This window comes from Komagataeibacter rhaeticus (genome assembly GCF_003207855.1).
Classification (GTDB): Bacteria; Pseudomonadota; Alphaproteobacteria; order Acetobacterales; family Acetobacteraceae; genus Komagataeibacter; species Komagataeibacter rhaeticus.
Window position 1 is genome coordinate 113,738 of record NZ_NKTZ01000003.1, and the last position, 115,343, is coordinate 229,080.

A 115,343-nucleotide genomic window follows, 5' to 3' on the forward strand; every position below is an offset into this window, starting at 1 on the left:
GGCTGGACATGCAGGGCCAGCGGCTGCTGGATTTCTCCAAGCCATCACGCGTGCCCCACGGCTTTGCGGCGCTGGGCGATGACGGGCGGCTGCAACCCGGGGCCGTGGCGGACGGCACGCTGACCGCGCGCATGACCCATGTCCATGCCGTGGCCATGGGCCGTGGCCTGCCCGGCTGCGCACCGCTGGCCGCCCATGGCGTGGCCAGCCTGCGTGGCGCGCTGGAGGACCATGACCATGGCGGCTGGTACCTGACACCGGCCATAAACGGAAAACCACCCGAAGAGTCCCGCAAGCAGGCGTACCTGCATGCCTTTGTAGCCCTTGCCGCCTCCTCCGCCCATGTGGCCGGGGTGGCGGGCGGGCGTGAACTGCTTGATACTGCCCTGGCCATATGGGAGCGGCATTTCTGGAGCGAGGCGGAAGGCGTATTCCGTGAAAGTTTCGCGGCGGACTGGTCGGATGAGGAAGACTATCGCGGCGCGAACGCCAACATGCATTCCGTCGAAGCCTGCATGGCGGTGGCGGACGTAACCGGCAACGGGGTGTGGCGGCACCGGGCGCTGCGTATTGCGGAACGCTTCATCCACACCTACGCACGCGATGCGGGCTATTGCCTGCCTGAACATTACAGCCGGGAATGGGGCGTACTGAAGGACTACCACCGCGACAGGCCAGCCGATGCCCTGCGCCCGTACGGCATGACACCGGGGCATTTCGTGGAATGGGCGCATCTGCTGCTCAGGCTGGAAGCGGCCCTGCTGCGCGCGGACGGCCACGCGCCGCCATGGCTGGTGGAGGACGCGATCGAACTGTTCCACAGCGGCATGAACAACGGCTGGCAGCGTGATGGCGCACCCGGCCTGCTTTATACAATCGACTGGGCGCGCAGGCCGGTCGTACACAATCGCCCGCACTGGTGCCAGGCCGAAGCGATGACCGCCGCCGCCGCCCTGCTCAAGCGGACGGGCCACCAGCGTTACGAGCACTGGTACCGCACGATCTGGGATTATATCGATACCTACATGATCGACCGCCAGCAGGGCGGGTGGATACAGGAACTGGACGAACACAATCATCCCTCCAGCACAATCCAGGCAGGCAAGGCGGACCTGTATCATGCATGGCAGGCCACCATTATGCCGCTGCTGCCGCTTGCCCCCAGCTTTGCGACGGCCGTTACCCTGCCGGGAAGCTGAACCGCCGGAAACATCGATGGCCGTTTTTTCTCAATGCCCTACCGCCGGTATATGTATACCTTGTCCAGATGCAGCATCTGCGCGCCAGTGATGTGTATCTTGACATATCTGGCGCCCAGCCCTTTTTTGGGATGGAAGATCAGGGGCCTGCCATCAATGCCGCCAATTGCCGCTTCCTGGTTGTGAAAATAGATGCAGGTATAGTTCACGTCATCTTCCGAGATACTGATCTGCACATTATCCAGCCGCCGCTCGTATTCATGAAATTCCGTATGGGGAATGACCCTGTTGAAAATACGGATTTCCGCAATTTCGTGTATGTCTTCCAGATCCACCCGCCACCATGGATCGATTTCGGCATCGGTATGAAAGCTGAACCGGCCGGTGGGTTGGCCCACGAGTGCCCGGCTGGCGTCATCTTCAGGCTGCGCGCCATGGGACCAGATGGAGCGTGAACTCTGGGTGGCCCGCTTGCCGCCGCTGACCAGGGTGCCCTGCGGGCGCGCAAGCCCGAGATAATCCAGCCGGACCGCATCCAGATGCGCGAAATCCACATATTCCAGCGGGTTGAGATAGCCAAGCCGGGACAGTTTCCTTTCCGTGCCAAGCGTGGAAAAGGCATATTCCCGTTTCAGGTCAATGAACAGGTCCTGCAATGCCGCATGGGCTTCATATATATCCTTTATGTAGCCCCTGTTTTTGAAATACTCGATATTTTCCCTTACAAATATGGGATAGCTTTCATCCACGGGCACATAGCGGGCCAGTTCATCGGCGGACCAGATCCGGATGCCGATATCGATCTGCTGCCGCAGGCGTTTTTCATCCTTCATGAGATTGGGCCAGAAATCATGAGCATGGGCATAGGACGAAAACTTTTTCAGTAACCGCTCCACCCCGCCCATATGGGTGAAATGCCACCCGGCATCATGGATGACATTATGCGCGATGCCGGCAGTCCGGGCGATTGCGGGCATGTTGTAGCGCGCCACGCTCAGGCTGTCGTTCCCGCCCTTTTTTTCCACATCCAGGGCATCAAGATATTTTTTAGGCAGCGCATAGGCCGCATCCCAGTCATGGCGGTATACCATGTTGAGATAATACTGATACATATTCATTGAAAACTGGGTGACGCCATCAAACTCCAGGGCCTTCTGCAGCGCAGCCCTGCGTGGTATTTCATCGACATCGGAAAAGATGATCAGGTCATCGGGCCGGACATGGGCAATGGCTTTCCTGATCTGCTCCTTCTGGTAGGTATCGCGGCTCCAGTGATCGGAACCGGCGGGAAAAAAATCAACGGAAAAATGGATGATCCGGTCCTGGTAGCGTTTGTACCGCCCGGCATTTTCCAGGAACAGCTTGGGTTTCGGGTCACCATTGAAGGTCAGTGACGATTCGCATATTACAAAATAATCAACAATATCATTTAATTCACGCAACCTGATATCAAGTATATCAAGCTCATCAAAAAAAGAAAAGCAATCATATACTTTGCGCATTACAGTTCCCATATATTGTGTAGGGTGTGGAAAACACGTCCGCCCCATCCGCTTCATGGTCCGGCTTCAGTGTCCGGACGCGGGCACCCTACGCAAATTTACTAACGGAAATCTTACCGCCGCCGCGCTTATTGCAACGCCCCGTTCACACCTGCGCCAGCAGGGCCGCACGGCACGGGCGGGCACGCAGGGAAAATGCCCCGCGCCCCCCGTACGTGCGCCCCGCATATGGAAAGGACCGCTCAGCCACCCGGCGCGAAGCGCCGTGCCAGCAGGGTGCAGAGGGACATCACGATGACACCCAGCGGCACCAGCCATGTAAAGGCGATGGCATGCCCATGGGGCCGCCAGAACAGCATGGCCCCGCAGACCACGCCAAGCGTGATGAGGAACGCGGGCAGCACCTCACGCCCGCGTATCCGCGTGCTGAACAGGGCAAGGACAAAGGCCCCGAGCATGGCGCCATACGAACATGACGCCACCGACAGCCCGAACACCACCGCCGGGCCATGGCTGTTGGCAAAAACAAGGGCCGCCACCACAAGCACCACGGCCCACAGCACCGTCACCAGCCGGGCAAAAACCAGCAGGGAGACACGCAGGTACCGTGCGGCAACCCGGCAGGGAGCGGCGAAATCCAGCAACGTGGCACTGGCCATGGCGTTGAGCGTGGCGGACAGCGAGCCCATCGTCGCACTCAGCAGCCCCGCCACCAGCAGCCCCGCCAGGCCGGGCGGCAGGTCATGGACGATAAAATCGGGGAACAGGGCATCCGATGTGCTCAGGCCCAGCGCGGATAGCGGCCTTTCATCATTCCGCGCCCATAGCAGCATCCCCACCAGTGACAGCAGGGCAAACAGGCAGCCGACCATGATGCCGCTGCCCACCAGCGCCTTTCTGGCATCGCCCAGCGTCCGTGCCGCCAGCACGCGCTGCACCAGCAACTGGTCCGTCCCGTGCGAGGCCATGGACATGATGGCCCCGCCAATCATGGCGGCACAGGGCGTGTAGGGATCGAGAAAATACAAGGTGGACCTGTGGAACAGATGGAACCTGCTGGAATGACGCAGCATGTAAATCTGCTGGTCCGTGGCCTGATGGTACAGCAGCGCGACACAGGCCAGCGCCCCTGCCGCGTACACCGCAAGCTGGAGCGCATCGGACCATACCACCGCCCGCAGGCCGCCTGCCATGGTATAGAGCAGCGTCAGCCCGACAATGACCAGCATGATCCCCCATTGCGGCACCACCCAGTGCAGGGCGGACAGGATGGCCGCGACCGGCAGCATGCCCGCGAACAGCCTGATCCCTTCGGCCAGCACGCGCATGACCAGGAACGTCAGGGACACGGTGCGCTCCATCCCCGCCCCGAAGCGCTGGCCCAGATACTGGTACACGCTGCCCACATGCCCCGAGAAATAATGGGGCAGGAACAGCCACGCAACCAGCGCCCGGCCAATGACGTACCCCACCGCCAGCCCCACGAACACCATGCCGCTGCCATAGGCCATGCCGGGTATGCTGATGATGGTCAGGGTCGAGGTTTCGGTCGCCACAAGGGACAGGCAGATGACCCACCATGGCAGGTCATGCCGCCCCCCAAGATAGGCGGAAACGGAATCCTGCCGCCCCGACAGGGCATATGCGATACCCGGCAGGGCCAGGCAGTACAGGCAGATAATCGAAAGATCGATAGCGGACATACCGGTTCCATCAGCCACAAACCCGGAGCATATGACCGCAAACCCTGTTACGGGGAAACCGGAAAAGACGCACGACCGCAGCGGCCTGCCCCCATGCCCGTGCGTGACGGGCCCTGCCGCCCGGTTTTTCACGGCAGGTGAAAACGATTTTTTTCGACCGTTCCCCTGCCGCGACCACACCCGTGCCCCATGGCGCCGGGGCGCAGCGTTGTCATTGCAGGCCGATAACGGTATGGCTGGTGCATCGGGCATCCGGCATGCCGTCTTTATAACGGACCCATGGCACCATGCATGTTTTCCCCGCCGCCACCCGGCTGAGACGCCGCCATGTGCTGATGCTGACGGGGGCCGCCACACTGGCCGCCTGTGCCCCCCATGCACACGGCCACCACGCCCCCGCCCCGGACATGCGCGCGGTGGACCGCAGGCTGCGGCAGGCCGTGACACGGGGCGAGGCCCCCGGTGTGGTCTGTGCCATCGGCCATGACCGGCAGGTGGTACACCGGGCCGTCTATGGCAGGCGCGCCGTCACCCCCACAGCCCAGGCCATGACATGGGACACGATGTTTGACATGGCCTCGCTGACCAAGCCCACCATTACCGCCCCTGCCGTCATGCAGCTGTGGGAACGCGGCCTGTTCGGGCTGGACGATCCCGTCGCGCGCTACCTGCCGCAGTTTGCCGCCGCCGGTAAGGCCGGCATTACGATCCGGCACCTGCTGACCCATTATTCCGGCCTGCCGCCGGATCTGGACCTGGCCCATGCGTGGCAGGGGCGTAACACCGCCTTCCGCCTGACCATGGAAACCGCGCCCACGCAGCCACCGGGCAGCGGATTCATCTACAGCGACATCAATTTCATCACGCTGGGTTTCCTGGTGGAAAAACTGTCCGGCCTGACGCTGGATGCCTATGCCCGGCGCTTCATCCTGACCCCGCTGGGCATGCGGCAGTCCGGCTTCCTGCCGCCGGATGAATGGTCCGCACGCATCGCCCCCACCCAGCCCGATGAGAACGGCCACATGCTGCGCGGGCAGGTGCATGACCCCTCCGCCCGGCGCATGGGCGGGGTTGCCGGGCACGCGGGACTGTTTTCCACCGCGCAGGACATGTGTGTCTATGCACAGGCGCTGCTGGACCGCCGCGCGGGCAGGCCATCCACCTATCCCCTGCAGGCCCGTACCCTGATGCTCATGACCACCGCGCAGCAGCCACGGGGCGGGGCGGACCTGCGGGGGCTGGGGTGGGATATTGCCACGCATTACTCCTCCCCCCGGGGGGACAGGTTTCCCGTCGGCTCCTTTGGCCATACCGGCTTTACCGGCACGTCGCTCTGGCTGGACCCCGGCAGTGACAGCTATGTGCTGATCCTGACTAGCCGCCTGCACCCGGACGGGCATGGCAATGTCGTGCGCCTGCGCCATGACGTCGCGACCGCCGCCGCCCTGGCCCTGCTGGGCCCGGCAGGGGGATAAGGGACTGCCTGAAAACCCGCTGATTATAACAGTGAAAGGTTCCAGAAGCCTGTCCAAAAAAAGCTTCACCAGTCCCCCCTTCATGATTACAGGACGTTTCCCGGCAGGGCTGTCAGACAGCCTTCAGGCCATTTTTCCATTCATTCCAGCAAGTTGATTGAGACATGACCCCGAACGGCAGCCCCCCATCCATCGCCACGGAACGACAGGACCCCCGTTACGCGGATGTGGATATCTGGCCCACGGCAGCCGTTCTGGATGCACTGGTGGAATCCCAGATGAGCGCCATCGCCGCCGTCCGTGCCGCGATACCGGAACTGGAGCGCTGTGTTGAACGCGCCCTGCCACGCCTGCTGGCGGGGGGGCGGCTGTTTTATGTGGGGGCTGGCACATCGGGGCGGATCGGCATGCAGGACGGGGTGGAACTGCTGCCCACCTTCGGCTGGGCGCCGGAACGTCTGGTGCTGCTGCTGGCCGGCGGGCAGGACGCCGTGTACCAGGCCGCCGAAGGTGCCGAGGACCGTGAGGACGTGGCCCGCGCGGACATACTGGCCCATCAGCCCGGCCCGGATGACGTGGTGCTGAGCATCGCCGCCAGCGGTTCAACCCCCTATACCTGTGCGGCGGTTGCGGCGGCACGCGCGGCGGGCAGCCTGACCATAGGCATCGCGTGCAATCGTGACGGCAGGCTGCTGCGCGAAGCCGAACTGGGTGTTGCCGTGGTGACGGGGCCGGAAGTCATTTCCGGTTCCACCCGGCTCAAGGCGGGCACGGCACAGAAAGCGACGCTGAACCTGATGTCCACAACCCTCATGATCCGCATGGGCCATGCCTATCGCGGGCAGATGGTGGACATGCGCGTGGTCAATGCCAAGCTGCGCCAGCGCGCGTGCCGGATGGTCCGCAGCCTTGCGGGCTGTAGCGAACGGCAGGCACTGGCCGCGCTGGAGACCACAGGGTTCAATGTCAAACGCGCGGTGATGATCTGTTCGGGCATTCCCGCCGCACAGGTTGAAGCCCTGCTTGACGCCCATGGCGGCAATCTGCGCACGATCCCGGGGCTTGCCATGCCGCCTGCCAGCGGGGCATGACACACCCCATGCTCACGGCCATCGGCCTTATGAGCGGTACATCGCTTGACGGTGTGGATGCCGCCATTGTCCGCACCGATGGCGAACGGATTGCCGCCTTTGGCCCCGCGCTCAGCCTGCCCTATGGGGCGGCACTGCGCCAGCGTGCGCGCAAAATCCTCGACCGTGCCCCGACCCTTCACCCCGATGACCCCGAACTGAAGGCCGTGGAGCATGAGATCACCCGCCACCATATCGATGCGGTGCGGCAGGTACGCGCGCTTGTGCCCGATATCGACCTGATCGGTTTCCATGGCCAGACCATCCTGCATGCGCCACAGCGCCGGCTGACATGGCAGACTGGCGATGCGGCCCTGCTTTCACGCGCAACGGGGCTGGCGGTGGTGCACGACTTCCGCAGCGCGGATGTCGCCGCCGGTGGCGAGGGGGCACCGCTGGTACCCTGGTTCCACGCCGCCCTGCTGCACGACATGCCGGGACCGGTGGCGGTGCTGAACATTGGCGGGGTTGCCAATGTAACGCTTGTTGACGCCGACGGAAGCATCCATGCCTGTGACACCGGGCCGGGCAATGCCCTGCTGGATGACTGGGCCTTCCGCCACACCGGCACGGCATGTGACGTGGATGGCAGGCTGGCCCGCGCGGGCACGGTCAACCGGGCCATGATGGCGCAGCTGCTGGCTGATCCCTATTTTGCCCGCCCTGCCCCCAAGTCGCTGGACCGCCAGACATTTGCCGCGGCCCTCGGGCTTGTTTCCACCTGTAGCCCCGCCGATGGCGCGGCCACGCTGGCCGCCTTTACCATCGAGGCCATCCGCCGCACGCCGCTGCCTGTCCGGCCCACGCGCTGGTATGTATGTGGCGGGGGACGGCACAACCCCGTCCTGATGCAGGGACTGCGCGCCGCACTGGGCACCCCGGTCGGGACGGTGGACGAACTGGGCTGGAACGGAGATGCGCTGGAGGCGCAGTGTTTCGGCTTCCTGGCCGCCCGCAGCCTGCGCGGCCTGCCGCTTTCCGCCCCCACGATTACAGGCGGGCCGGAAAACCTGTCCGGCGGCCGCCTGACCTGTGCGGGACTGTCCGTTCCGTCATGGATCAGCACAGTGATGGGAAAATAGCGGATTTTCCTGGTCAGGCTTGTTCCAGAAAGCTTCAGGGAATGCCGCCTTTGCAAAAAAAGCGGCACCCGGAAACCTTTAACGATGATCCACGCGTCACGGGCGCAGGGTTGGTGAAAGCACAGGCCCGGTCAGGTCATCATCCGCATCCGGCCCATGGCTGTGCGGGGCCGGCACGTCGCCCGCCGGGCGCGCGTTATGCAGGCCGGAATACTGGAGCGGATCGACCGAGAACAGTTTGTCCGGCGCGGGAAGCCGCGCCATGTCCCACCCGCCGCCACACGCGCGGATCAGCCCGACGCGGGCCTGCAGGTAGCGTGTCTGGACCTCGACCTGCTGGATGCGGGCATCCAGCGTGCTGACCTGGGCAATCAGCACATCCAGATAGGTGGCAAGCCCCCCCTTGTACAGGTTCATGGTAATGTCCTGTGTCTGGCTGGCAGCGCCTACGGCCGCGTGCAGGCGGTCGTTTTCACCATCCAGCCGCCTTGTGCGCGACAGGCCATCCTCCACATCACGGAAGGCGGTCAGGACGGTCATGCGGTAATGGTCGCGGGTTTCACGGTAGGCGGACCAGCTCTGCTGCAACTGCGCGCGGCGCAGGCCGCCTTCAAACACCGGCATGGTCACGGTGGCACCATAGGACCACATGGAGTTGGCAAGGTTGGCCAGGTTGAAGCCATTGTCATCAAACCCGCCATTCATCTGGAACGAGACGTGCGGGTAGAACGCGGCCCGCGCTATGCCAATGGCCCGGTTGGCCTGCGCCATCTGGCGTTCGGCCACGGCAATGTCGGGCCTGCGCTGCAGCAGGTCCGACGGCACACCGGCGGACAGGGTGAACCGCGTTGCATTCAGGTGCGCATCCGCCGGGATATGGAAGGCGGATGGTGCGACATTGACCAGAACCGCAATGGCATGTTCCATCACCTCGCGCTGGGCCTGGATGTCCAGCAGGCGGGCCTGGGTGGTGTAAAGCTGGTTCTGCGCGCGTGCCACATCCAGCTGTGATGCCGCCTGGTCCACCAGCCGGGTGCGGGTCACGCGCAGGGATTCCTCATAATAGCCGATGGACTGGGTATAGATGGCCGCCTGCGCGTCCAGCCCGCGCAGGGTGAAGTAATCACTGGCCAGTTCCGCCTGCAGGCTGAGCCGGGCGGACGCGTATTGCGCCGCCGCTTCCTGTGCATAATCCTTCTGCAACCTCACGCGATTGCGGATGGAGGACCAGAAATCCGGCTCCCACGAGGCCATGCCGCCATAGAATTCATCTGAATCCGTAATCGGCCCCTTGTAGCGGAACAGCCGCTCGGCCGAGCTTTTGTTGTTGCTGCCGCCAAAGGCCAGCCCGAAATGGGGCAGCAGGTCGGCACGCGCTTCACTGACAATCGCGCGCGCCTGCAAAAAGCGCTCGCTGGCGGCCTGCAGGTCACCGTTATGGTCGGCGGCCAGTGTTTCCAGTTCATCCAGCCTCGGGTCGGCAAAGCCGGTCCACCAGTTGGCGGGAATGCGGTCATCCATCGGCTGCGCCACGGCAAAGGGCGCCTGCCCCTGCCATGTGGCGGGAATGACGTAACGCGGCGCATGGTAGGCGGGGGCCAGGTCACACCCCGCAAGTGATACCAGCGCCAGCGCCGAAGCCCCGCCCCTGCATACGGAACGGCGAATGCGGTTGGCCATCATTCATCGTCCTTTTCGTCTGTATCGTTGCTGTAGCCGGTGGCTGGCTGGACCACATGCACCTTCTCGCCTTCCAGCAGGTCGGCGGGCGGGTTGTCGATGATCCGGTCATTGGCCGACACGCCGGAGAGGACCTGCGTCGCGCCATCGCCCATGCGGCCCACGGTAATATCGTGGAAATGCGCGATCCCCTGCCCGTCCACCACCGCCACCTGCATGCCATGCTCCTGAAACACCAGTGCGCCGGTGGGAATGGTCTGGTGGGCGGCCTGTTCGGGTGCTGTCAGGGTGACGGCGGCGAAGGTTCCGGGCCACAGGGCGTGGTCGGTATTGTCAATCACGAACTCGCTCACACTGGTGCGCGTATCCGGGTCATAGCCGCCTGATACGGTCAGGAACCTGGCCTCGAACCGGCGATCGGGGAACTGCGGCACCTGCACGCTGGCATGCAGGCCGGGCTGGAGGATGTAGGACATGTTTTCAGGAATGGAGACGAACAGCCGCATCTGGTGCGTATCCGCCACGCTGAACAGTTCGCTGGCCGCACCCGACGCATTCAGGTTGCCGCCGCCTTCATGCACGTAATCGCCCACATTGATGTCACGCTCGGTCACCACGCCATCAAAGGGGGCGACGATGACCTTGAAGCGCTCAAGGGCGGCATAGCGGTCCAGGTTGTGGCGCGCGGCCTCCAGGTCGGCGGCGGCGGATTTCTCGTTCGCGTCCTGCACGGAAACCGACTGGCCGGACACCGCCTGTGACTTGCCCATCAGCCGCCAGCGCTGGGCGGTGACGACGGCCAGGTCATATTTTGCCTGCGAGGACTGCAGGTCCGCCTGCGCCTGCGCGAACTGGGCATCAAGGCCGGGGGTGTTGATCTCGGCCAGCACGTCGCCTGCCGCAACGCGGGCACCGTAATCCTTGTACCACATCCGCACATAGCCCGACGCCTGCGGGTAGATGGGGGCCTGGTACCAGGCTTCCACCGTGCCGGGCAGGTCAAGGCTGACATGACGGGCTTCGCTGCGCGGTGAAATCACCATCACGTCCGGCACGCTGGCCGCCTGCGCCGTGCGCCGCAGGGCCCCCGCATGGTGGATGCGCCCCACCACCAGGGTGCCGCACCAGCCCACAAGCACCACGGCCCCGGCCAGCATCATGATCTTTCGGGTATTCAGGGTGGACATCAGTTCATTTCCTCCCGGCTGCGGGACGGGCGGTTGTGCAGGATTGCATAGACGCAGGGTACGAACAGGAGCGTGGACACGGTGGCCACCAGCAGCCCGCCAATCACGGCGCGGCCCAGCGGCGCGTTCTGGGAATTGCTCATGGCCATGGGCACCATGCCGATGACCATGGCGAGTGCGGTCATCAGCACCGGGCGGATGCGGCCGTAGCCTGCCTCAAGCGCTGCACGCAGCGCGTCACCATGTTCCTCGATCCGTTCACGGGCGAACGAGACGACAAGGATGGAATTGGCGGTGGCCGTGCCCATGCACATGATGGCCCCCGTCAGCGCCGGGACCGACAGCCGGGTATGGGTCAGGAACAGCGCCCATGCGATCCCGGCCAATGCACCGGGCAGTGCGGTAATGATGATGAACGGGTCCAGCCATGACTGGAAGTTCACCACGATCAGCAGGTAGATCAGCATGACCGACACCACCAGCCCGAACACCAGTTCGATATAGGCGTGGCGCATGGTCTCGGTCTGGCCGCGCATGACCACGGCGGCGGTTGTGGGCACCCTGCCGCGCGTCTGGTCCAGAACATGCTGCACCCCGGTCGTGACCTGCCCCAGATCCGCGCCCTCGGCCGAGACATAGATGTCCACCTCCGGCATGGAGTTAAAGTGGGAGACCTGCCCCGGCGTGCCGGTGGCGCTGACGTTGCTGATGCCACCCAGCAGCTGCATGTGCCGCCCCTGCGGGTCACCATCCCCCTTGTCCACCGGAATGGTCATGAGGTTGTTGAAATGCGTCAGCTGGTCCTGTGAAACATAAACATTCAGCGGGAAGGTGATGCCCGTGGCCGGGTCCAGCCAGTATTGCGGGTCCACCGTCTGGCTGCCTGACAGGGTCATGAGTTCGTTATTGGCAAGGTCCGCTTCCGTCATGCCGGTGGCCTGGCCAAAGGTGCGGTTGCCCTGCACGAACAGCGTCGGTGTCTTCATGGTCTGCTGGATCACCACATCGGCCGTACCGGGCACGGCGCGCAGGCGGTTCACCAGCAGGCGGGCATAATCGTAATTATCGCGCAGGTCCGGCCCCGAAATCTGGATGTCGATGGGGGCCGGGGAGCCGAAGTTCAGGATCTTTGCCGTCAGGTCGGCCGGCTGGAAGGTGAAGACCGTGCCGGGAAAACGTGCGGAAAGATCACGGCGCAGGATGGCGCGGTCATCCCATACCGGCGTTTCCTCGTCCTTGAGTGCGATGGTGATGTCACAGTCCTGCGTGCCGATGGTGGGCGTTGGAATGAAGGCCTGGTTATGCGCCCCTTCGGGCAGGCCGCAGTTTTCGATCATGGTGTCCACCTTGCCGGGGAACAGTTCGTTGATCCGGTCCTCCACCAGCGAGGCTTCGCGTCCCGCCACCTCGATGCGGGTGCCAAGGGGCGCGCGCATGTGCATCTGGATGGTGCCGGACTTGGTTTCGGGGAAGAAATCCCGCCCCGCAACCAGGTACAGCCCCAGCGAGCACACGGACACGCCAAGAAAGATGCCCACGAACCGCCTGCGCCCGGCAATCGCGCGTTTCAGCACACCGCCATAGGCTTCACGGAAATTGTTGAACCCGCGTTCGAACGCCTGCTGGAAACGCTCGGGCAGGCGCCTTGGATACTGCAGGTTATGGACCTGTGGCTCGCAATGATGGGAATCCCCATGCCCCGCCACGCTGTGGCCGGCCAGCAGGAACTTGGCCATGGTCGGCACCAGCGTGCGTGACAGGATGAAGGAGGCGATCATGGCAAAGATGATGGCTTCCGCCATGGGCATGAACAGCCAGCCCGCAACACCGCTCAGGCCAAACAGCGGCAGCCAGACAATGCAGATGCAGGTGGTGGCGACAAAGGTGGGAATGACGATCTGGTTGGCCGCGTCGATGATGGCGGGTTCCAGCGCCTTGCCCATTTCCAGATGGGCATCGATGTTCTCGATCATCACCGTGGCGTCATCGACCAGAATGCCCACCGCCAGCGCAAGCCCGCCCAGCGTCATGACATTGATGGTCTGCCCCGCCCAGTTCAGCCCGATGATGGCGCACAATATGGCCAGCGGGATGGAGGTGGCGATGATGAGCGTGGGCCGCCACGACCCCAGGAACAGCAGCACCACCATGCCGGTCAGGAAGGCGGCCGTCAGCATTTCACGCACGACGTCGAAAATGGAATCCTTCACGAAGACCGAGGCATCCCCCAGGATGCTGACCTTTACATCCGGCGGCAGCAGTTTCTGTATGCGCGGCAGCAGCGCCTTGGCCCCCGCCACCACATCCAGCGTCGAGGCATCGCCGCTTTTCATGACAACGATCTCGACCCCCTGCTTGCCCTTGACCAGCACAAGGTTGGTCTGCGGATGGCCGCCACGATAGACTTCCGCCACGTCGTGCACATAGATCACGGCGTTGCCCACGCGCTTGACCGGGATATCGCCCAGTTCCTTCATTGAACGTGGCGTAGCGTTGGTCTGGACCATCCAGTCGGTGGCCGAGATTTTCTGGTCCCCCGCCGGCAGCACGATGTTCTGCCCGCGCAGGGCGTTCTGCACATCCATGGCGGAGAGGTGATGCGCCTGAAGCTGCTGCTGGTTGAGTGCGACCATGACAAAACTGTCCATGCCGCCATAGGCCTGCGGCACCACGGCCCCCGGCACGGTGACCAGCAGCGGGCGCACGCGGATCATCGCCAGCTTGAACAGGTCCGATGGCGTCTGCTTGTCGGACGTGACCTGAAGGGTAAGCACCGGCACGGATGAGGCATCAAGGCTCATGACCATGGGCGATGGAATGTTTTCGGGCAGCTGCTTGATCACCGTCTGCGATATGGCGGTGACCTCGGCTTCCGCCTTGCCGATATCGGTGCCGGGCTGGAAGTATATGTTGACGATGCCGCGCCCGTAATACGAACTGCTTTCCATATGTTCGATCCCCTCTACTGTAGAGGTGACCATCAGTTCGTAATTATAGATGATACGGCCCGCGAATTCCTCGGGCAGCATGCCGCCATAGGTCCAGACAACGGACACGACCGGTATCTTGATATTGGGGAACACGTCCGTCGGCGTTCGCAATACCGCCATGATGCCAAAGACCACGATCAGGATCGACAGCACCACAAAGGTATAGGGCCGACGCAGTGCGGTGACTACGATGGCATTCATGGATGGGACAATTCCCTGTATTGTAAAAACCACCGCCTGCCATGGCCATGGGGCCAGCAGTAAGCATGCACGCGGTTTTTTATTGTATCTGTTGGCGCGGGGCGGCCAGCGGGGCTGGCCATGGGCCTTATGGCACAGGCTCCGTACTGATGGGGCAAGACATGACAGCGCACTCCGGCAGGGTCGGTACAGGGCGGGCCGGCGTGGATTCACGCGGCACCTGCCTGGAATGACAGATACATGTTTTTTACAAAGTATGTATGATTAATATTTAAAATAAGCTTCATTAATGTACTTATTATTTATAATTACTTTATATTAATGAATCTGTTTTTAATGAAACCTTTCCCTCCAGCCCATGCCCCGCACCGGGCAGCCGGGGCAAAACCATTTGGTCGCGCCTGTGCATCGGTATAGTCTGGGCACCATGACGGACGTATCCAGCCCCCGCTTCAGCCATCGCGCCACACTTCCCCCTGCTACCCCCGGGCACGCAGGCGCGGATGACGGCGCGCGCCCGTCCACGCCCGCCCCCCCGCTGTCACCGCAGGCAGCCCGCCGGGCCGGCACGGCGGAACCAGATACGTCACATCCCTTCCCGCCTGGCCAGCCGGGGGGTGTGTCCCGTCCCGTAATGAAAACGCGGGCCGACCGGTCCTTCCGGCCCATGATCCATTTCACCCCCGTCACCGGCTTCATGAACGACCCCAACGGGCTGGTCTTTGATGGCACGCGCTACCACCTGTATTATCAGTACAATCCTTTCGCCCCCTATGCGGGCCATGTGCACTGGGGGCATGCCACCAGCCCCGACCTGCTGCACTGGACCGACCAGCCCATGGCACTTGGTGAAACCGAAGCGGGCGAGGCCTATACCGGCTGCGCGGTAATGGATTTCCACAACACGACGGGCCTGTTCGGGACCGGACAGGGTGGCATGGTCGCACTTTATACCCGCGCAGGCCCGCATGCCCAGGCACAGTACCTGGCCACCAGCGCCGATAACGGCCAGACCTTCCGCGAATATGCCCGTAACCCGGTACTTGATATCGGCAGCAATTCCTTCCGTGACCCGCAGGTGTGCTTTCACGGCCCGAGCGGGCGGTGGATCATGGTGGTGGCGAAGTCACGGCTGCACCAGATTGCGTTCCATGCCTCCATCGACCTGGTGCACTGGGTGCACCTGAGCGATTTTGGCCCATCCGGCCTGTTCGGGGTGGATTATGAATGCCCCAACCTGATCGAAATGCCGGTCGCGGGCGGGGGCACGCGCTGGGTGCTGTTCGTCTCGGTCAATCCCGGCGGCCCGTCGGGGGGCAGCATCACGCAGTATTTCGTGGGCCAGTTCGACGGCACGCGCTTCATTCCCGATGATACCGTGATCGGCCTGACCGACTTCGCCAAGGACGCGTATGCCCTGCAGGTCTACAGCAACATGCCGGGGGCGGAGGCGGTGTCCATCGCCTGGCTGGGCAACTGGCAGTATGCGCAGGAACTGCCCACCCAGAGCTGGCGCGGCGTCATGACCCTGCCGCGCGCCATGGTGCTGAAGCGCGATTTTGCCGGCAGGCTGCGGCTGGCCCAGACCCCGCGCGGGCTGGACAGCCTGCGTGACGTGGCCATCCCCTTCCCCGCCGGCAGGCTTGCCGCGGGCGCGCAGCGCGAGGTGGCCCTGCCACCGGGCCAGGCGGTGGACCTGTGCATGAGTGTGACCGTGGATGAACGCCCCCATGGCCTGCCACCGGGTGACGGGGGGCGCACGGGGCGCTTCATCATCACCTTCGGTAACGAGGGGGGCGAGAGGCTGACCATCGGTTTCGATGCGTTTTCCGGCCAGCTCTGGCTGGACCGCAGCGGTCTTGCGGGCTTTGCCCAGCCATTCTTCACCGGCCAGTTTTCCACCGTGCTCGACCCCGATGACCGGCATTGCGAGATCCGCATCGTGCTGGACGCCTGCACGCTGGAAATCTTTGCCAATGATGGCCTTACGGTGGGCACCGCACTGATCTTCCCCGCCAGCGCGCTTGAATTCCTGCGGCTGGAAGCCCATGGCGCGGGCGCCATGATCGGCAGCCTGACCCTGCACACGCTGCGCAGGACCATGCCGCGCGATACGATGGCACCCTGACCATGCCCCCGTCCCCCCATCGGACAGCACCCGGGCCATGGCGGCAGGCAGCAGGGGCCCTTGCGCGCAACATTCCGGCCATGGTGGCGCTGGGGGTGCTGGCGCTGATGGCGCTGGCCTCCCTCCTCGCCCCGCTTTACGCGCATGACGTGGCGCATACCGACCCGTTCGCTTCCAACGTGGCGGGCACCATCATGCTGGACGGGCGTGAAGTGGACATCATGCAGCCCAATGACAATCCGCTGCACCTTGGCCTGAGTCCCATCGGGCCGACATGGCGGGCGGCCTACCTGCTGGGGGCTGACAGCCAGGGCCGTGACGTGGCGGCCCGGCTGCTTTATGGCGGGCGCAACTCGCTGCTCATCGCGGCGGGGGCGGCGGTACTGTGCCTGCTGCTGGCGGGCGTGGCGGGCATTGCCGCCGGTTTCCTGGGCGGGGTGGTGGATACGCTCCTCTCCCGGCTCATGGATATCATGTGGGCGGTGCCGGTCTATCTTTTCGCCATTTCGCTTTCCATCGTCATGGTCAGCCAGAGCGTGCGGCTGGGACCGTTCGTGCTGCATGCGGACAGCCTGCTGATCCCGGTCTTCATCATCGCCCTTGTCTACGTGCCCTATGCCGCCCGCCCCATACGCGGGCGGGTGCTGGCGCTGCGGCAGGCGGAATTCGTGACTGCCGCCCGCGGGCTCGGCGTGCCGGTATGGCGGATCATGCTGCGCGACATCCTGCCCAACCTTGCCACCACGCTGGTCATGCTTGGCCCGCTGGTCATGGCGCTGGCGCTGCTGGCGGAAAGCGCCCTGTCCTTCCTCTCGCTGGGGGTGCAGGCACCGCAGGCTTCATGGGGCACCATCATCCAGGATGGAGAGGGCCTGATCTATACCCGCCCCATGGTGGCGATTGCCCCGGGGCTTGCCATCGTGATCGTGGTGCTTGCACTCAACATACTGGGTGATGGGCTGCGTGACGCGCTGGACGTGCGCGACAGCGGGCGGCGGGCATCATGATGGCCGCCCTGCTGCGCCGGACGGGCCAGACGGTTCTGGTGCTGTTTGGCGTGTCCGTCCTGGTGTTCGGCGTGTTTTTCGCCACCCCCGGTGCCGACCCCACCGCCCGCATTGCCGGGCGCAACGCGGCCCCGCAGGTGATGGAGAAAGTGCGCCACGAATACGGCTTCGACCGCCCGCTACCGGTACAGTACGCCATCATGATGAAGAAGCTGTTCATCACCCGTGACCTTGCCTCCTACACCAACCGGGGGCAGGCCGTGGTGCCCGAAATCATGCGGGCAGCCCCGGTTACCGCGTCCCTTGTGTGCGGGGCGGCAGTGCTATGGGTCACGGTTTCCATCTTTATGGGCACGCTGGCCGCGGCCATGAAGGATACATGGGTGGACCGGGGGCTTATGATGCTGGGGCTGGTGGGCATTTCCATACCCGTGTTCTGGCTGGGACAGGTGGCCAACCTTGTAACCCAGAGCCGCTATCATGACACATGGCTGTTCTCCTGGGTGCCGGGGCTGGGCTACGTGCCCTTTGCGCAGGACCCGCTGGGGTGGTTCAGGGCGCTGGTCATTCCATGGGTGGTACTGGCGGTCATGTTCATTGGCATCTACAGCCGCGTGCTCCGCCACGATCTGGTGGCGCTGGCGGGCGAGGACTTCATGCGCACCGCGCGCGCCAAGGGGCTTTCACCCATGCGCGTGCTGCTGCGCCACGGGCTGCGCACGTCCATGGTCACGTTCGTCTCGCTGTTCGGGCTGGATTTTGCCCAGCTTGCCGGTGGCGGCGCGCTGCTGACCGAAGTGGTGTTCGGCCTGCCCGGCGTGGGCAGGCTGACCTATCGTGCCCTGACCATGCTCGACCTGCCGGTGATCATGGCAACGGTCATGTATTCCGCCATTTTCGTGGTGCTGGCCAATGCGGTGGTGGATGTTGTCTACCTGTTCCTGGACCCGAGGGTGCGTGATGCCCGCTGACCCGCCGCTTCTGGCCGTGCGTGACCTGTGCGTCAGCTTTCCCGCGCGGGGCCGCATGGTCCCGATTGTGGAACATGTCTCCCTTGACCTGCATGCGGGCGAGATCGTGGGGCTGGTGGGGGAATCCGGCTCGGGCAAGTCGGTCACGGCCATGGCGCTGATGGGACTGATCGACAGCCCCGGCGTGCGGGTGACGGGGTCCGCCCTGTTCCGGGGGCGCGAACTGGTGGGCATGCCGCAACGGCAGTTGCGCCGCCTGCGCGGGCGGGACATCGCCATGATCTTCCAGGACCCGATGACGGCCTTCACCCCCGTCTACACCATAGGCTGGCAGATCGATGAACAGATCCGCGCCCATGAAAAGCTCTCCCGCCACGCCGCGCGTGCCCGCACCGTCAAGCTGCTGGCCGACATGGGCGTGCCCGACCCCGCCCACATGGCGCAGCGCTACCCCCACCAGCTTTCGGGCGGGCTGCGCCAGCGCGCGATGATTGCCATGGCGCTTTCCTGCAGTCCCGCGCTGCTGATCGCCGATGAGCCGACAACCGCGCTGGACGTGACCGTGCAGGCACAGATACTGGAGCTTCTGCGCAGGCTGCGCGGCACGCATGGCGCCTCCATCCTGCTGATCACGCATGACATGGGGGTGGTGGCCCAGACCTGCGCGCGCACGCTCGTGCTCTATTCCGGGCGCATGGCCGAAACGGGTCCGACCGAAGCCGTGTTCGACCGGCCCGGCCACCCTTACACAGCCGCATTGCTGGATGCCATTCCACCGCTATACGGCCCGCGCCCCGACCGCCTGCCCGCCATAGACGGAATACCGCCACAGCCGGCCGACCGCCCCGCCGGCTGCGCCTTCGCCCCGCGCTGCGGCCATGCGCATGAAACCTGCCTGCCCGCCCCGCCGCCGCCGGTGCCCATTGGCCCCGGCCAGCAGGCGGCCTGTGTCCTGCCCGCCGAAGGCACGCCCCTGCCCCCACGCGGGCCGATGACGGAATGCACCGCATGACGCTCACCCCGCTGCTGGAACTGCGCGACCTGCGCAAGACCTACCGCCTGCCGCGCGGGCGCGTGCTGCGGGCGGTGGACGGGCTTTCCCTTCGTGTCCTTCCCGGCGAGACGCTGGGGCTGGTGGGGGAATCCGGCTGCGGCAAGTCCACGCTGGGGCGGTGCATGCTGCGGCTGGCCGATCCCTCATCGGGGCAGATCCTGTTTGAAGGCCGCGACATTACCACCCTGCCCGAGCGCAGGCTGCGCGCGCTGCGGCCGCGCATGCAGATGGTGTTCCAGGATTCCAGTGCCGCACTCAACCCCCGCCGCCGCATCGGCGACCTGCTGGCCGAGCCGTTGCGCGTCCACCCCGCCCCGGATGGCCGCAGGCGACCGGCGTCGGTCATTGCCGCCCGGCTGTCCGAACTGATGGATCTGGTCGGCCTGCCCGTGCAGGCGCTGGAACGGTATCCGCACGAATTCTCCGGCGGGCAGCGCCAGCGCATCAACATTGCCCGCGCACTGGCCCTTACACCCCGGCTGGTGGTGGCGGATGAGCCGGTTTCGGCGCTGGATGTGTCGGTGCAGGCTCAGATCGTCAACCTGTTTGCCGACCTGCGGCGCGAACTGGGGCTGACCTATGTGTTCATCGCCCATGACCTGGCGGTGGTACGGCAGATTTCCAGCCGGGTGGCGGTCATGTATCTGGGTGCGATTGTGGAACTGGGGGAGACGGACGGCGTACTGCACCATCCCGCCCATCCCTATACCACCGCCCTGACCGCCGCCGTGCCGCGGGCGGTGGTGGGCCACCCGCACGCGCCAGTGCTACGGGGCGATGCCCCCAGCCCCACCGCCCCGCGCACGGGCTGCCGCTTCCACGCGCGCTGCCCGCAGGCACAGGCGCGCTGCGCGCAAGAAGAGCCGGCGCTGCACACCCTGCGCCCCGGCCATGCCGTTGCCTGCCACTTCCCCCTTCCGCCCGGCCCGTAAACCCCGCGTGAAGGTGAAGCACGCCTGTGCGCCCGGCATGGCTTAAAGGCCAGAGGTATGGCAACGTGCGGACCAGACCTGCCAGCGGGAAACACTGCTTCATGCCCACGTCACCCAGCCCTGCCCTGACCGACCTGTTCCGCGCGATCCGGGCGGGAGAGATGCCGCCTCCCGCCACGGTTGACCCGGCCCTTGTTCCCGCAACCGAGACTGCGGCCTATGCGGTGCAGGACGCGGTGGGACGCGGCCTTGGCCCCATCGTGGCCTGGAAGGTGGGGGCCAGCGGGCCTGAAGCTGAACCCGCCGCCGCCCCTATCCACCAGGCCACCGTATTCGAGACGGGGGCCACGGTACCGCATGGGCTGTGCCGCCATCTGGGTGTGGAAGGCGAGATCGGCTACCGCTTCGCCCGCGCCCTGCCCGCCCGGCCCCGGGCCTATGCGCGCGCGGAAGTGCTGGCGGCGATCGGCACGATTCACCCCGTGATCGAGATTGTGGATACCCGTTTTGAAAAACCGGCCTCCCAGCACCATCTGCTGCATCTGGCCGACCAGCAGAGCCATGGGGCGCTGATCGTCGGTCCCGGCCAGACGGCGTGGCAGGCAGTCAACCCGGTGGCCGAACGGGTCGTGCTGAGCATTGACGGCAGGGTGGTGGCCGACCACACGGGCGGCAACGCGGCGGGCGACCCGCTGCGGCTGCTGGTCTGGCTGGCCAACCATGCCGCCCGGCGGGGCCTCGGGATCGGGGCGGGCTGCCTTGTCACCACCGGCTCGGCCACGGGCACGGTCTTTGTCGCCCATGGCACCGATGCGGAAGCCCGCTTTCCCAATATTGGCCAGGTCATGGCCCATCTGGCCTGACGGCATACCAGCAGGGACAATACGGACATGAAACCCGACCTCCTTCTGCTCGAACCCATGCTGCCCGATATCGAGCGCAGGCTTGAAGCCGCCTATACCCTGCATCGTGACGCCACGCTGCCGGGCGATGTGGCCGCGCGGATACGCGCCATCGCCACCGGCGGCGGGACCGGCGTGCCCCCGGCCCTGATGGCCGGCCTGCCCGCGCTGGAAATCATTGCCATCAACGGCATTGGCACCGATGCCGTTGACCTGGCCGAGGCGCGCAGGCGCCACATCCGTGTCACCACCACGCCCGGCATCCTGACCAATGACGTGGCGGACATGGCACTGGGCCTGCTGCTGGACCTGATGCGCGGCATCACGGCGGGGGACCGTTACGTGCGTGCGGGCGCATGGGGCCACACGCCTGCCCCGCCGCTGGGCCATACGGTATCGGGCCGGAAGCTGGGGCTTGTGGGCATGGGGCATATCGGGCGCGCGATCGCCACACGGGCCACCGCGTTCGGGATGACGGTGTCCTACACCGCGCTGCATGACCACAACCTGCCCGGCTATGGCTTCGTACCCGATGTGGTGGCGCTTGCGCGGCAGAGTGAAATACTTGTCGTTGCCGCCTCGGGCGGGGCGGGGTCGCGGCATCTGGTCAACGCGGCAGTACTGGCGGCGCTGGGACCCAACGGCTTCCTGGTCAACATCGCGCGCGGCTCGGTCGTGGATGAGGACGCCCTTGTCACGGCGCTGGCACAGGGCACGCTGGCGGGTGCCGGGCTGGATGTCTTCGCCCATGAACCCGACGTGCCACAGGCGCTGCGCGACTCGCCACGCACCGTACTGCAGTCCCACCGCGCCAGCGCCACGATAGAGACCCGGCTGGCCATGGGTAACCTGGTGGTGGACAATCTTGCCGCCCATTTTGCTGGCAGGCCACTGCCGACACCCGTCGTCTAGCACGGACCATTCCCCGAACAGGAAAGGACCACATGGCTCCCCACGCCCCCCTTCGCGCCGATGCGGTAGAGACGATCATCCTGACGCACCGGCAGTACAACATTGTGATGGACTTCAAGGAAATCGAGGGGCTGCGCGGCATATGGGAACGCATGGGCCGCGTGCGCGCCAACCCCGCCGCCACCCAGCCGGACCTGTGGCTGCATATCGACACCAATGAATACCTGACCCACGGGCTGCTGCTGTACTGCCCCATGGCAACCGGCGCGGATGGTGTCGCGACCTTTGACCTGGATGGCGTGCTGATGGTGCTGGACAAGTACGAACAGGTCAACACCATACCCGGCTGGCTTGCGCCGGAACGCACATTGTCGCGCATTGATTCCAGCATGCTGAAGGAAGATGAAACACACGGCTCGCCCGTCGAATATGACTGACGCCTGAAACCGTTCCGGAAGCCTGCCGATAAGGTACGATGCCACCCGTGCCTGCGCGTATCCGGGACAGGACCGGCACGGAAACGCACCGGGCACGATGGCGGCCTGCCCCCACCGGCCCGCACGGTCAGGAATGATACGCTTCAGCCCGGAGCGGGCCTGTCCGCGCCCGGCCTGAGGGCCATGGCCAGTTCAAGCGCGCGCCGCCGCAGCGCATGGTCATGGACCGGCAGCGCAAGCAGCAGTTCATCGGGCCGGTAGCGGCGCATGAACGCATCAAGTTGTGGTGCGACCGTACCGGGTGACCCGACAAACGTGCAGGCCAGCGGGTCCGGCATGGCCTGCCCGGCTTCCGGCCACAGACCCGTGGCATCGGCCACCGGCGGCGGAAAGGCGATGGGCTGCCCGCGCCGGAGCGCGATAAAATACTGTTGCAGGGACGTGGCCAGATGCGCCGCCTGCGCCGCATTGTCGGCCACAATCATGTTCACACCCAGCATGACATGCGGCCGGGAGCAGCGTTCGGACGGGATGAAGCGGTCACGATAAAGGCTGATCGCATCCGCCATCTGTGCGGGCGCGAAATGGGAGGCAAAGGCATAGGGCAGGCCCAGCCGTGCCGCCAGCATGGCGGAAAACAGCGATGACCCCAGCAGCCAGACCGGCACCCGCAGGCCCGCACCAGGAATGGCCCGGACCATATGGGGGGTGTCGTCGGCCGCCGGTTCAAAATAATGCAGCAGTTCCTCCACATCCTGGGCAAAGCGTTCGGGCGCATGCGGGTCACGCCGCAGGGCGCGGGCCGTACGCTGGTCCGACCCCGGTGCGCGGCCAAGACCAAGGTCTATGCGGCCGGGAAACAGGCATTCAAGCGTGCCGAACTGCTCGGCTATGACCAGCGGGGAATGGTTGGGCAGCATGATCCCGCCCGCCCCGACGCGGATATGGCGCGTCGCCGCCGCCACCTGCCCGATCAGGATGCCGGTGGCCGCCGAGGCAATGCCCGGCATGCCATGATGTTCAGCCAGCCAGTAACGTGCGCAGCCCAGGCTGTCCGCCAGCCGGGCAAGATCGAGCGTATTGCGGAACGCATCTGCCGGGCCATGGCCGCGTGTGATGAGGGACAGGTCAAGAACGGAAAACGGGATCACCGGCGTACCTCGGGCAACAGACAGGCGGTATCGGGGCATATGGGTAGCGCGGGCATGAAATCCAGCCCGTGCCGGGTGGCCGGGGCGGAACACGGGCAACCCTGATGGACGGGCCACGTTGGGGACGCAGGCATCTTGTGGAGTTTTCCCATGCTGACGCTTCTCATCATCATCCTGCTCATCTTCGCCATTGGCAGCGGGGGCTACGGATTCCGCTCCGGCTGGTATGGCGGACCACGCGGCACGGGTTTCAACGGGCTGGGCCTGCTGCCTGTCCTGCTGATCATCATCGTCTTGTTCCTGCTGTTCTATCCCCCCGGCACGGCCCCCACGCCCTGACCGCGCGGCGCGGCGGGGATGCCCGCGCAGTCAGGCATTCCCGCCGCGTGGCGGCCGCCCCGCCCACAGTGCGGCCAGCGCGGAACCCGATATGTTGTGCCACACTGAAAACACCGCACCCGGCAGGGCCGCGAGCGGTGAGAAATAAAGCCGCCCCAGCGTGGCCGCCAGGCCCGAATTCTGCATGCCCACTTCCAGCGCCAGGGTGCGGCACACCGCCTCGTCAAAGCCCAGCAGGCGGCCGCCCCAGTAGCCGCCCAGAAGCCCGATCGCGTTATGCAGCACGACACCCACCAGCACCAGCGGCCCGATCGTGGCAAGCGACGGGGCCGCCCCCGCCACGATGCTGCCGATAATGGTCATGATCGACACCATGGCCACCAGCGGCAGCACCGGCTCGACCCTGCGCACCAGCCCGGCGCAGGTGGTATTGACCACCACCCCGCCCATGACCGGCAGCGCCACGATCTCCACAATGCTGCCAAACAGGCCCCAGCCATCCACACTGACCCCGGCTGAGACATAGAACCGCGTCAGAAGCGGGGTCAGCACGATACCGGCCAGGGTGGAGAGCATGCTGATGCTGACCGACAGCGCCACGTCCCCGCGTGAGAGATAGATCATGACATTGGAGGCCGTGCCGCTGGACACGCAGCCCACCAGCACCATGCCGGTCGCAATCATGGGGGGCATGTGCAGCATGCGCGCCACGGCCCATGCCGCCAGCGGCATGACCAGATAATGCAGCGCCACCCCGGCCAGCACCGGGGCCGGGCGGCGGGCAATGCGCATGAAATCCCCCACGCCCAGCGTCACCCCCATGGTAAACATGATGAAGGCCAGCAGCGGGGTAATGGCCGGCGTCAGCGCCACGAAGGGTGCCGGCCGCAGCACGGCCACAAGCGAGACCACAACCGCCCATAGCGGGAAAAGCCGTGTCAGGACCGCCATGGCCCTGCCCGGTCGCGTGATGTCCGTCCCATCATTGTCTTCTCCCGCATGCAGGGGCGCAGGCTTAACAGACGGCGCGCCCGGCATCAAACCGCGCGGCGGGGTTTTACCCATGCGCAGCCCCTCGCGGCGGAACCACCGCCACGCCCTGATGTTATATGCATGGTGGGGCCGTACCGCGTGCGCCGCCAACGGGCCACGTCCCTCCCGCCCCGCCTGTTCCGCCATTCCAGTACGGAGGCCCGTGTGCCCGATACCGTCTACCGAAACGCCATCCTGTTTGACGGAACGGGATGCGCCCCCGTCATTTCGGACGTTGCCGTATCCGGTGGCAGGATTTCAGCCATCGGTCCGGCACTGGATGTGGAAGCGGAGACGACGGAGGTGGACTGCACGGGCCTGTGGCTCATGCCCGGGCTGCTGGACATCCATACCCATCTGGACCTTGAACTGGAACTGGCGCCCGAACTACCCGAAGTGGTGCGCCACGGCACGACCACGGTGGTGATCGGCAACTGTTCGATCGGCGTGACCTACGGCAACCAGCGCCGCGATGGCGAGGACCCGATCGTGGACTGCTTCGCCCGTGTGGAAAACATGCCCAAGCCCGTGCTGGCCAGGGTGGCCGATAGCTGCACATGGACCGATTCACAGGGGTATCTGGACCATCTGGGCACCCTGGCGCTGGGGGCGAATGTCGTCCCGCTCGTGCCGCATTCCATGCTCCGCATCGAGGTGATGGGCCTGCGCCAGTCGATAGGCCGCGCCCCCACAAGGCGTGAACGCGGGCGCATGGAACGGCTGCTGGATGCGGCCATGGCACAGGGTTATGCCGGTTTTTCAACCGATGCCCTGCCCTTCCACTTCCTGGCGAATGACCCGCACAAGAAGCGCAGGATTCCCACGCAGTACGCAGGCTACCGGGAACTGAAGCAGCTGACCGGCGTGGTGCGCCGCTATGGCCGGGTGTGGCAGGCCACGCCGCCCAAGGATGACATTATCGAAGCCGTGCGCACCTTCCTTCTGACCAGCGGGCGGCTGTTTGGCCGCCCGCTCAGGACAACGGTGCTGGCCGCGCTTGACCTGCAGACCAACCGGATGGCCGTGGGGCTGTGCCTGCTGCTGTCGTCCATCCTCAATTCGCGGCTGCTTGGGGGGATGTTCCGCTTTCAGGTGCTTTCCGCCCCGTTCCGGGTCTGGAGTGACGGGGCGATCAATCCCCTTGCCGACGAAATCCCCGAACTGCGTGCCCTGAATGAATGCGAACTGGATGACCGCGAAGGCCGCGCGCGCATCATGGATGATCCGGAATGGATTGCTGCCTTCCGCAGGATGTGGATGCAGGGCAAATCTGGCTGGTCGCTGGCGCGGCTGCGCCGCCTGCTCCGGCAGGAGGAGACGGTCCTGACCCGCAGCCTGGGCGACATGATCGTGGCCGAATGCCCGCTGCCGCGATGGAACGGCCACAGCCTGCAGGCCCCTTATGACCGGCTGCGCCGCTGGCAGAAAACCCATGGCCAGCATGGCGCCAGTGACCCGGCGGAAGCACGGTTTTTTGCAACCTTTCCCGACCCTGTGGGCGACGACGCCAGCTTCATCGTGCACCTGCTGCGCCAGTGGGACACGGACCTGCGGTGGGAGACGACCTTTGCCAACCGCAATCCCGCCATCCTTGAAAAACTGCTGTTCAGCCCCCAGACCCTGCCCGGCTTCAACGACAGCGGCGCCCATCTGGCCAATATCGGGTTTTACGATGGCAACCTGCGCTTTCTCAGGATCGCGCAGCAGGCCGATGGCATGAACATGGTGGCCAGCGCCGTGCACAGGCTGACCGGCCTGCCTGCCGCGTTCTTCAACCTTGATGCCGGGACCATAAAGGTGGGCGCGCAGGCGGATCTGTGCGTGATCGACCCCCTTGCCCTGCACGCCTGGAACCCGGAGGAGACCTATGCCTTCACCTATCGCGCGCAGTTCGGATGCAGGCAGGTGATCAACCGGCCCACGGGGGTCGTACGCCATGTGATGGTGGGCGGCAGGACCGTATGGACGGAAAATGGCTATGCCGCCGGTTTTGGACGGGAAGCCTGTGGCCGGGTCATGCGGGCAAGGGACCATCCCCTTGAACGGGCGTACCGGCAGGGAAGCGCCCGCGTGCCCTGATTCCGGAACGGGCCGCCGGACATGGAATATCCCGGCTGACGCTTTTTGGGAAAAGCGAGGGTCAGGAATTTCCTTTGTTCGTTCTACATCCTTGTCCATATACCTACCCGTCCCGCTCCCCTGCGGGCCAGACGGTCGTGTTCCTGCACCATGGGAGCGGCGCGTGCTTCTTCATGGACTGGCCCGGCACGCGGGACCACATGGGGCCACCTACCCGCGCGAGGGTAGCCGCCATCCTGCCCGCCGGGCCGACCGGAGTGCCGTTGTATCGGGGCATCGGGAAACCGGCGTGCCCACCGCGCCATCCGCCCCCATCCCGCGCTGCGCCATGACCATCATGGTTTTGCCGCCCCTACCGACCGGCAACGCCATCCCGCCCCCGGCTTCCCGCCCTGGCGGCACAACTCCGCCAATCGCTGGATGCGGCGGGAATTCCCGATGCGCAAGCCCCCGCGCCCGGGCTGGACCATGGCGTGTTCATCCCGTTCATGCCCGCCGTTGCCCAGGCGGGCATGCCCGTTACGCCCCCCCCGTCGCAGCGTGACCGGGATGGCGCGCGGGAACCGCGCATCGGGGGGACCCGCCAGCCCCTGCGGACACACAATATCCTGATCGTGGGGCGGACATGACCTATCATAACCTGCATCACTTCATGGGGCAGAATCGGCACGCCAGCACCATCCGATAAAGGAACACTATCCGCATGAAAAAACATCTGTCCCTCTGCACCCTGGCCATCCTTGGGGCGACCGGCCCGTGTGCCGCCACATGGGCGGCCCCTGCGGCACCGGACGTGCAGCCCGGCCTCTACCGGGTGGAACCCGCCCATACCCAGATCGCCTTTTCCCTGCTGCATATGGGATTTACAAATTATACCGGCCTGTTTTCAGGGGTGAGCGGCACATTGCGGCTTGATCCCGCCCATCCCGCCGCATCCACGCTGCATGTCAGCGTGCCGGTGACCAGCATCCTGACCACCAGCGACAGGCTGACCGGGGAACTGAAAGGCAGCGCGTGGTTCGATACCGCCCGCTACCCCACCGCCACCTTCACCGCCACCCGGATCGTCCCCGCCGGAACGGACAACGCGGCCATTATCGGGGACCTGACGCTGCATGGCATAACCCGGCCGGTAGTGCTGCATGCCCGTTTTGTCGGCGCGGGGATCAACCCGCTGGACAAGGCCAGGACCGTGGGATTCGAGGCCACGGCCGCCATCAACCGCAGTGATTTCGGGATCAGGACCTACCTGCCCATGGTGGGCGATGAAACAACGCTGACCATCGCCGCCGCATTTGAACGGCAGGACTGAGGCCCGGCACGCGCGGCGTTACACTTTGCAATACCATGATGACAGCGAAACGATGGATGGTCTCTTGCCATCATCCCTGATGTGAATTCATAAAGATCAGGCAATAACGGGCAGGAGACTGGGCTTTGCGACCTCGTATAACGGGGGGCCGCGCGGGTGTTTTCATATCGGCACTGATATATTGCACATCCCTTGCCAGCCTTCCCGCCCTTGCCGTGGACCAGCCGGCGGCCACGGGGGTGGCGGCCACCCTGCCCGCCGCCCCTGCCGCCAGCCCGGCGGACATGGCCATGATCAGCGACCTGGAACACCGGACCTTCCAGTGGTTCTGGGATGCGGGCGACCCGCGCACCGGGCTGGTGCCCGACCGCTACCCGTCCGGCCAGACATTCAGCAGCGTCGCCTCCATCGGGTTCGGGCTGACGGCCTATGGCATTGGCGCCACGCGCGGCTACATAACCCGTGCGCAGGCGGCCACCCGCACGCTGGCCACGCTGCGCTATCTGCTGGACGCCCCCCAGAATGACAGCCCGGATGCCGCCGCAGGCTATCACGGGTTCTATTACCATTTCCTCAACAGGGAAACGGGACTGCGCTACAGCCATGACATAGAACTTTCCAGCATCGACACGGCGCTGCTGATGGAGGGAGTTCTGTTCGCCCGGTCCTTCTATGACCGCAGCACCCCGCAGGAAGCCACGATACGCGATCTGGCCGACCGGTTGTACGGGCGCGTGGACTGGCAGTGGATGAAACGGCCCGACAACCGGCTGAGCATGGGCTGGAGTCCCGAGCACCAGTTCATTCCCAGTTACTGGGAAGGCTACAGCGAGGGGATGATGGCCTACATCCTTGGCCTTGGTTCCCCCACCCATCCGCTGGAACCCGCGTCGTGGCAGGCATGGCTTTCCACCAACGACCAGCGCTGGGGGGATTATTACGGGCAGACCTTCCTCAACTTCGCGCCCCTGTTCGGCCACCAGTACAGCCATGCCTGGATCGATTTCCGCGGCGTGCGCGATGAATGGGCGCGGGGCAGGCAGATCGACTATTTCGAGAACAGCCGCCGCGCCGTCTATGCCCAGCAGGCCTATGCCATTGCCAATCCCGGCAGATGGCAGGGCTACAGCGCCACCACATGGGGCCTGACCGCATGTGACGGGCCGGGGGAAAGCACCCGGAAGGTGGATGGGCAGGACCGGCATTTCCTGTCCTATTCCGCCCGGGGCGCGGGGCGTGACTACACGCAGGATGACGGCACCATCGCCCCCACCGCCGCTGCCGGTTCCATAGCCTTTGCGCCCGAGATCGTGCTGCCCACACTGCGCGACATGAAGAACCGCTATGGCCAGAAAATCTATGGCCGGTACGGTTTTGTCGATGCGTTCAACCCCAGCTTCCACAGCGGCCAGTCCTACTGGACCGACAGTGAATACCTGGGCATTGACCAGGGGCCGATCCTGCTCATGATCGAGAACTGGCGCACGGGACTGGTGTGGAACGTGATGAAGCGCAACCCCCATATCCGCACCGGTCTGGAACGCGCGGGGTTTGAGGGGGGCTGGCTTCCGGCGGCACCGGCACCCGCCGTGGCGGCCCCCGATACCCGCACCACGCAGCTTGCGCCAGCGCCGGCCACCACCACCCGGGCCAGCCACCCCACGGGCGATGACGCGCCACCGCCGGCCCATCCGTCATAGCGGGGGCGCTTGCCCGCCATCAGGGCGCGGCATCAATGGGCACCACATCGATCAGCTTCTTGTTGACGAATTCCTGTATGCCCATGGATGACAGTTCCCGCCCGAACCCCGAACGCTTGACCCCGCCAAAGGGAAGGTCGGACGTGGTCCAGGTGGGGTGGTTGATATAGACCATGCCGGTCTCGATCTGCTCGGCCACGCGCACGCCACGCGCAATGTCACGGGTAAAGACCGAACCACCCAGACCATACGGGTTGTCATTGGCAAGGTTTATCGCCGCCGCGTCATCCTTAACACGGAAGAACATGGCCACCGGGCCGAACAGTTCCTGATGGAACACGGGGTTGTCCGGCTCCACATTGGTCAGGATGGTTGTCTGCACGAACGCGCCGGTATTGGGGGGCGTGGGGCCGACACGCATGGCAATGGCGCCGTGCCTGACCGCCTGCTCCACCTGTTCATTAAGCTGGTCGGCCGCCGCCTGGGATGACAGGGGCGGCACGCCGCTTTTCTCATCCATCGGGTTGCCCGGCACAAGCTTGCCCAGTTCGGTGGCGAAGCGGTCCAGAAAGGCATCGGCAATGGGTTCGGCCACGATGATGCGCTTGGCGGCCACACAGCACTGCCCGCCATTGTTCATGCGGCCCCAGACCGCCCATCTGACCGATTTTTCCAGATCCGCGTCATCCAGCACGATAAAGGCATCGCTGCCGCCCAGTTCCATCGTGGTTTTCTTGAGCGCCCTGCCCGCCTGGGAGGCAACAATGGCGCCTGCCCCCTCGCTGCCGGTCAGCGCCACGCCTATGACGCGATCATCGGCAATGATGGTGGCCAGCTGGTCGCGGGTGGCGTACAGGTTGGTGTACAGCCCCTCTGGTGCACCGGCATCGGCGAAAAGCTGTTCAAAGGCAGCAGCGGATTGCGGCACGTTGGACGCATGCTTGACCACCACCACATTGCCCGCCATGAACTGCGGCCCGACCACGCGGGCCAGCTGGTAGTAGGGAAAATTCCAGGGCTCGATGGCAAATACGATGCCAAGCGGCTGGCTGACCACCATGGCCTGATCGCCCCGGCCGCTTTTTTCAGTCAGTTTCTGGGGGGCGAGGAATGTCTCGGCGTTATCGGCATAATATTGCAGGATATCGGCCGAGAGGTCCACTTCGGCCAGGCTCTCGCGGTACAGCTTGCCCATTTCAAGCGTCAGGTAACGGGCATATTCGTCCCTGTGGGTCCGCAGCAGTTCCGCCGCCCTGCCCACAATGGCCGCGCGCCGGGCAAAGGGCAGCCGGGACCACTGCCTGTAGGTCTCCTGCGCGCGGTCAAGCCTGTGGGCCAGTTCCGCATCCGTCAGGTCGGGAAATGTGGCTACGGTCTCGTTGGTAAACGGGTTGACTGTCTTGTACGCCATTGGTCTGCCTCCGTACACGGTGCACCAGGCCCGTCCCGTGTGGCGGTGGCCCGCGTACCGTATTCATGGCACGCGCCGCTGCGGGCTGCCTGTCCCTGCGCAACGGCACGCAGGCCGAAGGGTTGCGTGGTGTTTACGGGTCAGCCCGGAAAGCCTGCCCGGAAACATCCGGCAGACATCAATATGCTCTGGTGAAGATTTCTTCGGAAAACCCTGGGGGAACACCGCCTTTTAAAAAAGGCGGTGTCCTGAACCCCTGCTTCCCTGACCGGCGGACTGTTTCAAGGCAGCCCTTATACCGGGGCCGGAACCGGCTGTGCCGCCGCGACGGGCACGCGGATCAGGTAGTCAAAGGCCGAAAGCGCGGCCGTTGCCCCAGCCCCGATGGCAATGACGATCTGCTTGTAGGGCGTTGTCGTCGCATCGCCCGCCGCGAACACACCGGGGACGGACGTGGCACCATGGTCATTGACCACGATCTCCCCGAAATCGCTGAGCCTGAGCGTATTCTTCAGCCAGCCGGTATTGGGCAGCAGGCCGATCTGCACGAACACGCCCTCCAGGTCCACATGGTGGTCCGCCCCGTCGCCACCGCGATAGGTCAGGCCGGTTACGTTCCTGCCGTTACCTTCGATGCGCGTGGTCAGGGCCTCGGTCAGGACCGTGACGTTGGACAGGGTACGCAGCTTGTCCTGAAGCACCTTGTCGGCTTTCAGGTGTGAGCCGCGCTGCAGCAGGGTGACATGCGCCACGATACCGGCAAGGTCGATCGCGGCTTCCACCCCGCTATTGCCACCACCCGCCACGGCCACACGCTTGCCCTTGTAGAAGGGACCATCGCAGTGCGGGCAGTAGGCCACGCCCTTGTTGCGGTATTCCTCCTCCCCCGGTACGCCCAGATGCCGCCAGTGGGCGCCGGTGGCCAGTATGACCGTGCGGGCGTGCAGGATCGCCCCGCTTTCCAGCGCCACCCCGTGCAGCCCGCCGGGCTGCGGGGCGGGGAACAGTTCCTTTGCCTGCTGGCCCGTGATGATTTCCACGTCATAGGCGCGCACATGCGCCTCCAGTGCCGCGGCAAGCTTCGGACCATCGGTTTCGGGTATGGAAATGAAGTTCTCGATCCCCGCCGTATCCATGACCTGGCCGCCAAAACGTTCGGCCACCAGCCCCGTGCGCAGCCCCTTACGCGCGGCATAGACCGCAGCCGATGCCCCCGCCGGGCCACCGCCGATGATCAGCACGTCAAACGGGGCGATATCCTTCAGCTTTTCCGCCGCACGCCGGGGCGCATCGGCGTCCAGTTTGGCCAGAAGCTGCTCGATGTCGGCGCGCCCGGTCTCGAACGGCGCGCCATTGAGGTAGACCTGCGGCACGGACATGATGTTTTTTGCCGTGACCTCGTCCTGGAACAGCGCCCCGTCAATCGTGACGTTGCTGATATTGGGGTTGAGCACGCTCATGGCATTGAGCGCCTGGACCACATCGGGGCAGTTCTGGCACGACAGCGAGACATAGGTCTCGAAATGGTATGGCCCCGGCAGCGCCTTTATCTGCGCGATTTCATCATCGGACAGTTTGGGCGGATGGCCCCCAACCTGCAGCAGCGCCAGCACGAAGGACGTGAACTCATGCCCCATGGGAATGGCGGCAAAGCTCACCCCCGCCCTGCCCCCTTCGCGCCTGATGACGAAGGAGGGCCGCCTTGTGGCCTGTCCCGCTTCGGAGACCTGCACCCTGTCGGAAAGGGCGGCGACCTCATGCAGGAGTTCATGCATCTCGCGCGATTTCGGGCTGTCATCCAGCGAGGCCTCAAGCACGACGGGGTGCGCAAGCCCTGCCAGATAGCCCTTCAGCTGCGTCTTGATGGGATCTTGCAACATGGGAAAACTCTCCGCTCTTTCCGAAAGGGGGCCGGATGGCCCGGCCCCGAAGGGCTGGGCCGTGAACCGCAGGGCTCAGATCTTGCCCACGAGGTCCAGCGACGGGGTCAGCGTTGCGCCGCCTTCCTTCCACTTGGCCGGGCAGACTTCGCCGGGATGGGAGGCGACGTACTGGGCGGCCTGGATCTTGTCGATCAGTTCGGCGGCACTGCGGCCGATGCTGCCGGCGGTGACTTCCATGTACTGGATCTTGCCTTCCGGGTCGATCAGGAAGGTGCCACGGTCGGCCAGGCCCGCTTCCTCGATATAGACATCAAAATTGCGTGCGATGTGGCCGGTCGGGTCGCCCAGCATGACATACTTGATCTTGCTGATGGCGGGCGAGGTATCGTGCCAGGCCTTGTGGGTGAAGTGCTTGTCGGTCGAGACCGAGTAGATTTCCACGCCCAGCTTCTGGAACGTTTCGTAGTTGTCAGCAAGATCCTCGAGTTCCGTCGGGCAGACAAACGTGAAGTCCGCCGGATAGAAGAAGAATACGGACCACTTGCCCTTCACATCGGCATCGCTCACCTTGATGAACTTGCCGTTATGGAAGGCGTCGGTCTCGAACGGCTTCAATGACGAATTGATGCGTGCCATGTCGAATGCTCCTTGCTTTCGCTTGTCAGGTTTTGACGGGCCTGTTGTCCCACACACACGAAATGCGGGGAAACTGTTTCTGTCAATGGGTGTGATCGGAAAAACCTTTTTACAAATCGGTCCATATCGGTCCTATCTATACAAATGAGCTATATCCCCCTCTCCGGCCTGTCACTGCGTGATATCGAATATGTTGTGGCGGTGGATGACCTGCGCAATTTCTCCCGTGCGGCGGAACGCTGCGGCGTAAGCCAGGGTGGCCTGTCCGAACAGGTGCGCAAGCTGGAAGCGCTGCTGGGCGTGGTCCTGTTCGAGCGCTCACGCCGTCATGTCGCCCCCACGCCCGATGGCGCGCGCCTGATCGCACTGGGGCGCGACGTGCTGGCCGCCGCCCGCGCCATGATCGAGGCCGCGCGCGTGCAGACCGGCCCGCTGGCGGGGCTGCTGCGCATCGGGGTGATCGCAACACTTGGCCCCTATTACGTGCCGGACCTGCTGCCGCTGCTGCGCGGCACCTACCCCCAGCTGCGCCTGCAACTGACCGACAGCCTGACCGATACCATGCTGGGCATGCTCCGCCACGACGCGCTGGACATGGTTTTCGCCGCATTGCCGGTCAGCGGCGATGGCTTTACCTGTGCCCCGCTGTTTGACGAACCCTTCGTGGCGGCCTTCCCCGCCGAGCATCCGCTTGCCCGTCGCCAGCCGCTGGCCATGGCGGACCTGAACGGCCCCGACCTGCTTTTGCTGGAGGACGGGCACTGCCTGCGCGACCAGGCGCTGGCCCTGTGCGGCATGTCCCCCCGGCACGCACGGCAGCGCCTTGCCACCAGTCTGGAAATGCTGTGGCACATGATCGGCGCGGGGGAAGGGTATTCGCTCATTCCCCGCCTGGCACTGCGCAACAGGCAGGCATGGCAGGAACTGATCACACTCACCCCGCTGCCCGGCGCCAGCCGCACCATCGGGCTTGTCTGGCGGGCATCCGACCCGCGTGGCGCGGCCTTTGCCGAATTCGCGCGATTCCTGCGCGAGCATACACCCGATGGCTGCACCCCCGCCGCCCTGCCCCCGCACGCCGGTAGTGACAACGCATGAGGGCAATATCCGGTGGTCATGACGGGGCGGGACATATAGGGTGTCAGCTATCGCGCTTCAGACCAGTGGGTATCTTCAAGCAATGAGCCGGGACAAGCCTGAAAATTATTCCAGTACCAGCAATACAGTTCTGGAAATATCATACAGCCGGCCCGGACAGGACGCACCTGTCAGCCATTCCCTGCCCCTGATCACCCCTGACAATGACGAAAATGGCGGAACCGGCCCCCTGCACGCGGGCATGGCGGCCACCATCATGCGCGCGGGCAACGCGCACGCCATCCCCTTTCAGGAACGCGAGGAACACCTGGCCGCCGCGATGCAGTGGCTGGAAGGGGAAGGCCCGGCCCCATCGGTCCGGATCATCACCGGCAGGGCAGGACAGGGCAAGACCCGGCTGGGCATGGAAATCGCGGCCCGTGCCCGCAAGCGCGGCTGGCTGGCGGGGTTCCTGCCGGCCGGCGGCCCCGACCTGTTCCCCGCCACGGAATTCAGGACGGTGTGGCACCAGCCCACGCTGGTCATCATCGATAACGCGGCCGCCCGGACCACACAGGTCAGGACATGGCTGACAGCCGTGCTGCGCCAGAAGCCGGGTGCCCACCCGCTACGCTTCCTGCTGCTGGAACGCACGGGGCTGGACGATCTGTGGCTGGACAGCATTTTCGGGGCGACGGAGGCCGGCAGCCCCCTGCCTGCCGCCGCCCTGCCGGCCACGCGCTGGCCGATACTTGGCCCGCTGGCCAGCGCGCACGCGCGGTTCGCGGTGTTCGCTGCCGCCTACCGGGCGGCGGGCGGCAGCGACCTGCCCGCCGATGCCGCCCGCAGGCTGGCCCCCCGGCTCAAGGCACTCGGTACCGGACACGCAACCCTGTTCCCCATCCTGTTCGGGCTTGTAGCCGCGTGTGACGGACTGCTGGAAGCCCGGCGGCTGGCCGCGTCCACACTGCTTGCACGCGCGGCGGCGCTGCATGTGGCATATCTTGAACAGGCATGGCCAACCAGCCCGTCCGTGCCTGAAGACCTGTATCCCGTCCTGCCCTGCCTGGCCGCCGCCAGCCAGATCTGCGGCGGGCTGGAAGCCGATTGCATCCGCCCGGCGGTACAGGCCGCAGCCGGTCAGGACATCCCGGCCACCGATGAGGCGCTGCACGCGCTGCAGGCCCTGCCCGGCATGACGGAGGGCGGGGCGGCCGGCCTGCCGGGCCTGCTGACGGAAGCGGTCTGCATCCAACTGGCCCATCCCCTGCCCGCCGCGCGGTGGACCGGGCTGCTCGAGACGCTGATGGCCCATCCGTCCATGGCCACACGCCTGGCCACGGGGATTGCGCGACTGTGCCAGAATCCGGGCCTGTACCCGCCCGGCCTGCCTGTCATGTGGCTGCGGCATCTGGGGCCTGCCCGCCTGCATGACCGGGCCACGCTATCCTGCCTTGCAATCCAGATGCCCCTGCATCCCCCCACGATCGGGACGGTCGCGCTGGAGGCGACTGAAAGACTGGTCACCCTGCTGCGCGGCCAGCCGCCCTCATCCCCCCATGCCCCACTGGCATGGGCGCTGGCGGCCCTGTTCCGCCGCAATGCGGCCCTGTTCCTCCAGGATGCCGCGCTGGACTGCGCGCGGCAGGTGGTGGCGATTCACACCACACTGGCCCAGGTCAGCCCCGTGGCGTTCGATCCCGCGCTGGCCGCCGGGCTTGATGCGCTGGCGGCGTATGCAAATAGCCTGCATCATCATGACGAGGCCCTGACGGCCGCCCGACGGGCCGTAACGCTGTATACCCGACTGGCCACGCAGGACAGCGCCTGCCTGCCGCTACGCGCGCGCAGCCTGCGCATCCTGGCCGACAGCAGATGCGGGCTGAAACAGTACGGACAGGCCGAACAGGCCGTGCGCCGGGCACTGGACATCCAGACCCTGCTGCCCGGAACGGACGGGACGGACCATGACGCGGCACTTGCGGAAAGCCATCTTGTCCTTTCGGCCTGCCAGGCAGGCCAGCAGCAGCACGAGGATGCGGTGGAGAACGCGCTGCAGGCCGTGATCCTGTACACGCCGCTGGCCCGGCAGGACCCCGATACCGGGCTGCCCGGCCTCGCGCGGGCACTGCGCCAGGTTGCCAGCATGCAGTACGCCCTGAAACGTCATGAGGAAGCCCTGAAATCGCTGGAGGAAAGTTTTTCCCTCCATACCCTGCTCGAAGAACGCGACACAGGCGACTACCGCCCCCAGATCGGGGCCAGCCTGGAAATGCTTTCCCTGTTCCAGAACGCGGTGGGCCGGCACGCGGCCTCGCTCCATTCCATCAAGGAGGCGGTAGCCCGCTACAGGGTGCTGGCAGCGGAAAACCCGCGGGCGTTCCGCCCGATGCTGTCGGACCTGCTGCTGCGGCTGGGCCTGCGCTACGTCACGCTTGAGCCGCCCCGGCTGGCCGAAAGCGTGCAGGCCACGCGTGAGGCGGTGGATGAACTGGCCCTTCTGGCACGCGACAATCCCCGCCGGTTCACGCCAAAACTGGTCGAAAACCGGGTGCTGCTAGCAAAACGGCTGGAGGAAAACGGCGAGGATGACGCGGCGGCCAGTACCCTTTGGGCCGCCATCGACCAGTTGCTGGCCCTGACACGGGAGGATGCGGCGACCTTCCACCAGCCCTTGCTGGAAACGACCGAAATCCTTGGTGAACTGTTCAAGCGCCACGGCCGCATGGAGGAGATGGAACAGCTGATGCAGGTCCTGATCCCCCTGCAGAGGGAGCTGGCGGCCCATACCCCCGATGATGACGGGCAGCGCGAATTACTTGCCGCCCTGCTGCGTGAAAGTGCCGCCAGCGCACTGCAACGGGGTCATTACGCACGGGCGCGTGGCTTCTATACCGAATGCCTTGAACTGCTGGAGGCATGCGCCGCCAGCAATCCGGAGCCGTTCCTGGATGATATTGCCTATACCATGGGCAGCCTGTCCGACCTTCTGGCCCGGCCGGAGCAGCAGGCGGAGCGCCTGGCGCTGCTCCGGTCAAGCCTGCCCCGGCTTGAATCCCTGACCCGCCTTCATCCGCAGACATTCATCGCCCCCTTCATGTCCTGTCTGGAACAGGTCGCCCGCCTGCTGGTTGACGATGGCCAGCCGGAACAGGCGCTGGCGGTAACGGAACGGGCGGTCCCCTTCCATCAGGCCGTGCTGGATGTCGGGCTGGAGCATGGCAGGAATGCCACCGTGCCCGAGAAGTTCGCCCAACTCCTGACCGTCAGGCTGCGTGCCCTTGAGGCACCAGGACGCGAGGAGGAGGTCCTGCCACCATCGGGCAGATTATGGCCCTCTACACCACATTGGTGGAGCATGGCCGGATTTTCTACCGCTGGTTCCTTGCCCGCGCCATGACCGGACTGGCCGCCCGCCAGAAGCGGATGGGGGCCGGGAAAAGCGCCCTGCGCACATGCCAGAAATCCGTTGCCCTGTTCCGCGTGTTCATGGCCACCACGGAGGAAGAATTCCTGCCCAGCTGCCCGGATGTGGCCTGTGCCCGGCCCGATTTTGCCCAGGCCCTGCTGGAACAGGCACGGGTGCAGGAAAGTTTTTCATGCCATGCCGCGGCACGGGAATCCATTATGGAAGCCGTGGCCCTGCTGAAGGACGTGACGGCGGACGACCCGGCTGAAGGACGCCTGCCCCTGACCGAGGCGCTGGCCATGCTCACGGCGCTGCCCCCCGCATCCGGGGCGCCGGCTGGCGAAGCGCTGACCAGCCTGCGGCATGTCGTGGCCATCTATCACGGGCTTGACGGGCAGCATCCCCATCTTTTCGCGCCGGAACTGGCACAGGCCCTTGTAGCACTCTGTGCGGCACAGCTGCAGGCCCAGCCCCCCCTCTGGTCCAGCGCACTGGACAGCGCGCGGGAAGCGACGGCACTGTATACCAGCCTGTACGAAACCGGGCCGGAGCAGTACCGCGCACCGCTGGCGGACAGCCAGTACAGGCTGTTCGTGTGCCTTAACGGGCTAGAGCAGATTGACCGGGCGATGGAAAGCCTGAAGCTGGCGCTGGTGCAGTACCGTCACCTTGCCGCCCGCAGGCCACAGGAATTCCGTGCGCCACTGGCGCGCTGCCTGCTGGACCTTGCGCTGTACCACGTCATCTACAAACAGTACGAAACCGCCCTGCAGACGGCACATGAAGCCAGCGCCCTTTATACCGACCTGGCCCAGTCGGATCGTGAAACCTACCAGCCCGTACTGAAGGAAATACGCGACCTGCAGGCCACGATCAGGAAAAAGCTGCACCGCTAGGAATCTGTCCGGAAAGCCGGCCCGACATACAGGGCAGCCCGCCGGCGGAACGGGATCAGTGCTGTCCCAGCCGGGTGACCAGCAGCTGGTTGATGCGGAATCCCTCCACATCCACCACTTCAAAACGGAACCCGTCGGTATCCACCCGGTCCGCCTTGCGGGCCATGCGGCGCAGGTGGTGCATGACGAAGCCGCCAATCGTGTCGAACGGACCATTTTCATCCAGATCCACGGCATCGAGTTCACGCCTGACATCCCCGATGGAGGCCGCCCCGTCGATCAGCCACGAATGGGCATCACGGCGCACGATCAGCTGTTCCTCGAACGGGTTGGCAAGCCCGCCCATCAGTGCGCCCATGATGTCCTTGAAGGTGATCAGACCCACAACCAGGCCATATTCATTGACCACCAGCGCAAAGCCCACGCCGTGCGTATCGAACTGGGCCAGCGTATCCCACAGGTTGATTGTCTCGGGCACGGACAGCACATCGCGCCGCATGCGGAAGATCGCCCTGCCGCCGGGTGTGCTTTCCCTATGGTCGGGCGTGGCGGGTCCGGGCTGTTCGGGATCGACCACGGCGGCCAGCACGTCTTCCGCCCGGATGGAACCGATGACGGTATCCAGCCCGCCATCGCATAGCGGGTAGCGGGAATAGGGCTTGGCACGGACCTTGGTTTTCTGCACTTCCATGCTTTCCTGCACGTCCAGGAACACAATTTCATCACGCGGCGTCATGGCGGATGTGATGGAACGGTCCTGCAGGCCCAGCACATTCTGGATCATCTGGTGCTCCTGTTCCAGCAATACGCCTGACGCCGTGCCGGCCGCCAGGATGGCGCGCAGGTCTTCGGGGGTTACCGGCTCCACCGTTGCGGCAGCCGGTATTTTCAGGGCACGCAGGATGGTGTCCGACAACCGCGAAAACACCCATACAATAGGATAGAGCACCCGGAGGGCCGCGGCAGGAAACCAGCCAACCGCAAGGGCCACCTTGTCGGGCGCGTTCATGGCGATGCGCTTGGGCAGCAGGTCGGCAAACAGTACGAACAGGCCCGTGACCAGCACGAACCCGAAAACGGAGGCCAGCGTTTCGGCCGTGGCACGGGACAGGTGCCAGCCCATCAGTCCACCAGCCACCGAAGGGGCCAGCATTTCCGAACTGATCATGCCGCCCAGCACGCCTACGCCGTTAAGGCATATCTGCAGCACCGTCATGACCTGCCCGCTGTTGCGCCGCAGCCGCAGGAACGCGCCTGCCCGCTCGTCCCCCGCTTCCGCACGGGCCCGCAGGCGCACGTCGCGCGCGGCGGCAAACGAGATTTCAGACAGCGAAATAAAGATATTGAGTGCGACCAGCAGCACCAGCGCCATCAGGCCAGAGAAGAACAGGATCACCACAGCACCTAAAAAACAGTCGCAGGCCCTTCATAGCAGGTCATCGTGTAAATGCGTATGAATATATACAGATCGATCCGAAGCGTTTTTCCGCATTACATTGCGATTTATTAACAATATCCCGGCTCCATTACCGTAACCCGGCCGTCCCGACCCGCGCCCCCCGGCCCGCACGGGCGGGGGCCGATCAGGGCATGGGCGGGCAGGCAGTCTGATCCTGCGGGACAGGACCATTATAAAAACCGTAACGGGCGATAACAACATGCCAGTGATACGGCAGGAAACTGGACCGCCCCCTGCGGGCACGGATGGCCTGAAAATTATCTTTTTTAAAGAATGTACAACAGCGGTTTCCCGCGTTGGAGATAGTCTCTACGATCAGAACGGTAAATGACAAGGTTAGGCCATTAATGAAAACCAGATCCTTTCTTGCCCTCAGCGCGGCCTGCCTGATGGGCTTTGCCCCCCTCTCCCATGCACAGTCCATGGGGCCGCAGCGCGGGCCGGGCGGACCGGGCCAGATGGAAGGCCACGGGCCGGATAACGGGCCGGGCCACATGTCCGACCGCCATGCCCCGGCGCATGACATGCATGGCCGCCAGATGGCGGAACGTCCCGACGGACACGGTCGGGACAACTGGCATGACAACAACCCCGACATGAACCGCACATGGCATGCGGGCGAGCGTTATGATGGCCCGCGCAACAGCCGCTGGGTGGTCAATGACTGGCAGCGCTACCATGGGCTTTCCGCACCGCCGGCGGGTTATCAGTGGATGCGCTATGGCAACCAGTACCTGCTGACCGCGCTGACCACGGGCGTGATTGCGGGCGTTGTCAGCGCAACCGTTGCCTCCCAGATCCGCTGATCCCGCCTGCCCACCAGCGCCATGCCCACCCGCGCCATGATCGTGAAAGCCCGGCCACAGGCCGGTACCTTTGATGATGCGCGACAACTCCCATCCCGCCCACGGGCGGGGTGGGACCCGTACGGCCTGCCCCCGTAACAGAACCGCAGGCGCCCGGTGCCGGGCACGCCTTGCCCGCAGGCCATAAAAGACTGCCTGATCAGTCAGCGCATGATAGCGCTTTAAAATTAAAAGACGTTCTTGGTGAAGCTTTTTGCACAAGCTTCGAAAGAACGCCGCCTTTTTGAAAAAGGCACCCCCAAAAACTTTTATTGTTTTTTATCAATTGGTTGTTTTCAAACAGTTTCCAAAACCAAGCCTATGTATTGCCTGTGCTGATAAAATTCTCTTGTGCAATTTAATATAGCATATTGCATATTAAGGGGTGATCGGATTGACTGGCGGCATGACAGCCCGCAAGCCGCCCCCTGCCCCCGCCCGTTCCGCCTGGCGTTTTGCCACGGCGGCGGAACCCGAACGCAACACCCTGCCCGAAGCCTTTTCCAGCGTGCGGGTGCCCGGTCCCGGCGCGTCGTGGCTGCGGCGGTTCCTGGCCTTTGTGGGGCCGGGCTACATGGTATCGGTGGGTTATATGGACCCCGGCAACTGGGCCACGGACCTGCAGGGCGGCGCACAGTTCGGCTACACGCTGCTGGCGGTGATCATGCTGTCCAACTTCATGGCCATCCTGCTGCAGGCCCTGTCCGCCCGGCTGGGCATTGCCACGGGACGGGATCTGGCGCAGGCCTGCCGCGACCATTTTCCGCCCGCACTCAATATTGTCCTGTGGCTGGCCTGCGAACTGGCCATCATCGCCTGTGACCTGGCCGAAGTCATCGGCACGGCGGTGGCCCTGCAGCTTCTGTTCGGCCTGCCACTGCTGGCAGGCGCGCTGATTTCGGCGCTGGATGCCTTTATCGTACTCCTGCTCATGAACCGGGGCTTCCGGTACCTGGAAGCCTTCGTCATCGGGCTGCTAAGCGTGATCGCCGTATGTTTTGCCGTTCAGGTTGCCGCGGCGCAACCTCCGGCTGCGGCCATTCTGCGCGGGTTCCTGCCTTCGGCGCAGATCATTACCAACAGCCAGATGCTCTATATCGCCATCGGCATCATCGGGGCGACCGTCATGCCCCACAACCTGTACCTGCATTCCTCCATCGTGCAGACCCGCGCCTATGACCGCACCGGGCCGGGACGGCGGGAAGCCATCCGCTGGGCCACATGGGACAGCACCATCGCCCTGATATTCGCGCTTTTCATCAATGCCGCCATCCTGATCGTGGCCGCCGCCGCCTTTCATGGCACCGGCCACGAAGCGATTGCCGAAATCGGGGATGCCTACCGCCTGCTCTCCCCCGTGCTGGGGCTGGGCATTGCCTCCACACTGTTCGCGCTGGCCCTGCTGGCGGCGGGCACCAATTCCACCGTTACCGGCACGCTGGCAGGCCAGATCATCATGGAGGGATTCCTGCGCCTGCAGATCCCGCACTGGGCACGGCGGCTGCTGACACGCGGGCTGGCCATCGTGCCGGTCCTGGTCATGACCGTGCTGTATGGCAGCCGGGGCGTGAGCGAACTGCTGCTGGCCAGTCAGGTCATCCTGTCGCTGCAGCTGCCATTTGCCGTCGTCCCGCTGGTCCTGTTCGTATCCGACCGCGACAAGATGGGGGCATTCGTCGTTTCCCGCCCCATGGCCGTGCTGTCGTGGCTGGTGGCGCTGGTCATCGTGCTGCTGAACTTCAAGCTGCTGTACGACACGCTGGCCTGACGCCGTGCAAAGGTTGCAACACTTTGACGCACGGCAGTGTTGCAGCCGCCGCCCGGCTGAAAGGCTTCTTTCTCCCCCCGGGCAGGCTATAACAGACGCAATCCGTTATAACATACGGTAATCCCCTGTTTATTCATATGGAAACCATTCATGTCAGTTGCAGCTACACTTCGGGAAGCCATCACGAAGAAAATCGTCGTCGGCTTTACCTTCAATGGCAAGAACTACATTGGCTCACCCCATGCACTGGGTGAAAGTGATGGCGTGGCCCAGGTCCTGATCTATCGCGGGGAAGACGCCCATGCCAAGGGCATTCCCCCCATGGGTGAATGGAGCACCCTGCCCCTGTCGGACATGACGGACATGAAACTGCTGCCGGAGGAAGCCTTCCACACCGGCCACCCCGATGCCCATGCCGCAAAGGGGCTGCACCGGGTTGACGTGCGCGTGGCCTGAAGCGCCGTCCCCTCTCTTCTGCCCGTAAAGAATACGGCCGCGCCCCGCTACCGGACGCGGCCACCCCTTACGCCTGTGGCGTGCGGGGCCTGTCTGCCAGTGCCACCTGAAGCCCCCTGTCCCCATCCGGGTTGCCCAGCAGGTTGAGGAAACTGGGAACGGGAAATTTGATCCCCTCACGGTTCATGCGCACGGCAAGCCTGCTGTAATAGGCGCGATAGACCGTCCATTTGGCACCGGGTGACGTCCGGATCGAGCCAAGGAAGCGCGCGCCGTTGCCATCGGCCTGCTCGATCCCCAGAAATTTGAAATCCGACAGCACAAGATGGGTGTAACGCGGTTCCTTGCGCAGTTCTTCCAGTTCCTCATGCAAGATGGTGGTCAGTTGCTGCGTGTCCTGCCCGAGGTCGATCATGATATCGACCACAACCAGATTATAGTCACGCGATGTATTGGCGATGGACGAGACTTCCGAAAATGGAATGATGTGCAGGTCGCCATTGATCGAACGCAGCCGCAGCGTGCGGATGGACAGGTGTTCCACCGTACCCGCGACACCCCCCGCCGTAACCCAGTCGCCCACCTGAATGGCGTTTTCGACCAGCATGAAAAAGCCGGTAATGAAATCCTTGACCAGGCTCTGCGCGCCAAAGGCGATGGCCGCACCCATGATGCCGGCCCCCGTCAGCAGCGGCGCCACGTTGATCCCGATCTGTGAAAGCGTGGTGACCGCCACGATAATGATGATCAGCGCCAGCAGCACCGTCTTGATGATGGGCAGTACGGTACGCAGCCGGCTGGCGCGTCCGGTCTGAGATGAGTTTTCAAAGCGCGTGATCTGGCCCTGCAGGGCGGCATTGGCCGCTTCCCACGTAAAGATGGCCACCGTATAGGCCACCAGCACCGACCCGATCACCCCGATAAGCTTCTGCCCCAGCCTGCCATGGACAAGGAAGTGGATGGCCGGCAGCCCCAGCGCCTGCAGGAAGACGATGGCAGTGGCAAAGAACATGAGAAAGGACAGGATCTTGCGCGAAACCGGATAATAATAGTCCATCCGCGCCTGCAGGCCGGGATAACGTGCCTCCAGCGCGGGCGAGACATGGAACAGCCGGTTCTGCAGGTTATAGAGCACGACCGACAGCACACGCGACAGGATGACGACCGCCGTGGTCAGGATGACCGTGCGGATGATCCAGGCATAACCGCCACTGATATGGGTGGCCCAGATCAGCCAGAGCGCAAAATTGAAGAACATGGCCGGCACCCACCACAGGTGGACCAGCCGCCCGACAAACATCCAGAAAGGCTGCGCGCGCAGCCGTGCCGGGGGTTGCAGGGCCGTTGCGACATGGGTGCGCACACGCCATGTAAAGATGGCGACAAGCACATGCTCGACCAGCACCACGCTGCGGATGATCGCTTCCGTGCCGCGCGCGGGCATGTCGAACACGCCACCCAGCGTGGAAAGGCAGACCACGACCGAGGGGGCCGCAACAAGAAAATTGAGCCAGTGCGTGACCATGAAGGCCGTCTGGTTGCTGGCGCTGCACAGGCGGATGGCAGGCGAGCGGGGGACAAACAGCGTCTCCATCAGCAGGTAGACCACACGGGCAACCACATAGGCATTGGTCAGCGTGATGGTCACCGCCCTGGCCTGCTGGGTGGTGGTCAGCAGGTAGGCAAAGCTGGTGCCCAGCGCAAAGAACAGTCCGACCGGCAGCAGCTTGATCAGCAGGTGCAGCAGCGAATAGGGCACCCGGGCCAGCAGCCGCAGGGTGGCATGCTGGGCCTGCATGTCGTCCTGCTGTGTCTGGCGTGCCGCGCTGTCATCGCTGCCCGCGGCGTCCGGGGTGGATGGCGCGGACATGCCCTGTGGCGGGGCATGCAGGTTAAGTCGCTGCTCGGTTGCCATGGCACGCGCCGTGACTTTCAGCAGCGGCCTGCGCAGAAGCAGTGAAAAACCGTGTTCCGCCGCCAGCGCCAGCAGCAGGATAAGGGTGGCCCGCCCCACGGCGTCAAGCAGGATGATGCGGGAGTCCGGATCGGCAAAGATGGTATGCGTCCAGTGCACGACAAACACCAGATCACCAAACAGGGCCACGAAATGCTGCGCCTGGACAATCAGCTTGCCCCGCAGGGATGACGCATCCTGCACGATGTCACTGCCCAGACTGTCGGGCTGGACGGATACTGGCCGCGCGGCCACGGTTGCGGCCGGTGCGGGGGCCGGCGCTGCCGCAGGCAGTTGTGACGCAATGGCGGCAAGGGTATTTTCGAATTCGGCCCGTTTTGCCGGGTCATTGATCACGTCCAGCACCTGCCGCGCCTGTTCGCGCGTCATGGCGGCGGGCTGCGTTCCGGCCGCGTGTCCGGCCACGCTGCCCGCCATGACCCACAGCCCCAGCAGCATCCATACGATGCCACGCCACCTGCCGGTATGATGGCGGCCCGACCCGGCTGGCGTCACGCCTGCGGATCCGGGATTGCGCCCCATGCCATGGCGGCATGTATCCGTAAGGTATCGCATCTTTTCCGTCCCGACTGCTGTGTTCTGGCCATCTGCAAGGTAAATGCGGCAGGGACATTTGCCATTTCAGACAGGTTGCCGGTTTTATTGCAGAGATGGATATGGAAGCGCAGAGACGGGAAAGCCGGGCAGATATGCAATAAATTACCCTACCTTTTTCAGCAGGGTTTTGGCGGACTGTATTTTATTTCCATGCTTAATTTTTATATAAATAAGATATATTATTTAATTTTATATCAACTTATCTTATATCTGTTGCAGGAATGAATTGCCAGATCATGCCCCCGCCCGGAAGGGGCCATGCGCGACGGGCCACGCATGCGGGCCTCAGCGCGGCACGTCGTAATTCAGATGGCTTTCGTTGATGTGCCGCAGGATGCCGGTATCACGGAACAGATCCTGCCTGTCGGGACGGAGCGCGTGACGCGAAAGAAAGGCACGCGCTTCCGCCGTGGCTTCCCGGCGCGGATAGTCCTGCGCCGCCGGTTTGAGATGTTCGATGGCCGTATAGTCCACAATGCCGACATTATGGTTGTTCCTGCGGGCTTCATGACAGAACAGGATGTCCGTCGCCCACGCCCACCGCAGTTCCGGGAACGGAAACAGGTAGGCAATCGCGTCACGATGGAACGCGGTGACCGGCCCGTCCTCGACATAGCGCGTCACGCGGCCCAGGCTGTTCCATCTGCGGTAGTTGAACGTAAAGGACGTATAGGAATGATACCGGTGCGCGGGCTGGGATATCTTGAGATCCATGACTTCGCATAACGGTATGAATGTATCCAGAAAATGCTGTGGCAGGGCCACATCATCATCCATGACCACAACCCAGTCATAGTCCTTCAGGTTGACCTGGGCCAGGGCCGCGTTGATATTCGAAAACTTGCCCCTGTCGCCCATATCGGCGGTCAGGAAGTCAACCCTGTGCCGTGTAATGCTGAGCCGGTTGAACATGTTGCGCAGCTTCCGGCCCCGTTTGGGCACATGCACCGATGTAACCAGGATATGGCGCAGCGGATACCGATGCGTCATGCGCCTGACCTGCCGGGCGAATTTCCTGTTATGCAGGTCGAACAGCATGTCGGTCAGGAACGAGACCTTGCGCTTCTGCCAGAAATTCTTGTGCTGACAGAAATCGGAGTCAAAGAAATCCTTTTTTGTCTGTGTCGTATCCTCGGCATTCATGATGTGGCTCCTGTTTCCGCTACGCCCCGGTACCGCATGACGCACAGGGCGGCATGGCACGGCGGCGCGGGCCCGCAGCCTTCATGCCCCGTCCCGCCTGCGGGACTGCGGGCCGGTGGCGCGGACCGGGACGGACGTTCAACAGAAGCACGCAAGTAAAGTTTCAAAATATTTCCACATGACATACATGCGTTTTCTTGTATGACTTCCTGAATATTGGCGGATGATCCAAGCGGACGGAACCCTTTACAGCATGGTGCAGCAGGATCACGGGCAACCCCTGCATGGCCATTACACAGGCAGCCTTTGGGGCATGTAAAACACGCCATGCAATACCCCGTCGGCCCGCTGCCGGTCCGGCGGGAACGGACCCGGCATGCCGGAAAGTCGTCCGCCCCTGCGCGGCCCTCTGTCCGCATGCCGACCATGAACAGACAGGGCGGGGCCTGCCCGCAGCCTGCCCCGCCCTGCCCGATGATGGCCGTTACCGGGGGAATGCCCCCTCAGATGCAGCTTTTCCCCTGTGCCAGGGTCAATGCGTGGGAGGCAAGGAAGCGGAACTGCTCCTGTTCCTCGGGAAAGGCGGGAATGCCCTGCATCGGGTGCGCCGTGCTATGATAGCGGTGCAGGTTGCTCAGCCGCCGCCACGGCCGGTCGGGGTGCTGCTTGCTCCACAGGCTTATGGCCCGCAGTTCAAGTTCCTGGTTGTTCAGCTGTGTATCTGACTGCGTCATGTCCATCTCCCTTGCATGCGCATGGTGGGCACTGGAACTGTCACGAGGCATGCCGGTATGCGGTGGTAGCGTGCCACCTGCATCCAACGTCCCACCATAACACAGGTTCATCCCGATCCGTAGATTTTCCCGACAGTGTGAAGGAAAAATCGTGCAGGGACGCCGCCCGGCCGGGACGGGACGGATTATTACATTTGTTAATAATCCATCGGCCCCGCCAGGCTCTAGACTGCACGCCAACCGGCCACATGATATGGAAACCAGACATGTTTCATGCGCGCGGGCGCATCCGGGCGCTGGCCCTTCTTGTCCTTGCCCCCTTCCGCCACCCGGCCACGGCCATTGGCTGCCTGGCAGCCCTTGCGGGCTGTGCGTCCCACCATCCCGTACCGATTGATGATGACGGCCTGCCCGTCACCACCGCTGCCGATGACAATCCACCCCCGTCATCCGACCATGGTCCGGGCGGCGGCCGGGGGCTGTGGTCCGATGTGCTGCACACGGCCATGCAGGCGGGCATGGGCATGCTGCATCATTAGGGTCCCTGCGGCGCGGGGCGGGCCGGTCAGGGAATGCGGGCATCATGCACAAGGCAGGCCACGGGCACGCCCCCCCGCATGAAGGGCCGGTCCACGCAGGGCGGTACATCCCCCAGCAGGCTGTGCCACGGACCGGGCAGTGACGGAAGCCGGAGCGTGATATCCGGCGTGTGGTCCAGCGCCAGCGTGTCCGCCCCCACCCCCAGCCCAAGCGGCAGGCGCGGGGCCAGGACCAGCAGGCTCATCCCGTCATGCTGGCGCAGGAAGGCAATGGCATGGGCCTGATCCGCCCCGGCAATATCGACGGGGGTATAGCTGCCCGAGGCAAACAGCCCGGGATAATGCTGGCGAAAGGACAGGATGCGGCGGATCAGGTCCTGCTTGACCCGGCCCGTGCGCCACACGGCGGCGGCGGCGGCAAAACTGGTGGCCTGTTCCAGCAGCGCGTCACGATGGGCAAAATCCACCGGGCTGCGGTTATCGGGGTCCACCAGACTGAAATCCCACAGGTCACAGCCCTGGTACAGATCCGGCACACCGGGCACGCACAGCCGCAGCAGGGTCTGTGCCAGTCCGTTCAGCGCACCGGCGGGGGCAATGCGGGCCACGAACCCCTCAAGCTGGTGCAGGAAGGCCGCGCTGCGTCCCGGGTCCAGCAGGCGTTCGGCAAAGCGGGCGCAGGCGGTCTCGTACGCCGCGTCGGGCCGGGTCCAGCCGGTATGGCGCCCGGCTTCACGCAGGGCCTTGGTCTGCCATTGTGTGATACGCTGGCAAAACCGGTCCCGTGCCGTCCCCTCCCCCAGCGCAAGCAGTGGCCAGACGCCCACCAGTGCCTGATAGAGCATGAGTTCATCAATCCGGTCGGGTCCGGGGCCGTCCGCCCCGCCGGCCGCGCCATTATGGGCAAACCAGCCCTGGACCAGTCCTTCCCATTCCACGGCCACCTCGCTCAGTACCGCAAGCCGGGCACGGGCGTCCTCGCCACGTTTGTGGTCGTGGGTGGCGGTGGCCAGCAGCGCATGGGGAAAACGCGCCGCGCGCGCAGCGCAGGCGTCATGAAAAGCCGCGACCGGCAGGGCAAGGACCTGTGGATCAGATCCCACCTCATTGCGCGACAGCAGGCGGCCGTAGCGGTAGAAGGCCGTATCCTCCAGCGATTTGGCGGCCAGCGGCGCGGTCAGGTGTTCAAAGGCAAGCTGTGCGTGGCGCACACCCACGGGCGGGGCCTGGTCGGGGCAGGATTCCAGCAGCCGCGCCATGCGCGCCACCATGGCGCACTGCCCGGCGGCCAGAAAGGGAAAGGCCGCCCGCTCCGCCCGGCGCAGGGCGGCCGTACCCGCCTGGTGGTCCTGTATGACCTCATCGGCAAAATAGGTGCGGTAGGGCTGAAACTGCACCAGCAGGTTACGCAGGCCGTCATGCATTTCGTGCGTGGCGCAGCCTTCGGCCGTGTCGCACAGCGCGCGGTCCAGCAGGGCGGCCAGATGCGTGAACCCGGCGCAGAAGGTCTGTTCAATCAGCTGGGCACGGGCGGTTTTCACGATGGGATCAAGGGGCTGCGCATCCGGGCCGCAGGTGGCCCACAGCCGGTCCAGCGCCACGGCCCCCGCGCCGTCATGCAGGACCGCACCCACCTGGTCCATGAAATCATAGCCGGTCGTGCCATCCACCGGCCATGCGGCAGGCAGGTTTTCCCCGGCCACCAGTATCTTTTCAACATATACGGCCCCGCCCGGCATCGCGTGTCCGGGCCGGAACGGGGTCAGGGCATCCAGCCGTTCGCGCAGGCGCTGGCAGTAGGCGGCGGGGGCGGCCAGCCCGTCAATGTGATCCACCCGCAGCCCGTCCACCACACCGCGCCGGTAAAGCGACAGGACATAGGCATGCACCGCCTCGAACACCTCGCTACGTTCCACGCACACGCCCACCAGGCCGGTAATGTCAAAGAAACGCCGCCAGTTGATGCGTGTCGCCGCTTCCCGCCAGCAGGCCAGCCGCCAGTGCTGCCGCCCCAGCAGGGCCGCAAGGCGCGCGCGGCCGGACGGACTGGTCCCGTCATGCAGGGCGGCAAGCTGCTGCAGTGCCTGGTCCCCATCCCGTGTTGCCGCCCACTGCCGCAGCGCGGCCAGGGCCGCCCCGGCTTCGGCGCAGGGGCCGGCGCGCATGGCCACGCGCGTCCACGCCGCCAGCAGCGGCCCCGGTGCCCCGACCCCCACCAGCAGGGCGGCATAACCCGCCGGGCATAGGGGAAACCGATGGTCATGATGCTGCACGAAAAACAGCCCGCTGCCCCCGTCATGCCGCACGGACAGCAGGCCCGCCGCCATGGCGTCCTCCACCGGCCGGTCAAGGAAGGGCAGCAGAACGCGGCCATGCAGTTCGGGGTCGGATACATGCCAGTTGATGTCAAACCATGTGGCATGGTCCGAAGCCCGCCCCCATGCCAGCACATCCAGCCACCAGGCATTATCCGCATTGGCGGCCATATGGTTGGGCACGATGTCCAGGATCAGCCCCATGCCATGGGCATGCAGCCGGTCGGTCAGCCGGATCAGCGCGGCCTCCCCCCCCAGTTCGGGATCGATCCGGTCATGGGCAATCGTGTCATAGCCATGGGTGGACCCGGGGCTGGCCGCGAAAAGGGGGGATGCATACAGATGGCTGATCCCCAGCCGGGCGAACTGCGGCACCAGCGCGCGGGCGCCATCCAGCGTCATGCCGCCACGGAACTGCAGCCGCAACGTGGCCCGCACGCTGGCCCCGCCTGCCCCGCTATTCACGGCCACGCCCCGCGCGCAGGCGATTGAGGCGCCGGCGCGCATCCGGGCCGGACAGCACGGTGGCCGCCGTGCCGGGGTAGCGCCTGCGCCAGTTTGGGTGCCCCGTGGTGGTGCCCGGCAGGTTTGGCTGTTCCGCCAGGCCCAGCAGGTCCTCCAGCGCAATGACCACCAGCGGGCAGGGCGTGCGGGCAACAAGACTGACCGCTTCATCCACCACACCCACGGCCCCCGTGGCGGTCGCGGGCGGCTTTTCCACCAGGCGCCCCGACCGTGTGCCGCGCGCGGGGCGCGCACCGGAAGCGACAAGGGCCGTCCATAACGCGGCGCGGTCGTTTTCACGCTCGTCCCGCAGGCTCAGCGCATCCATGCCCGCCGGCAGCTGCCCCAGCCTGACCCGCCAGTCCAGGTCAATCCCCTGCCACCAGCCCGCCACCGTGGGCAGGTCATGCGTGGTGGTCATGGCCGTGGCATTGCGCGACCATGCGGCTGGCGGCAGGAACGCGCCCTGTGCCGTACGCTCGAAAAACAGCACGTTCATGCCCATGATTCCCTGTTTTTCCGCCGCCCTGCGGAAAGTGGCGGTAACCGTGCCCAGATCCTCGCCAATCACGATGGCATCGGCCCGCGCGGCCTCCAGCGCCACAAGCCGCATGAGGTCACGCACGGGAAAGGCCAGATACGCCCCATCGGCCGATGCGCCGCCCTGCGGTATGACCCACAGCCGTTCCAGTGCCATGACATGGTCGATCCGCAGCCCGCCGCCATGGGCGAAACCCGCGCGCAGGGTATCGATAAAGGCGCGGTATCCGCTGGCCTGCAGCCCGCGGGGGGAAAAGGTGGTCAGCCCCCAGTCCTGCCCCAGCGGGCTGAGCAGGTCGGGTGGCGCGCCAATGGATGCGCCGACCAGGAATTCATCCTGCCGCGCCCAGCATTCGCTGCCCGTCGGGTCCACGCCTACCGCCATGTCGGCAATCAGGCCGATGCGCATGCCGGCGGTACGGGCGGCCGCACCGGCCTGCGCCATGCCGCGGGCGGCAAGCCACTGCACGAAGATATGGAAATCCACGTCATGGGCGAACTCGGCGGCAAAACGTGCGACCTCGGGGCTGTCCGGCTGGCGCATGGCCTGCGGCCAGCGGCGCCAGTCCCCCCCGCGCGCCCCCCGGGTGGTGAAATGGGCGTGCAGGGTCTCGAATATGGCATGGTGTTCCAGTGCCCTGCCCCCGGCCTGGCGGAAGGCGCACAGGGCATCGGGCGGGGCCGGGGCAATGCGCTCTTCATAAAGCTGGCGCAACAGGCGGTAACGTTGCGGGGCCGCCTGCTCCCATTCGATCAGGGGCGCCTGTTCCAGCGCGCGCAGGGTATCGGCCTGACCATGCCGCAGGGTGGCGGCCTGTATCGTGGCGGTATCGAATACCGCATGCGGGTCGGCCAGCAGGGGATTGAGGAACAGCCGCGAGGAAGGCGAATACGGGCTGTACTGCTCCGGCCGGGCCGCGAACATGGCATGGACCGGACTTATGGCCAGCGCATCCGCCCCCCGGGACGCCGCCGCGCGCGCAAGGCTGGCCACCGCGCCAAAATGGCCAATCCCCCCATCGCCCGGCGTGCACAGGCCATAGATCTGGGCACCCACGCCCCATGGCCGGGCCGGGCCGCCCGCCGTCCGCGCCGCGACTGACGGGCAGGCGGCGGGCGTGAGCGCCAGCGTGGTATGCATACCGCCAATTTCCAGCCGGTGATAGCCGCAGCGGGTCATGGCGGGCAGCACCAGTCGGCCCCGTACCTGGCGCAGCGTGCCTTCAATAACGTCCCCTTCCTCCATGATCAGGCGGAACGTGGCGGGGACATCGCTGCCCATATGCGGCAGGACCGTCGCCTGCCCCGCCACGGCCACAACCATGGCGGGCAGGCTGGAGGGGCCGCGCCCGGCACCGCCATGATTTTCCAGCACGGCCAGCAGGCGGCGGATACTTTCGTTGGAGACCCGGTGAATCTGCCCCCCCACGTCGCGCCAGCGCATGCTCAGCCCGGCCCGGCGGGCACGGTCGGCCAGGTCACGGTTATTCATCCGCTCCCTCCGCAAGGCAGACCACGACACTGTCGGGCGGCAGGATGGTATGGAAAAGGTCCGTCCCCTGCGGCAGGACCGCATGCAGGCAGCGCCCGCGCAGCGTGTCGGGCCATGCCACCGATGCCACACCAAGGTTGAGTGCCATGCCCAGCACCGTCCCGTCCCCCATGCGCCAGCGCGCCATGACCGCGCCCGGGCCAATGACGTGCGCGCCAATGGCCCGCGCACCGGGCAGGCGGGGCATGATCTCGGCCTTGCGCAGGGCAAGCAGGTTCCGGATCATCGCCAACCACCCGGCATGGGGGGGCGCCTCACGTTCCGCCACGCGCAACTGGGACGTGGCAAAGGTTTCCGGCGCATTGGGGTCGGGGATCAGGTGACGTGTCTTTTCTGATGCGAAATGCGAGAAACCGGCAAACTCCCTGCGCCGCCCGTCGCGCACGATCCGCCCCAGTTCGGGCGTGTGGCTGGTAAAGAACAGGAAGGGCTGGCGGGAACCCCATTCCTCCCCCATGAACAGCAGCGGTATCTGCGGGCACAGCAGCACCAGCCCGTAGGCCGCGCGCAACGCCTGGGGGGCGGCCAGCACGTTCAGCCGTTCCCCCAGCGCGCGGTTGCCGATCTGGTCATGGTTCTGCAGGAAGATGATGAACCGCTCCGGCGCAAGGTCGGCGCTGGGGCTGCCGCGTGGCTGGCGGGTCACGGGCGAGACCTCGCCCTGGAAGGCAAAGCCCTCGGCCAGCACGCGCGCCAGCGCGGCCGCCGGGTCGGGGGCGAAATTGCCGTAATAGCTTTCGTCCTCGCCGGTCAGCAGCACATGCAGGGCGTTATGGGCATCATCATTCCACTGGGCGCGATAGCCCGCGCGCAGCAGGCCCGCGTCGTTATTCTCGTTTTCCACCATCAGGTGGACATGCCGTCCCGGTTCCACATGCGCACGGATGCGCGCGGGCAGTTCGGCCAGCCATGTCCGCTCGGTCATGGCCTGCACCGCGTCCAGCCGCAGCCCGTCAAAACGGAATTCCATAATCCAGTACAGCGCGTTGTCCACAAAGAACGTCTGCACCGCATCCTGCCTGAAATCGATGGCGGCACCCCATGGCGTAGGCCGGTCGGCGCGGAAGAAGGGGGCTGCGTAGGCGGCCAGGTAATTCCCGTCCGGACCGAAATGGTTATAGACCACATCAAGAAACACCATGAGCCCCAGCCCGTGCGCCCGGTCGATCAGGTCCTTGAGTTCATCAGGGTGGCCATGGGCGGATTCCGGGGCAAAGGGCAGGACACCATCATACCCCCAGTTGCGCCCGCCCGGTATTTCGGACAGCGGCATAAGCTCGATGGCCGTAACCCCAAGGGCCACCAGCCGGGGCAGTTCGCGCGCCACCCCGCCATATCCGCCCATCAGGCCCACATGGACTTCGTATATGACCGCCTCATGCCACGGGCGGCCGGGCCAGCGGGGGTACTGCCAGTCGTAATCCGCCGGGTCCATGACCTCGCTGGGGCCATGAACGTCATCGGGCTGGTAGCATGAGGCGGGATCGGGCACCGCAAGATCGGGGCCGACCCGGTAACGGTAGCGCGCACCGGCACCGCAGGGATGGACGCATTCGAACCATCCCCCCCTGCGCCGTGCCATGGGGGCGGGGGCATGCCCTTCCACTTCCAGCGCCACGGCATCGCACGACGGCGCCCACAGGCGGAAACGGGTATGCCCCCTGTCAAGCAGCGTGGCCCCCGCGTGGCGGTTATGGTGAAAATGCACGCTCATGCGTCCTCTCCCCCTGCGACGGCCGCGAACAGAAGCAGGCCATGGGCCGGCACGATGATGTCGCGCGCACCGTGCTCCAGTGTCATTTCCGGCTGTTCGGGCCGGGTGGTATCCAGCTGCAGGGCCCATTTCCCAAGCGGGGCCGGCAGGGTTGCGGCCACGTCCTCGGCATGGGCGTTGAGTACGGTATACGTCATGTCCACCGTGCCATCCTCATCCGTGCAGGCCCGCCGCACCCCCAGGAAGTGAAAGCCCGCATCCCCCCACTGCGCCGCGCCGATCAGACTGCCATCGGGGCAGAACCAGCTTATGTCAGGCAGGTCGGGCATGGGCCTGTGGCGCCCGTGCATGTAGCGCGCGGCCCGCAGGGAGGAATGACGGCCACGCAGCGCCACAAGGCGCGCGACAAAGCCGGTCATGCTGCGGCCCGCGGCCGTGGCCGCCAGCCCCCAGTCCAGCCATGTCGTGGCGTTGTCCTGACAGTAGGCGTTGTTGTTGCCGTGCTGGGTCTGGCCGAACGCATCACCCGCCAGCAGCATGGGCGTGCCGTGCGAGAACATGAGCGTTGCCATCATGGCGCGCCGGATGCGGCCACGCAGCTTCAGTATGACAGGATCGGTGGTCGCCCCTTCCACGCCCCAGTTGGCGCTGTAATTCTCGGGTGCGCCATCCTGACCGTCCTCGCCATTGGCGTCGTTGTGGCGCGTGGCGTAGCTGACCAGGTCCGCCAGCGTGAAACCGTCATGCGTGGTCAGGATGTTGATCGAACTCCACGGCCTGCGGCCACGTCTGTCCAGCAGGTCGCCCGAACCCGCGATGCGGGCCGCCATGTCACCGTGCTGCAGTCCGTCACCGCGCCAGAAACGGCGCGTGGTGTCACGGAAACGGTCGTTCCATTCGGCAAAGCCGGGGGGGAAGTTGCCGAACTGATAGCCCCCCGGCCCGGGGTCCCACGGCTCGGCGATCAGCTTGCGGGTGGACAGGACGGGGTCCTGGATCACGGCATCTAGGAACCCCGATCCCTGGTCAAAGCCATAGGGTTCGCGCGCCAGAACGGTGGCCAGGTCAAAGCGGAAGCCATCGATATGATAATTCTCCGCCCAGTAGCGCAGGGAATCCAGCACCATCTGCAGCACGCGCGGATGGGACAGGTTGAGCGTGTTGCCACAGCCGGTATCGTTGATCAGATGCCGCTCGTTACCGGGCACAAGGCGGTAATAGGTGGCGTTGTCCAGCCCCCGGTAGCACAGGGTCGGCCCCAGTTCGCTGCCTTCGCAGGTGTGGTTGTAGACCACGTCCATCACCACCTCGATCCCAGCTTTGTGCAGGCGGCGGATGGCGGCACGCAGTTCGTGGGGCGAACCGCTGGCAAGATAGCCCGCATGCGGCACGAAAAAGGCCAGCGTGTTGTAGCCCCAGTAATTGGTCAGCCCGCGTTCGAGCAGATGGCGCTCGGGCAGGTAGCACTGGATGGGCAGCAGTTCGATGGTGGTGATGCCCAGCCGCTTCAGATGCGCGACCATGGGGGGGGCGCACAGGGCCTGGAACGTACCGGGCCGGGCGTGATCCATCTCGCGCTGCATGGTCAGTCCCCTTACATGGGCCTCCATGATCACGGTCTGCTCCCACGGCACACGGGGCAGCGTGTCGTCCTCCCATTCATACGCATCATGCACCACCACGCATCTGGGCATGGCGGGTGCGCTGTCACGCCGGTCGAACGACAGGTCGGCGCGGGGGGAATGCAGGCGGTAGCCGAACTGCGTGTCCGACCATGAAAGCGGGCCGCTCAGGCCACGGGCATAGGGATCAAGCAGCAGCTTGTGGGGATTGAAGCGGTGGCCATTGGCCGGGTCATACGGCCCGAAGGCGCGATACCCGTATAACAGGCCGGGTTCCGCATCGGGCAGGTAGCCGTGCCATATCTCGTTGGTATATTCGGGCAGGCGGTAGCGCCGGATCTCACGCCGGTCACGCGGGTCGAAAATACAGACATCCACCTGCTGCGCATTGGCGGAAAACACGGCAAAATTGACCCCCATCCCGTCCCAGTGCGCGCCCAGTGGCGCCGGACTGCCGGACGAGAGCGCCGGCGGGAACCGGATCATGCCCCCTCTCCCGCCGGATGAAGGTACAGGGCCGCAAGCGGCGGCAGCGTCAGCACGCACGAGCACGGCTGACCGTGGGCGCCCTGGTCCGTTGCCCATACCGTGCCGCCATTGCCTACGCCGCTGCCGCCATAGGGGGTGGCATCGGAATTGAGACATTCCCGCCACAGCCCCCCCACCGGCACGCCCACCCGGTAGTCGTGCCGTGGCACGGGGGTCAGGTTGAGCACGACCAGCACCGGCGGCCGGGCCGGGGCAAGACGCAGCCAGGCCAGTACCGTATTGACCGTGTCATCGCCGATGATCCAGGCAAAGCCTGCGGGCTCGCTGTCCCGTGCGTGCAGGGCGGGCAGGCTGCGATAAAGGTGGTTCAGGTCGCCCACCAGGGTGGCCAGGCCGGATTTGAACGGATTGTCGCGGCTGCTCCAGTCCGGCTCGCCCTCATGCGACCATTCGCTGTCCTGCCCGAATTCACTGCCCATGAAGATCAGCTTGCGGCCCGGATGCGCCCACATGAAGGCGAAGAACAGCCGCATGTTGGCATGGCGCTGCCAGTCATCGCCCGGCATGCGCGCCAGCAGCGCGCCCTTGCCGTGGGTCACTTCATCATGCGACACGCACAAAATGAAGTGCTCGCTGAACGCATAGTGCAGGCCGAACAGGATTTCATGCAGGTGGAAACCCCGCCATAACGGGTCACGCGCGAAAAAGCGCAGGCTGTCGTGCATCCACCCCATGTTCCATTTGTACGAAAATCCCAGCCCGCCATACGCCACGGGGTGGGTCACGCCGGGCCAGGCGGTTGACTCTTCGGCAATCATCATGGCGTCCGGCACGGTAGCGTGCACGGTTTCGTTCAACTGGCGCAGGAAGGCCACGGCTTCCAGGTTTTCGCGCCCGCCATGGATATTGGGTATCCACTCCCCTTCCCCACGGCTGTAGTCACGGTACAGCATGGACGCCACGGCATCGACCCGCAGCCCGTCGATATGGTAGCGCTCCAGCCACATGAGCGCGCTGGAAATCAGGAAACCACGCACCTCATGCCGCCCGAGGTTATAGATATGGGTGTTCCAGTCCCGGTGCACGCCCTCACGCGGGTCCTGGTGTTCATACAGCGCGCAGCCATCAAAACAGACCAGCCCATGCACATCATTGGGAAAATGCGCGGGCACCCAGTCCAGTATCACGCCGATGCCCGCGCCATGGCAGGCATCGACAAAACCCGCGAAATCGGCAGGCGTGCCGTGCCGGGCGGAAGGTGCGAACAGCCCCAGCGGCTGGTAGCCCCATGAACCGCCAAACGGATATTCCATGACCGGCATCAGTTCCACATGCGTAAAACCGGCCGCCCGCACATACGGGATCAGTTCGGCCGCAAGTTCCCGCCATGAGATGATGCGCTCGGGGTCCCCCTGCGGCCTGCGCCACGAGGGAACATGCAGTTCGTATATGGACAGCGCCGAATCATGGGCCTGAGCCGCGCCACGGCGGTCCATCCATGGCCCATCGGTCCAGGCAAAACCCTCGGCCGGCGCAATGACGGACGCCGTGGCGGGCGGGCGTTCGGCAAAGCGGGCAAAGGGATCGGCCTTCTGGGGCAGGATATGCCCATCACGCGCCATGATCTCGAATTTGTAGCGCTCGCCCGGCCCAAGGCCGGGAATGAACAGCTCCCACACCCCCGCTTCATGCCGCAGGCGCATGGGGTGGCGCCTGCCATCCCAGAAATTGAAATCCCCTATCACCGAAACCCGCCGCGCATTGGGCGCCCATACGGCAAAGCGCACGCCAGGCGTGTGCTCCACCACCATGGGTTGTGCCCCCATGACACGGTCCAGTGACGCATGCCGCCCTTCGGAAAACAGGCGCAGCGTTTCCCCATCCAGCAGCAGGCCGAAGGAATACGGGTCCGCCGTTTCCTCCACCGCATCCGCCCAGACAATTTTCAGATGATAGCGTGCCCCCGCGGCAATGGTGCCGACATGCAGCCCCGTATCGCCCATGCGCCGCATGGGGCGTTCCACTTCGCCACCACGGGGGCGTTCAACCACCAGGCGCACACGCGCCGCGTCATGATACATCACACGGATGACATCAACCTTGCCCATGTTGTGGCGACCAAGGATGGAAAACGGGTCGGCACTGCGGCCATGCACAAGATCGTCCACGCCGGGGGGCAGGCGGTAATGGGCCTCATCCTGTCTGATCCTCATGCCTTGGCCTTTTGCTGTTCTGTTTTCGTGTACCGGGGTGGCAGCCCCTGCGGGCCGCGCGCCTAATGCGGCATGGCCACGGGACGGGACAGGCGGGGCGGGCGGCGGGCGATACGGCGCCTGCGCCCTTCAGGGCGCCCCGGGGGCAGGACGATCACGTTGGACGGGGCCTGCGGGGCGGACAGGTCCATCCCCAGCAGTTCGGCAAACAGGGCCACGTAATGGGCGGCCTTTGCATTCCATGACACGTCATATCCCGCGCCATTGAGCTGGAGCTGGCGCCATATGGCGCGCTGGCGGCGATAGAGCAGGCGCGCGCGGTTGACGGCCGCGACCAGCGTTTCCCCATCCACCGGCGAGAACAGGAACCCCGTGCCGCCACCCCGCGCCAGCGCGGCCGGATTGGCATCGATTATGGTATCGGCAAGCCCCCCCACGCGCGATGCGATGGGCACCGCGCCATAACGCAGCGCGCCAAGCTGGGTCAGCCCGCAGGGTTCGAAGCGTGAGGGGATGAGGAACGCATCCGCCGCCGATGGCACGCGATGGCCCAGTTCCTCGCTATAGCCCAGATGGCAGGCGAAACGGCGCGGAAACTGGCGCTGCAGCGCGGCCAGTCCGCGTTCGATCTCCCGGTCGCCTTCCCCCACCACGATTACCTGCGTATTGGCCACCAGCAGGCGCGGCATGACGGTGTTCAGCAGGTCGATGCCCTTCTGCGCGGTCAGCCTGCTGACAATGCCGATGACAAAGGCATCCGGATCCGCCACCAGGCCGAATTCCGCCTGCAGGTCGCGCTTGTTGGGCGCGCGCCCTACGGTGTCACCCGCCACGTAGGGAAAATGTACCGCCGGGTCACTGGCGGGGTTCCATATATCGGTATTGATGCCATTGAGTATGCCTTCCAGCCGTTCCCCCCGCTGGCGCAGCAGGCCATCCAGCCCCATCCCGCCCTCGGGTGTCTGGATTTCATGCGCGTAGCTGGGGGAGACGGTGGTAATGCGGTCGGCATGGTACAGCCCCGCCTTGAGAAAGCTGAGTGCGCCGTAGCATTCACATCCCTCGACTGAAAACGCCTCTGGCGGCAGCCCGAATTCCGCAAGGCATGCAGCGGGAAAGCGCCCCTGGAAGGCAAGGTTGTGAATGGTCTGGACCACCGGCACGCCTGCGCCGGGGGCGGCCTGCGCGCGGCGGTCATGATGCAGGTAGGCCGCCGTCAGCCCCGCCTGCCAGTCATGCGCCTGTACCAGATCGGGATGATAGGCCGCAATCCTGCCCTGTGCGATATCCGCCGCCATGCGTGAAAGGACCGCAAAGCGGATGCCGTTATCAGGCCAGTCCTGTCCATCAGGGCACAGATACGGGTTTCCGGGCCGGTCAAACAGAGTGGGCGCGTCCAGCACCAGCAGGTCCAGCCCCTGCGCCCGCCCGGACCACAGCGTGGCGGCATGCCCCAGTATGTCAGTCCAGGCCCCCACCGGCTTGCGGCCCCGCAACGCGGCCATCACGGCCGGGTAGCCGGGCAGCAGGGTCGTGACCTCCACCCCGTAGGGCGCCAGGGCCCGGGGGAGCGAACCCGTGACATCGCCCAGCCCCCCGGTCTTGACAAAGGGAAACATCTCGGACGCAACCGAAAGCAGCCGGACGGGCGAAAGGAAAGGAGTAACCGCACTGAGCATGGGCCTGCTTCCTTGCAAAAGGGAGGGTGGCGGTCGGATTTTCCGGTTCCGCAGCAGTTAACGACCCATCCGGCGCATGGTCTCACCAACACGTTTAAGTGATCCCGTAATGCCTGATCATTACTTGGTATTATTTCATGACATGCCCCTTTTTTGAAAAAAGGCAATTCTGTGTCATGTCTGCTCCCGCCCTGTTAACGGGCATGGAGACATGCGTCCCGGTGCGGGACCGGACGCATCCGGCCCACAGGCGGCATCGCGGCGGGAACCTGCTGCTCCATCTTCCCCCCTTGCGGGGCAGCGATACCGCGCATCAGGGCAGCGGACCGGTCGTGACACGGGCCATATGAGCAGCATGCGGTTGCCTGTCCATCATCCAGAACGCGGGGCTGGGGGCAGCGACAGCCAGCCCGCGCCACACTTTCAGGATATGCCAGCCCCACAGGACAGGACGGGAAGCAGGTGTTGCGGCCTGCCCCTACCGCCGGGTAGCAACCACGACTGCCCCGAACGGGACTGAACCCGTGGGGATCATCATCAAGAAGGGGCTGATGCCGGATCAGCCGCCGTCCTCTCCCTTGCTGGCGGCAACACAGGCATCACGGATCGACGTATCGCCATGCCCCACGCATTCCATGGCCAGCAGGCCGGCATCGTTGGTGCGGTTCATCTTACGCAACAGATGAATACGGTAGATATAGAATGAAGAATCCTCGAAAGCCGCCTGCATCTTGGCCAGGTAGGCAAGAGCCTGATCGTTCTTGTTCTGGCCTTCCAGGTAGGAAGACTTGAGCAGCGCAATCTGGCGCGTGACGTCGGGGCGACTGGCCCCGCGCTCGATCATGCTGATCGCCACCGGCGAGAGGTGATGCACGCCATCATTGCCCACCGCGCCATAAAACAGCGAAAGCTGGCTGTTGGCCACTGGCGCGTGCAGGCGGGCCTGTTCCGCCACGACCGCCCCGAAATTCTTCGCCTGTATCTGGTCAGCCATCCCGTTCAGGCTCTGCACGTCCAGCAGCATGGTCTGCATGTGGGCGGTCTTGATGAACTGCTGGAATGGGGCCCGATGTTCGGGATTGACCACATCGCCATAATTATGGGCAATGTACTGCGCCACATGTTCCTGCCGGGCGGAGGCCGCCGGGTGCGTTCCCGCCAGCGCATCCCAGTTGCGCACCAGCCACGCACCGGTATTGACCTGCACGCCGTAACCCTGCTGCCCGCTGGCATTGCGCGTGCGACCGGCTTCGAACAGGCGCTTCTGGCCCTTGACCTTCTGTGCCTTGAGCTGTTCCTCATCCTGCGCGATCAGTCCCAGCATGGTCGACGCGGCATCAAGCTCGTAACCGGCCCGTGCCATAAGGTCGACCGCCATGACGTCGGCTTCCTTTTCCTGCTTGCGCGACCAGGCGGGGAAGGCTGCCTGTGCCGTCAGCAGGTTGCTGCCAAAATCGGACAGAAGCGCCATCTGCGCCATCTGCCCGGCGCCACCGATATTGAGCTTGGACGCAATGGACGCCGCAAGGTCAATCCCCCCCATGACACGCTGGGTCGTGTTCTGTGTTTCGGTGCGGTGGCGGGTGTGGCCCAGCAGGATATGGGACAGTTCATGCGCCAGCACGAAGGCGATCATGTCCTCCGTCTGTACGTCGGGGGTCTTGCGCATGTAATCAAGCGTGCCGGCATAGACGAACATCACGCCACCGGCCGAGACCTCGCTGGCAAATGACATGCTGGGTACAAGGAAAATGGGGATTTCAGGCCGGGGCCCGTTCCACCCCTCCAGCAGGTGGTTCACGATCCTGCGCAGATAGGCCTCTGTCGGGGGATCGTTAAACGTCCCGGTTTCCTGCAGGTTGAACGGCGCCAGGGCCAGTGTCTCGGGCGGTGGGGGCGGATAGGCCGCGGGAACGCTGACCCCCTCAATGAATTTGCCCTTTGCCTGTGCCGTACCCGGCAGGCCGGGGGCGGTCAGTACCGCCGCGCCGCACAGGCCAAGGCCCAGGCGTGAAAGGAAGCTGCGCGCCATTGGTTCAGCATCCATCCGTCAGGCCGTTGCTGCCACGCATCTGGCTGGTGACGATACCGGGGGCAATGCCCTGCTTGCAGGTCAGCATCGGCAGGCTGCTGGGCGGCACATCAACCTTGACCGCGGCGGGACGGACAAGCACGACCCCCTGGTCCGTCTGGATCTTCAGCAGCTTGTAAGCACCCGGCACAATACCCACGACCGGCTTGCCAATAACGGCTGATGCCGGAATCCTGTCTGCCGGCTTGCCATTGGCGGTAAAACTGGTGACGGTCGGCAGATCAAATGTACCCAGAACCGTCGCGGCCGAAGCGATGGACGGCAGAATGGCCAGAGCCATGGCAATAAAATACTTCTTCATTTTTGAACTCTTCATATCCTGTATTAAGGTTGGATTTGGAGAAATGGACCGGCCACCGGCAGCCGATGCTGCCTGCGGGCCTGCATCGGACTGTGTGGCCTAACTGTTTTCCTCGGGCTTTTTCTCACCCGTCAGCGGGGTCAGTACGCTCCATACAAAACCCGTATCCTCGCCCGTCTCGCTCAGCGCCAGCCACAGCAGGACAAAACCGATCCAGTCTTCCATGGGCCAGAGCAGTAAATCCTCGTTAATGACAAACATCACGGCCACGACGGTCACACTGAGCAACAGCTTGCTGAAATAATACCGTTTACCTTTTTCTCTCTCCTTTCCCGTATTCTGGTCATTCGAAGCGGAAGTAAGGATGGACAGGCACAGCAGCACCGCCAGCAGGCCATAGACCAGGAACAGCGCCCAGAACCCGTAGGTACCGTGACGGAGCAGCCCGACATCCAACCCCAGCAGGCTGGCGGAAAACACGACTGCCACCATTATGGCACGGCTGCGGTTCGTGCTTATCCATTGCCCGATGCTGCGCGTTACATGATGGGCATATGCCCAGGCCGCCAGGGCCACGCCAAACAGGCCCAGCGCCGGCAGCATCAGCATATGCCACCGGTCCGGGTTCGTGGCGTACAGGCTGGTCGCCACCCCCAGCAGGACGGACATGGCCACGCAGGCCGCCGTCAGGACCCGGCTGGCACGCGCGCTTACGGAAACCGGTTCGTGGATCATGCTGTAGCTGTAGGCGGCGATAAAAAGCCAGACGACGAATTCCAGACATTCAGCCGAATCAATCTTCAGCCACCTGGTACTGATCCACTCACCCGGTTCGCGAAAATAACGTTCGTTATAGGTCAGCAGGTTGTCCAGGGCCATGGCATGCTCATGAACCCCGGGTTCCTGACCGATCATGGGAACATCCACCACATCGTGGTCGCCATTGATGTGGGTGCCGTAAAACACCACCCGGTTCCTGAAGGCGGGTTCCAGATTCCTGACATCGGGTTCCAGGTTCCGGTCCAGATACCGGACCGGGACCGTCAGATGATACTGGCATTTCTGGCGTATATCCTTGCTGAAATAACCAAACAGGGCACGCGCCCCGATACGTGCGGCGTCCCATACACGCAGTACGGGCATATCATGGATATCGGGCAGGCAGCCGTCGGTCTTGGCATACAGGTCCTGGTATCTGGGCGCGCGCAGGCCCCAGCGTTCCACCAGCGGCTGCCCGAATGTATGTTCGGACATATCCGCCGGACAGGATTTCTGCCAGCCGGAGGCACAGAGCGTCCGATACAGCGCGAAGGCGCCGACCGGCACGGTCCTGGGCGCGTCCTCCCCTTCTTCCCCGTCGCCACCGTCATCATCACCAGACGCCTGCGGCGGGGGCGGCGCAAGCAGGAGCGGATAGAAACCGGCGGGCATTTTCCAGCCATTGATGATCTGGGACTGCGTCAGCGGTTCGGGCAGATCGTCATAGCCCCCGCCCAGCTGGCCACGGGCAAAGAACAGCGGCACCCCCATCCGTTTCGCACGTGCGATGACCGGGCCGAAGGTATCCTGCAGGCTTTCGCCCGCACGTTCGGCGTTGAAACGGATATCAACCATGATGGCCGCGGGGCCGGCATCCAGCATGCGGTCAATCACCTCGGCATGGCGGGCGTAGGTCAGCGGCCATGTTGTTGCGAAATATTCGCCACTCAGGTCCTTGTCCGTCACTTCGACCACGGAGATACGGTCCCGCGCGGGTGAATCCTGCATGCCATAGAACGCATCGGACAGACCGGCCAGGAAACGGGCGGATGACTGCTTGGTGGCACTTTCCATTGCCAGCGGATCAAACAGTTTGAACAGCACCCAGAACATGATCATTATTCCGAAGTAACATACAGGATGCCACCAGGAACGGACTTTGCGGGATTCTACCGTAACAAACGGGCGTGGGTTTAATGAATCTGACAATGCAATACTATGTGTAATCAGGTTGAAAATCGCCTGTTACGTTTTTTAACAGAGCCTGTCAACCGCTTCATGCAGGTAAATGGCGTTATAATTTATAAACCCTATAGTTATAAAAAAGCTATCAAGCCGGTCATATGATGGAAAACAGGAATTTTTTCCATTCCTTCAGGCCGTGCCATGGCAATCTGGATCTATCTGGTCCTGATCAATACGACTTCTTTTGTGTTTTTTATCGAAAATACGAAAATTTATGCTTCAATATATTGCAGTATGATTTATTTATTATTCGAGGAAATTTTCATATATGCCCGCCATAATATCATCCCGTTGCGACAGACCTTATGCGATATCAAACAGTCCTGAAAACAGCACCTTGATAAAAATACAGGCTCGACCGGAATATCCTGAGCGCATAAAAAAACACCCCCTGCGAAAGGGGGCGTTCATGGACCCGCGCGCAGTCCGGTCAGGGCCACCCGCGTACTGACCTTGGCCACGATGGCGGCATGGCAACAGAACCGCATGGTCATGAGCAGAGCAGAGCAGAAGGTGCATGCCCCCTGCCCCGTCAGTCAGAAGCGGGGAAGCGGGATATGCGGAAAATACAGGCATGCCGTAACGATCAGCGTGGCAAAGAACACAACCATGCATCCGACAATAAGGACGTGTTTTTTCTGCTGGGAAGTTGCAAGGGGAAGGTCACGATCCTCACCGGCGGGACGTGACGACCGATCTGTGCCATCCGATCTGTATGCCATTGGAATAATTCCTTCTCCTGTATCCGGCATGCCATGCTGTACGAACCCTGCATTCCATCGGCCCGCAGGATGCGCCGTATGGCGACATGTGCCATGTTTACTGCGGCAGGGCGCGTGCCGCCTGCAGATGGTTTTCAAGCGTGGGCAGGGTATTGCTGGCCCATGTCTTGAGACTTGCGTTCTCGCCACCTTCGCCATAACGCCGGAACAGCGATACGGCATCCTGATGCGCCGTAATCTGGTCGCTTCGGTACTGCAGGGCAAAATCGCGGCCGTGCAGGCTTTTCAGTTTGTCCAGCATGTCCTGGTGGCTTTCATCCAGGGCCGTGGGCGGGGCAAGCTGTACGTTGCCGCTGTGCAGCAGGTCCTGCAGGGCGGCGGATGTCTTTTTGTGATCCTCGATCATGCGCGTGGCAAAACCTGTCAGCGCGGGATCGTGGTTCTGAAGCGCCAGTTCACTGGACTGTATTTCAAACATGTCACTGATCGTGGCGATCTGGACGAAATCGGCCGTGCGGGGCGCGACACCCATCAGGGAGTTGATTCCCGCCTTTTCCGGTATGGACTGCGCCATCGCTGGCACGGACATGCACAGGGCCAGCCCAAGTATTGCCATTTTTCTTTTTTTCATTGGGAATTACTTTCTATTTATAAATAAAATCCCTGTCTGTACGGTGCATGCCATCACGCCGGCGTGGATGGCAACCAGATGGTTTCCCCTCCGGGCGGCGCACGGGCCGCAGGGCATGGAAGGCGGAACCCTGTCGGGTTCCGCCTGACAGTTCAGGACTTTTCGTGGTCGTGGTCATGACTGTGCTGGCCGCCCCTGCGTCCGGCTTCCGCCGCGCGCTGCGGGTTTTCAGCAAAATTGCCCGCGCTGTGCTGGCCACCCTTCCGGCCCGCTTCAGCCGCCCTGGCGGGGTCCCGGGCAAAATTGCCCGAACTGTGCTGGCCCCCCTTGTGGCCCGCTTCGGACGCCTTCTTGCGGTCATTGGCAAAGTTGCCCGGATTGTTAGCCCCTCGGCTATCCGCCGGTGCCAGGGAGGGTATACTGGTGCGCTCGTGCAGGTTGATGCGATAAACCATGATCGTTCACCTTTTCCAGATCACAGCGGCAACACGGGATCCTTGTTTTTTCTCCATGCCCGCATCCCGGAGGGACCGGATGGGAAAGCAATCGCCGGCAGGGCGCGCTGTGCAGACCCCAACGGGGTTTTCATCGACCGGTTTCATTTTTATTTAAAATAAAAAATAAATATTCATTGGTAAGTGAACTCAATACGTATCGAATTCATAATATAAATATCCATCTTCATATTTTTGCCACTGTCCCGATCCGCGCCATCCATTCCGCGCGCTTGAAACCGGGGGGCGGCAGACGCATGTGTGGGCGTGAACCCCGCAACCGGCAGAACAGGGAAATACATGATGCAGCACCTGTCACGCTTTGCCTTCGCCTGCGCCAGCATCATGCTGATGCTGCTGGCGCTTGCCCTTCTCATATTCGGGATGATCGACCTTGTGGCCGCACTCGGGCGGTCATGGCATGCGGGGCGCAACGCCATCCTGCAGACCATAAGCTATGTCGTGATTGCAGTGGCCGTGTTTGACGTGGCCAAGTATTTCGTGGAAGAGGAAGTCATCCAGACCAGCGGCAAGAAAAGCCTGGGCGAGGCCCGTGCCAGCCTGACCAAATTCATCACCACCATTATCATAGCCGTATTCATAGAAGGGCTGGTTGGCGTTTTTGAGACCAAGGCCAATGAACCGACGGAAATCCTTTACCCCGCGGGGCTTCTGGTGGTGGCGACGCTGATCGTGCTTTCCCTGGGGGCATTCCAGCGCATGAGCGTGGATGCCGAACGCGAAAAGAAGAAGGTAGGAGGCGACTGACCCAACGGTAACGCCGCATGCGCCCGCCGGCATGCGTTGCGGACTCCCGCCGTTGCGATGCGCCGCAGATCATGACAATTCCTGGCGGAACCTGTTTTCAGGAAAAGACAGGAAACGCCGCCTTTGTCAGCAAAGGCGGCGTTCCGGTTCTGACAGGATTGCCGGTCAATACGTGACGTAAAGACCGGCGCGCACTTACTTGCCGGGTGCGGCGTTCCTGCCGCCCTGTGCCGGGATGGCCGTCTCGGCAAAATCTTCCGACACGAACACCAGTCCGTCCAGGGCCTGCTGCAGGGCGGCGGAGGCTTCCCTGGGGTTGCGGGCTTCGGTAAACACACTGGCACGGTTGATGGCACCCTGCGTCTGCTCAAGCGGGGCCAGCGCCAGGATGAAATCGGCATCCTCGCCCACCACCTGCAGGCTCTGGGCCGCCTGCTGGGTATTGCCGGCCTGAAGCTGGCTGTTGGCGGTGGCGATGGCCGCCTTCTTTTCCGGTGCCAGCGTCTCACTCCCCACAATTTCCCCGCCAACGGGGATCCATGTTACCGGGGTCGTGCCCGGTACATGGGTGCTGGCAACGGGATGCTGTGGGGCAGGATGCAGGGCGGTTTCGGCGGCCATGAACTTGGCATTGGCCTTGCCTGCCGCGGTCAGCCGCCTGGTGGCGTCATACAGGGCGGGGATGGCCTGCTCGGTCTGGCCCGCGTCAAGCACCTGCTTTGCGTTCAGGATATCGACCATCGCGCGCTGGCCATCCGCTGACAGGTGATTGAAGGCACGGGTGGCCTTGTATTTTTCCCAATCCGTATGCAGCGACGCCGCCTGTGCGGCAAACGGTGCCGCAGCCAGACCTGCCGTGATGGCCAGTGAAGCAATAAAACGCATGTTTTTCCTTTTCAGCCTAGCTGATATCCGGTCCGGACCAGCCTTATCGCCGGTCATGACAGAGTGTTACAAAATTTCGTATCCCGGTCCATTCCTGTTACCGGCCCGCATGGCAACAGGCATGGTTGTCGCCAGAACGGCGGCCATGCCATGATCGCGCTCCGTTCCATCATACAGGAAGCATCCATGTTCAGCCATATCACCATCGGTTCGAATGACATCGCGGCCTCCAGGAAATTCTATAACGCAACGCTGGGTGCCCTTGGCGTGGCTTCTGCGGAAGTCAATGCCAAAGGCCGGCTGGTCTATGCAACCGACACGGGCCGCCTGATCGTGACCAGGCCCGTCAATGGCCAGCCGGCCACGGCGGCCAATGGTGGCACCATCGGCTTTGCCGCCGCTTCCGAACAGGCGGTCGATGCATGGCATGCGGCAGGCGTGGCCAATGGCGGCGTGACCTGTGAAGACCCGCCGGGCATCCGCCACCTGCCCACGGGCGACCTGTATCTTGCCTATCTGCGCGACCCGACCGGCAACAAGCTGTGCGCGCTCCATCGCGTCAAGGCGTAAAACCGTCCCGGGCAGGATGACGGCAAACGGAAAGAAGGGAACATTCACCGCGTTCCCACATATTGCCATGGATGACCCTTCGCTCCGGCCGGGGCTGGCACGGTGCCGCAAAAGACAGTATCCTGCCCCTGACTTCATGCGCGCCAGCGCGGCAACAGGGACAGATGACATGACGGCAGCGGGGACATCGCCTTCTCCTTCTTTTTCCATACGGGGATGGCGGGGCCTGTGCATTGCCGTGCTGGCGGGGCTGGCCCCCCTTGCCGCCTCCCCCTGCGTGGCACGGGTACCCGATGCCACGGCCCAGCCCGCGCCGTGCATGGGGCTGCAGGCGGAGCCACAGGTGGAAATCACCCTTCTGTTCGGCCAGCACCGCCCCGATGGCGGCGGCCGCATCACCACACGCGAATGGAACACCTTCATGCGTGAGGTCGTGACCCCGCGCTTTCCCGCGGGCCTGACCGTCCTGCGTGGCGACGGGCAGTGGCAGAACCGCGTCAGCGGCAGGGTCGGCCGCGAACCCTCCCGGATCGTATGGATCGTCACCCCGCCCGCGCCAGACCTGCAGGCACGGCTTGATACCATCCGGCAGGTCTACCGCCAGCGCTTTGCCCAGCAGTCCGTGGGGCTGGTGGTAACGGCAGGCTGCGCCGCGTTCTAGCGGCCACCGAAACCTGCCTGTTCAGATCCCGCCGGAAATGGGCAGGTTCACGCCGGTCATGTAACTGGAATCCTCGCCCAGCAGGAAAGCGACCACACCCGGTATTTCATCAATACTGCCATAGCGGCGCATTGGAATGCTGCCGATCATCTGGCGCGCGACCTCCGTCGGGTCAGTGGAGAAATACTGGCTGCCCGCCCTGGCCTGCAGTTCCACCTGCCGGTCCCACATGAAGCCCGGCCCCATGAAGGCGGGGCTTATGGCATTGACACGGATGCCATGGGGCGCCAGGTCCTTGGCCGCCACTTCCGTCAGGCCGATGATGGCGAATTTGGACGCACCATAGGCCGCCATGTTCGGCGGCCCCTGCACGCCCGCCATGCTTGCGGTATTGACAATCCGGCCAAACCCGCGCGTGACCATATGCGCCGTCACATGCCGCAATACATGGAACGCGCCACATACATTGATCTGCATGACACGGGCAAAATCGGCTTCCGGATAATCCTGCACGGGTGCGAAAGCCCCCTGATAGCCGGCATTGTTGAACAGGAAATCAATCTGCCCCATCCCACGCACCACGGCGTCAACCACCTGGCTGACCTGCGTGTTGTCCGTCACGTCACAGGTATGAATGCTGATGCGCACGTCATGGCCGTTCAGGTCCGCACGCGCCTGTTCAAGCTTCGCATGGTCAAGATCCAGCAGTGCCAGGTCCGCGCCCATCAGGGCCAGCCGCCTTGCCGTTGCCAGACCGATATTGCCAGCCGCACCCGTCACAAGCGCCACTTTTCCGGAAAATGGAAGATGCTCACCAGACATGTATGTTTCCCTGATTGTCGAACATGTTCAGCGCAGGCCGAAACCCCGAAAGCCTGCCTGCCTGCGCCCGCCACAGGGGGACAGAACGGTTCACACCCCAGGCGGTTCTCTGTCATGACATTACAGGAAAACGTGAAACCCGCCTAATCCCGGGCATGCACGACCGGGACCCAGACAGGTCATATGATGGAACGGCCCCGAAATGCTTCAGGACATGCCGCCTTTTTGAAAAATGGCGGCATCCGAAAATTTTTATTGCTTTGAAGCAAGTGTCTGTTTTCAGGCGGTCTCTAGGGAAAATGCTGGATCTGGCAGGTATGGTCCTGCAGGTCCTCGCCCGAGGCACGGTCACCGGCATGCGGGTCCGCGCGGTCGTCCAGCATGACAAAGCCCTGCTGCCCCCCGGCCAGGACAATTCCCGCAATCACCAGCGTATGAAAGCCCATTTCATGCGCGGGATCGGCCATTTCGCGCGCCAGCATGCCCAGCGGCCGTACGCCGGACAGGCTGGAGGACGCAAGCAGGCGGGCACGGTACGGATGCCCATCCAGCGGCAGCGTGACCCAGCCCGGCCCCAGACGGGGCAGCGCCCAGTGCAGCGCCACCTTCACATCGGGACGGATACAGTCAACATGCACATGCAACTGGTTCTGGCTGCGGCCATAGAGCGAATTGATGGCAAGTGACAGGTCCTCGGGCGGCAGGGGACGGGGCAGCCTGCGGTTGACCCGCGCGGTCTGCCGCCAGGCATGGGCAAGGTAGTCGGGCGCATCATCACGGATAATGGCGGGATCTTCCATGCCGGTTACCCGTCGGGTCGGAATCAGCAGGTACTGGGTGGCACCCTCCCGATCCTTCAGCACGGCATAGCCCGCGTGGGGGTCCGTCTCCTCACACGGTATGCCCGCATGGGCCGCACCGGGTGGTACGTCACAGCGTTCATGCACGATATGCCACAGCACATCCGGGTCCGCATGGGCCGGGACACTGCCCGCCACGATATGGGCCAGTACAAGTCCGGCCACTACTCCCATCCGTTTCATCCGCTCTCCCACCACCAGCGCGCCTGCCATGATGGGCATACCGTAACGAAAAAAACCAGCCCCGGCGCGGCAGGACACCCGCGCCTGCCGCGGGCTAGGGCCTCCGTGCCCCGATGCTGGCCCCCTCCCATCGTCTGACCACGGGCAGCAGCAGGGCGAACACCACCGTAGCCGCCCCCGCCATGAAGGCGAGGGTGCGGAACAGGCCGCCATAGATCATCAGCGTGCGTGCGGCATCCAGCCCGGATGCATTGTCCACCGCCGCCATGTTGGCGACAATACTGCCGACATACATGGCAAAGCCGATCAGCACATAATAACATCCCGCCATGAAGGCACTGATGCGCGCGGGCACGTAGCGCGCGATGGCCGCAAGCCCAAGGCTGTTGATCATGAGTTCGCCTATGGAAAGCGGGCCATAGCCAAACAGCATCACCCATGGCGAGACATAGGCCGAAGGCGACAGCACGGTACTGAGCCACCACGCCAGGAACGAAAGCGTGACACAGAAAAAGCCGATGACGAATTTGCCCGCGATGCTGATGTCCGCCCTGCGCCGCCCCAGCCAGTTATAGGCCGTGATCAGCAATGGCGTGCCCAGCATGATCCATAGCGGGTTGAACGCCTGGAACTGCCCGGCCGACATGGAAAAAAGACGCACGCCCAGCAGTGTGAAATCCTTGCCCACGTTGCGCAGCGCAAACAGGGTAAGGGACGTTACCATCTGCTGGTAGAACACGAAATACAGCGCCACCTGAAAGGTAAGCAGATACATGATCCGCAACCCCGGCCGTTCATGCGCCGCCGCCCGTGCGTACACCGTCATCCACACAAGGATGATCACCATGCCGGATGCGACCACCAGCACCCCCTGAATGGAAGTGGACGCAAAGACCCGCGCCATCAGCGCGATCACCACCCCGGCCCCGCCCGCAACCAGCAGGCCATGCCGCCATGGCAGCGGCCGGAAATCAGGCGCGGTACCGATGGCCTCCAGCCGACGCTGGCGGATGAAATAGCCCCCTACCCCCAGCAGCAGCCCTGCGCCGCAGAACATGAAGGCCGCCGCCCAGCCAAAATACTGCTGCATGAGCGGGACAAGGAAAAGCGAGAAGGTGGAGCCGATATTGACCGACATGTAATATATCGTGAAAGCAACATCCAGCTTCTGGTCCTGCCCGCGATAGATGATGTTCACCATATTGCATGAATTGGGCTTGAACAGGCCATTGCCGACCGCAATCACGGCCATGCTGACGAACAGCGCGCGGGCGGTACCACTCAGCGCGCCAAGCAGCAGGTAGCCCGTCGCCAGCACGATACCGCCCACCACCATCGTCCGCCGTGAACCCAGGACCCGGTCACCCAGCCAGCCGCCCACAACCGGGGCGGCATAGGTCATGGCGGCAAAACTGCCCCACAGCATGTTGGCCTGCGCATCCCGCATGCCCAGTTTCTGGATCATGTACAGCAGCAGGATGGCCTGCATGCCGTAAAAACCGAATCGCTCCCATATCTCTATCGCCAGCACGACATGGAAGGCGGGCGCCCGGGATTGCGGGCGCGGACCGGACGTGGGGGATGGCGCCACGCCCGTTTCACTGATCTGCCCAGCCATCTCCGCGCTCAGGGTACCACCGGCAGCCATACGGCACTGGAATGGGCGGGATCACGATAGATGCTCTGGGTAGCCGTGATAAAATCCGCCTTGTCGGCCTTCAGGATATTGGGCACGAATTTCTGCGGGTTACGGTCATAAAGCGGGAACTGGCTGGACTGAATCTGGACCATGATCCGGTGCCCCGGTTCAAACACATGGTTCACGGCGGGCAGCGTGAAGCGGTACTGCGTGATCTCGCCCGGGGTCACGGCGGTGGGCCTGTCAAAGCCCTGCCGGTAGCGGCCACGGAAAATATCCATGGAAACCGCCAGTTCATACCCCCCCATTTCGGGGCGGTCGGCGGTGGTGGGGGGATTGACGTCAATCACCTTGACCACCCAGTCCGCGTCCGACCCGGTGGTGGCGGCATACAGGTCGGCCACCGGCACGCCACTTACCCTTACCGGGGCCGTCAGCACCGGGGTTTCATAGGTCAGCACATCGGGGCGGCTTTCGGTAAAGCGCTGGTCCTGCACCAGCCATGTCTTCCACCGGTCTGAATCGGTGGGAAAGGCGAACGGACGCGGCAGGAAGGGAACCGGATGCGCCGGGTCGGATATATACTGGTCCATGCCCTGACCGCCCTGCGTGGACTGGACTGGCCTGCTGGTGGACAGCCCCTGCCCCGCCTGCATGAAGAAGGGCTGCAGCGGATGGGTGCAGTGCGCCTCGCACGCCTTGGGCCAGTGATCGATATAATCCCAGTGGTTTTCACCCGTATTGTAGATGATGGCCTGCGGCAGGTGGACGGGGGCCGCACCGGGGCGCAGGTACTGGTCAAAGAACGGGCGCAGCACGTCATGGCGGAACTGAGATGCGGTATCACCATTCCACTGCAATGGCCCCAGTGAGGACCCGTTATAGTTTACCTGGCTATGCCGCCACGGCCCCATGACCAGCACGTTGGGCACGGCGGGCTTTGCCGCCTGCAATGCCTGCCATGAATGGATGGCGCCCCACATGTCCTCCTGATCCCACAGGCCCTGTTCCCACAGCATGGGCACGGTGGCCTTGCGCTGGGCCAGCAGGTGATCAAGCGCCTGCTGCTGCCAGAAGGCATCATAGGCCGGATGCGCCAGCATGCGCTGCCACCACGGGAACTGGTCCAGCCCCGCATCATGCGCGAACCGGGCCGCCGAGCCTGCGTTGAGGAAATTGGTATAGTCGTCATGATCGACACGCGGGATGGTGCTGCCCTCCCCGCGCACGGTCATCTGGGCGGTAAAGTAGTCCAGCCCCGCCTGACGGAACGCACCGTAATGGTACCAGTCATCCCCCATCCAGCCATCCACCATGGGGCTTTCGGGGGCCACAACCTTCAGCGCGGGATGCGGGTCAAGCAGCGCCATGACGACCGTGAATCCTTCATAGGACGAACCCAGCATGCCCACGCGCCCGTTGCCCTGCGGTACGTTATGGACCAGCCATTCAATCGTGTCCCACGCATCGGTCGTCTCATCCGTCTTTGTCGGGTTGAGCGGGCCACGCGGCGGACGGGTCATGACATAATCACCTTCCGACCCGTATTTGCCGCGGATATCCTGGAATATGCGGATATAACCCGCTTCGACAAACGCATCATCGCCCTGTGGCAGGATGGAGCGGATGTCCGGCGCATCGGGAATGCGGTTGGCGCGCTGCGAGGCATGGTAGGGCGTGCGTGTCAGCAGCATGGGCGCATTGGCCGCATCCTTCGGGATGACAATGACCGTATGCAGTTTCACGCCATCACGCATCGGAATCATCACGTCACGCTTGATGTAGTTGCGCGCCGCGGTGGGAAAGGTGACATGGGCCGGAATATCGGACCCGGTCTGCACATCCTGCGATGCGCCATCCGCACTGCCTGCCGGGTCCTGCGCCGCCAGCGCTCCGGATGAAAGACAGGCCACCATCATCATTGCAACGGACGGCAGGCGCCGCCAGGAAAACCGTTTCACTTCAGTATCACTCCGCAATTACCGACAGGGTATTATTTATGTTGCTGCCGATCATACATATTCCCCCCCTGTTCCCAAGCACGGCAAATGCAAAAAAACGTACGCGCAGATCCGTATCCGCCCGGCGCGGTGGTCGGGCATGAACCGCCCCCGGGCGCCGAAACCCCGGGTTTGCAAGCCATAGCGTAACGTTTCCGCCCGTATTCAGAGGCATGAAGGTTCCGCCCATGCCAAACTTCACATAATTAAAAATAAAACCTGTTCCCCGCCCCAGTAATGGACGCGGCCGCCATATGGCGGAATGGAAGGACGAACAGGGGGCAGGCCACCGGCACGGATACGACGAAACCCGGAATGAACCTGCGCGACCGGCCCGTCCGGCCTGTGACAATAGGGCCACATGTCACGCTCTGGCACAGAAATGCGGCCTGCATGCCGTGTTGTGGTCGGGATTCCGCGCATTGCATTTTTTTTATGTCATCCGACCACGCACCCGTACGGATATATTGTAATTACAAATGGCGCGAACTGTTTATTCCTGCGCGTATCCTTTGCGCTGTTAGATTTATATTTCGTCAAGATCAGCCGCAAAGATATAATATTAAATTCATAAATGGATGTTTTGTAATATACCAAAAGGCTTCCAATTGGCGGATTTCCGCTACGCGGCATGAACGCGCCGCACAGTTTGGAATGCATAAAAGTAAGGTTTTAAATAATATGTACCAAATGTTGCATTTTGACCACATCAGACATCGACGTGTGGTACATTTTCTTTTCGGCGTTGAATATTTCCCCTTCTGATACTGTAATGAAACCCAATGGAAGGCACATTGCAGTGGTCAATAATCAGGCAGATACGACCACGAGGGAGAGAGAAAGATGAACAGCGCGTTTATATTTTTCCATTCCGCGCAGTGTGCATATCAACAATATGACAGCATGGACAATAATGTGCCTACACGTTCCATGAAGTCAGGTGCGATTGGGAAGTTCCTCTGATGCCAAATATACTACGACGGCAAAGACGACAGCTGGCTCGACGCCCCCTGCTGGCCGGGTCCGCCTTTATGTGGCTCCTGTCCGTCGGGCCTGCCGCGATCGCGGCTGCACAGACGGGTGATGCCACGCCCGCACCTGCGGCGCACCGCGCCCGTGCGGGCAATACCGCTGCCAGCCATGCCCGCGCCGCCACCCGGGCGCAGGCCCACCGGGATACCGGGCCGGTTGCCGCATCGGCAACACCCGAAAGCCTGAAGGTCAGTGTGGGCCGCGTACACACCCATAACGCCGTGCAGGCGGTCACCCGCGAGCAGATGGATCATTTCGTGGAGGGCACAAGCCCGAACCAGATCCTGGCGCTGACCACACCGGGGGCCAACTTTGCATCCGATGATGCATTTGGTCTGGATACGGTGGCGAACACACTGTACGTACGCGGCTTCAACCAGTCCCAGCTTGGTGCGACACTGGATGGCATCCCCATGGGCGGGCAGGGTTTCCATAACTGGAACGGCCTGAGTGTCGACCAGATGGAAATCCAGGAAAACGTGTCCGGCATGACCATGTCCCAGGGGGCTGGCGCGCTGGATACGCCATCGGCCCAGACGCTGGGTGGCGCGCTGACCTATACCTCCTCCGACCCCAAGGACAAGGCGGGCGGGCGCATTGGCCAGACCTTCGGCAGCTACAACGCCTTCCGCACCTTTGCGCGCGTGGATAGCGGCGTGCTGAATTCGACCGGCACCAAGTTCTACGCCTCCTTCGCCCGCACGGATCAGGATCTGTGGAAGGGTTATGGCGACCAGCAGGAACTGCAGGCCAATTTCAAGCTGGTACAGCCGGTTGGTGACCGCGGCAAGATTACCGCGATTTTCGACTATTCGGATTTTGCCCAGTACAACTATATGGGCCTGACCAAGAACATGTGGGAAAAGATGGGGCGTGATACCACGTACCTCAAGCCCAACTATGCCCTTGCAAAGGAATATGCCTATTATGCCCAGAATGGTGGCGTGCCCTCCAACCTGCAGGGCATCCTGAGCAATGACGAGATTGGTGACTACGCCTATGACGGCACGCAGTCACAGCGCAACTACCTGTCCGCCATTACGGGTGAGTTCGAGCTGTTCCATAACGTGACCTCCAAGACGGTTGGCTACGCGCATGTCTCCAACGGTGACTATAACGGCACCAATCCCTTCCTGATCTCGCCCACCAGCGGCGTTGACATGGCGCTTGAATCCGGCCACCCCGATGTGCGCCGTATCGGCTTTACCCAGAGCTTCAACATCAAGGTGCATGACAACGACATCCAGACCGGCATCTGGTACGAAAACGATTCCTTCAACTATCCCATGCGCATGTATGAAGATGGCGTGGATGCGGCGCATCCCTCTCTGGGGGCCTTCAAGTCATCGGAAGCCGCCACGTGGTTCTCGGATTCATTCAACACCAATACATTCCAGTTCTTCCTGCAAGATACGTATCACATCATTCCGGGCATGACGGTCAGTGCCGGGTTCCGTTCGCTGCTGCAGGATACGCATGGCGGCACGAAGGTCGATAACACCGCGCTCTATTCCAACTGGGGCACGTATTACAGCCATCCCGCATCGGGCAGCATGACGGCGGCCAATGCCTTCCTGCCGCACTTCAATTTCGATTACCACTTCAGGGACCACCATGAAGTGTATTTCGACATTGCCGAAAACATGCGGGCCTATGATTACGGGCAGCAGAGCAGTTCGGGCACCATCTGGGGCGGGCTTGGCTCCTCCGCCGTTTCCGCGCAGTCGGTGTTCAATGCCAACAAGAACAGCCTGAAGCCGGAACGGACCTGGAACTATGTCGTGGGGTATCGCTACAATTCCCACCTGTTTACCGGCAGTGTCGATTTCTATCACACCGACTACTACAACCGTATTGCAACCGTGACGGAAGGCTCGACCGGCGCGACGTTTGGTGCCGTGGCGAATGTCGGGCGTGAAACCATGAATGGCGCCGATGTCATGGGCGCGATCCGTCCGGTCAAAGGGCTGGAAATTTCCAGCAGCTTCAGCTGGAACAATGCCGTCTACGAAGGCAGCATTTCCGATGGTGGCACGAACATCAGCCTGAAGGGCAAGCATCAGGTCTACTACCCCAAGTTCATGTACAAGGCGAACCTGACCTACAACTGGCGCCGGGCCATGTTCAACTTCAACGTGACCTATACCAGCCGCCGGGCCATGACCTATACCAATGACGAGTACATCCCCGCGTACTGGACCTCCAACCTCAACGGCAGCTACAACTTCGGCAAGGTCGGATTTGCCCAGAACATCAAGGCGACGTTCGGCATTACCAACCTGTTCAACAAGAACTATATCGGTGGCGTCTATGGCGCGGCCAGCGTAAGCGGTGATGACAACGCCAACCTGTTCGTGGCTGCGCCGCGTGAGTTCTTCGGCTCGGTTTCCGCGCAGTTCTAAAACCGCTCCGGCGTGACCGGAACATTGGGTAACCGGCCGCGCTGGCAGAAGGAATAAGAATATCCGGGCGCCGCCTTTTCTAAAGGCGGCGTTCCCGCAGGCTTCGTAAAACTGGCCCTGCCAGGGAATTCTTTCATGATAACAGGGGACCGGGGGCGGCGCGTCATGCGGGCGCGCCGCCGGTCCCTTTTTTCATAGATGGATGCAGCTTCGGGTTGTACCGCGCACGCTAGCCGTTCATCAGCGCCAGTCCTTCGGCCACCGATACGAATTCGTTGCCGGTGTCCACCCGTTCCGCCCCGAAGCGCCGGTCAAACAGGTTCCGCACGGCCGGAACGAACGACGTGCCGCCTGTCAGGAACACGCGGTCGATGGCGCTGGCGGGCAGGCCGGCCCGTTCCAGCGCCGTTTCCACCGCATCATCGAAACACTCCAGGTCAGGCGCAATCCAGTCCTCGAATTCCGCACGCGTAATCTCGCGGTGGATATGCACGTCATGATACCTGTAATCCAGCACGGTACTCCCGGCAGAGGACAGTTCCCGCTTGGCCGCGCCCACGGCGCGGTACAGCGCCTGGCCCTGCTGGTTATCGATAATGTCCATAAGCGCGTGAAGCTTTTCCGGTTCGGATGCCGTGCGGGCCACATCGGCAATATCGCGCAGGGTCTGGGGCGTGCGCATCAGTGCCAGCCGGTGCCACCGGCCCAGGCGCGCATACCATTCGGCCGGAACCGGCAGCGGCTGCCCCCCCATGACACGATAGGTACCATTACGTCCCAGTGCGGGTGCGATGACCTGGTCAATGATGCGGTAGTCAAACTGGTCCCCCGCAATCCCCACTCCGGCATAGCCTAGCGGCTGCGCCGGGTGCTGCGCGGCGGGATCAAAACGCAGGATGGAGAAATCGCTCGTGCCACCGCCAAAATCACCTACCAGCACTGTGGCAGGGGCCTGCAGCCGCCGGGCGAAGTGCCAGCCTGCCGCCTCGGGTTCCAGCGCGACATTGATCTGGCCAAACCCCGCGGCCTGAAACCCCGCACGCAGGCGTGCCTCCCCCAGGGCATCATCCGCCCGGTCGCCCGCAAAATGCACGGGGCGGCCAACCGTTGCCACAACGGTGGCCGGGTCGATGTCGATCATGCGCATGAGACAGGCCAGAAAACGGGCGATGAGCATTTCCAGCGTCATGACCTGTCCCAGCAGCCGCGTCTGCCGGAACGATGCCTGCGCCAGGTAGGACTTCATGGACATGATCAGCCGGCTTTCCGCCGGGTCTTCCAGATAGGCATCGATGGCCGCGGCACCGATGGCTTCCTGCACGGCGGGGCGTTGCTCCGCGTCATGCCACAGGCACAGGAGCGAGCGGCAGGTTTCCGATACGGCATGATGGGGGAAGGCAAAGCGCGCGGGATGCGGCCTGCCCTGGGCATCAAGCAGGACCACAACCGTGTTGGTCGTGCCAAAATCCATGCCAAGCCGCACGGTACGGGGGGATGGGGTAGGAGACATGCGCCTCCATAATCGCGCCATTGCGCCCTGTCCATCTGCTTTATCGCGCATGCGGCGGAACGCAAAAGGGCACCATAAACAACAGACTTAATTCGCTATTTATAAATATAACTTTTTATATTGATATTTTTATTGACCCTGCGGGAAACCACACATAACCTGCCTGTGGGCCAGACCGAGGCCACAGGCATCCATGCCCGCGCAGCCAGGAACGTTTCTGGATGCATGCCATGAAAAACCATGCGGGAGGCATATCCGTGCGTTACCCAGCCCTGTTGCACAAAACGGCCCTGGTGGCCACACTCTGCATTGCCATGGGCCACGCCGCCAGCGCGGCACAGCCCGCGCCCGCTTTTGGCCCGGGGCCGATCGTGCCGGTTGCCCATCCCTATGGTCCGGCGGACGGGGCGCGGCAATCCGTTGACACCGCATTCCGGCAGGCGCGGCAGACGGGACAGAAAGTGCTGCTGGACTTTGGCGCCAACTGGTGCCCTGACTGCCGCATACTGGCCGGGGTACTGGCACAACCCGCCATTGCCGCCTGGGTCAGCCAGACCTTCATTGTCGTCACGATCAATGTCGATCGCGCGGCGGGAACCACGACCGAGGGCGCGCGCTTCAACACCAACGCCGATATCGCCCGTGACTATGGCGTGACCATCAGCGCCATTCCCGCGCTACTGGTCCTGACCCCTACCGGGCAGTTGCTGAACCGGGACAGGGCCCTTGCGCTGGGCAATGCCCGCACCCTGTCGGGGCAGGCCATGGTCGACCAGATGAATGAATGGGCGCAGCACCCATGACGGAGCCAGATCGCCACCCGGCACGGGCCTTATTCCCCTGCTGAACGGCCGGTAAACAGCCACAGCACCAGCGGCGGGCCGAATACATACACCACCGCCCCGCCCAGCAGCCACGGCATGAGGTAGGACAGGTCCGCATGCAGGATGAAGCGGCAGACCAGATTGGCCAGGCCGAGCATGGCGACCACGCAGGCAAACACGCCTGCGTTCATCAACAGTGTCCGACCCTCATTGATCTGGCGGATTATCTGTAACATTGCCCTGCCTTTCCCCTGCCCATGGAATCTTTATCATCCCCGCGCGGCCTGATGTAGGCCAGATTGAAGGGTATAACAACAACACCGGCCCGCGGCAGGGACACGGCCCGGGCAGTGACCGCCCTGCCACCGGGACCACCGGAGCGGGTCGGGAGTGCTGCCGCCATTTCTGCTCGATACCACGCCGCTGGTCATCGCCACGACGGCCTTCGCGGTGCCGGTACATTTGCGGGCAGGGCCGCCGCTCCTGACCGGCGGCATAAGCCGGGCGGGGCTGCGTGAACGCTCCCCGGTCTGGGGCGGACGGGGGATGGGTGCGCAGGGCACCTTTATCATCTTTCAGCCATCCGTCCGGATTAGGGCGCACGACCATCACGCCGCCCGCTGGCCGGCGGCGCGGCATATCCGTCGTTCAGGGTACGCAGGAAGGCGACAATGGCATCGATTTCCGCATCCGACAGAACCGGCCGGTTGCCCGGCTGCGGCCCGAAAGGTGGGTCCATGTTGATATTGGCATGGTAGCGCACCGGCAGGTCGTTATAGGGGTGGACCCTGCCATCCGGCCCGGTGGGATACCACATCTGCGGCCGGGTATCGCGCAGCACGTAGAACGCGACCGCCTGACGCAGGGAATGGATCACCCCGTTATGGAAGAAAACCCGCCGGGTCGCCACATTACGCAGCGAGGGCGTGCGGAACAGTCCGCAATATTCCGGATGATCGGCAAGGTCCGTGCGGTCGGGGCCGCACAGGCCCATGTCAAAATAGGCGGGATCACGGTTCAGGCCGATCCGGTCATTGCGGGGCACGCCAAGGGCGATCAGCCCATAATCCGTAAACTGCGGGGGCGTGCCATCATGCCCGGGCCGGCTGATATGGCAGGAAGCGCAATTGCCCTTGTCCGGCTGTTCAAACAGGCGCAGCCCCAGCGCCTCACGCGGACTGAGCCGTGCCCTGCCCGCCAGTACCGCATCGTATTTGCTGGTATAGGGGTAGAACAGGCGTCCGTCCTGCTGATAGGTGGCCAGGGCCTCGGCAAGCAGGGCAAAGCGGGCATCCGTACCGGACGGCGTGAGCAGAAGGGCATCAATCCGGGGGCCATAGCCTGCCGCCAGCGCATGGCGGACCACTTCGGCCGGGCTGGCATTTGCCATCTCATAAGGGGCCAGCAGCGGAATGCGCGCCTGTGCCTGTGCCGTATCCGCCCGGCCGTCCCATGTCAGGCCGCCGGTGGGGCCGTTATCGATGCTTTCATCAGCTTCGTCATCGGAATCAAAGAAATGCTCGGTAAACTGCGGCACATCCTGCAGGTATTTCAACGATGGCACCGCCCGGTGCCCCCCCGCCTGCACGGACAGCCCGTTGGGCTGGGCAAAGGCATGCCCGTCCGCATGGCATGACGCACAGGCCATGCGCCCCGAGGCCGACAGACGCGGATCATGAAACAGATCCCGCCCCAATGCGCCCAGGGCCGTGGCACGCGCCCGCGCCTGCGGTCGGGACAGCGCAACCCCGTCGGTCGCATGCCCCGCTGGCGGCATGGCCAGCCAGATGCCCATGGCCACAACCAGCAGTCTGACAGGACGGGGCGGCACGCCGCATGACAGGAAAAACACCCGTACCGTACTCCGTGGGCTGGCCGCCTCCTGACCGGATGGCGGCATCTCTGGCCTGCCATGTTACGATACTCTCGCAACTGGGTCAAAAATTACCCCTTGGCCGGGGTGTCCGCCTCCCGGCCCCCGCCGGGTTCCGGCCTGTCCCGGGGGCGGGCCTGAAGCTGTGGCATGGTCTGCCTGAAAAACGCATGGCAGCGTGCCATTCATCTCAATGCGGATATGTGAGGATTTTATTTTTTTCACGAAAAATACGTGAAAAATCGAGGAAATGATTAACGCAACCCCATATGGATTGCCTTAATTTCACACGAAATCGACCATGACCATCAAATAAAATACTTTTTCTTTTGTATAATTTTGATATAGCTCAACCCTGATCGGACAACCACCCTTCTCACCCGGGCGGCGCTGTCCACCTGCGTCCCGAACCATGAAGCCCCATCATGTCCCTGCTTGAATCGATCAACCTGCTTTATGTCCTGTCCGGTCTTGGCGTCGGCTTCCTTGTGGGCATGACCGGCGTGGGGGGCGGGTCACTCATGACCCCGCTGCTGATCCTGCTGTTCCGGGTGCACCCGCAGGCCGCCGTCGGGACCGACCTGCTCTATGCCGCCCTGACCAAGACGGTCGGCACGCTGGTCCATGGCCGCAGCCAGGCCGTGGACTGGCGTGTGGTGGGGCGTCTGGCCCTGGGCAGCATACCCGCCACCATGCTGACAATAGCCGTCCTGCACTGGGCGGGCAGCCCGTCGGTACGGGTCACGCATGTCATATCGGTCGCGCTTGGCATTGCGCTGCTGATCACGGCACCCAGCGTCCTGTTCCGCCAGCGGCTGCAGGCCCTGTCCGGGCGCAAGGCGGGCGTGCTGTCCCCCGCCATGACGGGAAGCCTGACCACGCTGCTGGGGGGTGTGCTGGGGGTTATGGTCACCCTGTCTTCCGTCGGGGCGGGGGCGATTGGCATGGCGGCCCTGATTTTTCTGTATCCCGGCCTTGAAATCCGCCGCCTGGTCGGCTCGGACATTGCCCATGCTGTTCCCCTTACCGCCATTGCCGGCATGGGGCACTGGTGGATTGGCGATATTGACATGCACCTGCTGGTCTCGCTGCTGTGCGGGTCCATTCCCGGTATCATCCTGGGCAGCCTGTGTGTCGGCATCGTGCCAGACCGGGTGCAGCGCGTCATACTGGCCGCCATTCTTGTGACCGTGGGCCTGAAGGTAATCTGACACGGGGCCGCCCGGCACGCGACAGGCACTGGTGCTTTGCGGACAACCCGCTAAAGTCCCGTATCGCCATCGCAACAAGCGGAGATGCCTGAATGAGGTACCGAAAACTGGCTGCCCTTCTATGTCTGGCGGGCTGCAATACGGCGTATGCGGCACCAGAGGGCACCATGCCGGCCGGTTCCATGGAGATGCGGCAGGTCTTCGATACACTGCAGCTGCCCGATGCTCCCGACCGCTACTTTTCCGGCTCCGGCATGCCCGGCCCCGATTACTGGCAGAACCGGGCGGATTACACGATCCATGCCCGGATTGATCCCCTGACCCACAGACTGACGGGAGAGGAGACGGTTACCTACACCAACAACAGTCCCGACAGTCTTGATGAACTCTGGGTCCAGCTTGACCAGAACATCTACCGCCCCCGTTCACGCGCAAGCTTCGCCAATCCCGAACGCCATGCCCACACCACCGATGGCGCGGTGATCGAACAGGTCACCCTTATCCGTAACGGGCATGAAACCTTGCTACAGCCGCGCGTGAACGATACCCGCATGCAGCTTGCGCTGCCCGATCCCCTGCCCCATGGACAGAAGGTGCAGGTACGCATCCGCTGGCACCACACCATTCCCGGCACATGGGGTGGCCGTACCGCCGTGAGCAGCGCCAAGGATGGCGATATTTATGAAGTCGCCCAGTGGTACCCACGCATGAGTGTGTACGATGCCCGCAGGGGATGGGATACGCTGCCCTATCTGGGGCAGGAGTTCTATCTGGATTACGGGGATTTTGACTACACGGTCACCGTGCCCTGGAACTTCACGGTGGTGGGGTCCGGCGCGCTGCTCAACCCGGCCGACGTCCTGACCCCAACCGAACGCGCGCGTCTGGCGCAGGCGGCACACAGCGACAGGACGGTCCTGATCCGCACCGCGCAGGACGTGACCGACCCCGCCAGCCATGTTGCCCGGAACGGGGAAAAGACATGGCATTTCCGCATGGAAAACACGCGCGATGTCTCCTTTGCCGCCTCCCCTGCCTTCATGTGGGATGCGGCGCGCATGGATCTGCCCGCACTGAAGCCCGCACCGGGCATGCCGCCCACGCCACGTCTGGCCATGTCCGTCTACCCGCGTGAAGGCCAGGGTGCGCAGGCGTGGGACCGGTCGACCGAATACGTCAAGCATGCGATCGAGTATTTCTCCAGCCAGTGGTACGCCTATCCGTGGCCCAATGCGGTCAACGTGGGGGGGCATGGCGCGGGCATGGAATATCCCGGCATTGTCTTTGATGGCTGGCAGGACCGCGATGCCATGCTGTTCTGGATTACCACCCATGAACTGGGCCATGACTGGTTTCCCATGATCGTGGGCAGCAATGAACGACGCAATGCCTTCATGGATGAGGGATTCAACACCTTTATCGATGCCTATGCTTCCCAGCACTTCAACAATGGGGAATATGCCCCCAAGAAAGACCCCGAATTCGCACCCCGGACCGGCCGGCCGGCTGATGACATCATACCGGTGCTGACAGACCCGCAGGCACCGCCGCTCATGCTGACATCGGAACTGGTACCGGAAAAATACCGGCATCCCGTTTCCTATTTCAAAAGCGCCTACGGACTCATGCTCCTGCGTGAACAGATCCTTGGCCCTGAGCGGTTCGATGCCGCGTTCCGGCGCTATATACAGGTATGGGCATATCGCCACCCCGCCCCTTCGGATTTCTTCCGCTTCATGAACAGTGAGACGGGCGAGGACCTGGGCTGGTTCTGGCGTGGCTGGTATTTCGAGAACTGGTGGCCCGATTACGCACTGACCGATCTGTCCGCCATCAATAACGACCCCCATCAGGGCATGCAGGTGGGCGTGCGGAGCAAGGGACGGCTGATGCTGCCGGTGGTGTTACGGCTGGATTATGCGGATGGCACGCATGCGGACCAGATCATTCCAACGGAAAGCTGGCATCTGACCGACCATATTACCGTGAATTTTCCCGCAGGCCCTGCCGTGCTCAAGGCCACGCTGGACCCCGACCATGCCCTGCCCGAACCAGACCGGACCGATAACAGCAGGACAATGCCCTGATCATACGGCCAGCAGCCCTTTCATGCCGCTGACGCACCGGCGTCACCACATGGCTGGCACACAACAGCCAGCCTGATGGCCCCGGCCTGCAGCAACACAGGGGGAAAGAACCGGCCAGCATGCCCCCGCCACCGCCCGGCGCGGGTATTCATGAAAGACCCCCGGCAGTAACGGGGTCTTTCCGCACTGACTGATACGGGATCATTACAAAAAGAAACACCCAACCCATAGCAGGGTTGGGTGTTCGTGTTACATGCAGGCGCAGGTGTCTTACACGTCCAGTTCGGCCGTGTCCTTCTTGCGGCGTGCGCGGGTCTTGCGCGCGGGCTTTGCGGGTTCTTCTTCCACCACTTCCGGCTCAGGGGTGGCCACGACCTTGCGGCCCAGGCCAATTTTCTGTGCAAGCGACGAACGATGGGCTGCATAGTTCGGTGCCGTCATGGGGTAATTGGCGGGCAGGCCCCATTTTTCACGGTACTGTTCCGGCGTCATGCCATAGGCCGTCTGGAGATGACGCTTGAGCATCTTCAGTTTCTTGCCATCTTCAAGGCAGATCACGTAATCGGGGAACACCGACTTCTTGATGGGCACCGCCGGCTGAAGCGGTGCGGGCTCGACCGCCTTTTCAGCACCAAGTCCCTTGAGCGAAGCATAGACCGTCTCAACGAGAAGCGGGATCTGGTCTATTGCAACGGTATTATGATTGGCATGCGCCGCAACGATTTCCGTCGTCATTGATACCAGTTCGGTATGCGGAATGTCTTTATTATCCAATTTCGGTTCTTTCCTCAGTCGATTGCCATTATGGGACAGATCTTCCCTATCAGTAATAATCATAAGTCTATTATGCAACCACAATAAAGCATTTTATCCGTATTTTTACGTTATCCCGATTACAGGTAGCCGATACCCTTATCTTCTCTAACACAGGTTGCATGCCACCGTGCCGGATGTGAACGGCGGTTACGAATACACACTAATATCCAGGCTCATTAACGCACCTTTTCCTTATATGCAATTTTTCGTTTAAAACCATTGAACAGAAATGGATATTGGTACTGATTTTATTGAATATAATTAAGGATTTTTCACTGTTCCGGAGGCTCCGCGCCTACGATACAACAACAGTTCATGCTCCGGCAATAAAACACGACTCATGGATATCACATCGGATATGCCTGCATTGAATATAAAACATTTCGTTCATTTTGTGGCATCCAGCACTATTGTCCGCCTGCCATGGGCAGGATGCAGCGGCCCCGGCCATTTCGTGGCAGAAGCGCAGGCCGCCCTGTCAAACCAAGGTATATGATGACTGGCAATACATGCCCCGTCTGCGGCTCTTTTCCATATCCATCCCCATATGGATCATGATCCTGCCGCCTGACGGGACGCACCGGGGATCGGGACAGCAACCAATACGGCCAATGCATGCCAGCAATTACATTACATCAGGGACCAGTCCCTATACTGAACAGTCATGACCATCATGCCGGAAGATTATTTAAAATTCCTGTTCACCAGCTACCCCTGTAAACGGCAAAATCATGTCTGGTAAAAATATTTAAAAAAATACCCCTGTACAATCCGCCGTTAAAAAAATCAGTCGTCAATAACGGTGATGGATTTCAGGGTGGTTATTATGGAACAGATCCTGATAAAAGAACACCACGCTAGACCTGACACGGCCAGAACGACCAGTCCCGTCCGGTACATTCCTGACAGGCAATACTTTACATATATTTAAATATCAGACGGAACACTGGTCCCGTTTCTGATCACCCACCATGCCAGAAAACAGGACCGCACCCGCGTGTAATAAGGTTACAGGGTCAGGCATGGGGTAACATGGCAGGTCCGGGCCAACAGCAGGAACACAGTCCAAATCAGGGCTGGTATCCGGCCAGTGCGGGCAGGTCCATCGGCTACCTGTGATGACATCTGGCCATGAGCAGGCGGGGCCCGGCCGGCCAACCGCGGGAACCAGGCTCCCTGTCAACAACGTGTGATCTGGATGGACTGTCACCCCGCCGTTTCCGGCCGTGTAAGGGCCGGACCACGCGGGCAGGCCCGGATGGCGCCATCCGGCCATCACGGCAATCACGGCAATCACGGCAATCATGGCAATCATGGCAATCATGGCGATACCAAATACGGCAGGCCCGATACCGGGGGCATAAAGGATAAAACCGGTCGTGTCAGGAATCCGCCCCGCACACGGCTGTCATGCCCACATTGCATTGAGGCATGCGCCAACCATGCGGCATGCATTCCTTCATGTCATGCCGCGTGGCGGAAAATCATTTCTGCGGATAGGCGAAGTTGAATTTCTCGCTAAAGGGCTGCCAGAAACCCGGCGTGCCGGTTTCCTTGTCCACATGATGCAGGAAGCCGTTCTGCTCGGGCGAGGAATAGGTCAGGACGACCGTATAGCGGCCAGGGCCGTTCATCTGCACGTTATCGGCATAATGCGGGCCGTCCTTGGCGGTCATGAAATGCATCCTGCCTTCAGCCTTCCAGGCAGTGCCATCCTTGGTCAGGACATAGCCGATATCAAGATAGGGCACCCATGCGCCATCAGGATACCCCCATACGTTGTCCGCCGTGGCGTGGACATCGGTTTCAAGATGAATGGTGTCGGGCTTTGTATTGTCCGTCATGCCCGCGGGCATGGGGGCAAGCATGATGTCCGTCAGGTAACTGGATGCAATTTCCATGTCATGGGCCTGCACGGGGCCGCCAATCGGGTATTCGCGCGCCTGCGCGGCCGTGGCACCGGCCGGCAGGGCCACCGCAAGAAAAGCCAGAATGATATGCTTTTTATTCATGTTGAATGTTTCCATGTTTCCATGCTCCGGGGCCAGGGCATCTATTTTATTTTCTGGTTACGGTAACGCCATGATCCCGGTGACAGATTCCCTTCCGGCGGGTTCCGCAAAGCCTGATAATGATAATTGTTATCACTGTCAACAGATGGTATGTCCCTGTCCGATGTAACGGAGAGCGCCCGCCATGATCAGCCACCCCTTAGCCTTTATGCGGCTGCCGTATGAAGTTCTTGTCGCGCTGGACAGCCGGATGCTGCATTTCTGGCTGCAGCCGGTGCATTACCTGATCCGTATTGTCCATATCATCAGCATGGCCCTGTTCTTTGGCATGGATATGCTGTTTGATTTCGGCATACTCAACCGGCGCATGGCAGGCAGGATCGCGCCCACGGCGCAACTCATGGTGCGCCCGCTGCATGTCAATCTGGCCATCGCCATGGTTACCGGCGTGATCCTGTTCCTTTACGATCCGGTGCATATTGGCAGCCGGGCATATCTTACCCCCAAGCTGCTGCTGATCACCCTTGCCCTGCTCAATGCGTGGTGGTGCCACCGCTCGGTGTACCTGTCCGTATTGCGGGGTGATGCGGCCCCCACCCTGCATGGTCAGACCGGTGCCTGTCTCTCGCTATGCCTGTGGATTGGCGTCATGGTGATGTCATGCCTGAATAGTGAGGGCGTGCCGAAAGTATTCCTGCGCTGAACCGGCAGGCCCGCACGGCCGCCACCCGGCCCGCGGGTCACGTCTGGTGCTGCCGGTGCACCACATTCGCAGCCACCTGGATTGCAGGGCCTGATCCGCATGCGGCACCCACCGGCGGATGTGAAATATGCTGTAACATGGCATCTGGGTCGCCATATATGCATGGAAACAGCGATTGACGGGTTTCGACAGTCAGTGCAATTGAGAGTTATTATTAATATCAACTCATGGCACGGGCGGACCTGATGACCCATTCCATTCTCACAAAACGTATTCTGGCGGGACCAAGCCGTTTCGTGCCCCCTTTCCATACCCCGCATGGAAGCATGTGCCGTCAGGGCCTGTGTGCCGCGTCGTGTGCCTTGGGCATGGGGCTGATCTTTTCCACATCCGGCATGGCCCAGACCCAGATTGAGGAAGACCGCGCCCGCCTGGGCAATTCCACCCCGCTGATCCAGCAGATCGATCCGGCCACCGTGCGGGATTCCGAACGCGCGCAGGCCGATGTCGAGGAAAAGGCCGCAGGCGACGGGGACAAGCTGGATACCAGTGGCAACCTGCTGGGCAACATGTGGGGGGCACGGCCGTGGCTGTACAAGCACGGCATTACCTTCGACATTCAGGAAGTGGATGAAGTATGGGGCAACGGGACCGGCGGGTCGGCCTCGGGCAATGATGGCGCGGGTGGCTCCGGCACCGGCCCCGCCTATGATGGCGTGACCATGCCCACGCTGACCATTGATACCGAAAAGCTGTTCGGGCTGAAGGGCGGGCTGTTCAATGTCAGCGCGCTGCAGACACGCGGGCGTTCGATCTCGCAGGACCATCTGGCCAACTTCAACCCCGTAAGCGGGTTCGAGGCCGACCGCTCCACCCGCCTGTTCGAACTGTGGTACCAGCAGTCCTTCCTGAAAGGCACGCTGGACGTCAAGATCGGCCAGCAGGATCTTGATACCGAATTCCTGATCAGCGATTACGCCTCCCTTTACCTTAACGCCAATTTCGGCTGGCCCATGGCCCCCTCGGTCAACCTGTATGGTGGCGGGCCGTCCTGGCCACTTGCCTCCCCCGCCATCCGCATACACTACCGCCCCAGCGAGAAGTTTACCTTCATGTTTGCCGCGGCCGACGACAACCCGCCGGGCAACCGCTACAATTCCACCCCCATCCAGCAGGCTACCGGATCGGTCAGCGGCTATAATTCAGACCCGACCAGCCAGACCTATGACGGCGCCAATGGCACGAACTTCAACATGGGTACCGGCGCGCTGCTGATTACCGAACTGCAGTACGCACTCAACCCCCAGCCCGCCGACATGAGCAACGTGACCAAGAACCCGGGCCTGCCGGGTGTGTATAAACTGGGTGGATACTACGATACGGCCAAATTCGCTGATTACCGCTACAACCGCAACGGCGGTTCGCTCGGCGCGGCATCAGTCAATCCCGACAGCACGGAAAGCGACCTGACCCCGCGCTGGGACCGGGGCAACTGGATGGTTTACGGCATCATTGACCAGATGATCTGGCGGCCTTCGATCAGATCGGCCCGTTCGGTTGGCATATTTGCCCGTGCAACAGGAAATAGCGGTGACCGCAACATGATCAGCTTTGCCGTTGATGCGGGCATCAACCTCAAGGCCCCCTTCAGGGGCCGTGACAACGACACGCTCGGTCTGGGCTGGGGCATCGGGCGCGCCAGTTCCGGGCAGCGCCAGTTTGACCGCGACAGCGGGTCCTATGTGCAGGGCAATGAAAATCATCTTGAACTGACCTATCAGGCCCAGGTCACGCCATGGATGGTGATGCAGCCTGATTTCCAGTACATATGGCACCCTTCGGGCGGTGTTGCCGACTGGACCGGGCTGCGCCGCGTGGGCAATGAAGCCGTCTTTGGCCTGCACAGCAGCATAACATTCTAGAACGCGGCATCCAGGAAGGATTTTATTTTTACATAACTTCTGTTTTTTAAATACATCCCTATACTATTCCGTTTTTCCTGAAATTTCTTTGGCCTGATGTGACAGGATGGCATAGTCGGGTGATCTGGCATTCCTGTCTGACACCGCCATGATGATATCGTGCATGATCCGTGCAGCGGTCATCAGCCGGTAATGGACAGGGTCCCAGAACAGGTCACGATTATCGACGATGGGGCCAGGGATATCAAAGTCCAGTACCAGCGTATTGGGGGTCTCCGCCGCGATGGACGCCACGTAACGATGGCAGGCTTCAACCATGCTGTCATACATTGAACCCTGCGGATTATGCCGGATTGCCTGCACGGGGGGAAACCACAGAATGCGGAATGTCGTTTCCGGCACGGCCTGAAGGACAAGGGGCAGGTATTCCCGCATGGCCGGGGCCGCTTCGACCGGGGTCGGGGGTGGACGCATGCGGTCCGGCCCCCATGCCGCGAATATCCGGTCCACCCGCGCCCGCGTATAATCGCTGTCCGCCCCCACGAAGTTCGTATATCCGTCCTCGCCGTAATGGTCGTGCCGCATGCCCAGTTGCAGCATGAATTCATTGCCGGCTTCCTGCAACGCATACAGGCTGGCCATATGCAGGTAACCCAGCCATGGCGAGCCGTGATAGATCCACTCCGGCCAGGGCTCGCGGTTCAGCGGAACCTGTTTGGGTCCATACAGGCACCATGAACGGTCCATATCCACCATCAGGACCTTGGGACTGGCATGATGGCGCAGGAATTCACGCAGCAGCCGGTACTGTTCATGCGGCTGGGCATTGTTCATGGCCATATTGAGGAAGTGCGCCCCAAGCGGACCATCCAGAACGGCGGGCTGCATAAGGCGGCCGGTGGATGTGCCAAGCATGACGGAATCAAACCTGTGGTTCAGGGCCAGCATCGGCATGGTAAAGCGCGCATTGCTGGTTACGGGCAGCCGGTGCAGGGGCAGGGAAAGCGGCAACCCGCCCCATGGGTCAATCAGGATGATGAAAAGGTAGAGACCGCCGCCTGCCAGCAACACGGTTGTCAAAAATACCACACAGCAATGATGCCATGGGCTTTTCCTATGTGTCGGCACAGACCCGCAAGCTCCAAATGCCAGTCATGATAAGGCGTTTCCATCATGGCGCAACCATGAGGCGGCATGAAATTCCACTGCCGCTCCCGGTGCCCGCTTTCTGAATAAAGCCACGCAGCCCCTCCATCATAAATACCGTTTATCAACAGATCATGACAAACGATTGGACCCTTTTTCCGTTCTGCCCCCATGTTCCGCGCCTGTTGCGGCCCATCGGGCCAGCAGGACCGGAACACGATGCGGGGATACAGCACCATGGGCGGACAGAGCGCGGCCTTTCCCCTGTCCGGGCAGCCCGTAGCCGGGCTGCTGCGCCAGGTCAGACGGTTTTCATGGATCTATGCGCCATCGCTCCCTGACCTGGCCTTTGCGCTGCGCACGTCACTTGCGGCCATCATATCGCTGCTCATCGCCATGTGGATGGAACTGGACAGCCCGCAATGGGCACCGCTTACGGTCTGGGTGGTTGCCCAGTCCTCACGCGGGGAAAGCCTGTCCAAGGCACGCTGGCGCATCGTGGGTACGCTGGTGGGCAGCGTTGCCGCCATGGCGCTCATGGCGGCTTTTCCGCAGGCGCCGGGCCTGTTTTTCTGCGCGCTCGCACTGTGGATCGGACTATGCTGCGCATTGGCCACCCTGCTGGACCAGTACCGCGCCTACGGGCTGGTACTGACGGGGTTTACTTCCGCCATCATCGCCACCGGCGCCATCGCCCAGCCCGATGATGTCTTTGCCGTCAGCGTGGCCCGCAGCAGCTACATCATACTGGGCGTCCTGTGCGAAGCGGTCCTGGCCGTGCTATTCATGCCGCGCATTGTCGAACAGGCCCGCACCCGGCTGCTGGGGCGGCTGGATGAAACCTTTCAGGCCACATGCACCACCATCACCCGCCAGCTATGCATGGCGGCGGGACCGGAACAGCAGGCGCTGACCAGTACGCTGCTCAGGCGGATCGTGGCCTTCAGCGGACAGATCGAATTCAGCGCCCTGGAACTGGGGCCGCGCAACCATGTGGGCGATCACGCCCGGCGGGCGCTGGCGGGCATGCTGGTCATGCTGGCCCATGCCCGCGCACTGCAGATCCTCCATCCCCCCATGCAGCCGCCCCCCTGTCCTGATGGTCCGCCACCCGGGCAGGCACTTGCGGCATGGCTGGAACAGGACATAGGCCCCGGTCAGGCGGATCAGCCGACATGGCGGCCGATTACCACGGCCCTGCTGGCCGAGATACTGGTTGTAACGCAGGAAATGGCCGCCTGCGCCACCGCCCCGCATCATGACAGGTTCCGCTTCAGCCTGACATCACGCCGCCATGTGCGCGAAGCGGTGAACAACGGCATCCGCGCCGCCGCCGCCATAACGGGGGCATGGTGGATATGGGAGATCACGGCCTGGCACCACGGGCCTGCCTTCATCTCGTTCGTGGCCCTTATCTATGGGCTGATGGCAACACGCGAGAATCCGCTGGTGGCCACCACACCCTTCCTCAAGGGGGGATTATGGTGCGCGGCAACCGCAGCCGTACTGGCGCTGTGGGTCATACCGGCCATTACCGCGCCTGAAATCCTGCTCATGGCGCTTGTGGTTCCCATGACCGTGGGCGGCCTTGCCGCGCGCAGGCCGGAACTGGCGGGGTATGCCTTCTCCTTCAACATGTTCCTGCCGGTGCTGATCGGACCGATGAACACGGGGCGGTATGACGAGGTGGCCTTCCTCAACAACATACTGGCATTCCTGGGCAGTATCGTCTTTGTCCTGCTGACCTACCGCGTGGTCATTCCCTTCCGGCTGGATGTGCACATCCGCCGCACCACGGCATGGATTGGCCAGCGGCTGCGCAATCTGGCCCGCCTGCAGGCCCGCACGGACGCCCCGGCCTGGCTGTCGGCCTGTGCGGCAAGCCTTGTACGCATTCTCTTCCATGCCACCGCCCTGCCCCCGCAGGTGCTGAGCACCTGCCTGACCCGGCAGATTTCCGACATGACGGTGGGCATATACATCATCCGCCTGCGCGAGTTGCTGCGCGTGGGCCGGCTTCCACCGCGCACGCGACGTGTCGTGGCCCTTTTCCTGGCGCGCTGGCAAAAAGGCCAGGCCAGCCCCGCCGTGGCGCATGTACTGGCCTGGGCACACCATGAACAGGCCCATCACACCGATGCGGCGGATCATGCGCTGCTGGGGGAGGTCATTGCCTGCCTGACCGTCATCGCGGCCAGCCTGCACGAAAAGCCCGGTCCCGCGACAGGGGGAAGGTGACAAAGTATGTCCCATCGGATATCCCTTGAAACCTGACCTCATTCATCCACAAAAAGGAATGACCGAATGCGTAAGATAGCCCTGCTGGCGGCCGTGGCCTCCATCACATGTGCGACAGCAGCCAGCGCCGAACCCGGCGGCTGCATCAAATACGGTGCCGTGGGCGCCGTGGGTGGCCATGTGGCCGGTCACCATAGCGTGCTGGGTGCCGCCGCAGGCTGCGTGACCGGCATGTACAAACGCCATGAATACCGCAAGGAAGCCAAGGCAAAGGCCGCCCTGTACGATCAGGAACATCCCGGTTCCAAGGGTACCTACCTGGAAAAGGCGACGGCCTATGATGTCGAGCATTCGACAACCCCGGGCAAGATGGCAACCGATGCCACGACCCCCGCGCAGGCCGCGCCGGTTTCCGCCCACTAGGGCGGCGTGACAGGACGGCCCGCTCAGGCACCACGCCTGGCGGGCCGTATGCCTGCCACCCGCAGGCGGCGGGAGCGGGCATGGATGACCGGGCGCAATGCCCCTTCCCGCCACGGCTCCGGACAGACATGCACGTACTTCTTTTCCTGACCCGATCGAACATGGCACTGGCCGTGCCGTGCGCGCTGGCATGGTGGCTGGCGGGGCCATTTTTCCATCAGCCTGTCATCGGCGTAAGCCTTGCGGTCGAAGCCGTGATCTTCTGGGTCTGCGGCCTGCTGTATACGGAAGATTACCCCCATCATGTGGCAACCTTTACCGGAATGACCATTTTACTGGGCCTGCTGAGCATCGGGGTCATGCTGCCCTTTGTCCAGCGACAGCTTCTGCTGCATGGTGCCTGACCGGCTCGGCCGGCGCCTTCGGGGCAGGTGGAATATTTTTCAGATTAATCCGGATTTAATAAAACTATTATCCATGAGTGGAGTTAATGGGATGTGGATCTCGTGACACCACAACGTCTCCCAATCCCTAAACTTGGCGTCCCGCTGGCTGGCGGGACGCTTTTTTTATGTCCTGCCTGCAATACGCCCATGGGAAAGGGGATTGGCCGGCAGCCGGAACAGACATATCCTGCCCTGCCATGGGGCGGGCCTGCATGAAGGGGGCCGGATATTCTTCATGATGGGATGCCGGTGGCAGTTGCCGACGGCTTTCCTCCCGCCAGCCAGACACGAGATGACGGGAAAAGATTTATGAAGAAAAGACTCCTCCTTGCCGCACTGTTCGGCCTGCCCATTTACGCAGGTCCGGCCATGGCGGCGGATGGCGCGGCGTTATTCCAGTCCAACTGCAGTGTCTGCCACCAGGCCAGCGGACAGGGCCTGCCGGGTCAGTTCCCGCCGCTGGCCGGACGTATCGACAAGATTGCCGCGACACCGGATGGCAGGAAATATGTGATTGCCGTGGCGCTGAACGGGCTTATGGGGTCCATCACCGCGCAGGGCAACGACTATGCCGGGTTCATGCCTTCCTTCAAGACCCTGCCCGATGACCAGATCGCCGCGATCCTGAACCATGTTGCGGGCCTGCCTGCGGGGCCGGATGCTACCCTGTTCACCCCGGCCGACATTGCCGCCGAACGCGCGGAGGCGCTCACCCCGACAACCGTGGCGGAAAAGCGCAAGGCACTGGATGCCCAGCACCCGCTTCCCTGATCCTGATGGGGCCTGCAAGGCAGTCCGTTGATGGATGAAAACAAAGGTTCTCGGGCTGCCGCCTTTTTTAAAAAAGGGCGGCAGTCCCGAAAGCTTTTAAAAAATCCTTGCCAGAAATTTCTGTTCAGTCGCGGCCTGTTCTGACCAAAAAAGGGAGCGATGCTCCGCTCCCTTTCCTGTGGCCATCCCGCATGGGCAGGTCATGATTACTTGCCGGGCGCACGCGCGGCGATGACCTCGATCTCGACCAGCCAGCCCGGATTATGCAGGTGCGCCACGCCAAAGGCGGAACGGACCGGCAGGTTGGGCTGCGTGGCCGTGCCATAGAAATGGGTATAGGCCTTCATCATCCCGTCAAAATCGATATCACCCAGCTTGGGGTCCGGTGCCATGAAGATGTGCATCTGCACCACATCCCCCAGGCCCAGCCCCCGCTTTTTCAGGATGTCCTGAATATGTTCCAGCACGGCATAGGTCTGTGCCTGCGTATCCCCATAGGCGGCAATGCTGTGCGGATCGGCCTTCTTGTCCCTGATCGGCGCGCCCATGCCACTGACATAGATCGTGGATGACCCCGCCGGCACCTCGATTGCGGTGGAGATGGGGAATTTGTCTTCCGGGTAGCGCATGATGCCCGTATCGGCACAGGCCGGCAGCACACCGGCCATGCCGGTCATGACTGAAGCGACGGCAAGGATCTTCCTGATTTGCAACATTTCCTACTCCTCCTGGGGTATGACGGCGGGATGCTGGGCCGCGACATCGGCCGGGGTTACCGCATCGGTATAATGGTTGCCAAAATGGGTGCGGACATAATTCACGACATTGGCAATCTGGGTATCATCCAGCACGCCCGCAAACCAGGGCATGCCGCCAAACCCGTTCAGGATGACATAGACCGGGTAGGCGCCGCTCTGCAGCTTGGGGTTGCCGGCCAGTGCCGGAAACTGCGCCCCCGCGCCCACCGCCCCCCTGGCATCGGGCATGTGGCAGCTCTGGCAGACGTGGCGGTACACGTCCTCACCACTGGACAGGGGCTGGACATGGCTGGAAAAACCGGCCGTATCCGCCGTGGCCGGGGCGGCGCAGGCAAGCCATGGCAGCACCGCAAGGGTGTATGTGAAAAGGAACCTGCGCATCAGCCGACTCCCTGCGCGCGCTTGTGCAGCTGGGTTATGGCGGCCAGCGCCGAGAGGATCGCCCCCTCCTGCCAGCAGCCTACATAGGATGCATGCTCACCCGCCAGTACGACCCTGTTATCCATGGCACACAGGGCCTTGTAATGGGTCTTGCGGGCCTGTTCATGCCACATCGAACAGCAGCCCAGGCTCCACGGCACCCGGCTCCAGGCAAAACTGACGCCATTGGAAAACTCCTTGCGATACTGCTTGGGATGAAGCACCTCCCCCTGCGCCAGGGCGTGTTCCAGCCGCTCGGCCGGGGTCATGCCCGCGAAATCATAGGCGGCGGGACCAAACATGTAGCCCCCCAGCAGCACCCCCGGCCCGCGGGAGAAAAAACCGTTGCTGGGATAGGATATCTGGTTGATCTGCTGGTCGGTAAAGCTGATGCCGCCATAGATCTGTTCATCTTCCTCCCAGAAGCGCCGCCGGAACTCCAGCCCCATCTTGACCGAGGAGACATAAGGCACCGCCATGATCGCGGCCCTGAGCGCCGCACCGACCTGCACGTCAAGCTGCGAGAGCACGGGCAGCGGAATGGTGCAGACACAGTAATCGGCCTGCGCCTCGCGCACCACGCCGCCATGGCCCATGTCGTTATAGGTCACGCGCACCCCGCGGTCATCCTGATGGATGGCCGTGACCTTGCAGTTCAGGGTGATCAGGTCATGCACCTGCCGGTTGAACCCCTTGCCGATCATGTCCATGCCCCCCACGGGCTGGAACATGGTTGTCTGCATGTCCATCCGCTGGTGAAAGGCCAGCCATGTCCACAGCCCCGAGCGCATGACATCCTTGCGCGCGAAGGGCGTCGAGAAGGTGGGCGCGCCGTCCGGTCCCCCGCCGGGCGCCCGGTCATAGCCGCGCATGCCGGAACTGAGCGCGCCTTTGCCATAGGACAGGCCCGCGTCAAGGCGGCCCCATTCCTGCATGGCGGTACGCAGGTATTCACGCTCCTCGGCTGAGACGGCATCATCAAGCCTGTGCTGATCAATGGCCTTGGCCAGCAGTTCCGCCGTGAATCCGTTGAAATCGGCCGACAGTTCACGGTAGCGCACCGGCCTGCCCCCAAAGGCTTCGGAAGAATGCAGCCATGTGTTGTGATTAAGCTCGATAAACGGCTCAAGGGCCACGCCAAATTCACGGCAGTAATGCAGCAGGCCCTGATGGTGATAGGGAATGCGCCAGGGGCCGGGATTGATGTAGTTGCCGGGTGCGAAGCCCACCTTCTGCGTGGCACCGCCCAGTTCGGTCACCGTATCGCCACCACGCAGGCTGATGTTGCGGCCACCGCTGCGGTTCTGGAACTCCAGCACCTGCACATGATAGCCCGCCTTGCGCAGTTCATAGGCGGACAGCATGCCCGCAAGCCCGGCCCCCAGCACCAGGACACGGGTGCCCGGCTTCACCCCCGACAGGACGGGCGGCGCCGTGAAATCCGTGCCCTGTGCGTGGCCCATGGCTGTCATCGCCTGATACAGGGCGCCACTACCGGCCAGTATGCCGATACGGGTCAGGAGCTGCCTGCGCGTAGGTACCGTGCGCGGATGGGCGTTTGTCATTAATGGACCCCAAGCAATCAACGGAAACAGGGGACTACCTTAACAGCAATTATCAGCTTCACCATATCCACGCCCGGCAATTCATATCCGCCCTAATAATTGTTGCTTTTATGCAACAGTTATGTCTTTCCTATGTTGCGCTTTGTTTCTACTCTTCCACGCTATTTTCTATTCTTTACTTATAAAAAACATTATTGACAGAGACAATTTCATGCAGAACACCCCGGTTCCCGCAAACAAGGAACCGCCATACCCGATCGTATCCCCGGCAGGGCGGCAAAGTCTAAGCCGGATTTTAATAGCCGCGCCCCATCTGCCTGACATAGTTTGTCATAATTCACTTCTGATGGAACGGAACACCCGCATGGGTCACGACACCGCCGCCAACCCTGCCCCGCTGGGCCTTATGGGATTTGGCATGACGACCGTACTGCTTAACCTGCATAATGCCCAGCTTGTCCCGATGGGCGGGGCGATCCTGGCCATGGGGCTGGTCTTTGGTGGCCTGACCCAGTTTGTGGCCGGGCTGCTGGAATACGCCAGCGGCAACACCTTCGGCATGACCGCCTTCATGGCCTATGGCGCGTTCTGGATATCACTGGTCGTGCTGCTGTTCCTGCCACACTGGGGGCTGGCACCGGCGTCGTCGCCCGCCCTGCTGGGCAGTTACCTGTGGATGTGGGGACTGTTTACCGCCATCATGGCGGTTGGCACGCTTGCCGCGTCACGCGCGCATCAGGTTGTGTTCTTCAGTCTGGTCCTGCTTTTCGCCCTGCTGGGCAGTGCGGAAATGTTCGGGCAACCCCTGCTGAACGTGATTGCCGGGTATGAAGGGCTGCTGTGCGGGCTGAGCGCAATCTATCTGGCCGCCGCCGAGATTTTTGCAGCCCAGTTCGGCCATACCTTCCTGCCCATCGGACTGCCCCATGCGGAACCGCTGCACAAGGACGACCTGGTGGTGCATATGTCCTGAACGGACCGGGCGGGCGCGCAGACCATTTTCAGGCGTCTGCCCGTGCTATGATTTGCACATCATGATGCCGCCTTTCAAAAAGGCGGCACTTAAAGACTTTTATTTCTTGACCGGGTCCTGATTTCAAGAATAAGCGCGCAGGTCATGCGGCACCAGCCTGCTCCAGCCGGGCCGCCCGCTCCATTTCCAGCAGGCGCTGCTTACGGTGCGTGCCCCACCTGTAACCCGACAGGCTGCCATCGCGGCCGATGATACGGTGGCAGGGTATGACAACCGCCAGCCGGTTCGCCGCGCAGGCCCCGGCCACGGCACGCGCCGCGCCCGGCCTGCCAATCCGCGCCGCAAGCCCGGCATAGGACAGGGTGGTACCATACGGAATGGCCTGCAATGCCTGCCACACCTGCTGCTGGAAGGCCGTGCCCCGCAGGTCAAGCGGCAGGCCGAACGGCTGCCATGGCGCATCAACGCACGCCCGTGCCGCATCCATGCAGCGGTTCATGTCCATATCGTCATGCACCAGCCGGGCTGCAGGAAACAACTGTTCCGCACCCTGCTGAAGGGCGCCGGCATCATCATCAAGCATAAGGGCGGCAAGCCCCCTGCCGCTCAGCGCCACAAGCATGAAACCCAGGTCGGAGCGGCCAATGGCCACACGCATTGCTGCATGACCGGTTGCCGTGTGTGACTGCACCTGCCCCATGGCTCAAGTTTCCTTCCTGTCCGTTAGCCGCAGCCTGTCGCACGGCGCGGCCATGATACAGTCATATCATGGCCGGCCCTGCGATATTTCAAGGGTCACGCCCCACATGGGCCGGAAGGCCCCGCCCCTAGCGCAGGATGCCGGTATGGCCGATGGAGTACCGACCCGGCTGGGGCCATACGGTCAGCCCGTGCGGTTCCAGCCCGACGGGAATGATGCGGGTGGCGCCCGTTGTGGTGTCGATGGCATAGACCACGTCATCAAACCGGCCGGAAAGCCACAGCGTTTTCCCGTCATTGCTGACATTGCCCATGTCGGGGCTGCCACCGCCGGGAATGGGCCAGTTGGCCACGACCCTGTCGGTTGCAAAATCGATCACGCTTACGCCACCCGCCTTGCTGTGCGGTGTGCCATGGATCTTGTGTGAACCCCGGTTGGCGACATACATTTTCGTGCCGTCGCGGCTGGGATACAGGCCATGGGTGCCGATGCCGGTGGGAATGAATCCGGTCTCACGGAACGTGTCGCCATCAATCACGAACACGCCATCGGCATGCATGTCGGCCACGTAGAATTTATGTCCGTCCGGCGCGGTCAGGATATCCTGCGGCATGCCACCGCCCGACAGCTTGAGATAGCCCATCACCTTGCGGTTGACGGTATCCACCTTGGCCAGATAGCCGCCGAATTCACAGGTGAAGATGGCATAGCGCCCGTCAATCGAGAAATCGGCATGATTGACGCCCTTGCACTGCGGCACGGACACCGAACCCTGCAGTTCCATGGTATGCGGGTCACGGAAGTCAAGCCGCTGGCGCGCTTCGGCCACCGTTATGGCGGACTGGCCATCGGGGGTGAAATACATGTTGTAGGGGTCATCCACCGCCACATCGGCCAGCGGCTGTGTCGTGCGCGGGTCGATGGGGGTCAGCGTGCCGTTGGTCGTGCCTTCGGCATTATTGGTCACCCACAGCGTGCGCAGGTCCCATGACGGCACGACATGCTGCGGGCTTTTGCCAACCTTGAAGCGCGAGACGACGGTATAGGTCTGCGGGTCGATCACATACACATTGTTCGAACGCAGGTTGGGCACGTAGATGCGCGCCGGGTCCCTGGCCACCTCGGGGTTGAGGTGGTTCGCCCCGGTCTCGGAATAGATGTTGTGGGGGTCCACCACGGGCGGCATTCCGGGGATGGTGTCCACGCTCTGGGCCAGGGCGCCGCCACCCAGCGCAAGAAGCGCGCCAAGCCCCAGAACCGGCAGTTTTCTGTTGTGTATCATAGTGTGATCCTGTTCCTCGCCGCCCCTATAGCACGCTGTACGGACCATGCAATCAGGGCATTTCCTGTCCTGTTGGGTCATGTTGCATGGCCGCCACTGCGGCGCTGACCTGCATGTTCGCCCCCACCTGCCCCAGGGCCGCATCGGCACGGCGCGGGTCGCCGCCATACACGCCCTGCGCCGGTGTGGGCAGGGGGGCCGTAGCCAGCGCCTGCGCGCGCACCAGTGCGGGGTCCAGCGCCAGCATGAGCGATGTGTCCGACAGGTCGGCATGCATGCCCACCTCGGCCGCGTGGCCATGGTTGCGCAGCCATGTGGCATAGGCGCCGGGCACCACGTCATAATAGGCGGGAATGTAGAGCACATGCGCCCCCAGCCCCCGCCAGCGCCGGTTCAGCAGGTCGGCCACCGCGCGCAGGTCCTTCTGGTAGCCGCCATGGTCCCCGATCAGCACCACCCGGCTGAAACCCTGCACGCGGAAGCTCTCCGCCGCATCGGCCAGCAACGCGCGGAACGTGGCGGGGGTGATACTGATCGTGCCGGGAAAACGCATGTGCGACGTGCGCGGCGACGTCCCCCCTTCGGGCACATAGGCGATGACGGGGGCCACAAGCGCGTGCCCGGCCTGCCGGGCAATGCGGCGGGCCAGGATCATGGCGCGTACGTCATGCTTGCCCACCGCGATATAGGGGCCGCTCTGCTCCGTGCCGCCCACGGGTATGATGATGGAGGTCTCCCCGCCACGCAGCGCATCGCGGATTTCGGTCCATGTCAGCGCCGCGAAATCGACCGTATCGGGCGTGGCGGCACGGGCGGGGGCGGCTGCCGCCATGGCGCATGCAAGCAGGCCGGTGGCCAGAAAACCTGTCAATCTGGACATGAACGCGGGCATCCCCCAAAGCGTGTGAGCGTGCTCCCGTGTGCCCTGCGCCCGCACGCTTGGCAACCACCGTGTCACGCCCCCTGCGCACCGGCCGGGGTAAAGGCATGAAACCATGCCCGGCCCGGCCCGTTTGACAGGCGCATCCCCTCAACTCCCGGTTTTCCAGACAGCCGGCATGAACATGCGAGCGCCCCATGACAAAGACAGCACACCCTTCCCGATCTCCGGCGACGCATACGGGCAAGGGCGGCGAAACCCACCAGACCGCAGGTGGCGAGACCCCGGTCATGACTACCCAGCAGGGGCTGGCCATATCGGATGACCAGAACACCCTGCGCGTGGGGCCGGGCGGCCCGGCGCTGCTGGAGGACTTCCACTTCCGCGAGAAGATCTTCCACTTCGACCATGAACGCATCCCCGAGCGCGTGGTCCATGCCCGTGGCTATGGCGCGCATGGCTATTTCGAACTGACCGACAGCCTGGCCGACGTGTGCAGGGCCGATATCTTCGGCAGGGTGGGCGAACGCACACCCGCCTTCGTGCGGTTTTCCACCGTGGCGGGCAACAAGGGTTCGGCCGACATGGTGCGCGATGTGCGGGGCTTCGCCGTCAAGCTTTATACACAGCAGGGCAACTGGGACCTGGTGGGCAACAACATCCCGGTATTCTTCATACAGGATGCCATCAAATTCCCCGATTTCGTGCATGCCGCCAAGCAGGCGCCGGACCGCGACTTCCCGCAGGCCCAGACCGCGCATGACAATTTCTGGGATTTTGTCTCCCTCTCGCCCGAAGCCACGCACATGGTCTGCTGGGCCATGTCGGACCGCGCCATTCCCCGCTCCTTCCGCTTCATGGAAGGCTTTGGCGTGCATACCTTCCGCCTGATCAATGCCGAAGGGCGCTCGACTTACGTGAAATTCCACTGGAAACCGAGGCTGGGCCTGCAATCGGTGGTATGGAACGAAGCGCTGAAGATCAACGGCGCCGACCCCGATTTCCATCGCCGTGACCTGTGGCAGGCCATCACCAGCGGCAATTTTCCCGAATGGGAACTGGGCGTGCAGTTGTTCGATGACGAATTTGCCGATGGCTTTGCCTTTGACATCCTTGACCCGACCAAGCTCATCCCCGAGGAACTGGTGCCCGTGCGCCGGGTGGGCCGGCTGGTACTGGACCGCATGCCCGACAACTTCTTTGCCGAGACGGAGCAGGTCGCCTTCTGCACCCAGAACATCATCCCCGGCATCGACTTTACCAATGACCCGCTGCTGCAGGGGCGCAACTTCTCGTACCTGGATACCCAGACCAAGCGGCTGGGCGGGCCGAATTTCACCCATATCCCCATAAACGCGCCCAGGTGCCCGTTCCACAACTTCCAGCAGGATGGCCACATGGCCATGCACAACCCCAGGGGCCGGGCCAATTACGAACCCAATTCATGGGCACAGCCCGCGGGCGGCCCGCGTGAGAGCGCGGAGGGATACCGCTCCTTCGCCCAGGAACAGTCCGGCCCCAAGCTGCGCCAGCGTTCCGAATCCTTTGCCGACCATTACAGCCAGGCCCGCCAGTTCTTCATCAGCCAGACGCCGGTGGAACAGGCCCATATGCGCGATGCCTTCGTGTTTGAACTGAGCAAGGTGGAAACCCCCGCCATCCGCGCGCGCATGGTCAGCCACCTGCTGCATGTGGACCCGGGGCTGGCCGAAGGGGTGGCCAGGGGGCTGGGCCTTTCCCCCCTGCCCCAGCCCGCGGCCGCGGCCCGGCCGGTACTGACGGGGCTTGGCCCCTCCGCTGCACTCAGCATACTCAAGAACGGCCCTGACAGTTTCGAAGGCCGCAGGCTGGGCATTATCGTGACCGACGGGGTGGATGCCACGCTGCTTGCGGCCCTGCGCAAGGCGGCGGAAGCCGTGGGGGCCACGACCGAACTGATCGCCCCCACCGTGGCCGGACTGCATGACAGCGCAGGCAACGAACTGGTGGCACAGCAGAAAATCAATGGCGGCCCCTCCGTGCTGTATGACGCGGTGGCCCTGCTGCCCACGGTGGAAGGCGCCAACCTGCTGCGCCATGAAGCCACGATGCGCGACTTCATTGCCGATGCCTATGCCCACGCCAAGTTCATCGCCCATAACGATGCCGCCGAACTGCTGCTGGCGGCGGCCGGACTCCACCCCAAGGCCCGCGACGAAGGGGTCATCGCGCTGGAAAAGCCAAAGGATGCGGCAGAATTCATCCAGACCTGCGCCGCCCTTCGCCTGTGGGCGCGGGAAACACGCGCACAGGCCGTCTGACCCCTTGCCCCCGGCCGCCCATCCTCGCCACAATAGGGAACGCCGGGCAGGCACCGGCCTGACAGCACAGCAAGAACCGCAACCATGACCGATACCACTTCCCTTACCCGCCCGCATGTTTCCATCCTGTACTGCACGCGCTGCAACTGGCTGCTGCGGGCGGGGTGGATGGCGCAGGAACTGCTTTCCACATTTGGGGAAGACCTGGGCAGCGTAACCCTTATTCCCGCCAGTGGCGGCCGCTTCGAAATCACGGTGGATAGCGAACTGGTATGGGAGCGAAAGCGTGATGGCGGCTTTCCCGGCCCCAAGGCGCTCAAGCAGCGCGTACGTGACGTGATCGCGCCAGAGCGCGACCTGGGTCATCTCGACCGCGAAACCCCGGCGGCCGGGGAAAACTGACACCGGACGACAGAGCGGGGCCGATTGCACCGCCCCCGCGCCATCCCCATATCCCTGTCCATGAACACGCTCGCACCTTCCGCCGCCATGCCTGCCGACATACGGCAGGAAATGGCGCGCCTGCGCAGGCTGGCCACCCTGCTTGACGCTGCCTTCCGCATTCCCGGCACCAGGGCACGCTGGGGGCTGGATACACTGGTCGGCCTGCTGCCCGTGGGCGGCACGGCGGTCATGCTCGTCCCCTCGCTCTACATCATATGGAAAGGCTGGCGACTGGGGGCCAGCCGCGCGGTCCTGTCGCGCATGATGGCCAATGTACTGGTGGAAACGGCAGCCGACCTTGTTCCGGTCGTGGGCGATGTGTTTGATACCGCCTTTAAAGCCGACCTGCGCAACGTGGCATTGCTGGAACGGTATTTTGGCATGACCGTACCCTAGACGTTGCAGCCATGGCCGCTAAACTGCCCACCCCCGTTACCATCCAGTCCGGCAGAAGAAAACACGCTCATGGCTCCCACCGCGCTGCAGCAGGTCCTTGCGGCCCTTACCCCCATGCCGGGGGAAGATCGGATCAGCCTTGACGAGTCCATCCGTGCGCAGCATGGCCATGGCGAAGGGTGGATGCGCGCCAGCCTGCCCGGAGCGATGCCGTTCGCCCACACCACACAGGAAGTGTCGGCCATCCTGGCCCGGTGCCATGCCCGTCGCGTGCCGGTGGTGCCGTTCGGGGCCGGCACGTCGCTGGAAGGCCACGTCACGCCGCCACCGGGTACCATCGGCATCAACCTCTCGCACATGACCCGCATCCTCCAGGTCAATGCCGATGACCTTGACTGCCGGGTGAAAGCGGGCGTGACCCGGCAGAGCGTGCGCCGCACGCAGGCACTGGGCGGGTCACGTAGCGGCGAGTTCGGCAGCAGCAAGGTGGCATTCATGCAGGCCGCACACGGCACGCCGGCGCTGGATGTGACGGGCGCGATCAAGCGGGCACCCGACCCGCTGGATATCCTCAATCCCGGCAAGCTGCTTTCCCCCGTCCTGAACTGATCCCCGCCCCATGTCCATGCCCCCCGCCACGCTCAACCCCGTCCTTGCGCAGGCCCTTCAGCTGCTGCGTCTGGGCCGCTTCGCCCATGCCCGCGCCATGCTGGAAAACTGCCCGGCCTCGCCACGGGCGGAAATCCTGCTGGCGCATGCGCATGCGGGCTGCAACCGCGTGCAGGAGGCCGCCCGCCTGCTGTGCCGCCAGGCTGCGGCCAATCCCGGCGCGCGCCATCCCGCACAGGACATGCTGGACCTGCTGCTGCCCCATGACCGGGTGGACGAGGCCGAAGCGGTCCTGCGCGCCATCCGCCAGCGCGCGGGGCAGGACATCCGCACCCATGACATGCTGGGCGAACTGCTGCTGCAGCGCGGCCGCACGGCGGAAGCCCAGGCCGTGCTGGCCGACGGGCTGGCCCTGTCACCCGCGCAGCTGAGTACCGGCAACCTCATGGCCGTGTGCCTTATGGAACAGGGGGAATTCGCGGCCGGGCGCGACCTGCTGCGCTATATCCTGCAACACCACCCCGACAGCGCCATGACCCACGCCAACCTGGCCCACCTGCTGGGGGCTTGGAACCGTAACGAGGAAGCGCTTCAGGCCCATGGCCATGCGCTGTCACTCCGGCCGGAGGATGCGCGCCTGCGGCTGAACCACGCCCTGACCCTGCTCAAGACCGGGCGCATGGCGGAAGGCTGGGCCGAATATGAATGGCGCAGACGCCTGCCCGGCCGGCAGCGCCTGCCCGAAGCGCAGATGCTGCCCGTGCTGGCGCCCGATGCGGACCTGCGCGGCAGGACCATCCTGATTACCCGCGAAGGGGGCCTGGGTGACATGCTGATGATGCTGCGCTTCGTGCCGGTGCTGGCCGGCATGGGCGCGCGCGTGAGCGTGCAGGCGCCCGATACGCTGCATGGCCTGATCCGCCGCATGCCCGGCATCCGCCGCGTGGTGGACGAGCGTCAGGCCCCCCCGCCCCATGACTGGCACTGCCCCTTTCTCAGCCTGCCGCATGTCCTGCACCGCACGCAGGGGCACGACGGCCAGCCCGTGCCCTACCTGCGCGCCGACCCGGCGCTGGTGCGCCAGTGGGCGCCCTTCCTGCCCATGGGCACGGACCTGCGCGTGGGGCTGGTATGGGGGGGGGCGAGCAGGCCCGATGCACCGGCCGCCTTTGCCATGGACCGCCGCCGCTCCCTCCCGCTGCGCAGGCTGGCGCCACTGGCGGGCATTGCGGGCATAAGTCTGGTCAGCCTGCAGATGGGCACCTACACCGAGCAGTTGCGCGACGTGCCCGCGGGCATGCGCCTGTATGACCCGATGGAAAGCGTGCGCGACATGGACGACACGGCGGCCCTGATTGCGGGCCTGGACGTGGTTGTCTCGGTCGACACGTCGGTCGCGCACCTGGCCGGGGCCATGGGCTGCCCGGTCCTGCTGCTGGACCGGTTTGACAACTGCTGGCGCTGGCGTTCGGGCCGCACCGACAGCCCGTGGTATCCCGGCCTGCGCATCATCCGCCAGATCCGGGCGGGAGAATGGGAGAACGTCGTCCACCGGCTGTGCAGCATGCTGGCCAGACGTGACCTGCCGCCCTCCCTCCTGCCCGCGCGGGGTTAGGTCGCGTCCTCATCCTCTGCTACGGGAAAGCGGCCTTCGAACGCCACTTCCGCCAGCGGCCTGCGTGAGGAAGGGGCTTCCCGCCCGCGCAGGTATTCCGGCAGACTTTCCACATCTCCCTGCCGGCCAATGACGATGGCGGCGTTCAGCGCGTAATCATCGGGCAGTTCCAGACCGGCGCGTGCCAGGTCATGGTCAAAGCCGCTGACGGGATGCGCGGCCCATCCCGCCCTGCTCAGTTGCAGCTGCACCAGCACGGCCGCAGCACCCGCATCAAAGGCATGGGTCGGTGCGGGGGCCGGCTCGGCCTTGTCACTGCCCATGACGGTATGGGAGGCCACATACACGATGGCCGATGCATTCTGCGCCCAGCCATGGTTGAAGGGTATCAGCCACGACAGGAAACGCTCCCAGTCCGCCGTGCCGCGCCGGGCATAGATGAAGCGCCATGGCTGGGAATTATAGGCCGACGGCGCCCAGCGCCCGGCATCAAGGAACGCCAGCAGTTCCGCTTCCTCTATCGGTGCGGGCGTGAAGGCGCGCGGGGACCAGCGATCAAGGATCAGCCGCTCGACCGGCGTGTCGGACTGGCGTTGGGGGGCTTCTGTCATGGCAATTCCTGTTCTGGCAGGGGAACGAAAGCGCACACGATAACGCACTGACGCCGTACGCCAAGACCGTATTCACCGGCAGGTCCCCCCATGCACCCGTACCGGCGGGGCCGCCGGTCACCCCTGATAGAGACGGCCCGGAGGCAGCAGTTTGCCGGGATTGAGGATGTTGCGCGGATCCATGGTATTTTTAAGCGCGCGCATGACGGCCAGCGTGCCCTCGCCATGCTCGGTCTCCAGGAATTCCAGCTTGCCCATGCCCACGCCGTGCTCCCCGCTGCACGAACCGCCCAGCGCCAGTGCCCGCGCCACGATCCGGCGGTCCAGATCCCACGCGCGGTCATACCCCTGCCGGGTATTTTCGATAATGATCAGCGCATGGAAATTCCCGTCCCCCACATGCCCCAGCAGCGGCACGCGCAGGCCGGAAGCCGCGATGTCCTGCCTTACCCCCGCAATCAGTTCCCCCAGGCGCGAAATCGGCACGATACAGTCCGTCGAGATCACACGCGCGCCGGGTTCAATGGCCTTGGCCGCCCAGAAGGCATCGTGCCGGGCTTTCCACAACCGCGTGCGCTCTTCCGCCGTGTCGGCCCAGGCAAAGGCCTGTCCGTTATTGGACAGGGCAATCGCCTCGGTCGCGGCGACCTGTTCCTGCACGGCGGCCGGGCCACCGGCGAATTCGAAAAACAGGGTGGTCAGCGGTTCATACCCCGTCAGGCCGGAATACCGGATGGATGCCGCCATCTGCACGCTGTCCAGCAGTTCGACACGGCTTATGGGAATGCCGCACTGGATGATTTCCATCGCCGTCCGCACCGCGTCATCCAGGGTGGGAAACTGGCATATGGCCGCACTCAGGCATTCGGGCCGGCCATGCAGGCGCAGCTGCACCTCGGTTATGATGCCCAGCGTGCCTTCCGAACCGATGAACAGCGATGTCAGGTCATACCCGGTGGCGGATTTGCGCACGCGGCCGCCCGTGCGGATGACCTCGCCCGTGGCCAGCACCACCGTCAGGCCCAGCACGTTTTCCTTCATGGTGCCGTAGCGCACGGCGGCCGTGCCGGATGCGCGGGTGGCGCACATGCCGCCAAGCGTTGCCTCCCCACCCGGATCAACCGGGAAGAACAGCCCCGTGTCGCGGATGCGGGCATTGAGCGCCTGCCGGGTCAGCCCCGCCTGCACGCGGCAGTCCAGGTCTTCCGCATTGACTTCCACAATGGCGGTCATGGCCGACAGGTCCAGACTTATGGCATGGTCGGGTGGGGTTACGTGCCCTTCGACCGATGTGCCCGCACCAAACGCCACCACCGGCACCCGGTTGGCGTGGCAGGCGCGCAGGACGGTTGCGACATGGTCCGTGCTTTCCACAAAAACCACCGCACCGGGCAGACAGGCCGCCTCCATCGCCTCACCATGGCTGTGGGTTTCCAGCACGGATGGGGCGGTGCTGACCTGTGCCGACAGGCCGCCGGCGCGGATGGCGGCAAGGGCTGCGGACAGGCGGGAGGCGGAAGAAGGTGCACATTCGTTCATGATGGGGTCCGGGCAGAAAACAGGTCTGCCCGCATTGTAACAACACATGAGGCACGATGGCCATCTCCGCACCGAATCAATGATACCCATGACGGCCGCGCATGACCCGCGCCCGCATCCAGATGCCTGTTTCAGGAAATTCCAGGGGGTGCCGCCCTGTTGAAAAAAGGCGTTACCCGGAAATTTTTATCGCTTTTTACGCCACACAGGGGGGGCGTACCGCGCAAAGGCGGCACGCCCCCCGTCTTGCGCCCTGCGTCAATCAGCAGGGGAAAGTCCGTCAATCCACATATCCGGCCACCCCGAAGCGATGCCGGTCAATCAAAGGTGCCGCCACGCGGCCGTACGATGGGCAGCGTATTGCCGGTAACGGCGTAATAGACCCGTTCTGAAATATTGGTGGCGTGATCCCCGATCCGTTCAAGGTTCTTGGCGATGAACAGCAGATGGGTGCAGGGACCGATATTGCGCGGGTCCTCCATCATGTATGTCACCAGTTCCCGGAACATGGAGACATACAACTCATCCACCGCCGTGTCCGACTGCCAGACAATGCGCGCCAGTTCCGGGTCGCGCTGGTCCATGGCATCAATGGTGCGGCGCAGGTTTTCCTGCACCAGCCTGCCCATGCTGCGCAGCCCCGTCAGCGAGATGGGGCATGACAGCAGTTCGTTGCGCATGGCGCGCCGCGCGATACTGGCGGCGCAGTCGCCAATGCGTTCCAGATCCCCCGATATCTTCAGTGCGACCACCACTTCACGCAGGTCGCCCGCCATGGGGGCACGCAGGGCCAGCAGGCGGATGACCAGCGCCTCGGTCTCGCGTTCCAGTTCGTCGACATAGGGGTCCATCTCGGGGGCGTCGCGCGCCGCGACCTCGTCATGCTCGACCACGGCGGTGATGGCCTGCGCGACCTGGCGTTCCACCACGCCCCCCATCCTGTTGATGAACGAGCGCAGCTGTTCAAGCTCCTGTTCGTAACTCTGGACCGTATGGACCGATTCATGGGGCATTGTCTGGACTTTCGCGCTCAGCCGAAGCGGCCGGTAATGTAATCCTGGGTACGCTTGGCATGGGGGGCGGTGAACATCCTGTCGGCCGTATCCACCTCCACCAGTTCGCCCATGTAGAAAAAGGCGACCCGGTCGGCACACCGTGCCGCCTGCTGCAGGTTGTGGGTCACGATCGCAATCGAGAATTCCTGCTTCAGCTCATCCAGCAGTTCCTCGATCCGGGCGGTGGAGATCGGGTCCAGCGCACTGGTCGGCTCGTCCAGCAGGATGATCTCGGGGCGGGTGGCGATGGTGCGGGCAATGCACAGGCGCTGCTGCTGCCCGCCCGACAGGGCGGCAGCGGAGGCATTGAGCCTGTCCTTGACTTCCGGCCACAGGGCCACGCGCCGCAGCACGCTTTCCACGCGCTGGTCCATGTCCGCACGCGGCAGGCGTTCGTGCAGCCGCACGCCAAAGGCGATATTGTCATAGATGGACATGGGGAATGGCGTGGGTTTCTGGAACACCATGCCGATGCGTGAACGCAGCACGTTCACATCCAGCCCCGGTGCGAGGATGTTGCGCCCGTCGAACACAACCTCCCCCGTTGCGCGCTGACCGGGATAGAGGTCATACATCCGGTTGAGACAGCGCAGCAGCGTGGACTTGCCGCAGCCCGATGGCCCGATCATGCCCGTGACCTGACGGGTCGGGAAATCCAGCGAGATCGATTTCAGGGCATGATTTTCACCATACCAGAAATCAAGATCGCGTATGGCGAGTGCCGGCACCGCCGTATTCTGGCCCATGCTGTTATCCATGATGATCTTGTTCATTATTGTGCGGATCCGTTACGCGTAAGCCACCAGCGGGCCAGGATGTTTGTTGCAAGAACCGCAACGGTAATAAGCAGCGCGCTCGTCCATGCCATCTGCACCCAGTCGTCATAGGCCGAACCGGCATACTGGTAGATCGTGACCGGCAGGCTTGCCATTGGCGCGCCAAGGCTGGTGGACCAGTTGAGATTGCCAAGCGATGTGAAGAGCAGCGGCGCCGTCTCACCCGATATCCGCGCAAGGGCCAGCAGGATGCCGGTCATGATGCCCCCGCGCGCCGCACGCAGGCATACGCCCAGGATCACCCGCCACCCCGGTGCCCCCAGGGCATAGGCGGCCTCACGCATGGCGCGGGGGACAAGCCGCAGCATGTCTTCGGTCGTGCGCACCACGATCGGGATGAACAGCACGGCCAGCGACAGCGTGCCCGCCATGCCTGAAAAATGCCCCGCCGGTTCCACCACGATCAGGTAGATGAACAGGCCAACCAGAATGGACGGCACGGACAGCAGCATGTCCGACACAAAGCGGACAAGCTGGACAACGCGCCCGTCCTGCCCGAATTCGGACAGGTAGATGCCCGTCATCATGCCAACCGGCGTGCCGATCAGGGCCGCAAGCCCCGTCTGCTCACAGCTGCCGGCAATGGCATTGGCCAGGCCGCCACCACTGCCGGGCGCCCCGGTACTGTGCAGGAACGTATTGAGCGAAAGCCCGGCGGCCCCCCGCGTGACCAGCGTCCACAGGATGGAAAACAGCACGAACAGCACGATGACCGTTGCAATATTGCACAGCATGCTGACAAGCCGTTCCACCAGCCTGCGCCGCATGGCCTGGGCACCGCCACGTTGCCATCCCCTGCCTGCCTCGGGCAGCGTTTTCTGGACCGACATGAGCGTAATTCCTTAATTCACCGCGCCGCGTTGCAGGAAAATGCGCGAGCAGGCCAGGGTGACGAACGAGATGACCATCAGGATCGCGCCCAGTGCCAGCAGGGCCGACAGCTTGAGACTGCCTGCCGCACTTTCGGGAAATTCCAGGGCGATGAGCGAGGCAATGGTGTTGCCCGGCGCAAACAGCAACCACCCCAGCCGGTTGCTGTTGCCGATGACGAAGGTGACGGCCATGGTTTCCCCCAGTGCGCGGCCGGTGCCCAGCATGATGCCGCCCATGACCACGGCAGGACCACCTGGCGCATGACCTCCCACCGTGTGGCGCCCAGCCCGAAGGCGCTTTCCTTCAGCACGGCGGGAATGGAGACGAACACATCGGTCATGACCGAACAGATGAAGGGTGTAACCATGATGGCCAGGATGATGCCCCCCGTCAGCAGGCCGGTACCATAGGGCGCGCCGCGGAACAGCAGGCCGATGCCGGGCACATGGCCCAGGTAATGCGTGGCTGCCGGTTCCACATGATGGGCCATGAAGGGCACCACGATGAAGAATCCCCACATGCCAAAAATGATGGAGGGCACGGCCGCAAGGAGCTGCACCGCCGTTTCAATGAACCGCGCCAGGGCGGGGGGCGCCATTTCCACGAGCCAGAAGGCGACGCCAAAGGCAAACGGCACGGCAAAGACAAGCGCGACCGCCGTGGTGACCAGCGTGCCGAAAATGGAGGTTGCCGCGCCAAAATGATGGGAAATGGGGTTCCATGCGGTACTGGTCAGGAAAGCAGGACCGAAAGCAAGGAATGCCTGGCGCCCGCCCCAGACCAGAACAAGAATGATTCCGGCCATGACCGCAAGAAGGGACCATCCGGCCAGGCGGGCAACCATGCCAAACAGGGCATCGCCCCACTGCCCGCGCGTA

The 115,343-nt window shown here is 63.3% G+C and carries 90 protein-coding genes and 1 pseudogene (2 of these 91 running past the window's edge); 43 read left to right on the forward strand and 48 right to left on the reverse strand.

The features are described 5' to 3' along the window. Positions 1-1,199: the 3' portion of an AGE family epimerase/isomerase gene (locus tag CFR78_RS04765; RefSeq protein ID WP_034927819.1), read on the forward strand. Its footprint begins 70 nt before the window's first position; only the last 1,199 of its 1,269 coding nucleotides appear in the window; its start codon lies beyond the left edge, outside the window; it ends in the stop codon at positions 1,197-1,199. Between the two features lie 38 nt (positions 1,200-1,237). On the opposite strand, the gene CFR78_RS04770 is transcribed toward CFR78_RS04765, so the two are convergent. Together CFR78_RS04770 and CFR78_RS04775 are read right to left on the reverse strand one after the other, a co-directional pair. Beyond that, positions 1,238-2,758 carry a discoidin domain-containing protein gene (locus CFR78_RS04770; protein ID WP_320546220.1) on the reverse strand — a complete coding sequence of 507 codons (1,521 nt, stop codon included), beginning with the start codon at positions 2,756-2,758 and terminating at the stop codon, positions 1,238-1,240. A gap of 185 nt (positions 2,759-2,943) precedes the next feature. After that, positions 2,944-4,404 (reverse strand): sodium:solute symporter, encoded by a 1,461-nt coding sequence (locus CFR78_RS04775; RefSeq protein ID WP_110581027.1) that lies wholly within the window; start codon positions 4,402-4,404, stop codon positions 2,944-2,946. Positions 4,405-4,691: 287 nt separating this feature from the next. Here CFR78_RS04775 and CFR78_RS04780 point away from each other — a divergent pair, with 287 nt between their 5' ends. The 3 genes from CFR78_RS04780 to CFR78_RS04790 all read left to right on the forward strand — a co-directional run bounded on the left by CFR78_RS04780 (position 4,692) and on the right by CFR78_RS04790 (position 8,091). Next, positions 4,692-5,879, forward strand: a complete 1,188-nt coding sequence (locus tag CFR78_RS04780) for a serine hydrolase domain-containing protein (RefSeq protein WP_034927824.1) — start codon at positions 4,692-4,694, stop codon at positions 5,877-5,879. Between the two features lie 164 nt (positions 5,880-6,043). Next, on the forward strand, positions 6,044-6,970 hold the full coding sequence (locus CFR78_RS04785) for an N-acetylmuramic acid 6-phosphate etherase (protein WP_110581004.1): 927 nt from the start codon (positions 6,044-6,046) through the stop codon (positions 6,968-6,970). 8 nt (positions 6,971-6,978) lie between these two features. Beyond that, positions 6,979-8,091, forward strand: a complete 1,113-nt coding sequence (locus CFR78_RS04790) for an anhydro-N-acetylmuramic acid kinase (RefSeq protein WP_084149598.1) — start codon at positions 6,979-6,981, stop codon at positions 8,089-8,091. A 96-nt stretch (positions 8,092-8,187) separates the two neighbouring features. Here CFR78_RS04790 and CFR78_RS04795 read toward each other — a convergent pair whose 3' ends face one another. From CFR78_RS04795 to CFR78_RS04805, 3 genes are read right to left on the reverse strand one after another with little or no spacing between them, the layout of a single operon-like run. Then, positions 8,188-9,774, reverse strand: coding sequence for an efflux transporter outer membrane subunit (locus CFR78_RS04795; RefSeq protein WP_034927830.1), 1,587 nt, complete (start codon positions 9,772-9,774; stop codon positions 8,188-8,190). Further along, positions 9,771-10,958 (reverse strand): efflux RND transporter periplasmic adaptor subunit, encoded by a 1,188-nt coding sequence (locus CFR78_RS04800; protein WP_007398263.1) that lies wholly within the window; start codon positions 10,956-10,958, stop codon positions 9,771-9,773. The genes CFR78_RS04795 and CFR78_RS04800 overlap by 4 nt, the downstream gene beginning before the upstream one ends. Continuing rightward, positions 10,958-14,149 carry an efflux RND transporter permease subunit gene (locus tag CFR78_RS04805; RefSeq protein WP_034927834.1) on the reverse strand — a complete coding sequence of 1,064 codons (3,192 nt, stop codon included), beginning with the start codon at positions 14,147-14,149 and terminating at the stop codon, positions 10,958-10,960. Before CFR78_RS04805 ends, CFR78_RS04800 begins: the two co-directional genes overlap by 1 nt. A 427-nt stretch (positions 14,150-14,576) precedes the next feature. Between CFR78_RS04805 and CFR78_RS04810 the strand changes: the two genes are divergently transcribed. From CFR78_RS04810 to CFR78_RS04845, 8 genes are all read left to right on the forward strand, one after another. Then, on the forward strand, positions 14,577-16,277 hold the full coding sequence (locus CFR78_RS04810; protein ID WP_034927919.1) for a glycoside hydrolase family 32 protein: 1,701 nt from the start codon (positions 14,577-14,579) through the stop codon (positions 16,275-16,277). A 2-nt stretch (positions 16,278-16,279) separates the two neighbouring features. Continuing rightward, entirely contained in the window at positions 16,280-17,284 is a 1,005-nt protein-coding gene (locus CFR78_RS04815; protein ID WP_034927837.1) for an ABC transporter permease, read from the forward strand. Continuing rightward, positions 17,281-18,255 carry an ABC transporter permease gene (locus CFR78_RS04820; RefSeq protein ID WP_181417486.1) on the forward strand — a complete coding sequence of 325 codons (975 nt, stop codon included), beginning with the start codon at positions 17,281-17,283 and terminating at the stop codon, positions 18,253-18,255. Before CFR78_RS04815 ends, CFR78_RS04820 begins: the two co-directional genes overlap by 4 nt. Beyond that, positions 18,245-19,267 (forward strand): ABC transporter ATP-binding protein, encoded by a 1,023-nt coding sequence (locus CFR78_RS04825; protein WP_034927840.1) that lies wholly within the window; start codon positions 18,245-18,247, stop codon positions 19,265-19,267. Before CFR78_RS04820 ends, CFR78_RS04825 begins: the two co-directional genes overlap by 11 nt. Beyond that, on the forward strand, positions 19,264-20,241 hold the full coding sequence (locus tag CFR78_RS04830; RefSeq protein ID WP_034927925.1) for an ABC transporter ATP-binding protein: 978 nt from the start codon (positions 19,264-19,266) through the stop codon (positions 20,239-20,241). Before CFR78_RS04825 ends, CFR78_RS04830 begins: the two co-directional genes overlap by 4 nt. A gap of 101 nt (positions 20,242-20,342) precedes the next feature. Further along, positions 20,343-21,104: a 2-keto-4-pentenoate hydratase gene (locus tag CFR78_RS04835; protein ID WP_034927843.1), complete on the forward strand. Its 762-nt coding sequence runs from the start codon at positions 20,343-20,345 to the stop codon at positions 21,102-21,104. 27 nt (positions 21,105-21,131) lie between these two features. Continuing rightward, positions 21,132-22,055: a 2-hydroxyacid dehydrogenase gene (locus CFR78_RS04840; protein ID WP_034927846.1), complete on the forward strand. Its 924-nt coding sequence runs from the start codon at positions 21,132-21,134 to the stop codon at positions 22,053-22,055. A gap of 32 nt (positions 22,056-22,087) precedes the next feature. Then, complete coding sequence (locus tag CFR78_RS04845) at positions 22,088-22,492, forward strand: hypothetical protein (RefSeq protein ID WP_034927849.1); 405 nt, start codon at positions 22,088-22,090, stop codon at positions 22,490-22,492. A 143-nt stretch (positions 22,493-22,635) separates the two neighbouring features. Here CFR78_RS04845 and CFR78_RS04850 read toward each other — a convergent pair whose 3' ends face one another. Continuing rightward, positions 22,636-23,643 carry an LLM class flavin-dependent oxidoreductase gene (locus CFR78_RS04850; protein ID WP_034927852.1) on the reverse strand — a complete coding sequence of 336 codons (1,008 nt, stop codon included), beginning with the start codon at positions 23,641-23,643 and terminating at the stop codon, positions 22,636-22,638. Positions 23,644-23,793: 150 nt separating this feature from the next. On the opposite strand from CFR78_RS04850, the gene CFR78_RS04855 reads away from it, so the two are divergent. Then, positions 23,794-23,982, forward strand: a complete 189-nt coding sequence (locus tag CFR78_RS04855; protein WP_007398252.1) for a hypothetical protein — start codon at positions 23,794-23,796, stop codon at positions 23,980-23,982. Between the two features lie 30 nt (positions 23,983-24,012). On the opposite strand, the gene panS is transcribed toward CFR78_RS04855, so the two are convergent. After that, positions 24,013-24,933, reverse strand: a complete 921-nt coding sequence (panS, locus tag CFR78_RS04860) for a ketopantoate/pantoate/pantothenate transporter PanS (RefSeq protein ID WP_034927928.1) — start codon at positions 24,931-24,933, stop codon at positions 24,013-24,015. Positions 24,934-25,179: 246 nt separating this feature from the next. On the opposite strand from panS, the gene CFR78_RS04865 reads away from it, so the two are divergent. The 4 genes from CFR78_RS04865 (at position 25,180) to CFR78_RS04880 (ending at position 30,105) form a co-directional block, all read left to right on the forward strand. Beyond that, positions 25,180-27,093 (forward strand): N-acyl-D-amino-acid deacylase family protein, encoded by a 1,914-nt coding sequence (locus CFR78_RS04865; protein WP_034927931.1) that lies wholly within the window; start codon positions 25,180-25,182, stop codon positions 27,091-27,093. A 473-nt stretch (positions 27,094-27,566) separates the two neighbouring features. Then, a complete protein-coding gene (locus CFR78_RS04870) occupies positions 27,567-27,722 on the forward strand; it encodes a hypothetical protein (protein ID WP_181417487.1) in 156 nt (51 codons plus the stop codon). 74 nt (positions 27,723-27,796) lie between these two features. After that, complete coding sequence (locus CFR78_RS04875; RefSeq protein ID WP_007398248.1) at positions 27,797-28,405, forward strand: YceI family protein; 609 nt, start codon at positions 27,797-27,799, stop codon at positions 28,403-28,405. Positions 28,406-28,530: 125 nt separating this feature from the next. Continuing rightward, positions 28,531-30,105 carry a glucoamylase family protein gene (locus CFR78_RS04880; protein WP_371440407.1) on the forward strand — a complete coding sequence of 525 codons (1,575 nt, stop codon included), beginning with the start codon at positions 28,531-28,533 and terminating at the stop codon, positions 30,103-30,105. 19 nt (positions 30,106-30,124) lie between these two features. On the opposite strand, the gene CFR78_RS04885 is transcribed toward CFR78_RS04880, so the two are convergent. The 3 genes from CFR78_RS04885 to ahpC form a co-directional block, all read right to left on the reverse strand. Continuing rightward, positions 30,125-31,516, reverse strand: a complete 1,392-nt coding sequence (locus CFR78_RS04885) for an NAD-dependent succinate-semialdehyde dehydrogenase (RefSeq protein WP_034927856.1) — start codon at positions 31,514-31,516, stop codon at positions 30,125-30,127. Positions 31,517-31,809: 293 nt separating this feature from the next. Next, positions 31,810-33,396 (reverse strand): alkyl hydroperoxide reductase subunit F, encoded by a 1,587-nt coding sequence (gene ahpF, locus CFR78_RS04890; RefSeq protein ID WP_007398244.1) that lies wholly within the window; start codon positions 33,394-33,396, stop codon positions 31,810-31,812. A gap of 75 nt (positions 33,397-33,471) precedes the next feature. Then, a complete protein-coding gene (gene ahpC / locus CFR78_RS04895) occupies positions 33,472-34,035 on the reverse strand; it encodes an alkyl hydroperoxide reductase subunit C (protein WP_007398243.1) in 564 nt (187 codons plus the stop codon). 144 nt (positions 34,036-34,179) lie between these two features. Here ahpC and CFR78_RS04900 point away from each other — a divergent pair, with 144 nt between their 5' ends. The 3 genes from CFR78_RS04900 (at position 34,180) to CFR78_RS04910 (ending at position 39,417) form a co-directional block, all read left to right on the forward strand. Then, a complete protein-coding gene (locus CFR78_RS04900; RefSeq protein ID WP_007398242.1) occupies positions 34,180-35,133 on the forward strand; it encodes a hydrogen peroxide-inducible genes activator in 954 nt (317 codons plus the stop codon). Between the two features lie 82 nt (positions 35,134-35,215). Then, positions 35,216-38,512 (forward strand): tetratricopeptide repeat protein, encoded by a 3,297-nt coding sequence (locus CFR78_RS04905; protein ID WP_051671998.1) that lies wholly within the window; start codon positions 35,216-35,218, stop codon positions 38,510-38,512. Beyond that, positions 38,443-39,417, forward strand: coding sequence for a hypothetical protein (locus CFR78_RS04910; protein ID WP_146221270.1), 975 nt, complete (start codon positions 38,443-38,445; stop codon positions 39,415-39,417). Before CFR78_RS04905 ends, CFR78_RS04910 begins: the two co-directional genes overlap by 70 nt. 55 nt (positions 39,418-39,472) lie before the next feature. Here the strand turns inward: CFR78_RS04910 and CFR78_RS04915 are convergent, their stop codons facing one another. Continuing rightward, complete coding sequence (locus tag CFR78_RS04915) at positions 39,473-40,813, reverse strand: hemolysin family protein (protein ID WP_007398240.1); 1,341 nt, start codon at positions 40,811-40,813, stop codon at positions 39,473-39,475. Between the two features lie 410 nt (positions 40,814-41,223). On the opposite strand from CFR78_RS04915, the gene CFR78_RS04920 reads away from it, so the two are divergent. The 3 genes from CFR78_RS04920 (at position 41,224) to CFR78_RS04930 (ending at position 43,945) form a co-directional block, all read left to right on the forward strand. Beyond that, positions 41,224-41,682, forward strand: coding sequence for an RcnB family protein (locus tag CFR78_RS04920; RefSeq protein WP_007398238.1), 459 nt, complete (start codon positions 41,224-41,226; stop codon positions 41,680-41,682). 445 nt (positions 41,683-42,127) lie between these two features. Further along, the gene (locus tag CFR78_RS04925; protein WP_034927863.1) at positions 42,128-43,489 is read left to right on the forward strand and encodes an Nramp family divalent metal transporter; all 1,362 of its coding nucleotides are present in this window, start codon (positions 42,128-42,130) and stop codon (positions 43,487-43,489) included. 150 nt (positions 43,490-43,639) lie between these two features. After that, positions 43,640-43,945 (forward strand): hypothetical protein, encoded by a 306-nt coding sequence (locus tag CFR78_RS04930; RefSeq protein WP_034927865.1) that lies wholly within the window; start codon positions 43,640-43,642, stop codon positions 43,943-43,945. Positions 43,946-44,012: 67 nt separating this feature from the next. Here the strand turns inward: CFR78_RS04930 and CFR78_RS04935 are convergent, their stop codons facing one another. The 3 genes from CFR78_RS04935 to CFR78_RS04945 all read right to left on the reverse strand — a co-directional run bounded on the left by CFR78_RS04935 (position 44,013) and on the right by CFR78_RS04945 (position 48,394). After that, positions 44,013-46,337, reverse strand: coding sequence for a mechanosensitive ion channel family protein (locus tag CFR78_RS04935; protein WP_371440409.1), 2,325 nt, complete (start codon positions 46,335-46,337; stop codon positions 44,013-44,015). A 465-nt stretch (positions 46,338-46,802) separates the two neighbouring features. Further along, positions 46,803-47,660 (reverse strand): glycosyltransferase, encoded by an 858-nt coding sequence (locus CFR78_RS04940; RefSeq protein ID WP_039998757.1) that lies wholly within the window; start codon positions 47,658-47,660, stop codon positions 46,803-46,805. A 503-nt stretch (positions 47,661-48,163) separates the two neighbouring features. After that, positions 48,164-48,394 carry a hypothetical protein gene (locus CFR78_RS04945; protein WP_223846668.1) on the reverse strand — a complete coding sequence of 77 codons (231 nt, stop codon included), beginning with the start codon at positions 48,392-48,394 and terminating at the stop codon, positions 48,164-48,166. Positions 48,395-48,660: 266 nt separating this feature from the next. Here CFR78_RS04945 and CFR78_RS04950 point away from each other — a divergent pair, with 266 nt between their 5' ends. Continuing rightward, the gene (locus CFR78_RS04950; RefSeq protein ID WP_240471439.1) at positions 48,661-48,933 is read left to right on the forward strand and encodes a hypothetical protein; all 273 of its coding nucleotides are present in this window, start codon (positions 48,661-48,663) and stop codon (positions 48,931-48,933) included. A 26-nt stretch (positions 48,934-48,959) separates the two neighbouring features. Here the strand turns inward: CFR78_RS04950 and treY are convergent, their stop codons facing one another. The 11 genes from treY to CFR78_RS05015 all read right to left on the reverse strand — a co-directional run bounded on the left by treY (position 48,960) and on the right by CFR78_RS05015 (position 67,766). Then, positions 48,960-51,755 carry a malto-oligosyltrehalose synthase gene (gene treY, locus CFR78_RS04955; protein ID WP_258365939.1) on the reverse strand — a complete coding sequence of 932 codons (2,796 nt, stop codon included), beginning with the start codon at positions 51,753-51,755 and terminating at the stop codon, positions 48,960-48,962. Then, positions 51,706-53,784, reverse strand: coding sequence for a 4-alpha-glucanotransferase (gene malQ / locus CFR78_RS04960; RefSeq protein WP_034932889.1), 2,079 nt, complete (start codon positions 53,782-53,784; stop codon positions 51,706-51,708). Before malQ ends, treY begins: the two co-directional genes overlap by 50 nt. After that, positions 53,777-55,558 carry a malto-oligosyltrehalose trehalohydrolase gene (gene treZ / locus CFR78_RS04965; protein WP_034932888.1) on the reverse strand — a complete coding sequence of 594 codons (1,782 nt, stop codon included), beginning with the start codon at positions 55,556-55,558 and terminating at the stop codon, positions 53,777-53,779. Before treZ ends, malQ begins: the two co-directional genes overlap by 8 nt. Next, positions 55,555-57,666, reverse strand: coding sequence for a glycogen debranching protein GlgX (gene glgX, locus CFR78_RS04970; protein ID WP_034932887.1), 2,112 nt, complete (start codon positions 57,664-57,666; stop codon positions 55,555-55,557). The genes treZ and glgX overlap by 4 nt, the downstream gene beginning before the upstream one ends. Further along, a complete protein-coding gene (gene glgB, locus CFR78_RS04975) occupies positions 57,663-59,882 on the reverse strand; it encodes a 1,4-alpha-glucan branching protein GlgB (RefSeq protein ID WP_034932886.1) in 2,220 nt (739 codons plus the stop codon). The genes glgX and glgB overlap by 4 nt, the downstream gene beginning before the upstream one ends. A gap of 62 nt (positions 59,883-59,944) precedes the next feature. After that, positions 59,945-61,561, reverse strand: coding sequence for a glycogen synthase GlgA (glgA, locus tag CFR78_RS04980; protein WP_034932884.1), 1,617 nt, complete (start codon positions 61,559-61,561; stop codon positions 59,945-59,947). Positions 61,562-62,120: 559 nt separating this feature from the next. After that, on the reverse strand, positions 62,121-63,593 hold the full coding sequence (locus tag CFR78_RS04985) for a M48 family metalloprotease (protein WP_034932880.1): 1,473 nt from the start codon (positions 63,591-63,593) through the stop codon (positions 62,121-62,123). Between the two features lie 4 nt (positions 63,594-63,597). After that, entirely contained in the window at positions 63,598-63,954 is a 357-nt protein-coding gene (locus CFR78_RS04990) for a hypothetical protein (RefSeq protein ID WP_034932877.1), read from the reverse strand. A 99-nt stretch (positions 63,955-64,053) separates the two neighbouring features. Next, the gene (locus CFR78_RS04995) at positions 64,054-65,826 is read right to left on the reverse strand and encodes a CHASE2 domain-containing protein (protein ID WP_167331809.1); all 1,773 of its coding nucleotides are present in this window, start codon (positions 65,824-65,826) and stop codon (positions 64,054-64,056) included. Between the two features lie 951 nt (positions 65,827-66,777). Then, on the reverse strand, positions 66,778-67,311 hold the full coding sequence (locus CFR78_RS05010; RefSeq protein WP_034926322.1) for a DUF4142 domain-containing protein: 534 nt from the start codon (positions 67,309-67,311) through the stop codon (positions 66,778-66,780). Positions 67,312-67,463: 152 nt separating this feature from the next. Then, positions 67,464-67,766 carry a con-10 family general stress protein gene (locus tag CFR78_RS05015; protein WP_034926324.1) on the reverse strand — a complete coding sequence of 101 codons (303 nt, stop codon included), beginning with the start codon at positions 67,764-67,766 and terminating at the stop codon, positions 67,464-67,466. Between the two features lie 342 nt (positions 67,767-68,108). Here CFR78_RS05015 and CFR78_RS05020 point away from each other — a divergent pair, with 342 nt between their 5' ends. Then, positions 68,109-68,573 carry a hypothetical protein gene (locus CFR78_RS05020; RefSeq protein ID WP_034926351.1) on the forward strand — a complete coding sequence of 155 codons (465 nt, stop codon included), beginning with the start codon at positions 68,109-68,111 and terminating at the stop codon, positions 68,571-68,573. 195 nt (positions 68,574-68,768) lie between these two features. Here CFR78_RS05020 and CFR78_RS05025 read toward each other — a convergent pair whose 3' ends face one another. Beyond that, complete coding sequence (locus CFR78_RS05025) at positions 68,769-69,458, reverse strand: YfdX family protein (protein ID WP_034926327.1); 690 nt, start codon at positions 69,456-69,458, stop codon at positions 68,769-68,771. A gap of 186 nt (positions 69,459-69,644) precedes the next feature. Here CFR78_RS05025 and CFR78_RS05030 point away from each other — a divergent pair, with 186 nt between their 5' ends. Together CFR78_RS05030 and CFR78_RS05035 are read left to right on the forward strand one after the other, a co-directional pair. Further along, positions 69,645-70,028, forward strand: coding sequence for a VOC family protein (locus tag CFR78_RS05030; RefSeq protein WP_007398206.1), 384 nt, complete (start codon positions 69,645-69,647; stop codon positions 70,026-70,028). A 169-nt stretch (positions 70,029-70,197) separates the two neighbouring features. Next, the gene (locus CFR78_RS05035; protein WP_240471285.1) at positions 70,198-70,689 is read left to right on the forward strand and encodes a DUF3574 domain-containing protein; all 492 of its coding nucleotides are present in this window, start codon (positions 70,198-70,200) and stop codon (positions 70,687-70,689) included. A gap of 21 nt (positions 70,690-70,710) precedes the next feature. Here CFR78_RS05035 and CFR78_RS05040 read toward each other — a convergent pair whose 3' ends face one another. The 4 genes from CFR78_RS05040 to CFR78_RS05055 all read right to left on the reverse strand — a co-directional run bounded on the left by CFR78_RS05040 (position 70,711) and on the right by CFR78_RS05055 (position 76,112). Next, positions 70,711-71,511 carry an SDR family NAD(P)-dependent oxidoreductase gene (locus CFR78_RS05040; protein WP_051671952.1) on the reverse strand — a complete coding sequence of 267 codons (801 nt, stop codon included), beginning with the start codon at positions 71,509-71,511 and terminating at the stop codon, positions 70,711-70,713. A gap of 290 nt (positions 71,512-71,801) precedes the next feature. Then, complete coding sequence (locus CFR78_RS05045; RefSeq protein WP_181417488.1) at positions 71,802-72,584, reverse strand: CDP-diacylglycerol diphosphatase; 783 nt, start codon at positions 72,582-72,584, stop codon at positions 71,802-71,804. A gap of 64 nt (positions 72,585-72,648) precedes the next feature. Further along, a complete protein-coding gene (locus CFR78_RS05050) occupies positions 72,649-74,172 on the reverse strand; it encodes a peptide MFS transporter (RefSeq protein ID WP_051671953.1) in 1,524 nt (507 codons plus the stop codon). A gap of 8 nt (positions 74,173-74,180) precedes the next feature. Then, a complete protein-coding gene (locus CFR78_RS05055) occupies positions 74,181-76,112 on the reverse strand; it encodes a CocE/NonD family hydrolase (RefSeq protein WP_371440395.1) in 1,932 nt (643 codons plus the stop codon). Between the two features lie 1,112 nt (positions 76,113-77,224). On the opposite strand from CFR78_RS05055, the gene CFR78_RS05070 reads away from it, so the two are divergent. Beyond that, positions 77,225-79,627 (forward strand): TonB-dependent receptor domain-containing protein, encoded by a 2,403-nt coding sequence (locus tag CFR78_RS05070; RefSeq protein ID WP_258365941.1) that lies wholly within the window; start codon positions 77,225-77,227, stop codon positions 79,625-79,627. Between the two features lie 229 nt (positions 79,628-79,856). Here the strand turns inward: CFR78_RS05070 and CFR78_RS05075 are convergent, their stop codons facing one another. Then, a complete protein-coding gene (locus tag CFR78_RS05075; protein WP_110581006.1) occupies positions 79,857-81,137 on the reverse strand; it encodes an Hsp70 family protein in 1,281 nt (426 codons plus the stop codon). Between the two features lie 257 nt (positions 81,138-81,394). Here CFR78_RS05075 and CFR78_RS05080 point away from each other — a divergent pair, with 257 nt between their 5' ends. After that, a complete protein-coding gene (locus CFR78_RS05080; RefSeq protein ID WP_240471287.1) occupies positions 81,395-81,940 on the forward strand; it encodes a thioredoxin family protein in 546 nt (181 codons plus the stop codon). Positions 81,941-81,969: 29 nt separating this feature from the next. Here the strand turns inward: CFR78_RS05080 and CFR78_RS05085 are convergent, their stop codons facing one another. Further along, the gene (locus CFR78_RS05085; RefSeq protein WP_166498071.1) at positions 81,970-82,152 is read right to left on the reverse strand and encodes a hypothetical protein; all 183 of its coding nucleotides are present in this window, start codon (positions 82,150-82,152) and stop codon (positions 81,970-81,972) included. 401 nt (positions 82,153-82,553) lie between these two features. After that, on the reverse strand, positions 82,554-83,756 hold the full coding sequence (locus CFR78_RS05090) for a cytochrome-c peroxidase (protein ID WP_051671954.1): 1,203 nt from the start codon (positions 83,754-83,756) through the stop codon (positions 82,554-82,556). 503 nt (positions 83,757-84,259) lie between these two features. On the opposite strand from CFR78_RS05090, the gene CFR78_RS05095 reads away from it, so the two are divergent. Both CFR78_RS05095 and CFR78_RS05100 read left to right on the forward strand, forming a co-directional pair. Continuing rightward, a complete protein-coding gene (locus CFR78_RS05095; RefSeq protein ID WP_034926343.1) occupies positions 84,260-85,045 on the forward strand; it encodes a sulfite exporter TauE/SafE family protein in 786 nt (261 codons plus the stop codon). 92 nt (positions 85,046-85,137) lie between these two features. Further along, positions 85,138-87,132: a M1 family metallopeptidase gene (locus tag CFR78_RS05100; RefSeq protein WP_034926346.1), complete on the forward strand. Its 1,995-nt coding sequence runs from the start codon at positions 85,138-85,140 to the stop codon at positions 87,130-87,132. 270 nt (positions 87,133-87,402) lie between these two features. Here CFR78_RS05100 and CFR78_RS05105 read toward each other — a convergent pair whose 3' ends face one another. Further along, positions 87,403-87,906 carry a MucR family transcriptional regulator gene (locus CFR78_RS05105; RefSeq protein WP_034926348.1) on the reverse strand — a complete coding sequence of 168 codons (504 nt, stop codon included), beginning with the start codon at positions 87,904-87,906 and terminating at the stop codon, positions 87,403-87,405. A gap of 1,526 nt (positions 87,907-89,432) precedes the next feature. Further along, the gene (locus CFR78_RS05110; protein WP_034926416.1) at positions 89,433-89,975 is read right to left on the reverse strand and encodes an iron transporter; all 543 of its coding nucleotides are present in this window, start codon (positions 89,973-89,975) and stop codon (positions 89,433-89,435) included. A 169-nt stretch (positions 89,976-90,144) separates the two neighbouring features. On the opposite strand from CFR78_RS05110, the gene CFR78_RS05115 reads away from it, so the two are divergent. Then, complete coding sequence (locus CFR78_RS05115; RefSeq protein ID WP_007398175.1) at positions 90,145-90,663, forward strand: hypothetical protein; 519 nt, start codon at positions 90,145-90,147, stop codon at positions 90,661-90,663. 368 nt (positions 90,664-91,031) lie between these two features. Further along, positions 91,032-92,585: a carbohydrate porin gene (locus CFR78_RS05120; protein WP_110581007.1), complete on the forward strand. Its 1,554-nt coding sequence runs from the start codon at positions 91,032-91,034 to the stop codon at positions 92,583-92,585. 63 nt (positions 92,586-92,648) lie between these two features. On the opposite strand, the gene CFR78_RS16565 is transcribed toward CFR78_RS05120, so the two are convergent. Then, positions 92,649-93,674: a hypothetical protein gene (locus CFR78_RS16565; protein ID WP_007398173.1), complete on the reverse strand. Its 1,026-nt coding sequence runs from the start codon at positions 93,672-93,674 to the stop codon at positions 92,649-92,651. A 294-nt stretch (positions 93,675-93,968) separates the two neighbouring features. Between CFR78_RS16565 and CFR78_RS05130 the strand changes: the two genes are divergently transcribed. From CFR78_RS05130 to CFR78_RS05145, 4 genes are all read left to right on the forward strand, one after another. After that, entirely contained in the window at positions 93,969-95,969 is a 2,001-nt protein-coding gene (locus CFR78_RS05130) for an FUSC family protein (protein ID WP_034926434.1), read from the forward strand. Positions 95,970-96,035: 66 nt separating this feature from the next. Beyond that, positions 96,036-96,392, forward strand: a complete 357-nt coding sequence (locus CFR78_RS05135) for a hypothetical protein (RefSeq protein ID WP_007398170.1) — start codon at positions 96,036-96,038, stop codon at positions 96,390-96,392. A 128-nt stretch (positions 96,393-96,520) separates the two neighbouring features. Continuing rightward, a complete protein-coding gene (locus CFR78_RS05140; RefSeq protein WP_034926414.1) occupies positions 96,521-96,796 on the forward strand; it encodes a hypothetical protein in 276 nt (91 codons plus the stop codon). 351 nt (positions 96,797-97,147) lie between these two features. After that, the gene (locus tag CFR78_RS05145; protein WP_034926412.1) at positions 97,148-97,609 is read left to right on the forward strand and encodes a c-type cytochrome; all 462 of its coding nucleotides are present in this window, start codon (positions 97,148-97,150) and stop codon (positions 97,607-97,609) included. Positions 97,610-97,815: 206 nt separating this feature from the next. Here CFR78_RS05145 and CFR78_RS05150 read toward each other — a convergent pair whose 3' ends face one another. The 3 genes from CFR78_RS05150 to CFR78_RS05160 are packed head-to-tail and all read right to left on the reverse strand — an operon-like array spanning position 97,816 to position 100,352. Then, positions 97,816-98,325: a RidA family protein gene (locus tag CFR78_RS05150; protein WP_007398165.1), complete on the reverse strand. Its 510-nt coding sequence runs from the start codon at positions 98,323-98,325 to the stop codon at positions 97,816-97,818. A 3-nt stretch (positions 98,326-98,328) separates the two neighbouring features. Continuing rightward, complete coding sequence (locus CFR78_RS05155; RefSeq protein ID WP_034926409.1) at positions 98,329-98,748, reverse strand: c-type cytochrome; 420 nt, start codon at positions 98,746-98,748, stop codon at positions 98,329-98,331. Then, positions 98,748-100,352 (reverse strand): flavin monoamine oxidase family protein, encoded by a 1,605-nt coding sequence (locus CFR78_RS05160; RefSeq protein ID WP_110581008.1) that lies wholly within the window; start codon positions 100,350-100,352, stop codon positions 98,748-98,750. Before CFR78_RS05160 ends, CFR78_RS05155 begins: the two co-directional genes overlap by 1 nt. A 346-nt stretch (positions 100,353-100,698) precedes the next feature. Here CFR78_RS05160 and CFR78_RS05165 point away from each other — a divergent pair, with 346 nt between their 5' ends. Next, positions 100,699-101,325 carry an acetate uptake transporter gene (locus tag CFR78_RS05165; protein WP_034926404.1) on the forward strand — a complete coding sequence of 209 codons (627 nt, stop codon included), beginning with the start codon at positions 100,699-100,701 and terminating at the stop codon, positions 101,323-101,325. Positions 101,326-101,467: 142 nt separating this feature from the next. On the opposite strand, the gene CFR78_RS05170 is transcribed toward CFR78_RS05165, so the two are convergent. The 3 genes from CFR78_RS05170 to CFR78_RS05180 form a co-directional block, all read right to left on the reverse strand. Next, positions 101,468-102,025 (reverse strand): methylated-DNA--[protein]-cysteine S-methyltransferase, encoded by a 558-nt coding sequence (locus CFR78_RS05170; RefSeq protein ID WP_084149563.1) that lies wholly within the window; start codon positions 102,023-102,025, stop codon positions 101,468-101,470. Between the two features lie 127 nt (positions 102,026-102,152). Then, the gene (locus tag CFR78_RS05175; protein ID WP_007398160.1) at positions 102,153-103,307 is read right to left on the reverse strand and encodes a YVTN family beta-propeller repeat protein; all 1,155 of its coding nucleotides are present in this window, start codon (positions 103,305-103,307) and stop codon (positions 102,153-102,155) included. A gap of 52 nt (positions 103,308-103,359) precedes the next feature. Beyond that, on the reverse strand, positions 103,360-104,187 hold the full coding sequence (locus CFR78_RS05180) for a creatininase family protein (protein WP_181417491.1): 828 nt from the start codon (positions 104,185-104,187) through the stop codon (positions 103,360-103,362). A gap of 197 nt (positions 104,188-104,384) precedes the next feature. Here CFR78_RS05180 and katE point away from each other — a divergent pair, with 197 nt between their 5' ends. The 5 genes from katE to CFR78_RS05205 all read left to right on the forward strand — a co-directional run bounded on the left by katE (position 104,385) and on the right by CFR78_RS05205 (position 109,551). Then, positions 104,385-106,487, forward strand: coding sequence for a catalase (gene katE, locus CFR78_RS05185; RefSeq protein WP_034926398.1), 2,103 nt, complete (start codon positions 104,385-104,387; stop codon positions 106,485-106,487). An 84-nt stretch (positions 106,488-106,571) separates the two neighbouring features. Further along, the gene (locus CFR78_RS05190; RefSeq protein ID WP_007398156.1) at positions 106,572-106,889 is read left to right on the forward strand and encodes a SelT/SelW/SelH family protein; all 318 of its coding nucleotides are present in this window, start codon (positions 106,572-106,574) and stop codon (positions 106,887-106,889) included. Positions 106,890-106,949: 60 nt separating this feature from the next. Then, positions 106,950-107,327 carry a DUF4112 domain-containing protein gene (locus CFR78_RS05195; protein WP_050800629.1) on the forward strand — a complete coding sequence of 126 codons (378 nt, stop codon included), beginning with the start codon at positions 106,950-106,952 and terminating at the stop codon, positions 107,325-107,327. A 69-nt stretch (positions 107,328-107,396) separates the two neighbouring features. Continuing rightward, complete coding sequence (locus tag CFR78_RS05200) at positions 107,397-107,936, forward strand: FAD-binding oxidoreductase (RefSeq protein ID WP_034926395.1); 540 nt, start codon at positions 107,397-107,399, stop codon at positions 107,934-107,936. A gap of 10 nt (positions 107,937-107,946) precedes the next feature. Further along, positions 107,947-109,551 carry a tetratricopeptide repeat protein gene (locus CFR78_RS05205; protein ID WP_034926392.1) on the forward strand — a complete coding sequence of 535 codons (1,605 nt, stop codon included), beginning with the start codon at positions 107,947-107,949 and terminating at the stop codon, positions 109,549-109,551. Here CFR78_RS05205 and CFR78_RS05210 read toward each other — a convergent pair. The 6 genes and pseudogenes from CFR78_RS05210 to pstC all read right to left on the reverse strand — a co-directional run. After that, a complete protein-coding gene (locus CFR78_RS05210) occupies positions 109,548-110,162 on the reverse strand; it encodes a nitroreductase family protein (RefSeq protein ID WP_034926389.1) in 615 nt (204 codons plus the stop codon). The two genes, CFR78_RS05205 and CFR78_RS05210, sit on opposite strands and share 4 nt — an antisense overlap. A gap of 117 nt (positions 110,163-110,279) precedes the next feature. Further along, complete coding sequence (locus CFR78_RS05215; RefSeq protein ID WP_034926386.1) at positions 110,280-111,701, reverse strand: FAD-binding oxidoreductase; 1,422 nt, start codon at positions 111,699-111,701, stop codon at positions 110,280-110,282. Between the two features lie 317 nt (positions 111,702-112,018). After that, positions 112,019-112,714: a phosphate signaling complex protein PhoU gene (phoU, locus tag CFR78_RS05220; RefSeq protein WP_034926383.1), complete on the reverse strand. Its 696-nt coding sequence runs from the start codon at positions 112,712-112,714 to the stop codon at positions 112,019-112,021. A gap of 17 nt (positions 112,715-112,731) precedes the next feature. Then, on the reverse strand, positions 112,732-113,529 hold the full coding sequence (pstB, locus tag CFR78_RS05225; protein WP_007398149.1) for a phosphate ABC transporter ATP-binding protein PstB: 798 nt from the start codon (positions 113,527-113,529) through the stop codon (positions 112,732-112,734). Continuing rightward, positions 113,529-114,422, reverse strand: a complete 894-nt coding sequence (pstA, locus tag CFR78_RS05230; protein WP_051671955.1) for a phosphate ABC transporter permease PstA — start codon at positions 114,420-114,422, stop codon at positions 113,529-113,531. The genes pstB and pstA overlap by 1 nt, the downstream gene beginning before the upstream one ends. Positions 114,423-114,434: 12 nt before the next feature. Continuing rightward, a pseudogene (pstC, locus tag CFR78_RS05235) lies at positions 114,435-115,343 on the reverse strand (phosphate ABC transporter permease subunit PstC); it runs 56 nt beyond the window's last position.

Bases quoted from the DNA above. Each gene is read 5' to 3' on its own strand.
- CFR78_RS04770 (WP_320546220.1), bottom strand. From the start codon at position 2,758: ATGAAGCGGATGGGGCGGACGTGTTTTCCACACCCTACACAATATATG.
- CFR78_RS04775 (WP_110581027.1), bottom strand. From the start codon at position 4,404: ATGTCCGCTATCGATCTTTCGATTATCTGCCTGTACTGCCTGGCCCTG.
- CFR78_RS04780 (WP_034927824.1), top strand. From the start codon at position 4,692: ATGCATGTTTTCCCCGCCGCCACCCGGCTGAGACGCCGCCATGTGCTG.
- CFR78_RS04785 (WP_110581004.1), top strand. From the start codon at position 6,044: ATGACCCCGAACGGCAGCCCCCCATCCATCGCCACGGAACGACAGGAC.
- CFR78_RS04790 (WP_084149598.1), top strand. From the start codon at position 6,979: ATGCTCACGGCCATCGGCCTTATGAGCGGTACATCGCTTGACGGTGTG.
- CFR78_RS04795 (WP_034927830.1), bottom strand. From the start codon at position 9,774: ATGATGGCCAACCGCATTCGCCGTTCCGTATGCAGGGGCGGGGCTTCG.
- CFR78_RS04800 (WP_007398263.1), bottom strand. From the start codon at position 10,958: ATGTCCACCCTGAATACCCGAAAGATCATGATGCTGGCCGGGGCCGTG.
- CFR78_RS04805 (WP_034927834.1), bottom strand. From the start codon at position 14,149: ATGAATGCCATCGTAGTCACCGCACTGCGTCGGCCCTATACCTTTGTG.
- CFR78_RS04810 (WP_034927919.1), top strand. From the start codon at position 14,577: ATGACGGACGTATCCAGCCCCCGCTTCAGCCATCGCGCCACACTTCCC.
- CFR78_RS04815 (WP_034927837.1), top strand. From the start codon at position 16,280: ATGCCCCCGTCCCCCCATCGGACAGCACCCGGGCCATGGCGGCAGGCA.
- CFR78_RS04820 (WP_181417486.1), top strand. From the start codon at position 17,281: ATGATGGCCGCCCTGCTGCGCCGGACGGGCCAGACGGTTCTGGTGCTG.
- CFR78_RS04825 (WP_034927840.1), top strand. From the start codon at position 18,245: ATGCCCGCTGACCCGCCGCTTCTGGCCGTGCGTGACCTGTGCGTCAGC.
- CFR78_RS04830 (WP_034927925.1), top strand. From the start codon at position 19,264: ATGACGCTCACCCCGCTGCTGGAACTGCGCGACCTGCGCAAGACCTAC.
- CFR78_RS04835 (WP_034927843.1), top strand. From the start codon at position 20,343: ATGCCCACGTCACCCAGCCCTGCCCTGACCGACCTGTTCCGCGCGATC.
- CFR78_RS04840 (WP_034927846.1), top strand. From the start codon at position 21,132: ATGAAACCCGACCTCCTTCTGCTCGAACCCATGCTGCCCGATATCGAG.
- CFR78_RS04845 (WP_034927849.1), top strand. From the start codon at position 22,088: ATGGCTCCCCACGCCCCCCTTCGCGCCGATGCGGTAGAGACGATCATC.
- CFR78_RS04855 (WP_007398252.1), top strand. From the start codon at position 23,794: ATGCTGACGCTTCTCATCATCATCCTGCTCATCTTCGCCATTGGCAGC.
- panS (WP_034927928.1), bottom strand. From the start codon at position 24,933: ATGGCGGTCCTGACACGGCTTTTCCCGCTATGGGCGGTTGTGGTCTCG.
- CFR78_RS04875 (WP_007398248.1), top strand. From the start codon at position 27,797: ATGAAAAAACATCTGTCCCTCTGCACCCTGGCCATCCTTGGGGCGACC.
- CFR78_RS04885 (WP_034927856.1), bottom strand. From the start codon at position 31,516: ATGGCGTACAAGACAGTCAACCCGTTTACCAACGAGACCGTAGCCACA.
- ahpF (WP_007398244.1), bottom strand. From the start codon at position 33,396: ATGTTGCAAGATCCCATCAAGACGCAGCTGAAGGGCTATCTGGCAGGG.
- ahpC (WP_007398243.1), bottom strand. From the start codon at position 34,035: ATGGCACGCATCAATTCGTCATTGAAGCCGTTCGAGACCGACGCCTTC.
- CFR78_RS04900 (WP_007398242.1), top strand. From the start codon at position 34,180: ATGAGCTATATCCCCCTCTCCGGCCTGTCACTGCGTGATATCGAATAT.
- CFR78_RS04905 (WP_051671998.1), top strand. From the start codon at position 35,216: ATGAGCCGGGACAAGCCTGAAAATTATTCCAGTACCAGCAATACAGTT.
- CFR78_RS04910 (WP_146221270.1), top strand. From the start codon at position 38,443: ATGGCCCTCTACACCACATTGGTGGAGCATGGCCGGATTTTCTACCGC.
- CFR78_RS04920 (WP_007398238.1), top strand. From the start codon at position 41,224: ATGAAAACCAGATCCTTTCTTGCCCTCAGCGCGGCCTGCCTGATGGGC.
- CFR78_RS04925 (WP_034927863.1), top strand. From the start codon at position 42,128: ATGACAGCCCGCAAGCCGCCCCCTGCCCCCGCCCGTTCCGCCTGGCGT.
- CFR78_RS04930 (WP_034927865.1), top strand. From the start codon at position 43,640: ATGTCAGTTGCAGCTACACTTCGGGAAGCCATCACGAAGAAAATCGTC.
- CFR78_RS04935 (WP_371440409.1), bottom strand. From the start codon at position 46,337: ATGGCGGGCAGCGTGGCCGGACACGCGGCCGGAACGCAGCCCGCCGCC.
- CFR78_RS04940 (WP_039998757.1), bottom strand. From the start codon at position 47,660: ATGAATGCCGAGGATACGACACAGACAAAAAAGGATTTCTTTGACTCC.
- CFR78_RS04945 (WP_223846668.1), bottom strand. From the start codon at position 48,394: ATGACGCAGTCAGATACACAGCTGAACAACCAGGAACTTGAACTGCGG.
- CFR78_RS04950 (WP_240471439.1), top strand. From the start codon at position 48,661: ATGTTTCATGCGCGCGGGCGCATCCGGGCGCTGGCCCTTCTTGTCCTT.
- treY (WP_258365939.1), bottom strand. From the start codon at position 51,755: ATGCGCGCCGGCGCCTCAATCGCCTGCGCGCGGGGCGTGGCCGTGAAT.
- malQ (WP_034932889.1), bottom strand. From the start codon at position 53,784: ATGAATAACCGTGACCTGGCCGACCGTGCCCGCCGGGCCGGGCTGAGC.
- treZ (WP_034932888.1), bottom strand. From the start codon at position 55,558: ATGAGCGTGCATTTTCACCATAACCGCCACGCGGGGGCCACGCTGCTT.
- glgX (WP_034932887.1), bottom strand. From the start codon at position 57,666: ATGATCCGGTTCCCGCCGGCGCTCTCGTCCGGCAGTCCGGCGCCACTG.
- glgB (WP_034932886.1), bottom strand. From the start codon at position 59,882: ATGAGGATCAGACAGGATGAGGCCCATTACCGCCTGCCCCCCGGCGTG.
- glgA (WP_034932884.1), bottom strand. From the start codon at position 61,561: ATGCTCAGTGCGGTTACTCCTTTCCTTTCGCCCGTCCGGCTGCTTTCG.
- CFR78_RS04985 (WP_034932880.1), bottom strand. From the start codon at position 63,593: ATGGCGCGCAGCTTCCTTTCACGCCTGGGCCTTGGCCTGTGCGGCGCG.
- CFR78_RS04990 (WP_034932877.1), bottom strand. From the start codon at position 63,954: ATGAAGAAGTATTTTATTGCCATGGCTCTGGCCATTCTGCCGTCCATC.
- CFR78_RS04995 (WP_167331809.1), bottom strand. From the start codon at position 65,826: ATGTTCTGGGTGCTGTTCAAACTGTTTGATCCGCTGGCAATGGAAAGT.
- CFR78_RS05010 (WP_034926322.1), bottom strand. From the start codon at position 67,311: ATGAAAAAAAGAAAAATGGCAATACTTGGGCTGGCCCTGTGCATGTCC.
- CFR78_RS05015 (WP_034926324.1), bottom strand. From the start codon at position 67,766: ATGGTTTATCGCATCAACCTGCACGAGCGCACCAGTATACCCTCCCTG.
- CFR78_RS05020 (WP_034926351.1), top strand. From the start codon at position 68,109: ATGCAGCACCTGTCACGCTTTGCCTTCGCCTGCGCCAGCATCATGCTG.
- CFR78_RS05025 (WP_034926327.1), bottom strand. From the start codon at position 69,458: ATGCGTTTTATTGCTTCACTGGCCATCACGGCAGGTCTGGCTGCGGCA.
- CFR78_RS05030 (WP_007398206.1), top strand. From the start codon at position 69,645: ATGTTCAGCCATATCACCATCGGTTCGAATGACATCGCGGCCTCCAGG.
- CFR78_RS05035 (WP_240471285.1), top strand. From the start codon at position 70,198: ATGACGGCAGCGGGGACATCGCCTTCTCCTTCTTTTTCCATACGGGGA.
- CFR78_RS05040 (WP_051671952.1), bottom strand. From the start codon at position 71,511: ATGTCTGGTGAGCATCTTCCATTTTCCGGAAAAGTGGCGCTTGTGACG.
- CFR78_RS05045 (WP_181417488.1), bottom strand. From the start codon at position 72,584: ATGGCAGGCGCGCTGGTGGTGGGAGAGCGGATGAAACGGATGGGAGTA.
- CFR78_RS05050 (WP_051671953.1), bottom strand. From the start codon at position 74,172: ATGGCTGGGCAGATCAGTGAAACGGGCGTGGCGCCATCCCCCACGTCC.
- CFR78_RS05055 (WP_371440395.1), bottom strand. From the start codon at position 76,112: ATGATGGTGGCCTGTCTTTCATCCGGAGCGCTGGCGGCGCAGGACCCG.
- CFR78_RS05070 (WP_258365941.1), top strand. From the start codon at position 77,225: ATGTGGCTCCTGTCCGTCGGGCCTGCCGCGATCGCGGCTGCACAGACG.
- CFR78_RS05075 (WP_110581006.1), bottom strand. From the start codon at position 81,137: ATGTCTCCTACCCCATCCCCCCGTACCGTGCGGCTTGGCATGGATTTT.
- CFR78_RS05085 (WP_166498071.1), bottom strand. From the start codon at position 82,152: ATGAACGCAGGCGTGTTTGCCTGCGTGGTCGCCATGCTCGGCCTGGCC.
- CFR78_RS05090 (WP_051671954.1), bottom strand. From the start codon at position 83,756: ATGGGCATCTGGCTGGCCATGCCGCCAGCGGGGCATGCGACCGACGGG.
- CFR78_RS05095 (WP_034926343.1), top strand. From the start codon at position 84,260: ATGTCCCTGCTTGAATCGATCAACCTGCTTTATGTCCTGTCCGGTCTT.
- CFR78_RS05100 (WP_034926346.1), top strand. From the start codon at position 85,138: ATGAGGTACCGAAAACTGGCTGCCCTTCTATGTCTGGCGGGCTGCAAT.
- CFR78_RS05110 (WP_034926416.1), bottom strand. From the start codon at position 89,975: ATGGAAACATTCAACATGAATAAAAAGCATATCATTCTGGCTTTTCTT.
- CFR78_RS05115 (WP_007398175.1), top strand. From the start codon at position 90,145: ATGATCAGCCACCCCTTAGCCTTTATGCGGCTGCCGTATGAAGTTCTT.
- CFR78_RS05120 (WP_110581007.1), top strand. From the start codon at position 91,032: ATGGGGCTGATCTTTTCCACATCCGGCATGGCCCAGACCCAGATTGAG.
- CFR78_RS05130 (WP_034926434.1), top strand. From the start codon at position 93,969: ATGGGCGGACAGAGCGCGGCCTTTCCCCTGTCCGGGCAGCCCGTAGCC.
- CFR78_RS05135 (WP_007398170.1), top strand. From the start codon at position 96,036: ATGCGTAAGATAGCCCTGCTGGCGGCCGTGGCCTCCATCACATGTGCG.
- CFR78_RS05140 (WP_034926414.1), top strand. From the start codon at position 96,521: ATGCACGTACTTCTTTTCCTGACCCGATCGAACATGGCACTGGCCGTG.
- CFR78_RS05145 (WP_034926412.1), top strand. From the start codon at position 97,148: ATGAAGAAAAGACTCCTCCTTGCCGCACTGTTCGGCCTGCCCATTTAC.
- CFR78_RS05150 (WP_007398165.1), bottom strand. From the start codon at position 98,325: ATGTTGCAAATCAGGAAGATCCTTGCCGTCGCTTCAGTCATGACCGGC.
- CFR78_RS05155 (WP_034926409.1), bottom strand. From the start codon at position 98,748: ATGCGCAGGTTCCTTTTCACATACACCCTTGCGGTGCTGCCATGGCTT.
- CFR78_RS05160 (WP_110581008.1), bottom strand. From the start codon at position 100,352: ATGACAAACGCCCATCCGCGCACGGTACCTACGCGCAGGCAGCTCCTG.
- CFR78_RS05165 (WP_034926404.1), top strand. From the start codon at position 100,699: ATGGAACGGAACACCCGCATGGGTCACGACACCGCCGCCAACCCTGCC.
- CFR78_RS05170 (WP_084149563.1), bottom strand. From the start codon at position 102,025: ATGGGGCAGGTGCAGTCACACACGGCAACCGGTCATGCAGCAATGCGT.
- CFR78_RS05175 (WP_007398160.1), bottom strand. From the start codon at position 103,307: ATGATACACAACAGAAAACTGCCGGTTCTGGGGCTTGGCGCGCTTCTT.
- CFR78_RS05180 (WP_181417491.1), bottom strand. From the start codon at position 104,187: ATGTCCAGATTGACAGGTTTTCTGGCCACCGGCCTGCTTGCATGCGCC.
- katE (WP_034926398.1), top strand. From the start codon at position 104,385: ATGACAAAGACAGCACACCCTTCCCGATCTCCGGCGACGCATACGGGC.
- CFR78_RS05190 (WP_007398156.1), top strand. From the start codon at position 106,572: ATGACCGATACCACTTCCCTTACCCGCCCGCATGTTTCCATCCTGTAC.
- CFR78_RS05195 (WP_050800629.1), top strand. From the start codon at position 106,950: ATGAACACGCTCGCACCTTCCGCCGCCATGCCTGCCGACATACGGCAG.
- CFR78_RS05200 (WP_034926395.1), top strand. From the start codon at position 107,397: ATGGCTCCCACCGCGCTGCAGCAGGTCCTTGCGGCCCTTACCCCCATG.
- CFR78_RS05205 (WP_034926392.1), top strand. From the start codon at position 107,947: ATGTCCATGCCCCCCGCCACGCTCAACCCCGTCCTTGCGCAGGCCCTT.
- CFR78_RS05210 (WP_034926389.1), bottom strand. From the start codon at position 110,162: ATGACAGAAGCCCCCCAACGCCAGTCCGACACGCCGGTCGAGCGGCTG.
- CFR78_RS05215 (WP_034926386.1), bottom strand. From the start codon at position 111,701: ATGAACGAATGTGCACCTTCTTCCGCCTCCCGCCTGTCCGCAGCCCTT.
- phoU (WP_034926383.1), bottom strand. From the start codon at position 112,714: ATGCCCCATGAATCGGTCCATACGGTCCAGAGTTACGAACAGGAGCTT.
- pstB (WP_007398149.1), bottom strand. From the start codon at position 113,529: ATGAACAAGATCATCATGGATAACAGCATGGGCCAGAATACGGCGGTG.
- pstA (WP_051671955.1), bottom strand. From the start codon at position 114,422: ATGTCGGTCCAGAAAACGCTGCCCGAGGCAGGCAGGGGATGGCAACGT.